Annotated in this window: 60 protein-coding genes and 1 tRNA gene (1 of these 61 running past the window's edge); 25 read left to right on the top strand and 36 right to left on the bottom strand. The window is 55.6% G+C overall.

Going from position 1 to position 115,343, the window contains the following annotated elements; genetic code table 11:
* The coding region (locus tag GSQ91_RS25835; RefSeq protein WP_254064402.1) for an alpha-L-rhamnosidase N-terminal domain-containing protein at window positions 1-1,161 on the bottom strand (1,161 nt) is incomplete at its 3' end.
* A 64-nt stretch (window positions 1,162-1,225) separates the two neighbouring features.
* Here GSQ91_RS25835 and GSQ91_RS07315 point away from each other — a divergent pair.
* Window positions 1,226-1,393: a hypothetical protein gene (locus tag GSQ91_RS07315; RefSeq protein WP_158820644.1), complete on the top strand. Its 168-nt coding sequence runs from the start codon at window positions 1,226-1,228 to the stop codon at window positions 1,391-1,393.
* Between the two features lie 124 nt (window positions 1,394-1,517).
* Here GSQ91_RS07315 and GSQ91_RS07320 read toward each other — a convergent pair whose 3' ends face one another.
* Window positions 1,518-2,573, bottom strand: coding sequence for a LacI family DNA-binding transcriptional regulator (locus GSQ91_RS07320; protein WP_158820646.1), 1,056 nt, complete (start codon window positions 2,571-2,573; stop codon window positions 1,518-1,520).
* A 417-nt stretch (window positions 2,574-2,990) separates the two neighbouring features.
* On the opposite strand from GSQ91_RS07320, the gene GSQ91_RS07325 reads away from it, so the two are divergent.
* From GSQ91_RS07325 to GSQ91_RS07340, 4 genes are all read left to right on the top strand, one after another.
* Window positions 2,991-6,383: a carboxypeptidase regulatory-like domain-containing protein gene (locus tag GSQ91_RS07325; RefSeq protein ID WP_371417091.1), complete on the top strand. Its 3,393-nt coding sequence runs from the start codon at window positions 2,991-2,993 to the stop codon at window positions 6,381-6,383.
* 825 nt (window positions 6,384-7,208) lie between these two features.
* A complete protein-coding gene (locus GSQ91_RS07330) occupies window positions 7,209-10,472 on the top strand; it encodes a TonB-dependent receptor (RefSeq protein ID WP_158820650.1) in 3,264 nt (1,087 codons plus the stop codon).
* A 129-nt stretch (window positions 10,473-10,601) separates the two neighbouring features.
* On the top strand, window positions 10,602-11,852 hold the full coding sequence (locus GSQ91_RS07335; protein ID WP_254064403.1) for a DUF5009 domain-containing protein: 1,251 nt from the start codon (window positions 10,602-10,604) through the stop codon (window positions 11,850-11,852).
* A gap of 317 nt (window positions 11,853-12,169) precedes the next feature.
* Window positions 12,170-12,406, top strand: a complete 237-nt coding sequence (locus GSQ91_RS07340; RefSeq protein ID WP_158820652.1) for a hypothetical protein — start codon at window positions 12,170-12,172, stop codon at window positions 12,404-12,406.
* A gap of 69 nt (window positions 12,407-12,475) precedes the next feature.
* Here the strand turns inward: GSQ91_RS07340 and GSQ91_RS07345 are convergent, their stop codons facing one another.
* Both GSQ91_RS07345 and GSQ91_RS07350 read right to left on the bottom strand, forming a co-directional pair.
* Window positions 12,476-13,534, bottom strand: a complete 1,059-nt coding sequence (locus GSQ91_RS07345) for a 3'-5' exoribonuclease YhaM family protein (protein ID WP_371417092.1) — start codon at window positions 13,532-13,534, stop codon at window positions 12,476-12,478.
* Between the two features lie 62 nt (window positions 13,535-13,596).
* Window positions 13,597-15,546 carry a peptidylprolyl isomerase gene (locus tag GSQ91_RS07350; protein ID WP_158820654.1) on the bottom strand — a complete coding sequence of 650 codons (1,950 nt, stop codon included), beginning with the start codon at window positions 15,544-15,546 and terminating at the stop codon, window positions 13,597-13,599.
* A gap of 320 nt (window positions 15,547-15,866) precedes the next feature.
* Here GSQ91_RS07350 and GSQ91_RS07355 point away from each other — a divergent pair, with 320 nt between their 5' ends.
* Window positions 15,867-17,462, top strand: coding sequence for a S41 family peptidase (locus tag GSQ91_RS07355; RefSeq protein ID WP_158820657.1), 1,596 nt, complete (start codon window positions 15,867-15,869; stop codon window positions 17,460-17,462).
* A 535-nt stretch (window positions 17,463-17,997) separates the two neighbouring features.
* Here GSQ91_RS07355 and GSQ91_RS07360 read toward each other — a convergent pair.
* The 5 genes from GSQ91_RS07360 to GSQ91_RS07380 all read right to left on the bottom strand — a co-directional run bounded on the left by GSQ91_RS07360 (window position 17,998) and on the right by GSQ91_RS07380 (window position 27,682).
* Window positions 17,998-19,743: an FAD-dependent oxidoreductase gene (locus tag GSQ91_RS07360; protein WP_158820659.1), complete on the bottom strand. Its 1,746-nt coding sequence runs from the start codon at window positions 19,741-19,743 to the stop codon at window positions 17,998-18,000.
* A 95-nt stretch (window positions 19,744-19,838) separates the two neighbouring features.
* Window positions 19,839-21,929 (bottom strand): FAD-dependent oxidoreductase, encoded by a 2,091-nt coding sequence (locus GSQ91_RS07365; RefSeq protein ID WP_158820661.1) that lies wholly within the window; start codon window positions 21,927-21,929, stop codon window positions 19,839-19,841.
* 57 nt (window positions 21,930-21,986) lie between these two features.
* Window positions 21,987-24,536 carry a sugar-binding domain-containing protein gene (locus tag GSQ91_RS07370; protein WP_254064404.1) on the bottom strand — a complete coding sequence of 850 codons (2,550 nt, stop codon included), beginning with the start codon at window positions 24,534-24,536 and terminating at the stop codon, window positions 21,987-21,989.
* Window positions 24,537-24,701: 165 nt separating this feature from the next.
* Window positions 24,702-26,240, bottom strand: coding sequence for an FAD-dependent oxidoreductase (locus tag GSQ91_RS07375; protein WP_254064405.1), 1,539 nt, complete (start codon window positions 26,238-26,240; stop codon window positions 24,702-24,704).
* A 152-nt stretch (window positions 26,241-26,392) separates the two neighbouring features.
* Window positions 26,393-27,682, bottom strand: a complete 1,290-nt coding sequence (locus tag GSQ91_RS07380) for a helix-turn-helix domain-containing protein (RefSeq protein WP_158820667.1) — start codon at window positions 27,680-27,682, stop codon at window positions 26,393-26,395.
* A 763-nt stretch (window positions 27,683-28,445) separates the two neighbouring features.
* Here GSQ91_RS07380 and GSQ91_RS07385 point away from each other — a divergent pair.
* Both GSQ91_RS07385 and GSQ91_RS07390 read left to right on the top strand, forming a co-directional pair.
* Entirely contained in the window at window positions 28,446-32,114 is a 3,669-nt protein-coding gene (locus tag GSQ91_RS07385) for a TonB-dependent receptor (protein ID WP_158820669.1), read from the top strand.
* Window positions 32,115-32,481: 367 nt separating this feature from the next.
* Complete coding sequence (locus GSQ91_RS07390; protein ID WP_158820671.1) at window positions 32,482-36,186, top strand: TonB-dependent receptor; 3,705 nt, start codon at window positions 32,482-32,484, stop codon at window positions 36,184-36,186.
* Window positions 36,187-36,640: 454 nt separating this feature from the next.
* On the opposite strand, the gene GSQ91_RS07395 is transcribed toward GSQ91_RS07390, so the two are convergent.
* The 3 genes from GSQ91_RS07395 to GSQ91_RS07405 all read right to left on the bottom strand — a co-directional run bounded on the left by GSQ91_RS07395 (window position 36,641) and on the right by GSQ91_RS07405 (window position 42,428).
* Complete coding sequence (locus GSQ91_RS07395) at window positions 36,641-38,023, bottom strand: histidine-type phosphatase (RefSeq protein WP_158820672.1); 1,383 nt, start codon at window positions 38,021-38,023, stop codon at window positions 36,641-36,643.
* A 15-nt stretch (window positions 38,024-38,038) separates the two neighbouring features.
* Window positions 38,039-39,067, bottom strand: coding sequence for a hypothetical protein (locus GSQ91_RS07400; protein ID WP_254064406.1), 1,029 nt, complete (start codon window positions 39,065-39,067; stop codon window positions 38,039-38,041).
* A gap of 154 nt (window positions 39,068-39,221) precedes the next feature.
* Complete coding sequence (locus tag GSQ91_RS07405) at window positions 39,222-42,428, bottom strand: TonB-dependent receptor (protein WP_254064407.1); 3,207 nt, start codon at window positions 42,426-42,428, stop codon at window positions 39,222-39,224.
* Between the two features lie 894 nt (window positions 42,429-43,322).
* On the opposite strand from GSQ91_RS07405, the gene GSQ91_RS07410 reads away from it, so the two are divergent.
* From GSQ91_RS07410 to GSQ91_RS07420, 3 genes are all read left to right on the top strand, one after another.
* Window positions 43,323-44,249, top strand: coding sequence for a hypothetical protein (locus GSQ91_RS07410; protein ID WP_158820676.1), 927 nt, complete (start codon window positions 43,323-43,325; stop codon window positions 44,247-44,249).
* 341 nt (window positions 44,250-44,590) lie between these two features.
* Window positions 44,591-45,418, top strand: coding sequence for a sugar phosphate isomerase/epimerase (locus tag GSQ91_RS07415; protein WP_158820678.1), 828 nt, complete (start codon window positions 44,591-44,593; stop codon window positions 45,416-45,418).
* A 23-nt stretch (window positions 45,419-45,441) separates the two neighbouring features.
* On the top strand, window positions 45,442-46,314 hold the full coding sequence (locus GSQ91_RS07420) for a TIM barrel protein (protein ID WP_158820680.1): 873 nt from the start codon (window positions 45,442-45,444) through the stop codon (window positions 46,312-46,314).
* Window positions 46,315-46,352: 38 nt separating this feature from the next.
* Here the strand turns inward: GSQ91_RS07420 and GSQ91_RS07425 are convergent, their stop codons facing one another.
* A complete protein-coding gene (locus tag GSQ91_RS07425; RefSeq protein ID WP_254064408.1) occupies window positions 46,353-48,521 on the bottom strand; it encodes a glycoside hydrolase family 2 TIM barrel-domain containing protein in 2,169 nt (722 codons plus the stop codon).
* A 674-nt stretch (window positions 48,522-49,195) separates the two neighbouring features.
* On the opposite strand from GSQ91_RS07425, the gene GSQ91_RS07435 reads away from it, so the two are divergent.
* On the top strand, window positions 49,196-50,074 hold the full coding sequence (locus tag GSQ91_RS07435) for an alpha/beta hydrolase (protein ID WP_158820686.1): 879 nt from the start codon (window positions 49,196-49,198) through the stop codon (window positions 50,072-50,074).
* 46 nt (window positions 50,075-50,120) lie between these two features.
* Here the strand turns inward: GSQ91_RS07435 and GSQ91_RS07440 are convergent, their stop codons facing one another.
* Window positions 50,121-50,966 (bottom strand): aldo/keto reductase, encoded by an 846-nt coding sequence (locus GSQ91_RS07440; RefSeq protein ID WP_158820688.1) that lies wholly within the window; start codon window positions 50,964-50,966, stop codon window positions 50,121-50,123.
* Window positions 50,967-51,295: 329 nt separating this feature from the next.
* Here GSQ91_RS07440 and GSQ91_RS07445 point away from each other — a divergent pair, with 329 nt between their 5' ends.
* The 4 genes from GSQ91_RS07445 (at window position 51,296) to GSQ91_RS07460 (ending at window position 56,573) form a co-directional block, all read left to right on the top strand.
* Window positions 51,296-53,704: a glycoside hydrolase family 2 protein gene (locus GSQ91_RS07445; RefSeq protein WP_158820689.1), complete on the top strand. Its 2,409-nt coding sequence runs from the start codon at window positions 51,296-51,298 to the stop codon at window positions 53,702-53,704.
* Between the two features lie 10 nt (window positions 53,705-53,714).
* Window positions 53,715-54,680, top strand: a complete 966-nt coding sequence (locus GSQ91_RS07450) for a VOC family protein (protein WP_158820691.1) — start codon at window positions 53,715-53,717, stop codon at window positions 54,678-54,680.
* A 26-nt stretch (window positions 54,681-54,706) separates the two neighbouring features.
* Window positions 54,707-55,216: a hypothetical protein gene (locus tag GSQ91_RS07455; protein WP_158820693.1), complete on the top strand. Its 510-nt coding sequence runs from the start codon at window positions 54,707-54,709 to the stop codon at window positions 55,214-55,216.
* 88 nt (window positions 55,217-55,304) lie between these two features.
* Window positions 55,305-56,573: an MFS transporter gene (locus GSQ91_RS07460; protein WP_158820695.1), complete on the top strand. Its 1,269-nt coding sequence runs from the start codon at window positions 55,305-55,307 to the stop codon at window positions 56,571-56,573.
* A gap of 154 nt (window positions 56,574-56,727) precedes the next feature.
* On the opposite strand, the gene GSQ91_RS07465 is transcribed toward GSQ91_RS07460, so the two are convergent.
* The 6 genes from GSQ91_RS07465 to GSQ91_RS07490 form a co-directional block, all read right to left on the bottom strand.
* Window positions 56,728-57,534, bottom strand: coding sequence for an SDR family NAD(P)-dependent oxidoreductase (locus GSQ91_RS07465; protein ID WP_158820697.1), 807 nt, complete (start codon window positions 57,532-57,534; stop codon window positions 56,728-56,730).
* A complete protein-coding gene (locus GSQ91_RS07470; RefSeq protein ID WP_158820699.1) occupies window positions 57,531-58,601 on the bottom strand; it encodes a galactitol-1-phosphate 5-dehydrogenase in 1,071 nt (356 codons plus the stop codon). The genes GSQ91_RS07465 and GSQ91_RS07470 overlap by 4 nt, the downstream gene beginning before the upstream one ends.
* A 198-nt stretch (window positions 58,602-58,799) precedes the next feature.
* On the bottom strand, window positions 58,800-62,147 hold the full coding sequence (locus tag GSQ91_RS07475) for a TonB-dependent receptor (RefSeq protein WP_158820701.1): 3,348 nt from the start codon (window positions 62,145-62,147) through the stop codon (window positions 58,800-58,802).
* A gap of 470 nt (window positions 62,148-62,617) precedes the next feature.
* The gene (locus GSQ91_RS07480; RefSeq protein ID WP_158820703.1) at window positions 62,618-65,113 is read right to left on the bottom strand and encodes a beta-galactosidase; all 2,496 of its coding nucleotides are present in this window, start codon (window positions 65,111-65,113) and stop codon (window positions 62,618-62,620) included.
* A 231-nt stretch (window positions 65,114-65,344) separates the two neighbouring features.
* The gene (locus tag GSQ91_RS07485) at window positions 65,345-65,986 is read right to left on the bottom strand and encodes a response regulator transcription factor (RefSeq protein WP_158820705.1); all 642 of its coding nucleotides are present in this window, start codon (window positions 65,984-65,986) and stop codon (window positions 65,345-65,347) included.
* Window positions 65,983-69,006 (bottom strand): sensor histidine kinase, encoded by a 3,024-nt coding sequence (locus GSQ91_RS07490; RefSeq protein WP_158820707.1) that lies wholly within the window; start codon window positions 69,004-69,006, stop codon window positions 65,983-65,985. Before GSQ91_RS07490 ends, GSQ91_RS07485 begins: the two co-directional genes overlap by 4 nt.
* Before the next feature lie 604 nt (window positions 69,007-69,610).
* On the opposite strand from GSQ91_RS07490, the gene GSQ91_RS07495 reads away from it, so the two are divergent.
* Window positions 69,611-73,237, top strand: a complete 3,627-nt coding sequence (locus GSQ91_RS07495; RefSeq protein WP_158820709.1) for an RICIN domain-containing protein — start codon at window positions 69,611-69,613, stop codon at window positions 73,235-73,237.
* A 159-nt stretch (window positions 73,238-73,396) separates the two neighbouring features.
* On the opposite strand, the gene GSQ91_RS07500 is transcribed toward GSQ91_RS07495, so the two are convergent.
* The 4 genes from GSQ91_RS07500 to GSQ91_RS07515 are packed head-to-tail and all read right to left on the bottom strand — an operon-like array spanning window position 73,397 to window position 79,471.
* Entirely contained in the window at window positions 73,397-73,576 is a 180-nt protein-coding gene (locus tag GSQ91_RS07500) for a hypothetical protein (protein WP_158820711.1), read from the bottom strand.
* Between the two features lie 32 nt (window positions 73,577-73,608).
* Window positions 73,609-75,063: an efflux transporter outer membrane subunit gene (locus tag GSQ91_RS07505; protein ID WP_256370369.1), complete on the bottom strand. Its 1,455-nt coding sequence runs from the start codon at window positions 75,061-75,063 to the stop codon at window positions 73,609-73,611.
* Window positions 75,060-76,277: an efflux RND transporter periplasmic adaptor subunit gene (locus tag GSQ91_RS07510; protein WP_158820713.1), complete on the bottom strand. Its 1,218-nt coding sequence runs from the start codon at window positions 76,275-76,277 to the stop codon at window positions 75,060-75,062. Before GSQ91_RS07510 ends, GSQ91_RS07505 begins: the two co-directional genes overlap by 4 nt.
* A 14-nt stretch (window positions 76,278-76,291) precedes the next feature.
* The gene (locus GSQ91_RS07515; protein ID WP_158820715.1) at window positions 76,292-79,471 is read right to left on the bottom strand and encodes an efflux RND transporter permease subunit; all 3,180 of its coding nucleotides are present in this window, start codon (window positions 79,469-79,471) and stop codon (window positions 76,292-76,294) included.
* Window positions 79,472-79,742: 271 nt separating this feature from the next.
* Between GSQ91_RS07515 and GSQ91_RS07520 the strand changes: the two genes are divergently transcribed.
* The gene (locus tag GSQ91_RS07520) at window positions 79,743-80,642 is read left to right on the top strand and encodes a LysR family transcriptional regulator (protein ID WP_158820717.1); all 900 of its coding nucleotides are present in this window, start codon (window positions 79,743-79,745) and stop codon (window positions 80,640-80,642) included.
* 674 nt (window positions 80,643-81,316) lie between these two features.
* On the opposite strand, the gene GSQ91_RS07525 is transcribed toward GSQ91_RS07520, so the two are convergent.
* Genes GSQ91_RS07525 through GSQ91_RS07535 form a run of 3 tightly spaced genes read right to left on the bottom strand, consistent with a single transcriptional unit; the run spans window position 81,317 to window position 82,940 of the window.
* Window positions 81,317-81,877 (bottom strand): Spy/CpxP family protein refolding chaperone, encoded by a 561-nt coding sequence (locus tag GSQ91_RS07525; protein ID WP_158820719.1) that lies wholly within the window; start codon window positions 81,875-81,877, stop codon window positions 81,317-81,319.
* Window positions 81,878-81,882: 5 nt separating this feature from the next.
* Window positions 81,883-82,341 (bottom strand): hypothetical protein, encoded by a 459-nt coding sequence (locus tag GSQ91_RS07530; RefSeq protein WP_158820721.1) that lies wholly within the window; start codon window positions 82,339-82,341, stop codon window positions 81,883-81,885.
* Window positions 82,338-82,940 (bottom strand): RNA polymerase sigma factor, encoded by a 603-nt coding sequence (locus tag GSQ91_RS07535; RefSeq protein WP_158820723.1) that lies wholly within the window; start codon window positions 82,938-82,940, stop codon window positions 82,338-82,340. The genes GSQ91_RS07530 and GSQ91_RS07535 overlap by 4 nt, the downstream gene beginning before the upstream one ends.
* 1,038 nt (window positions 82,941-83,978) lie before the next feature.
* Between GSQ91_RS07535 and GSQ91_RS07540 the strand changes: the two genes are divergently transcribed.
* Together GSQ91_RS07540 and GSQ91_RS07545 are read left to right on the top strand one after the other, a co-directional pair.
* Window positions 83,979-84,173, top strand: a complete 195-nt coding sequence (locus tag GSQ91_RS07540; RefSeq protein WP_158820725.1) for a hypothetical protein — start codon at window positions 83,979-83,981, stop codon at window positions 84,171-84,173.
* A 76-nt stretch (window positions 84,174-84,249) separates the two neighbouring features.
* Window positions 84,250-88,029 carry a carbohydrate-binding protein gene (locus GSQ91_RS07545; RefSeq protein ID WP_158820727.1) on the top strand — a complete coding sequence of 1,260 codons (3,780 nt, stop codon included), beginning with the start codon at window positions 84,250-84,252 and terminating at the stop codon, window positions 88,027-88,029.
* Between the two features lie 374 nt (window positions 88,030-88,403).
* On the opposite strand, the gene GSQ91_RS07550 is transcribed toward GSQ91_RS07545, so the two are convergent.
* Together GSQ91_RS07550 and GSQ91_RS07555 are read right to left on the bottom strand one after the other, a co-directional pair.
* Window positions 88,404-89,048, bottom strand: a complete 645-nt coding sequence (locus GSQ91_RS07550) for an ECF-type sigma factor (protein WP_158820729.1) — start codon at window positions 89,046-89,048, stop codon at window positions 88,404-88,406.
* Between the two features lie 699 nt (window positions 89,049-89,747).
* Window positions 89,748-92,531, bottom strand: coding sequence for a serine/threonine-protein kinase (locus tag GSQ91_RS07555; protein ID WP_158820731.1), 2,784 nt, complete (start codon window positions 92,529-92,531; stop codon window positions 89,748-89,750).
* Window positions 92,532-93,546: 1,015 nt separating this feature from the next.
* Between GSQ91_RS07555 and GSQ91_RS07560 the strand changes: the two genes are divergently transcribed.
* Both GSQ91_RS07560 and GSQ91_RS07565 read left to right on the top strand, forming a co-directional pair.
* Window positions 93,547-94,068, top strand: coding sequence for an inclusion body family protein (locus GSQ91_RS07560; protein WP_158820733.1), 522 nt, complete (start codon window positions 93,547-93,549; stop codon window positions 94,066-94,068).
* A gap of 234 nt (window positions 94,069-94,302) precedes the next feature.
* Window positions 94,303-94,893, top strand: a complete 591-nt coding sequence (locus GSQ91_RS07565) for an AidA/PixA family protein (protein ID WP_158820735.1) — start codon at window positions 94,303-94,305, stop codon at window positions 94,891-94,893.
* Between the two features lie 1,195 nt (window positions 94,894-96,088).
* Here GSQ91_RS07565 and GSQ91_RS07570 read toward each other — a convergent pair.
* Window positions 96,089-97,426, bottom strand: coding sequence for a hypothetical protein (locus GSQ91_RS07570; protein ID WP_158820736.1), 1,338 nt, complete (start codon window positions 97,424-97,426; stop codon window positions 96,089-96,091).
* 349 nt (window positions 97,427-97,775) lie between these two features.
* Between GSQ91_RS07570 and GSQ91_RS07575 the strand changes: the two genes are divergently transcribed.
* Entirely contained in the window at window positions 97,776-101,156 is a 3,381-nt protein-coding gene (locus tag GSQ91_RS07575) for a carboxypeptidase regulatory-like domain-containing protein (protein WP_158820738.1), read from the top strand.
* Window positions 101,157-101,490: 334 nt separating this feature from the next.
* Window positions 101,491-104,238 carry a glycosyl hydrolase gene (locus GSQ91_RS07580; protein ID WP_216845129.1) on the top strand — a complete coding sequence of 916 codons (2,748 nt, stop codon included), beginning with the start codon at window positions 101,491-101,493 and terminating at the stop codon, window positions 104,236-104,238.
* Between the two features lie 209 nt (window positions 104,239-104,447).
* Here GSQ91_RS07580 and GSQ91_RS07585 read toward each other — a convergent pair whose 3' ends face one another.
* The 4 genes from GSQ91_RS07585 to GSQ91_RS07600 all read right to left on the bottom strand — a co-directional run bounded on the left by GSQ91_RS07585 (window position 104,448) and on the right by GSQ91_RS07600 (window position 112,712).
* Entirely contained in the window at window positions 104,448-106,799 is a 2,352-nt protein-coding gene (locus GSQ91_RS07585; protein WP_371417093.1) for a GH92 family glycosyl hydrolase, read from the bottom strand.
* A 33-nt stretch (window positions 106,800-106,832) separates the two neighbouring features.
* A complete protein-coding gene (locus tag GSQ91_RS07590) occupies window positions 106,833-108,020 on the bottom strand; it encodes a phosphatidylinositol-specific phospholipase C1-like protein (RefSeq protein WP_254064410.1) in 1,188 nt (395 codons plus the stop codon).
* A gap of 14 nt (window positions 108,021-108,034) precedes the next feature.
* Entirely contained in the window at window positions 108,035-109,234 is a 1,200-nt protein-coding gene (locus GSQ91_RS07595) for a CehA/McbA family metallohydrolase (protein ID WP_158820742.1), read from the bottom strand.
* Between the two features lie 127 nt (window positions 109,235-109,361).
* Complete coding sequence (locus GSQ91_RS07600) at window positions 109,362-112,712, bottom strand: TonB-dependent receptor (protein ID WP_158820744.1); 3,351 nt, start codon at window positions 112,710-112,712, stop codon at window positions 109,362-109,364.
* Window positions 112,713-112,999: 287 nt separating this feature from the next.
* Between GSQ91_RS07600 and GSQ91_RS07605 the strand changes: the two genes are divergently transcribed.
* A complete protein-coding gene (locus tag GSQ91_RS07605; RefSeq protein ID WP_158820746.1) occupies window positions 113,000-114,424 on the top strand; it encodes a hypothetical protein in 1,425 nt (474 codons plus the stop codon).
* A gap of 170 nt (window positions 114,425-114,594) precedes the next feature.
* Here the strand turns inward: GSQ91_RS07605 and GSQ91_RS07610 are convergent.
* Window positions 114,595-114,669: transfer RNA gene (locus GSQ91_RS07610), tRNA-Gly, on the bottom strand.
* 42 nt (window positions 114,670-114,711) lie between these two features.
* Window positions 114,712-115,343: the 3' end of a ribulokinase gene (locus GSQ91_RS07615; protein ID WP_158820749.1), read on the bottom strand. Its footprint extends 946 nt past the window's final position; the window shows 632 of its 1,578 coding nt (coding positions 947-1,578); the start codon falls outside the window, past its right edge; it ends in the stop codon at window positions 114,712-114,714.

Genomic DNA, 115,343 nt, shown 5'->3' on the forward strand with positions numbered 1-115,343 from the left:
GACAACGCCAATTGCGTTTGCACCATGGTTAAGCAGCGACGTCACGTCGTAGGTCTGGTAGAGCACGCGTTTATGAAAGTCTGTCCAGCCCGGCGCGAGCAGAGTATTGGGCGCTACGGATTTTCCGTTGATGAATGCCTGGTAAGCCCCCAGTGCGGTAATACTGAGGCGAGCTGTGCGAATGGAAGAGTCAACACTAAAGTTCTTACGGAGAAGTGAAGCATCCGTTGCAATACGGTCCGGTCCCGGAATAGCGCGCTGCCGATCTGTACCAAGGCCAAAGGACTGGGACAGCGTACCTACTGTTTGTACGCTTTGCCAGGCGCTATCAGCGGTCGAGCGCGCCTGCCATTGGTCGTTGGTTACGATACGTTCCTCTTTGCCGTCTTCATGCGTGACATGAATGGAAGCGGCAAAGGCCGCTGGGGCCGTTTTGGGTGGCGCGCCCGCTTGATGCGAGATGACGTCGACCTCAATCTCGTTATCGCCAGGGTGGAGCAGGAAGGCGATCTCTTCACGGTCAAATGCGCCCCACTCATCGTGATGACCCGAGACATGACCATTGACGTGAGCAATGAACTGTCCGCGTGCGAGGATATGCAGGCTCGCGGCGATCGGCTTGTCCGTGAGATGCAGGTGATAGAGAAAGTGCGCCGGTGTAGCAGAGAGTACATGCATTGGATCTGAATTCGCCAGCCAGATCCAACGGAGCCCGGCAAGCTCCTGTTCAGAGGCAAGGTCTTTACGCGTGATCCATTGCGCCTTCCAGTCAGCAGCACTTATAAGGCCGGACTCAAACCATGCCGGTGCGGACGTGCTCTCCTTGCCCTTGTTATCCCAGGTGCGAACCGCCCACACATAATGCTGCTGCGGCCTGATCGCAGCGCCAGCATAGGCAATATTGACTGATTCCGAAGATTTGATACGTCCCGAGTCCCAGGCGTCTGTTTTGCCCGGGCGAAGATTCTTTACATCTGTACTAACGAGGATTTCATACGCGGACTGCGTCCAGTTCGTTGTCTTCGCATCACTCTGCCAGGAGAACGTGGGGTTTGGCGTATCGATGCCAAGCGGGTTTTCGAGTGCGTTGGTTCGAAGGTGAATCGGATCGGCTTTGACACACGTTACCAAGATGAAAAGGGATAGAACGAGCTTTAGCATTTGGGTTGAACTCTCCGGGTTCCAATTGAAAGATATTACCTATCGAAACAACGATATGCCAATTATGACAGCACGCTATAGATTCCAATGGAGAAAACGCGAAAAGAACATGCCGTTCTTCGCAAGTTTACGCGGCACCTTGATGAATGGCTCCCCCGGCCTTATTGAGATTTCAATTCCCTTCACCGAAGAACCAGAAGTCTATAACCGCATCGGCCAGAAGGAGATATAAAGCGCCATAGAACATTCTCACGGTGATCGCTCCTTACATCCCGCCAGTTCCGTGGTGATGGATGGAGCTGAGGGCGGAAAGGTGCCGCTGTCGCTAACCGGCAGGTAGGAAAACCCACCAAGTCTCATAAATCTTTACGCGCAAGCTCTTCTTTGCAGCCGCAGGAGCGTCGAAGAACCAATCGATTGGCAAGCACTACAGGTTCCCTCTTCATCTTCCTAAAACCCTTAATACCGTGATGGCTTTCGAGCTGTTCGAAGAGAAGCTCAGCGGCTTTTCGACCTAAATCTTCGATGGGCTGTTGAACTACGCTGATGGACGGGTGCAATGTCGCTGCCAGTTCAAAATCATCGAAACCAAGCAGAGCAAGACGTGAAGGGATCGAAACCCTAAGTTGATGTAAGGCCTGAACAACTGCAGAGGTCGAGCTGTTCTTCAAGGTGAATACGGCATCGGGTGGCCGGCGGCCCTTCAAGTGCCCAGCAAGCAAGCGAGACACCAAGGTCGTATCATCCAGGCTTGTGTCTATCAGGGACGGAAGCCCTGCCTCTTCCATCGCCTGACAATAGCCACGCAGCCGCTCACGAATCGTATATAGGTCTGGTTCGCTGCTGAAACAGAGAATGCGCTTATAACCATGCTCAATCAGGTGGAGTGTGGCATTGCGTGCGGCCTCGAAATTATCAGTGATGACGCTCGAACAGCCGCTGCCAAACAGCGGCCGATCAAAAGTCACAACCGGGACAGCGCTGTTCCTGACACATCTCGCAAGCTCCTTATTATCCGGATCGGAGGGAACAATGAGCAACCCATCTGGTCTATGCCTCATCAACACATCTAGGCTGCTTATTTCAGCACCGCTCAGATTCATGGTGACAGCAACGATCAACAGGGAGTCGTGGGCTTTGGCTATTCTACCTGCCGCTTCTGCGCAGCTCGCGAAGAAGTAGTCAGAGATGCTTGGAACCAGCAGTCCTACGGTTTTGGCGCGTCCTCCTTTGAGGACACGTGCCGCGTGATTCGGCATGTAACCGAGTTGCTGAATGGCGGACTTGACCTTCCGCATCGTACTTGCACTGACGTTGGTGCCACCATTGACAGCACGCGATGCCGTACCGACACCAACACCGGCCAAGCGAGCCACTTCTAAAAGCGTCGGATGCGAACTGCCCTTTCTCATTGGGGCTGGCTCATTTCCATTTGTGAAAGTCTACTCCGAATCAAATATTTTTATAAACCAACTTCTTTGCCGCTTCACTACTATCTAGGCCTATTGACCTAGATAGTAGCTTTACCGTCGCACACGCAAAGTTTTTTCGATGAAATCCACTCTTGCCGTATTGACAGTTCACTATTCACTTTCTTACTATCTACGCGAATTGGAAACGTTTCCAATCATGTTGGCTCAATGACACGCTGCACGCCCAAACATCAATCCGGGCGAGCGTATCTGTGTGGAGGAAGTATGCAAGACCAAGCGAAGAGAAAATCGATCCTGTCCCTAAACCTGTTTCGGATGACCAGAATTCTGAAATTCTCCTCTCTCACCTGCTTCCTTCGACGGAGTGTCTGCATAGCTCAACTTGCACTTCTGTCCATGCTGCTGTGTCTGCCATTGGTAGCCACGGCTCAGTCAGACTCGTCGTCACTCTCAGGTACCGTGACGGATCCCAGCGGAGCCGTTGTGCCGAATGCTCGAGTAACGGCTCATAACGAGTCCAACGGGCAGGATCGCGCAGTGCAAACCAACGGCTCCGGCTCTTACACCATCACGAATCTGCCGCCTGGCAATTACACGGTGAAGGTGGAAGCAAAGGGGTTTGGGACCGTGGTACAGAAGGGCACGCACCTCGACCCAAATATCGGCAGTCGTTATGATGCCGCACTGATAGTAGGCGAATCGAGTACAACCGTAGAGGTGGAGGCGGACGCTAATACACTGCAGACAGAATCTGCTGCGGTGGGGCAGCTGGTAACCAGCGAGCAGGTGAAATCAATCCAGCTGAACGGTCGCAACCCTATCTATCTCTCCCAGCTCGAACCGGGTGTCGCCCGCAATGCGCCCTTATCCTCGTTCAACTTCTCGCCGGACTTCTCCGGTCCTACGATCAATGGCGCGCGCAGCAATGAGAGCATGCTCACATTGGATGGCGCCCCGATGATCCGCACGCGCTCAAATGGCACAACGATTGGAGTGGGCGACGTCGATTCGATTTCCCAGGTTCAGATCCTTACCACCGCTTATCCTGCACAGTATGGAGGGACATCGGGCGGTGTGATCATCCAGGTCCCTAAGAGCGGCACCAGCAATTTTCATGGGACCGCCTATGAGTACCTCCGCAATTCGTTCTTCAATGCCAACACATGGACCAGGAACCAGTCGGATCAGGCTTCCATAAGTAATCATCCACCGCCCTTTCGATTCAACCAGTTCGGCTGGAACCTGGGCGGACCAGCCTACATCCCCCATATCTTCAATCAGAACAAGCAGAAGCTCTTCTTTGAGGCTGGCCAGGAGTTTCTTCGCTACCGGCAGAACTCAACCCAAACTGGCATTGTCCCTACTGCTTTGATGCGTCAGGGAAACTTCAGCGAGTTGCTCGGACCGAATATCTTCTATCAGAAACCCGTCCAGCTGGTGAATCCATCAACGGGGCAGAATTATCCGAACAACGTGATCACGAGCGGCCTTAGCCCTAACGGTATTGGGTTGCTGAATTCCTATCCACTACCGAATGAAACAGGTAATCCCGGCTTCAACTGGGAGACCTCCGAGCCTTATCCCCAGAATCAAAGGAAAGATACTCTCGTTCTGGACTATATCCCTTTCGAAGCGCACCACATTCGTTTTAGTGTGCTGAACTATAACTACAATCAAGTAAGTCCATTTTCCAGCGACTTCACCCAGTTGCCCCAGGTGTGGAACTGGCCCAATCAGGCTGGCATCGTCCACTACACATGGACTATCAATCCAACAACCGTGAATGATGCAACCTTTTCAGCCTCGGCCGACCATGTAACGATCACCAACGATCTATCGAGTGGACTGTATAACCGCACTCTTTACGGAATTAATTATCCGTACTTGTTCCCCGCCGCACAAAAAGAAACTCCGGAGAAGATACCGACGGTTGAAATCGCCAATTTCACGACCGTAAATGGAGGTCCGTATCCATCGCACTCAGGCGGACCTATCTTTACTTTCGCAGATAACCTAACCAAAGTCGTAGGAAGACACACTCTGGTGTTCGGTGGGATATGGCAGTACTCCGGAGAAAACAACAACGACCAGATTAGCGTAAGTAGTACCACGCCTGGCGCAACGAACAATCAAAATGGTCAGTTCATCTTTACCGACACTCGGACGGGGCATCCTACCTCGAACGCCGCGGTTGCAAATGCCGCGCTTGGTCTCTTCGATACCTATGGTGAAATTGGCCAGAAAACCTACACTTTATTCCGTGGGCACATGTATGAGGGCTTTGCGCAGGATCAGTGGCGAGCTACGCCGAAGATGGTAATGGAGTTCGGTCTTCGCTACAGCGTAATGCAGCCCTACTACGCACTTTGGAGAAATCAGTCCTTCTTTGATCCGAAATCCTACAATTCTGGGACAGCGCCAACGGTCAATCCCATTACTGGATTTACAACTGGTGGCGATCCGTATGATGGCATCGTTATCCCAGGTAGTGGTTTTCCCAGTTCAGCTCAGGGCCATCTTCCCGCAAGCATTCTGAATGGACAGTTCCAGGACCTCTTTCGCGGTTATGATCCTGGCTACTCCAAGACCGTTTGGTCGGACATTCAGCCACGCTTCGGCATAACCTACCAGGTCAGTCCGACAACAGTCTTGCGCGCCGGCGGTGGACGTTTTGTCCAGCGCATCGGAATCAGCGACCAGGTGCAGGTCGGTGGCAACGCCCCCTTCCAGAGCAGTGAAACGGTCACGGCCGGATCAGTCGATAATCCGGGTGGCGTCGGGACGAATTCGCTGCCGCTTGCGCTTTCCTCACAGGCGTACAACTTCCCGAATCCTGAAGCCTGGAGCTGGAATGCCACCGTGGAACAGGATTTCCCGAAGTTCGCAACTCTAACTCTCGCGTATGTAGGTCGTCGAGGCATTCATCTCTCGCAGTTGGAAAACATCAATCAGCTGCAACCCGGCACAATACAAGCCAATCCAACCGTTATTGCGCAAGATGCCCTGCGCCCCTATCAGGGATTTTCGACAATTCTGCAGGACACGAATGCAGGGAGCTCCATCTACCATTCCTTGCAACTCAACCTTAAACGCCGCATGACAAAGAATGTGCTCTTCGGTGTTGCGTATACCTGGTCGAAGAGTATGGACTTCGGATCGAGCGCAGGCTACGAGCTGCCGAATTACTACAACCCTGCCCCCAACTATGGTCCAAGTGATTTCGACATCCGCAACATACTTGTCGTGAATTATGTTTGGGATATTCCATATGCAACGAACTCGACGAACAGGCTAGTTCGCAGCACGCTCGGAAACTGGCAGGTTTCAGGAGTCACTCAAGCGCAGACCGGTATACCAGTGCAGATCGGCACTGGAGACGATTTTGCCGGAGTCGGCGCAGGAGCAGGAACGCAGCTATGGGATGTAACGCATACGCCGCTACTACAGAAGCGATTCAGCGGAAACGGAAGTACGGGTCACTGGTTCGATCCGACCGCATTTGTTCAACCGGCACCCGGCACTTTGGCGCCCCGCGGTACTCGCAACCTGGTTTATGGCCCAGGCTTCCAGAGCTGGAACGCGGCGCTCGTGAAAAAGATTCATATCATTCCTAACCACGACAATCATGTAGTGACCTTCAAGGCGGAGGCATTCAACCTGACAAACCATCCGAACTGGGATGCGCCGGACAGTAACCCCACTAGCGCCACCTTCGGGGAGGTGACCTCAAAAGGAACTACATACGCATCGGATCGCGAACTGCAGTTTAGCCTGCGATACGAGTTTTAGAGCTCTCGGCCCAGGCGCGAACAAGCCAGTTGCACTTGGGCCTTGGACTTTGCCACTACAGGTTCTACTAAAACGCTCAATAGACCTCATATCCCACTTGCGCTGCGTCCCAGCTCAAGTGGGATTGTTGTGTCGGGGCGACTCACAGGTAATGCTCCCATTTCTATTGGGCAATTAGACCCTCCGGCTGAGCCAACTATACTGCGACGAATCCAGCATTTTGGGCGGCCGGAAGCGATCCATCCGCTTCTCAACCTCTCCGCATTCCAGAAGTTGCGAAACGATACGAAAGGCACGTTACGGAGTATAAGTTCACATCCGTTTCTGCGTTTATCTTTACCCCAAGCATAGCCTGCCTTATGCTTTCAATCGATTCGAGTATTGGATATTTCGCTCCCCATGGTTCTATTTCGCGGGATAACCTTTTCCCAGATTTAGGCGTCAGACGAACGTTTTTCTTCTTGCGCTTTCGGTCTAGATGTCTATATGATTCGACAAACAGAAACATCAGCTTTATTGATTTCACCCCACTAATGCGGGTGTTGGAAAGTTTCGCTGCGGTTGATTTGGCATTCGCACCAAAAGGAGCAGCGAGGGAGTTCCATTCAGCCACTTGAGGTGGTTTTTTGAATGCGATCTTCTGCCCTTTACCGATTCATTGAACCGCCCTTGTAGAGATGAGGTATGAAGAGCTAGACCTTCATGCTGCATGCATTCGCAGATCACATAGCTATTCAGCGGCACACGGCTTTAGAAAGCACCACAAACTCAACACCGATACCTACATATTGCTGCCACAACAAGACTTACTTATGGAGGATTCATATGCGCATGCTACGAAATCCAGGAATCTGTATTTTGGCATTAGTGCTGGCCTTGGCCGCCTGCATTCCATCTTTTGCTCAGACAATCACTGGATCCATCACGGGAACAGTAACAGATCCTTCCGGAGCGGTTGTCCCAGGGGCCAAGGTAACTGTAACTAATGTATTGACGGGGGTAACCACGCCCACTACAAGCAATCCCAGCGGTATTTACGCGGTGCACTTCCTGCAGATTGGACAATACAAGATCACCGTCGAATCACCCAGCTTTGCGAGCCAGACGACCAGCGTCTTCACTCTTGAGGTCGATCAGGAAGCAAGGGTCAATATAGGGCTTAAGATCAATGCCACGACCAGCACCGTCATTGTTACCGATACGGCACCGATCTTGAATACGGAAAATGCAACAACCGGCGATACCATCACAGCAGAGGCGGCCACCGAGCTTCCGGTTCAATCCCGCAACTTCTCTTCACTCACGCTGCTAGTTGCCGGCGCAATCTCGCCCAATCCCCAAGCCCTGGATAACGTGGGTCGCGGCGCCTATAATGGCGGATTCGATGTCAACGGCAACCGCGAACAGAGCAACAACTACACTCTCGACGGCGCCGACATCAACGAAGCAATCGATAACTATATCGGCTACAGCCCGAATGTCGATGCGCTCGGCGAAGTTCGCATCATCACTGGTAACTCGACCGCGGAGTACGGCAATGCCAACGGCGGCCAGGTCGTGATGGTCACAAAGAGCGGCACCAACCAGTTCCATGGCAACGCATTCTTCTTTGGGGAAAATCAAAACCTCAATGCCAACACCTGGGCTGCCAAACATGGAAACGCCCCACGTGCCCCGTTCAATCGCGCTATGTTTGGTGGTACATTCGGCGGCCCGATCCTACACGATAAGCTCTTCTTTTTTGTCGACTACCAAGGAGCACGCCAACATTTTTCAACAGTGGAATTGCGCGCAGTCGTCCCCGCCGCTCTTCGAACCGGAGCGGGAATAACAAATCCAGCTGCTATCTATCTCTTCGCCCACCCGGAACTTTATCCCGATCCCAATGCTGCAGGAAGCAATGGAACAGTCACCGCCAACTACGTCGGATCCTCAAGTCAGGCTACGGTGAATGATCAAGGCGATGCGAAGATCGATTGGAAGTTCAGGAACAACGACACCATCTCCGGCCGAGTTTCAATTGGCCGCGAGCATGACGGTTATTCCAAGGTTGCACTGCCTACGGATATTCCAACGAATAATAATGACCCTTACACTGGTTTCATCCTGAACTGGACACATGTTTTCTCGCCCAGCATTGTCAATGATGCGCGAGCCGGAATCGGCCGCACCCGCTACATTCAGACCCCAACCGATGTTTCCGGTCAGTGGGGCCTCACCGGCAACGCGAAACTTGGCATTCCTGGCACACAATTAGTCCCGGGCTTCAGCACCCTTGTTATCGGCAATGGCGCCAACTCCGGACTGGTTGATGACATCGGTGCTCCACAAGGACAGGACGGCAACGGTAGCTATGGCGGTATCGACAGCGACAGCATCGTGAATGCCTTCACTTACGGCGACAACCTCACCTGGCAGCTTGGCAAACAGACACTGAAGTTCGGCGGCCAGGCGCTACGCTACCAGGAGAACCGTTACTACTCCGGCAATGACGGTACCCTTGGCTGGTTTGGCTTCAATGGCAGCTTGACCCAGTTTTTGGCAGACCAAGTCACCTCGGAGGGCCAGGGCGCGCTCACAGGTCGTTGGGGCCAACGGCAGTGGCGAGATGCCTTCTTTGTGCAGGATGATTACAAATTCACCTCGAATCTGACACTGAACTTCGGCCTTCGTTGGGAGTATGACCAGCCCTACACCGAAGTCAACAATAAACAGGCAAACATCAACATCACAACAGCCGCGATTACCAATGCCGGTGTAAACGGTGCGCCTCGCGCGCTCTACAACGCCTTCTACGCCGGATTCATGCCCAGACTCGGCTTCTCCTGGTCACCCGAATTCTTCCATGACAAGTTCGTGCTCCGCGGCGGATATGGCATGACGAACTTCCTCGAAGGCACCGGCGCAAATCTTCGGCTTACCCTCAATCCCCCATTCTTCGTCGACGCATCCTGCACAAACATTCAGCCCTGCGCCAATGGAGCCCCCTTCCTCAGTATCACCAATGGCTTCTATCGTCCTTCCGATCCAAACACCTATGCGGGTAACGTGCGCGCTTGGCAACCAAACCTTAAGCCGGCGCTTATTCAGCAGTACAACCTCACAACGGAGTACCAGCTCGACAACGTGACCTCTCTAACCGTTGCCTACCTCGGTCAGAATGGCAACCATCTGGTCGACCCACGTCAGGCAAACCAGGCCGCTTGTCTCACCTGCGCTCTTCCAATCGCTACACTCTCCAAGGTAAATCCAGCGTTGAGCCAAATCACCAGCATCAGCTACACGGAATCCGAAGCAATGATGAACTACAACTCGCTGCAGGTTACCGCGCGCAGACGTGCTTCTCATGGACTCGAGTTCCTGGCTAACTGGACTTACAGCAAGGGCCTCAGCAATAACCTTGGCTATTATGGCGCAAGCGGTGGTGCAGGTGACTCACAAAGCGCCTACTGGCAGGATGCCTACAATGGCGGAGCGGATTACGGTCCTACTTATTTCGACTCCAAGCACAACATCTCGATCTCCGGCATCTACGAGCTTCCCTTCGGCCGGGGGCGGCAGTTCGGTAGCGGCATGAACTTCATCGAGGATGAGGTTGTCGGAGGATGGAAAGTCAGCAGCATCATGAGCTTCCACACCGGCTTCCCCATTACGGTCTCGTCCAACGCCTACTACTCGAATACTGTCAACGCCAACGCGGCACGCGGCAACCATCTTCGTACGTTGAAGATTGTAGGCCGTTCAGAAACGCAGTGGTTCGGAACCGATCCTTCGGTCCTTCCTTGCCCCTCCGGTACAGATAATGGTGTATGTGCTTACAGCGAGCAAAGCGCAACGAGCTTCGGCACTGCTTCTGTCGGTTCGGAACGCGATCCCGGCTACCAGCAGGTCGACCTCGCCCTCTCAAAGGACTTCGCGGTCGTACACGGCACCCACCTTGAGTTCCGCGGCGACTTCCTGAATGCCTTCAACCTGGTCAGCCTGGCTCCGCCAAGCAATAGCGCCTCATCCGGGAGCGGTTTCGGCCAGATCTCCAACACCGTCAACGAACCGCGCAATATCCAACTAGCGTTGAAGTTCGTCTTCTAACTCAAACGGAATACTCCAACAAAGAGACGGCGAAAGATATCTTTCGCCGTCTCTTTTATCTTGATTACACTTTATTCGACAGCCAACGTACTGCCTGCAGCTACTAGTCCACCATCGCAGAGAAGATCTATGAGCACCATGATTGAGCCTATGAAGTCCTCCGCCATCGCTACAGAAACAGCCATCCACGCTCCCAGAGTTGTATCGATCGACGTCTTTCGTGGACTAACCATGACCCTGATGATCTTCGTCAACGAACTGGCGGGAGTCACCGGTCTTCCCTGGTGGAACTATCACGCTCCCGCAAAGATGGATGCCATGACTTACGTCGACATGGTCTTCCCTGCCTTTCTTTTCATCGTTGGCATGACGATTCCGATAGCCCTGGAACGGCGGCTCCAGAAAAACAGCTCCATGTCGAGCACATTCCGGCATGTGCTGCTTCGTACTGTAGCTCTCATCATTCTCGGACTGATTCTCGCCAACGCCGAACAAGGCAATCGCAACTTGTTCGGAATAAGTACGAATCTATGGGCAATTCTTTCTCTGTTCGGAGCGGTACTTTTGTGGAACGTCTATGGACGCTCCGAACGTTATCGCGTTCTCTTCAACGTGCTGCGTTTCGCTGGCCTTGCGTTGATGTTGACGATGCTTCTTCTGTTCAGGAGGACGACCCATCAAGGCCATATCGCCTGGCTCAACATCTCCTACCCAGAGATCCTCGGCCTCATTGGCTATACCTATCTCTCTGTCTCGATCCTCTATCTCGCAACGCGCCGGTGGCAATGGGCACCCCTGGTGTGGCTTGTAGTTCTAACGGCACTCTGCGCCTTCAGCACCGCAAAATGGATATCGTTTCCGCGAACGACGCCACTCTATCTATGGCCCCTCGGCAACGGAGCCATGGCCTCGATCTCCATGGCAGGAGTGCTGTTATCCAGCCTTTTTCTCGGCAAGCTCAGCCATCGCTGGCCAACCCTTCGGCACAAAACAATAGGCGCTATAGCCTTCGCCTTGCTCTCGCTTCTGTGGGGATGGCTGCTCACTCCACTAGGCATCTCAAAGATTCGCGCCACTCCTACCTGGTGCCTCTACAGCATCGGTAGCAGCGTCTTGTGCTTCACGCTGCTTTATTGGATCTGTGATGTGAAAAAGTGGAATCGGTGGACAGCGTTCACGCGCCCTGCCGGAGAGAACACACTCCTCACTTATTTGTTACCGGATTTCTATTACTTCGTCACTGCCGCAGTAGGACTCACATATTTCACAACACATGCGAACGAAGGCTTATCCGGTGTTATCAGATGCATCATCTTTACGGCTCTGATCCTGTCCATCTCCGCGCTTCTGACAAGATGCAGACTGAGACTGCAACTTTGAGCTCGCCTCTCTCCTCGTCACGGCAATGGAATCTTCCGGTATAGAAAGAGATAAAACGAATCGCTGCAAGTTGCTCTGACCACACGGAGCTTCTCTGGTGTTTCCTGGATGAAAGCCGTTCGATTCAATAGAACCGAAATACAGTTCTTCCTTTTACATCAACGAACAGGCTCCTGGAGTAGAATTGCCAGCGCTGCACAAGACTGGACGCGGCTTGGTGCCACGCCTACAACCCAGGGAAGGACGGCGTGGCCGTTTCCTGGAACGGTCGCACGGTTCTAAACTTCGGGCCATGGTTGTGCCCGGAAGGAGTTGGTATGAGTGAAGCCCCCAAACATCCTGGTCTTGACGGTCGCGCACGCGACAAGGACGGACGGATCGACCACAAGCATCCCACGACCAAAATCAAGCACCTTCGCGAACACTACGGTCATCACTTCGCCCCTGATTGGGACGGGGAGCGCACCCTTGGCGAGTTGCTCCAGGAGACCAAATTCGAGTCTCTTACCCAATACGTGAAACACCACGGCCACCACCCGCTGAATGAGGCCTAACAAGTTATTCTGGGCAAAAAACTCCGGAGAGGCAGGCGGGGCTTTTCAAAACTCCGTCTGCGCTTCCCGTTAGGATTCCTCAACCTCAGCGGCAAGATACTCTTGCGAGTTGAAGAGAGCGCGGTCCATCGACCGCACCCATTCCGTAGTGTCCTCGGCTGACTTCCCTGCCGCCTTCGATGCCGCAAACTCCGTACGCAGCGTTTGGAACTTCGCTTCCAGATCATCGAGTGCGCTAAGCAACATGGCTTCGGGGGTCATTGGCAGCTTCGGCGAACCGAACTCAAGCTTGCCATGATGTGACAGAATCATATGTTCCAACAGCATCCGCAGCCGGTCTGGAAATAAGTCCGGAGCAGTCTCTGAACTCTCAGCGGCAGCTATAGCCTGAGCATTGAGGCCGGCAATCTTCTCGTGCAGCATTCCCTGCGCGATCGAGATGTGGCCGATCAACTGACCTTCGAGGGTGTAATTGAAGTTCGATCGCCATGACAGTTCGCGCACCTTACCGATGTCGTGCAGGATCGCACCAGCAACCAGCAGGTCGGGATCTACTTCGGGGTAGAACGGCAAGGTAGCCCGGCAAACCCGCACGAGCATCAACACATGCTCCAGCAGTCCGCCGATCCACGCATGGTGCAGCCGCTTGGCGGCCGGAGCTGTGACGAATGCCGGTCCAATCAGTGGATCGTCGAGGAACGCGAGCACCAACGCGCGCAGATGATGATTCGAAAAAGCATCAACGTAGCCGCGAAGTTCGGTGTTCATCTCGGCAACATCGAATTTTGTTGTCGGAACGAAGTCGGCTGTATCTATCTCGCTGTCTGCAGCCAACCGCATCTTGGTGAGCGTGATCTGAAACTTGCCCTGATACTTCGATACCTGCCCCTGTGCTTTGACGTAGCTGCCTTCCGCGCATTGCTGCACGGCTTCTGCGAAGTCGTCCCACATGCGTGCTTCGAACTGGCCGGTCTTGTCGGCGAGCGTCAATGCAAGGTACTGCCCGCCTCCACCCTTGCGATCACGAACACCAATTGTGGCGATACAGAAGAAGCTGGTGATGCTCTGGTTGTCGAAACGCGCAGCGTCGGCGATGAAGAAATCTTTCATGAACAGGGGCAGTGACAAGTGGTAAGCGATTCATTCATCTACTGACTTGTCACTTACCACTCGTCACTTTTCACTTTCTATCAGTGCGGTGTTGCAGGAGCGGTCGTTGTGTCCGAAGGCGCCGCGGGAGTCGTTGCAGGCTGCGCCGGAGGCAGTAATGCCGGACTTCCACCTAACGCAGGATTGACGGTTGGCGCAACAGGCTGCGTTGTGTCTACCGGTTTGGGCTTTTCCTGCAAACGCTCCTTGGGATCACCCTTCTTGCGCTTCTTCTTCACCTTCTTGACCGTGTCACCGTTCAGCCCAAGCGGCGCCGCCTGATGTTGCTCCGAGGCCGAGGTCTGGACATCCGCCTTAACCGGGCGGGCCGAGGCTTTCTGGTCTGCCTTGACAAGTTTAGTCTTGGCGCGCTGTTCATCCTCTTCCTTCTGGCGGCTGGAGAAGCGCGTCTTGTGCGTCGGCGCTGTCTGAGCAGCCAACGGGTCAGGATTCTCATCGGCACCCGTACCTGTCGAAATCGTCGAGGTTGAATCAGTCGCTGCCATTGCAACGCCAGCCGCCTGGCCCTCCAAAGGAGCACTCTCCGTTGCAGCTGTCTCTAGTGGCGACGTTGGAAGCGAGTTGCGTGGGGCCTGGCCGTAGCGAATCTTTTCGCGACGCACCTTAGGCGGCTTCACAGCCTTCGAAGTGTTCCTTGTACCACCGCTCTTCGCTGCCTGGGCTGCGGCTCTCTCGGCGTTCTTCTGCGTCACCTTTGCCCGAGCAGCAGCCAGTTGTGCCTGTGCTGCGGCAGCCTTCTGCTGCTCTGCCCGCTGGTGCTTGACGGTCTTCTTCTTCGGCGGCGGCGGAGCATAGGCGGTGTAGCCAATGTCGCCGGGTCTGGAACTTGCACGTGCCGAACCGGTGTCGACGAAGCCTGGTCTGACCTCGTAATACGCGTTTTCGCGTGCCTTGGTTAGATAGGCGCGTAGAGCGGGCTGGAGTTCATCGAGATAGATCGCATTCTGCACTTGCGGCTCGATATCGGCCAGCGGAGGAACTCCTGCGGCCTGATGTTTATCCACACGCAGGATCACAAAGCCCTGCCTCGTGCGTATGGGTGCCGTGAAGCCGCCTTCAGGCAACGGGAATGTTGCATTCTCCAGCACGTCAGACCCCAGCGCTCCACGCTTATAGTCGCCGAGATTGCCGCCAGCCTGGGCCGTGGAACCACCGGAAGAACTTTTGGCCAGATCGGCGAAATTGGTTCCGGCCTTCAGCTTAACCTCGAGATCATCAGCCTTGGCCTGCGCCTCAGTCACCTGGGCATCGGTAGCATTATCTGGCGTCGGTACGAGAATCTCGCTGAGGTGAACCTGCTCAGGGATCTCAAAATCTTTGCTGTGCGCGGCGTAATAAGCTTCATCCTGCGCATGCGTCATGTTGATATGGCGGGAAACTTCTTCCTGTACAACCTGTTGCGTAATTGCCTGGTTGCGAATCCCCTGCTTGAAGTCCTCGAACGACACACCTTGCTGCGCGGCGGCCTTTTCCAGGTCCTCGATCGAATCCAGGTGGTTCTTCTTGCGGATGTCATCGAGCTCTCGCATAGTTTCAGCGTCGCCCGTAATGCCCAATTCCTTGCCCTTGGAGAGCAGGAGCTGCTGGTCGATCATGTCGCGCAGGAGATTCTTCCGGCTTTCGTCAAACTCGGATGGCGACATGTTCCGTTGCTGAGCTTCCTGCAGAAGCTGCTGTTCGGAGCGAAGGTACTCGGTACGCGTGATGATCTGGTCATTCACGCGAGCGATTACGTCCTCAATGACCGTGCCATTGACCGTAACCGGCGTAGACACCGGCAGTGGCGGGAGCTGCAACGGGATACCCGTGCCAAATCCACCACTCGGCATTGGGTACTGCTGTTGCGGCTTGGCCTGCGCGTGAAGGGCGGTGGAACCTGCACCGGCAACAGCGGCGAACAGGATGCCGGCAAACTGAGCGCCGGCAACCAGCCGGCTCATGGCGTTCTTGCGTATGTGCTTCTCGATCATCCGTTCCTTTACGGCCCTGCCCATGAGGTCAGCGATTGGTCTGTCCCTTCTGCCCCAAATGCGATCCACCCGCCGTTATCGGCAAGCTTCCAATAGGTTTGGACCGCAGGGCGAGACAGAGGTCATCTGGCACTCTCATTCTAACCGGAGGAACGGCGATTGCGGGGGACCAGTCGAACCACCCGGCTGCAGAACAGGTTGCGGCGTCAAAGCTAACCCCCGGATGCTATACTCCGTCCAACCCTTAAGGGCTGCAACGGCGCGCCTTTTGTACGACTTTCCGCTGCCGGCCCTTCCGTATTGAGGTCTCTTCGGTCCCTATGGTCAATCGCACACGGCGCGCACTTTTTTCGGCAACCATTTTTCTCGCGGCATGTGGCGTCGCGGGCTCGGTCTTCGGCGGGGTCTCCGCCCAGTCGGCGACGGACGAGTCGAACCTGCGCGACTCCATGAAGTCGTTCACAAATGTCTATGCAGTCGTAGAGCAGAACTATGCCGACAAGCTGGACAATGACAAGATCGACAAAGCGATCTACGACGGCGCTATCCCGGGCATGCTGCGCGTGCTCGACCCGCACTCTACCTTCCACGACCCCAAGGACTTCGCCCAGATGCGCGAGGACCAGCACGGCAAATACTACGGCGTGGGAATGCAGATTCAACCCCAGGGCGACAAGATCGTCGTACTGGCCCCGTTTGAAGGAACACCGTCCTATAAGGCTGGTATCCGTCCCGGCGATGTGATCCTCGCCGTTGATGGCAAGACAACCGAGCATATGGATTCGGCAGCCGTCGCCTCCATGTTGAAGGGCCCACGCGGGACACATGTCTCCGTAACGATGGGGCGCGAGGGCTCATCGAAGCCGCTGGTTTTTGACCTGATCCGCGACGAGATTCCACGCTACTCGGTAGACATTGCGTTCCAGATCAAGCCGGGTATCGGCTACATCCACGTCACCAACTTCATGGAGACGACCTCGCACGAGGTACAAGAGGCGCTCGACAAGTTTGGGCCCATCAATGGGCTTCTGATCGACCTCCGTGGCAACCCCGGCGGCCTGCTGAACGAGGCGGTCAACGTCTCCGATAAGTTCCTGCAGAAGGGCGACATCGTCGTCTCACAGCGCGGACGCGCCTTCCCCGACCAGGTCTATCGCGCACCGAAGGGTTCGGATGCGAAGTACCCGATCGTTGTGCTGGTGAATCGGAATACCGCCTCCGCAGCGGAGATCGTCTCCGGCGCACTGCAGGACCATGACCGTGCGCTGATCGTCGGCGAAACAACGTTCGGTAAAGGCCTGGTTCAGACAGTATTTCCGATTGCGGAAAACACTGGGCTCGCACTGACGACGTTCCACTACTACACGCCGTCGGGCCGCCTGATCCAGCGCAACTATGATGGCGTTTCGCTCTACGACTATTACTACGCACGCCAGGGCGCGCTACCAGCAAACAATACCAATGCCGAGGTCAAGCTTACGGACTCCGGTCGCACGGTGTATGGCGGCGGCGGTATCACTCCCGATGAGAAGATTGCGGAGTTGAAGTCGGACCACCTACAGGATGTTCTTCTGCAACACTACGCGTTCTTCAACTTCACGAAGCACTACCTCTCGAACCATACCGTCGCGAAAGACCTGGTCGTCGACGACGCCATGTTGCAGCAGTTCAAAGACTTCCTGACGTCGGCAAAGATCGAGTACACCGATAAGGATATTGCTGACAATCTCGACTGGGTAAAAGCAACCATCAAAGCCGAGTTGTTCACCACACAATTCGGACAGGCCGAAGGGATGCGCGTCCGCGCCGAGTGGGATCCACAGATCAGCAAGGCCCTGACCTTTATGCCAGAGGCGTTGGCACTAGAAAACCACACCCTGCCGGCTCAACAGAAGACTCAAACAGCCAGCAAATAACCTTGCCGTCATCAACAGCAAAAGGCCGCGCTTTCGAGCGCGGCCTTTGAGTTTCTAAGCTTTATCTATGGAGCGGGAGATCGGGATAGAATCGGCGACATTCAGCTTGGGAAGACGGCGATCAATTGAAAAATAAGGACATAGCGCTTCCTGGCATCTCGTTCTGGCGATAGAAATTACGGGAAATTCGCTATCCGACCTCTTCACCGCGCTAATGGAGAACACGCTTAACATCACTTTCGGCGGCAATTCGCCTACCGTCGGACGTATTGGCGCCTTAAAAACGGTCGCCGTGTACCACTCCCCTCTTTGCTCCGTGGTCGAGCAAATTCAGCAGGGGCTTTACTCATAATCCGGCATGGATGGACTCGCCTTGTAGATGAAGCGTTGGCGAGTCAGTTGACTGCCTACCGATGTGGCGGCCTTTCAACGTCATTTCGGTGAATATTGACAGCCAGTGGGCTGCCTGGCGGATTTACAGGCCGTGGCAAAAGCTGCACATCACCGTGGCGGAAACTCCGCAACTGGCGGAGTATCAATTACAGCCTTTGGCGCGAGGTATGTCCACGGGCATCACGATCTGCCCTGCCTCTCGGATTCGCTTGATGAAGCGTTGGGGATTGATCCCCTGAACGCTGGTGCCTTCTTCCAGCGCGCTGTGAGCGGCCAAGGCGGCACTCTCGCTGAGGACCATAAATGGAGGTTCCATACGAATCGAGGCAAAACATACATGGCTGGCCGAAACGCAGAACGTCACCAAAAGATTCTCGCATTCTTCCGCACGTGGGGTAAGAATTTTATAGCTGATCGGATATGACCCGGCTATGCGATTGTAGAATTCGCCTTCAGGCACTATTCGCCCTCCAACAGCCACACGCTGGCACCCGTGAGAATCGAGTGAGTATGTCCCAAGACCGACAGAGTCGGGTAGTCTCTTAGGTGGATTTTCGCAATCGCTTTGCCGCATCACATACGTACCAATCAAGCGCCGCGCCTCACGCACATAAAGTTGCGTAGGCCATCCGTTGGTGTCCTGAAATTCGTCGCGTGGCAAACCCCACAACGCAAGATCGGCACGAATATCCGGAGCAACTCGAGGGTCGTTCTGGAGGAAGTAGTACAGTCCTCGCTGATAGTCCTCATGAGCATGCCAGAGGCTTGCCCGTTCCGGCCAACTAGCCTTTGCGTATCGCTCAGCGCCGCCAGTCACAAAGTCCATAGAAACGGGGGCAGCATTATTGACGTCTGTCTTTCCATTGGGCAGCGCGGAAAATTTGAGCAGCCGCCCCATGCCAGGCATATGCATCTGCTCGGCGCGAAAAGGGTGTCCCGCTGCAGACTGGGCGGCAAGCATTCGCGCCAGAATCTCGTATGTCGCCGGGTTGTAGTTAGCTCCTGGCTGAATTGGGATTGGATTGTCCTTTACCAGACAGAGACGAAAGTTATACGCCTGAATGAATGGCGAACTCGATCCCATTGTCCCAAGCGGCTGGCTGGAAACCAACGGAATGAGTCCGCTGGAAGGCTGCCCGGGTTTTACGTAAGGATCAAGAGCTATGCCGAACTCGGTCTTATCACTAAGAAGAATGCCTGCCTGCTTTTCGCCATACTCGTCTCGGCTCTCGCGGTCGCCGCGATGCGAGATGCCGGTCGCAGCCAACAAGTCGCCTTCATAAGAAGCGTCGATGAACATGGAGGCTGAGATGCTGACATAGGAGCGTTCCATTGGCTCTGGTGCTGGTGCACCCCTCCGATCCACCGGTGCTTTGTCGAGCACCAGTGTCCGTATCCGCCGGCCCTCTTTACGTACAGAAGCCACGCGACTCTCGCGAAAGATCGTTATGTGCTTTGTCTGTTCTCCAAGCATTTGCTCGAGTACAACCTCCGCCACGTGAGGTTCGGCTACCGCACCGTCGTTGCCAAACTTGGCAACATCTACGCCCTTCGCTGCATAATATTCGCGGACACGCCGATAGTACTCACCGGTCAGCCCACCGAAGGCGCGGACGCCACCAATCTTTATGTCCACCCATCCGAGGCCTCCGCTGGTCATACCACCAAGATGACGGGTCGGCTCAACGAGTGCCACCGACCTCCCCAGCCGACCCAACGCAACCGCAGCGATGACGCCGCCCGAAACACCACCGTAGATACAGACATCCACCTGGAGTTTGTGTCCGGGAGCCGCGCCCCATGCGGCCGAGCGCATAAGAATTGGCGCAACCGCAGCCGTGGGAGCGGTCCGAAGAAACCGTCGCCGCGTGACAGAGCTTGACTTCATCTTCCTTATCCCCAGTCCCTCAAATGGTGAGGTACGCAATTGGAATCAGCAACTCCGCTATAGGTCGAGAATTCGGCAGGTCACGAAGCATTCACTTAGTTTTTTCGCATGCTGTTGTAGAGGATGATCGCGGCAGTGCCACGGGTTAGCGGAGCATCACTCGCATCGACGACACCTCGATGCAACAGGGATATATTTTTTGAAGGTCCGGGTCTTTGCTTCTCTTCCAGCTTCGCGACCGCATCCATGAAGATGTTCACGTCGATACCATCATTGGGACAAAACAGTGTCGCGGACCCATTACAAGCCGGCAAAGTCTCCGTACGCCGCCAGGCTTCTACCGATGGGGAAATGGGAGAATAAACGGGAACATCGGAGTAGCTGGATTTGTCGAAAAACGTATGATCGGTCTCATTCTCTGGTACGTCCGAAGATTCGTTGAGATGGAACGCATGCTCCAGTAGGACAGCCACCTGTCCACGGTCGAGGGGTTCTTGTGGTTTGAAGCCCACATCTGTAAGCGGGAACCAGTTGCGAACGTAGGCCATCTGCGCTGCCTGCCACGGCACCGTACCAGCAGCCATATCAGACATGTGCGCGCGTGAAAGCACGACTCCACTCTTGAGAAGCGCAATTTGTACTTCAGCCACGGGGACTTTCCGCGGCGAAACATTGTCGCTGACAGCCATCGCGGCTAAGACTCCCGCAGCCTGTCCGGTCAACATGGTGCTTGGCTGCAGGCGTGTTGCTCCGTTGGCCATTCGCGACTGCGAGATGTTCTTCTCCGCAGCCAGCAGACCATCCACCTTTTCCGGGATGAGCGACCCAAGCGGAATTTCGAATGGTCCTGAGCGGAATCCTGGTGGCCGGTCCGTCACGTGCTCCAGCTCCGACTCAAAGTTTGCCGGCGCATTGCATCCGTGCAGGTCGTCTGCGTAATCGCCCACCGCAATCGAGTCAGGAAAGCCGACCACAGACATGCCGCCCTGCGTTTCGCGCCGCAGTTCCCCACTGGTTAGTGTGTGCTCGCCAACCAGTCGCTGGCTCTCACGCACATACGGCATCACAGGAAAGTTCCGCTCAATCGCCTTGAACTCGGAAGGAATATTCGGGCAGGAGTTCTGCTCGCGATTAAACTTCGAATCGTAACCTTCGTCGTTGGCGATGGACCAGTTGACCTCTCCCAACTCATGCTGCAGGTAGTAAAGGTTCGCCAGCGTCTTCAACTTCGCTCCACATACCGTCTCATTGCGTTTTGCGCGGTCGTAGATGTCTGTCGTAGCGGGATAGTCATTGAACCAATTGACTCCCGTCCGCGTGATCCGGTTGTGCTCTGCGGAGGTGTAGGACTCCGGGTTAGAAGAGTCTGGCAGCCCCCGGTAGGCGTTATGCTCGCCAAAATCTATAGGAAGCGTTCGGTTGACCGAATTGCCATGCGCTTGCCATTGAGAGCGAAGCTTCGGTAGCCACTTTTCATACTCAGGCGGCTGATGCTTCATCTTCAACTCATCCGGAACACCATCTGTATAACGCTTGATGATGATGGGATAGGTGATGTCCTGAATGCAGGACGATTCGCTGCTCGGAGAAACAAAATGTCCTCTGCGGTAGCGCGCGGGCGTTAGTGGCAGCACATCACCATATTCCGTCGCATCGATAAGAATTTTGCTGTGTAGCGTCATACCTTTCGCTGTAACGATGCCCTGAACAACATCTCCTTCACTCAGCACCTTCACAACCCGGTCTTCAAGGATCAGATCGATATGGCCTTTCCCATAGGCACCTGCATTGATCTCATCGATCATGCCCTGCAGGATTTTGCGAATCGCTGAGGGCTCATAGCAGTGGGATTTTTCGCCCCAATAACAGGTCGAAACAGACTTACTCCTCGCCGCGTAATACGCCTCCATCCGCACAAGAAATTCTCTATAGATGCCCGAGGGAGGAATGGGGCTGGAGCCTTCGTCCATGGTGCTGACCGCAGCAGCTGATGCCTGGCCGCCGATCCAATCGGTTTCTTCGAGCAGCGCCACATGCGCTCCCATGCGCGCAGCCGATAGCGCAGCCGCCGTTCCTCCTGTCCCCGCTCCAGCAATAACAACGTCGTAGTTCCGTTTCCCGCCCTGAGCGGTGGAGATCGGTACGATCGAAAACAGCAAGAGGAATATCAAACAATATCGCTGCATCAGAAACTCCTTATAATTTCTTGCGCGGCAGAACTCCGGATCGGTTGATGGAAGGTTCTATTTGAATACCGCCGGCACAAGTTGGCTTACGGGGTGCGCCATCGGATCAGCATTCTCATTTGGCGCGACTGACACTTCGCTCGTCGAGGAGACGAGGTCAAGATTGAATCCGTCCACCTCCAGCAGAGGCGCTTCTCCGACTAAATCCTTCGTTGCGACTTCAATGGAGACTGTTCTCATTTCGCCTGGGACAAGCGACAAATAGTTGTCGGAGTAAAAAACTGGTAGTACACGACTCTTGCTGGTACCGCGGTGCAGCTGAAGATGCGTCATCAGCGCAATCCGGTCACTTTGATTTCTAAGAGTGACGGTAAGTATTGTCGAGTCACCCCGCGTACTGGATGTCGCAGTAACAGTGATTTTTGCCTTGTCGAGCTTCTGCAGCCCCGCAAAATCGTCCTGCGCTACATTCTGCCAGTAGAAATTCGTCGAGAGCAGTTGGCCTGCAGAGTTGAGTAGATCGAGCTTCACGAAGTACAGGGGACTTATACGAGAGTTCACTTCAAGCTGCGCGGCCTTCAGCGTCGTACTCGCCGGCACTTCAGACACCGCATATTCGTAAGCGTGATCGACTTTGCTGTCAGAGGTGTAGTTGGTGACTTTGACCTTCAGATCGCGTAGAGCCTCGCCGGTATTGTTGACGACTTCAATCCCGCGTCGCGCCTCGTTCAGTTGCACGTGTATAGCCTCTGCCGCCTTCTTCGTCGCAAAGAGAGCCGCATTCGGTTCAAGATCGTAGTGATAGAGTTGCCATACGAAACTCGGCTGCGCGGGATGGCTCATCCAGGTAATCACGCCTGTCGTCTCACGAAACATCTCTGCATTCCGACTCTCGTACATGGCGCGGAATGCCTCGTAATTCGCCAGCTGCGCTTTCCTAACGAAGTCTGCGAGGTTGCGGATGTTCCCATACCGCTTGGCGAGCGTGATTGGATATTCGTCACCGCGCTGAGCGCCGCGAGCCATATCATGCTGGGCCCAATCGTCATTGATCGTCTCCCAGTCTTTCTCGGGCATCATGCCCTGGATCGACTCGATCGTCGGAACCGACATGGATCCAGTTTCCGTTTTGAAGGCCTCGTTGAACGCGTAGAAATATCGTGGAGAGCGCCAGTAATACGGCCCGTGGGAGGAGACTCCACGGCCCTCGGCTGAATTGGATTGATATGTGCGGGTTGGATCGAGTTCCACCATCATGCTCTTGAGCTGATCGTCCAGTTTCTTCGGTGGATAGCCTTCGTTGCGGGCGCACCAGACCGCTATCGATGGGTGATTGCGATAGCGCAGAACTTTATCCTTCACATTCGCGAGATAAGGCGGAATGTTCTCAACATTGGGACCGTCGCCAGGGTTCGGCTGAAAGAATTCGTCCCACAGCAAGAGCCCGTATTTGTCAGCAAGATCATAGAAGTCTGGGCTTGTACTCTGCCCGACCCAGTTGCGGATCATATTCAGGTTCGCAAGCGCATGCATGTGGAATTGCGCATCAAGACGCTCATACGAAACCCGCTTCATGGCTTCGTCCAGGCCCCAGTCACCGCCGCGCACCATCACCTTGACGCCGTTTACAGAAATCGTGAGGTACTCAGAATCAGGAACGGAATACTCGATCTTGCGAATTCCGAAGTTGGTGACATACGTGTCAGATGTTTCACTTCCCTGCTTCCAGCTTAGAGAAAGTTTGTAGAGGTTCTGCTTGCCGTACCCATTCGGCCACCAGAGGCTCGGGGACGCGATATGCAGTTGCGGTAATGAAGATGCGTCCATCTTGACGGTGGTCGATACGGACGGCGGTAAAGTCATCTTCTTCTCGAAGGTAATGTCAGCTCCGTGGCCGCTGATCACGCCAACGAGTGTACCGACACTTTCTTTGCTTGAGAGGTTTTTCAGTCGCGTTTCAATCGTCAGGTCTGCGCTCTCATGCGATGGGGCGAGGACACTGGTAACAAACGGATTTTCCAGTGTGACAGGTCCGGTGGAGTCAAGAGTTACGGGAAGCCAGATTCCCGTGTCGCGATCACGTACGGCGGCCAACCAATCCCAGCCAACAGTCGACAAGAATGTTGCCCCATCCAGTGCGCTCTCTCCGCCGTTCTTCCCGATGCCAAGTGCAACGGTATGTTCATGCGGTGTGCCCGGATGTGGCTGAGGATGCACGAGCACGGCTAGTCCTGCGGTCTTGCCGGGTCTTGCCCATTGGCTGATATCGAAGTCCCCACGGATGAATGCGCCGAGCATCGTTCCCACCTGATGACCATTCACCCAGACTTCAGCCGAATAATTTATGCCGCCAAAGTGAAGCCAGGTGTGCCGGCCTTTGTCTGCTGTTGGCACTGCGAAGTTGGCGCGATACCAGTACGAGGCTTTGTTTAAGCTCTCAGGAATCGCACGCATATTCTCGCCGTAGAGCGGTTCGGGATAGACCTTATTGTCGACGAGCGTGGTGAGAACCGTGCCGGGCACCGTGGCTCGATACCAACCTACAGGCTTGAATCCTGTCTGAGAGATAGCAGCACCTTCGGCCGCGACCTTGGAGGAGTCCCGCATGGACCATCCTGAGATTGTGGAAGGCACGGTTTGGCAAGGAATTGCTGTTGTCAACAAGAAAGCTATACAACAGAGGACAGCTTTAGACATCGATTGACTCCGCACGCGTTGTAACGTGAATCAGGGAAGAGTTTGGATAGGCATATTCGTAAACAAATATGCCCGCTACTTAGGTGGCGCAGGACCTTCCTGCGACCGTTCCGAGAGATGAAGGATCGCTCCTTGCGCATGCAGAAGCTGCTGCAGTTGCGCGATATCAATGTCGGCAACGGGCTTACCGGAACGAAGCGCGAGCGCCGCAGTGTCGCCGGCGGCCTGGCCAATCATCATGTATTGCGGTTCCATCCGCAACGAAGAATAGGCCACATGCGATGCTGAGAAGCAGACCGGGACGAGTAGATTGTCCGTCTGCTGCCGCCGTGGAATGATTGTCCCGAAAGCGATCTCATACGACCGAACGGCAACCTGGACGTCGCCTTCGTTTCGCGCGCTTCCATCCGGAAGCACCACGCGTTGCACGTTGTGCGAATCACTGTTGTAGGAGCCCATCGCGATGGAGTCGGGCTTCGTGCGGTTCACTTGCAAGTCGCTTTCGCGCATTACATAAAGTCCGATCATGCGGCGGCCCTCGCGAATGTAGAGCTGCGGCGGCCAGTTGTCGTTGTCGACAAATTCATCTTTCGCCCGGCCCCAGCTATTGACTTCATTGCGTAGCGACTTCGGCACACGCGGGTCTGAAGCAAGAAACCAGAAAAACGACTGCGTGTAGAGCATGTGGTCATCCCAGATGCGCTTGCGCTCCGAGTAACTCGCATCCGGATACGTCCAGCTTTTGCCGAGATAGTCCGTGGAGAAAGCGCCCTGATTGTTAAAGTCACCCTTGCGGTGCGAAATCATCACGGGATTCGTGACGTCATGGAAGGTAGGCTCTCGCCCTTCATGCGCTTTCCACAGCTGCAGATAGCGCGCCAGCAGTTCAAACCTCGCGCCGTCGTAGCCCTTCGGCTCGGTCCACGCGCGGCGGTTCGCCGGATCGTCGGTGAGGATGAGACGGAAGTTATACGACTGAACTTTGCGATCCCCAGATCCTTGCACGCCCATCGGTTGCGAGCCGACCTCAGGGAGGAGCTTGCCGTGCTCGTCGTAGCCGGAGATCTTCCACTGGAACTGATGCAGCGGCGTTTCGGTGCGAACGCCTGCCAGGTCTTCCCCGTACACGTCGATTCCTTCACGTCCGACCGTGTACTGCACATGGGCCTGCGCCATAAGGTCGCCCTCGTAAGTGCAGTCCGCGAAGATTTTGGCGGGCCAGCGTTTTCCGTCTTCCGTGGTTACGGTAAGAATGCGGGTGCCCTTGAGGCTTGCACCATCCGTTTCCATGAGGCGTTCGTGCAGGTGCACCTCGACACCGGCATCTTTCAACCAACGCTGGAAGATGGCTTCGCCAACATGCGGCTCGCTGAGCCAGTTCTCGTGCCTGGCAAGGGTATGCACGTTGTACTGCGCGGCGGCCTCGCGATAGAACTCCCGAGCGTACCCGCCGATGATCGGAAAGTAAGCAACATCAGTCGCCGAGAGACCACCGGTCACCATTCCGCCGAGGTGCGAACCCGGCTCAAGCAGAACGACTTTGAACCCCTGCTTGGCCGCCGTATACGCAGTGACGACGCCTGAGGCGGTCCCGCCATAGACGAGCAGATCCACCGACGGCTTATGAGATTCTGCCCAAACGGACGACGCGAAAAGCGAAAGCAAAAGAGCGGTACACAAGCGGGGGGCCAGAACTCTGTGCGTCATAAGAACGTATGCTCCCACGCAAAGGGGTTGCAGCACACGTTTCCGACAGTATGTTACGGTTACATCGCACTGGATGGTGCGTGCGCAGCGAATGGGTGCACAGTGACAGGCCAGGTCCGCAGCGGATGATCGACGTTCAGTTCTGTCTTGACGACCATCTCCCAGTATTCCGGATTGCCATGGCTGCGCAACATGGTCTCGATGGAATTGACGCCGGCATTTGAGGAAAGCATGGAGATCACGGCCGCCGTATCCCGGGATTCGATCAGAAGAACCCGCAGGCCCGGGCTTCTTCCCGGAAGCATGGCGATAATGGCGGGCCGAATGATCCGCTCCGGCGACTCATGAATCACCGGGTAACTTGCCGGTTCTCCCGCCTGAGGCTTCGCGTTCACCGCGGCCTCTTCGTCATGAGGCAGCGAAAAGTTCATCGCTTCCAGATACTCATGCAGCGGTTGCAGAGTCTGATAGGTGCCGAGTGCGATCACGTTCGACTGCTCGAGCACAAGCATGTCGGAATCGCGCATAACGTCGAAAGAAACCCGCTCGCGTCCGCCGACGGAGTCAAGGTAGCGCGCCAGACTGACGGCTGCCAGTGTGTCCGACGTCACCGTGTAGCTCTGCTGGAGCACCGGAACCCCCAGTTGTTTGGTGAAAGCCACGAAAGCCGGATCGACAGAAGCATCATGAAAATCGTTCACTCTTGTCGACCGGATACGGATGTCCTTATTGTTGGCAAACGCGAAAAAGACCGGCGTCGGCAGAATGATCTTGATCGGCGCCTTGTTGCTGCTCAGGAAGGTGCTCCAGAAAGTCGTTGCCTTCGGAGCGGAGAGCGCTGAGGCGCGTTGGCCGGCATACCATCCGAGAAATCCGGTCACCACCAGGCAGACCGCCGCCGCGATGACGAGCAACGGCAAGGAACGGGGTGATGGAACACCAGCGAAAGTCGCAATGTCGGACTGTTTGGCGGGGGTTTCTGATTCAGCTGCGGGGCTGACAGGAACCTCCATGACCAAGAGTTGGTGGGTCCCGGTGGGGATCATTAGAATTTCAGGCTGGCCCGCATCCCGGTAATAGTCCCTAAGCTTGCGCCGCAAGCGCGAGATGTGAACGCGCACTGAGGCGTCCGCCGTTGAGTCGAAATCCGCTTTACGGCCAAGCGCATCGGTGGCGAGCGCGTACTCGTTGAGACTCTCCGAACGGTGAGTCCACAGATATTCGAGGAGTCGACGTTGCGTCTCAGCGCGGAGGAAGTGTGGACTGTTCAGGACCTGCTGAACATGCTCCTCCAACGGCTCTCGGGTGGACGATTCTTCTTCGTTCGCAATCTCAAGAGCTACCAACATTCCGCGGATTATATTCTAACGCTGCCACGATCGTCATCGTGAAGAAGCGCGTGGCGATGCGCGGTATACGTATCACTGTTTCCCCGTGCATCGCCTGGTGCGCCTAACCCTATGCCATAGATGAGACGGTCGCCGAAGCAGACAGTCGTATCGGAGTTCCGGATACGCTGCGGCAGGTGCGCGCGCACGGTCCGACGCCAGCAGAACATGGAAGTCAACGAGAGGATTCGCATTTCGCTGGGCAATTTGCTCAGCGAAATATTAATGCCAGAGACCGCCGCCCAGAGACGGCTCGGTATGCTCCGCCGGCCCATACCGCGCGAGAATGCGGACGTAGTACGGATCGTGAACGTTGCTAACACGACCTGCACTCCGCAACATACGCTCGTGCCACCATCTCCTGCAAAATGTTCGCCGAGATTACCAGGATCGCAACAGTAAGTGGATAGCCAGGTCACTACGCGCGCGCGTAGTGAGGCGACGGAAATCAACAGACAATGCTCGGACTGCGCACTACGAAGTCCGAGCAGGAAATCCATTTCAAACCCGAATCATCTCTGTAAGTCAATGATTCCAAGGAGGTGTAACTAGTAACAAACAGTCGGATACTGTCCCATCGACGATGCTGGGCGCATAAAAGAGCGACGAACAAACAAGACGTTGCTCTGCGTCCCCCACCGATCGCGCTAGTCGAGCAAATGCATCCGGGATGCGATCGGGACGGAGCACCTTGCTCGCAGGTATCAAGACTTTTGGAGGCTTCATGGCATCATCCAGACACAACCATCACCGCGCACAGCAGCACACTTCGACCCAACCGAAGTTCAGGCTCGGCAAAACGCTCGTCGTACTCTTCTCACTCGTTTGCCTGTTGACTTTCGGAGTACCCGCTCTGCGCGCCCAGGTTCAGAACGGCACCATCACAGGCACAGTCATTGACCCCGCCGGCGCCGTCATTCCAGACGCGAACATCACTCTGGCTGGTAAGGCCACCGGCCTGGTCCTCCACGCGCAGAGTAGCAAGGAAGGCATCTACACCTTCCCGCAGCTCATCCCCGGCGACTACACCGTCACGGTGGAGCGGAAGGGCTTCCAGAAAGCCACCACCACAATCACTCTTACCGTTGGGCAGACCGCCGACCTCAATATTCCGCTTTCGCTCGGCAGCGAGACCCAAACCATCACTGTGAACGCCGAAGCTGCCGCCAATCTCGACAGCGAGACATCCAATCTCGACTATACGGTGCAATCCAAGCAGGTGGATGATCTTCCGCTCAACGGCCGTAATCCCTACGGCCTGGCCACGCTTGCTCCGGGCATCATGCCAGGCACCAGTTTCGGCGTCGGCGTTGCGGTTGCTCGCGGTGCGGTCGTCGCCGCTGCCACCAACAACTTCGAATCTAACGGCGGTATCGGCGGAAGCAATGAAATCCTCCTCGATGGCGTCTCCATCGTCGTTTGCTGCCAGGGTCAACCGGCTGTCACTCCCTCCGTCGAATTCGTCAACCAGTTCAAGGTGGTCACCAACAACCCACCGGCACAATACGGTCGCACCAGCGGGGCCGTGCTCAACATTGCCTCTAAGACCGGAACCAATGCTCTCCACGGCGATGTCTATGATTTTCTGCGTAACGACAAACTGGACGCAGCGCCGTATTTCACCAAACGCAGCGGTGTTTATCCCTATCCCGGCCACAACGACTTCCGGACTCCGCATCGCGAAAACCAGTTCGGCGTCCTCGTTACCGGCCCGGTCTTCATTCCAAAGCTCTACAACGGCAAAGACCGCACCTTCTTTACCTTCAACTATGAAGGCATTCGCAACTTCGCACCCACAGCCGGTCTCACCACCGTCCCGACCGCCTTGATGCGGCAGGGCATCTTCACGGAAGGGACGAGCATCTACGACCCGAACTCTTCCAACTCGACGACCCAAGCTCGCACGCCGATCCCGGCTGCCACTTGCAACGGCGCTGCGTACTCTGCAGGTAAGTGCATCCCCACCAGCACCTGGGATCCAGTGGCAACCGCATATTTGCAGTTCGTACCAAACCCCAATCTTCCCGGTCTCACAAATAACCTCAGTTATGTCTCTGGTTCAAGCGATACCGCCAACCAGTACAACTTCCGCGTCGACCAGACGATCGGCGCCCGCCATCGTCTCTTTATTCGCGGCACAAAGGACAACGACACGCACACGGCTGCCGATCTGTTCAACAACTACGCCGGTCCCAACGGATGGAAACAACCTCTCGGCGCTTACCTGTTTGCGATTGGCGATGTCTTCACTGTCAACCCAAACACCGTGCTGCAGGTCACCTATGGTTTCGCAAGCCAGACCAATTTGCAAATCGGCAATAACTTCCTGAACTTCGACTCCGCCAACTACGGGTTCTCCTCCAACTTCGCCAGCGAGCAGCAGATCGTCGGTATCCCTCTGGCAAGCTTCACATCTCTCGGCGGGGCGCAGGTTGGCTATCAATCCAGCTTCAACCACTGGTCCCATTACGTGCATTCGCTCAATGGCACCTTGCTCCTGCAGAAGGGCAAGCATGCGCTCACCATTGGCTACAACGGCAAGTTCATCTTGGAAAACCAGCTGGGTGAAGGTGATGGGGTGGGCAACCCGACGTTCGGTACAAACTTCACCGGCCCTGTCAGTCCGAACGGAGCCGTCACAGGCGCACAACAACCCTTCGCATCATGGGCTACGTTCCTGCTCGGCTATCCTACCAGCGGCAGCATCGCGCGTCAGACCCTCCCCGCATTCAACCAGTGGTGGAACGGCCTGTACTTCCAAGACGACTGGAAGTTCCTGCCAAACCTCACCCTAAACCTCGGCGTACGCTACGATCTCGAAACCGGTTTTCAGGAGCGGCATAACAACTGGGCCGACTTCAGTCCGACCATTGCGAATCCTCTCGGCGTAAGCGGAGGCGCCTTGTTTCTCGGCGCCAACGGCAATCCCAACCGCACGTGGGCGATGTCCACCAATGAGTGGAGCCCACGCCTCGGCTTCTCCTATGCCGCAACTCCCAAAACAGTTGTGCGGGGAGGCTTCGGCATCTTGTTCTTGCCGACCTCGGAACGTGGCTACAGCGATCCCAACATAGGGTACAGCCAGACCACGAATCTACCCACCACGGCTACGGGTTACGAGCCGGCTGCGATGACGGAAAACTTCCTGCCCAATGGTGTTCTTCTGCCCGCCGGTCCCGTAGCCGGTACTGGGGTCAGCAATGGCACCTCGATCTCGGGCCTTGAGTATCGCAATCCACCCTCGTACCAGGAGCAGTGGAACCTTGGGGTGGAAGAGGCCCTCGGCAACACCTTCACCCTCGAGATCAACTACGCTGGCGGACATGGTGTCCACTTGCCATTGAACGAACGTCCGAACGATCTGCAACCGCAGTACTTCGGACCTGTCGGAAGTCCCACGACAACATCTCCATACTACAATCCGGCTACCGCAGCGGCAATCACTGCTCTTCAGGCCCAAGTGGCCAACCCGTACTACGGAAAAGTCGGTGTCGCAACCGGCGTTCTCACCAATGCAACCGTGCAGCAGGTGCAACTGGATGCGAAATTCCCGCAATATACCTCAGGAGCTATATCGGGTATTCAGAACGGCTCGGTAGGCATCTCTTACCAGGATATTGGTTCCTCCAACTACAACGCGCTGCAAGCCACAGTTCTCATCCATCGCCCCGGCGGTGTCTCCGGCTCGGTCTCCTATGTCTGGTCGAAGCTGCTCGGTACCGTCAGCGATCTCACCAACGGCTTTCTCAACTCAAGCGGAAACCCGAGTGTCCAAGACTTTTACTTCCTGAACAACGAGTACAGCGTGCTGGCGACGGATGTCCGTCATCGTATCGTAGGTACCGCAACCTGGGACCTCCCGGTTGGCCATAGCAAGCGCTTCGGCGGCAACATGCCAGGATGGGCCAATGAGATTGTCGGCGGATGGGAACTGACGACTCTCGTCGATGTCTACTCTGGACTGCCACTGAGCCCGACAGTCACTGGAACAACGGCCTTCGCAGGCACACGGCCAATGATTGTTCCCGGTGTCAATCCGCAGACCAAAGGCGGCTACAACCATCGCCTGGGTGGGACAGTATATGGACAAACTCAGGGTTACCTGAACCCTGCAGCGTTCGCCGTCCCACTCAGCTTCCAACTTGGCAACATGCCGCGCTCATGGGACAAGATCCGCGGGCCGATCAACTTCGATGACAACGCATCACTCATCAAGCAGTTTCCCATCCATGGCCAGTTCGGCATGGAATTCCGAGTCGAGGCGTTCAACGTCTTCAACATGGTTGAATTCGGTTTACCTAATGCTCAATTCAATAGCAGCACTTTCGGGCAAATCACTACACAAGCCAACCTTCCGCGCAACGTCCAACTCGCTCTAAAGGTTCATTTCTAGAACTTACTGGGTCCCGGGAATGGCAGATCTCAAGATCCGTCTTCCCTCTATTTTCGCTGTTCAAAGAGAAGCCAAAAACCTAAAGACCGGTATCGAGAATTGGTTCAAGCCTCAGATCCTAAAGAGTAAACAATGTTTATAGCATGTAATCTTCTGTATTTCCCTTGTCAGAAATCGCGTCGACAACGAATCTTGTGCAGCCGTTCGAAAGCACCCATCGAATATCCCCAACAGATAGGTGCCGTCGACGACGATTTTCCCTCACTTTTACTTGGGTGGTTTCTGGCAGAAATTCAGGCTTCATAAGAAGCTCGGAGAAAACAAAATGTATTGCAAACACTTGGCCAGGTGTATCGCGAAGCGGTCGATGCAAGTCGTCTGCTTTTCGATCTTGATGGTTGTTATTCCGATGTGCCATGGACAGGAAACCTTTGCCGTCCTGGGAGGAAAGGTCTTCGACCCTGACAAGCGTGTAGTGCCAAACGCCACCGTTGTTGTTACCTCGGACGAGCGCGCTACGCAGTGGACGACGACCACAAATGGAACGGGCTCATGGCGTGTAGACGATTTGATCGCCGGCCACTATCACTGGGAGATCAGTAGCAACGGATTCAAGACACTTTCCCACTCGTCGATTGAACTGCAAATTGGAGACCAGAAATTTGTCGATGCCACGCTCGCACTCGGCATAGCGAATGAAACAATCGTCGTCCAGTCGGCCACACCGCTTATCGATACCACGGCTAGCGTATCGGGTACCGTCCTCGACACCAAGATAATCAGTGAGTTGCCCTCATCGAGCAACACGCCGGTCGACATGTCCAAGCTGGATGCGGCAGTCATCTATCCGGCATCATCGAGTGATCCTCACCTCTATAACAATGCCAACTTATCGGCGAACGGAGTGAGAGCGGACGGTCTCTCCACACTCAATTTCACAATCGATGGCGGCACTGATGTCCACAGCCAGGCTGGTTCCAACTACATTGCGTTTGTTCCACCGAGCGATTCGGTCGGCGAAATGCGAATTGTGACCAACGCCTTTGACGCTTCGATCGGTCGCGAGTTGGGGACGTCCATTCAGATGTCCATGAAGTCCGGAACGAGCCAATATCACGGGACTTTATACGAAATCAATCAAAATGCTTTTCTGAATGCGCGCTCCTACGCGAGCGCACCCACCACTCCGCTGCCCCCGGTGCATTTCAACGAGTACGGCGGGACGGCAGGCGGCCCGATTATGATACCTAAGGTCTATGACGGCAAGAAGCATAACTCATTCTTCTTCGTCAGCCTGGACCAGCTTCGCAACGGGTCGCCGAACACCGTTAGTGGGAAAACAATGAGCCTTCCAACTGCACTGGAGAGGCAAGGAAACTTCAGTCAGTCGTTTACTACTGCCAGTGTCGGCGGCAAGTTGACGCAATATCCAATCCAAATCTATGACCCGCTAACGTGGAACGCTGCCACGGGACAAAGAAGTTTGATCGACAATAACGGCACAACCATTCCCTCGAACCGAATCAGTGCTGTGGCAAAGGCATACTTTGCTCTCATGCCATTGCCCAATCAGCCCAATGACGCCGCTGCTAACAACTCGAACAACTATCTGAAGACATCTGATAGTGACCAAAACACAATGACAACATTGTCATTCCGAGTGGATCAAGCCGAAAATAATGATCATCATACCTTCGCCGAGTTTCGTTGGAGCAAGTGGACAGACGATAACTATGACCCGTTCGGTCACGGTGAGGCTGAGGTTCTATCCGATGTAATGGAGACGCGCAAAAACTATGGGGTCACGGTCGGTCATGCGTGGACACTCTCTCCCAACCTGGTGCTGGAATTGAATGCCAACTTGACCGCATATCGGGACACTACATCCAGCAAAGCGGTAGGAATAGATCCCACGACCTTTGGTTTTTCTGACGCGCTGGCGGCGGCGCAGCAAGTGAAAGGACTACCACTAATCACCGGCGTAGGAAGTGGTTGGGATGAGAGCGGCATGGGCATGAATCAGGCCCCGAACTATGCCGATAACCTGCTTTGGGAGTTCTATCCCACGTTTACGCATGTCCTGGGCAATCACACGTTACGTTACGGCGTGAACTATACGCTTCAGCAAGATGCCGAAGGTTCCCTGACCAACGGAGAAGTGACTTTCGGCTTCGGGACGAACTGGACGACAGAGAATCCCAATGCCACAGCCGGTACGGGAGAAGGGTCGGACACCGCATCCTTTCTGCTCGGGTTGCCGACCTCTGGCTCTCAGGAACAGAACGCTACTGCTTTCTGGAGCCTGCCCTCTTTCTCTGCCTACGCACAGGACGATTGGCGGGCCACCCCGAAGCTGACGCTTAACTTGGGCTTGAGGTGGATGGTTCAAGGCGGGATCACGGAAAGGTTCAACCGATTCTGGAGTCGATTTGACCCCAATGAAAACCTTCCAAACATCACGGACTTCATTCAGCCAAAATATGCTGCCCTAGTGGGATCCCCCGGCACGAATCTCGGCCTTCAGGTTCTGGCGCAATATGGAGCGACTCCAAGTAATTTCAAAGCGCTCGGAGCCGTACAGTACGCGGGTGTCGAAGGTACGCCCAGAACAGTCGAGGACAACAAATATACGTATTTTCAGCCGAGGCTGGGATTCGCCTACCAGCTTCATAGCAACATCGTACTCAAGGGCGGCTTCGGACGCTTTGTTGGTCCTCCACTTTTCGATGTTTATCGTGCCAGCCAGACCGGGTTCAGCGCGTCCACGACCTTTCAGCCAACACTGGACACGTACCACACTATCAACGCAACGATGGACAACCCTTTTCCGGGTGGCCTCACGCCGATCGTCGGAAGTGGCAATGGAATTTACACGAACGCCGGCGGTATCACCAGTTACTACGACCCGAAAGGAGGGCCGACTTATACATACGAGGCTGCCCTTCATTTGGAACACCAGTTGGGTAACTGGTTGCTGGATTACGGTGCGACGCTGGATTTGGCGGGCGGGATCTATATCAGCTACAACTTGGACAATATGCCTCCAGCAGCTTTTGTGGCAGAGTATGAATCTAGATTCGATGCTACTGGGCGTCCGTTGGATACATTGCCGGGTGATCAGCCAGTCGCGAATCCATTCCTGGGTGCTCCATATATCACCAACGGCCTGCAGAATGACACGACCGTAACCGTCAATACACTTATCCATACGAATCCGCTCGGATGTTGCAGTGTCACCAAACCTGATGGGCGCTCGGATTTTTATGGAACGCAGCTTAAAGCAGAACGCCGTTTTAAGCACGGTCTGGGAATGGTAAGCAATTTCAGTTGGACCAAGAAGATGGACACGACTGCTTACTATACCAATCACATTTTTTCCACAAACCTTAAGCGCACATTGAGTGGTGACGATATCCGGTTTCATATCGTGGTGAGCCCGACATATGTACTGCCGTTTGGCCGTGGAGAATTAGTCGGCCGCCATGCCAATAGTTATGTCAACAACATCATCGGTGGCTGGGAGGTTTCAGGAATCTATATCTTTTCTTCCGGCACACCCGTTTCGTTCCCGACGAATTCAAGCTACTGGGATGGGCAGGACCCAGCACTCAAGTCTGGAAAAACCCGGGAGAAATGGTTCGATACCTCTCACTTCTACCCATTCCCTACTAAGAGCTATTCGACAGCTACTATCGCGAGTTATCCTGCCTGGACGGGAGTCGAAGGCCTCCCCGGTGCCTCGTGGCAACCGACTTCATCAACCGATACAGCGAGAAATGGCGTTTACAACGACTATCGTTTGTGGAATACGAACAACTCGCCGTATTTTGGCGACGTTCGGAATCCTTATAGCAACAACCTCGACCTCGGGGTGCGCAAAACTTTCTCTCTTTACAGAGAAACAAAATTTCAATTTCGATTTGACGCGTTCAATGCCCTGAATCATCCTCTGATTACGGGACCAGATGTAACTCCTGGAGACGCGTATTTTGGGCGTCTGAGTGGAACCATCAATTACGCGGCATCCAACCAGTCTCGTGTCATTCAATTGGGTGGAAAGATCATTTTCTAGCCGGGCGAGTGCCGCAATAATTTTGTAGGCCTCGACATCTGATTGTCGGGGCCGCTTCTAAGCGATGAAATCTTTCCTAGCGTTCGAAAGTGCATCTGCAAGATGTTGCGACTCTAGCCGGTGTGTGCTTTGAGGGGCGTTCCTTTGAGGATATTGCTTTGAGCGTTTCAACCCTGAACGCCAAGGAACCTGCGTTGCTTGCTCGTGTTGGCGCGATGAGTAGTGTTGCGTCATGTGTTCATGCCGAAGGAAGGGGTGACAAACGGCATTGTGCGGCTGTGGCCTTCCGGCCCGCTTCCGGTACCGATATAGAGGTTGCCCCATTCCACGGGATCTGCATTCGCATCCAAGGTGAGACCTGTAAAAAGAAGAAGGATACCGAGAGATCGTATTCGAGAGATCAACGAAGTACAGAGGATAACCCTAGGTTGTCGAAAGGGATGCTGCCAAAAACTCATTTCAATTCCTTACTTGGCGTAGATCCTGTAGATCCAGACTCGACAAATCGTGGGTCGATAGCAGTAGTGATGACTCGCGTGAAGTCTTCCACTGAGCAGGCATACGCTGGCGCAGGCCCACTGCATCCGGGAACGAATACCGGACCAACCGACGGTTGCTCCGTTGCGGTGAGTGGCTTCAGAAAGCGTATCTGATCCAGCGTCTGGCTGATGAAGAAGATCTGCACGGTATGCACGTGAGTCAGTTCGCTATAGTGAACCTCGAAGACCAGTGCACTGCCTGGAGGAGTCGCGTTAAACGTCTGGTCGGGCAGTAGCCAGTCGAGATGCAAAAGGCCACCCAGCCAAGAGAGGTTTGAGTCATGTCCATCCAGCAAAAAGAAGTGGTCCTGCGGTGTGCCAAGTTGGCCCGCAACCGTGACTCCACTGACGATGCTGATGATGGTGTCTCGGAGATGCGCGGCGAGATCCGAGGCGGCAACCTGTGCTTCGTAGGGAGTTCGGAGCATGAAGTCGTGATAGCGCGTGTTCATCTCCATCAGATCATTTAGATCTTCCCGATCCACACGCCCCCAGCCGACCTGACTCATCGGCAAGCCCTCTGTGTACTCGAGTAAGAAGTTCTCGGCGAAATCGGCTCCCAACGCGACGGGATTATCCGTGTGCGCATCCCGCGGAGAGGATAGGCCGTGGTCCACCGTTACCGTGCGGAAGTCGGGCTTGGAGGGATCACAGCCAACGCCACTGCAATCCGCCAGCACATGGTGCATCTTCCCAAGCGGTCGGAAGAATGCATTGGTGAACCAGGCAGGCTGATTCGCCATTCGGCCCAGTGTCGCATCACCGACTTTCCGGTGGTCTACGAAACTGCTCGAAGACGGCTCGAAGAGAGGGTTGGGCGCATTCGTGCGGACGTGCACGTCGACTCTGCAGTCCGGCGCGAGACCGGATATCATCGCCTTGCCTGAAGCAACGGTGCGTTGCGTCGTGTTCGCTTCCACGTAAATGCCGCGATGGTCGCAGGGTACATGCTGAAGCAGCGACGGATATCGTGAGCGATAGTATTCGCCCAGCAATTTGAGTGCCTCGGCACCATGCGAGGTCAAGACTCCGGGAGCAGCAGGCCACGCTGGCCACGGCTGAGCGTTATAGGCGCTGGAGCGTGTCTCGCTTTCAATGGGTGCCCGTACGCCGTGCCGCGCCAGCACAATTACTGCCTGTATCTGGTCCTCGTTCGGCGCAGCACTCTTCTGTGCCAATGCTGCATGAGAAAAAAACAGGAAGACGAGCAGAATCAGGCTGCTTGATTGGCCTTTAACATCGGTCCGGAAGCAAAAGTTCGGACTGTGCTTCTGCAGGCGAGGCAAAGCTAGAAACATCGGCGATATAACCTCTCAGTGGGTCGGAGTCGAAGCCGCCGATGCGGCCGGACGAAGATCCCTCGCGTACTGTTTCAGATACGGGGGCAAATCCTCATACTGGTCGGTAGCGATAAAGTTTACACCCGCTGCGATGGCAGCCTTCCATCTCAGGATGACAGCATCCTTCGAGCCAAAGTTGTAATACTCTCCCCAGCCTTGGTCGTCCCCAGGCTTGAAGCCGTCGAGAGTATAGAAGCGTATCCAGTAACCGAGCTGGTGAGCGTGATCGACAAGAGCGCGCAGACGCGCGTCATCTGCCTGCGTCCAATCACCCGCATGATTCTGTCCTCCCTCTTCGACGGGATACCATGAACTGTTCACCCAACGGCGATAGTTGGTGGGGCGCTCTGTGAGTAACTGTTCAGGAGGGGTCACAACGGCCCAGTGCATTAGCTCCTGCATCGGCATGCCTTTGGGGTTTACAGGATCGTGCGCCGCGCCGAAGATGCGCAGCTTCGCACCGACCGGCACTTGGTCGTAGAACACCTTCTGCTGCTCATCGGAGTCTTCAGTAATAGCCAGAATAGGCCTCCGCTCAATTGGAGATAGTTGGTGAGGATCATCCGTCTTGACGGCGGTGGAAAGCCACGGCTCGTATTCGCCCAACAGCTGCCAGACGGCATTTAGAATCGCCGGCTGGTTATCCTTGAAATCGAAGTGCAGGACGACGAGCGGCCACTCCTTCTTTTTATTCTGAGCAATTGCCTTCTCGATGACAGGCCGAACCTGCTCAAAGAAATAGTCGCGTAAGGTTGGCTCTTCGCCGGTAGGTTTGGGCGTATGAGAGACGACGACACGTCCCTTTCCGGTCGTGGGATCTACATACCATGCCAAGTCCTGCTCGATAGAAACCGGAAATCCTGACCGCAGCGCGCGCTGCACCCGGTCGCTCCAGTGCCCCTCATAGGGATAACAGTTATGCGCGTCCAGTATCGGATGGTTGTGATTCAGAAAGTCCAGATCAGGGCCCTGCGCGACCGCCGTCGATAAAGCGGCTGCCATTCCTATCCACGTAAAGAAACACAGGTATTTTCTGAATGACATTGTAAAACCCTATTCTGCCATGAACTGGCGTTCTAAGCTGGCTACGTCTCTGTCCGATTCTGCAAAACAATCAGCGTCGCCATTGTGGAGTGCAACGCTGATTGGTGCTTTGCTAGAAGGATAACCGCAGAGCAAACTGCATGAAGCGGGGATCGCCTGCAAGCGACGTAATCGTGCCGACGCCACTGTCAGTCAAGGCTGAATCAGGCTGCGAGAACAGCACGCTATTCGTCAGGTTGAAGACCTCCCAACGGAACTGGAGCTTCGTCTCTCGATAGAGGGCGAAATCGCGCGTCAGAGAGAAATCAAAGACGTTCGTATGCGGTCCGCGCAGCGTATTGGTGCCTCCATCGCCGTATGGGTCGGAGCTTGAGGGCAACGACCATGCAGCGGAAGTGTTGGGAGAGAGCGTCTGGCAGGCTGCGGTCGGGGTGTAGAACCAGCAATTCGGGCTTCCAACGATCTTCGGTTTGCCGATGAGGTTTGGAAGCGATGTCGCATTGCCATTCGTGTCGACGAGGTCCGAGAGATTTCCCCCTGAGGTGACAGTAAAAGGAAGACCCGATGAATAGGTATAGATACCGGATGTCCTCCAGCCTCCGAGCAATTCGGATCCCACACCACTTGAGAGAAACGGCTTACCGTGACCAAAGGGCAACTCGTAGAGATAGGACACGACAAGACGCTGCGGCACATCGGAACTGCTCAACGCGTTCGTGAATGTCTGCTCGTAGGTGGTGCCTGTGTTCTTTGACCACGTATAGGCCGCCTCAAGCGACACGCCACTCTCGTAACGCCGCTGCGCGGAGACCTCGAGACCGTTGTAATTCCCGACGCCACTCGCTCGAGAATATTCCAGGTATCCAAAATTCGGATACGGTAAAGTGGTTGTCCCGCGGATGTATTGGTTAAGGTCCTGGATCACATCGAGGTGAGTCGATTTGGTACCGACGTAGTCAGTAGTAAACACCACCTTTCCAGGCAATCGACGCTGAAAACCGAGGCTCCACTCCTGGGAATAAGGAGTAGGTGAAGCTTGCTGCATCGCATGGATATGGAGCAGCGAATAGTTGAGATTGGTCGGGCTGAGAGTGTTGGCAGGAAATCCCTGCTGGAGGAGAAAAGCCGGCTGCAACGCGGCCAGATTCGGATACGCGGTTGATTCGATTAGATCCGGTGGGTTGAGAGCCAATTGGTCTTCACTGCCTGCGCGCTTGAATAGGAGATAGTAAATGCCGTATCCACCGCGAATAACGGTCTTATCGTCGGGAGAGTAGGCCGCGCCGAAGCGCGGAGCGAAGTCATGGTTGTTTACCTGAACCAATGAGCGTTTAGACAGGGACCCGCTGGAAGCGAAGAGCAACGACCCGGCACCTGCGGGATCGAAGTTAGCCAACTGGTTCTTCGCCGAATAGGGGGGTGTGGCGAAGTCATAGCGCAGACCAAGGTTGAACGTCAGTTTGGGCGTGACCTTCCAATCGTCCTGTGCGAATCCCGAGACCATCCAGAGGCGCTGGTCGACGAAGTAGACATTGGAGAGGCCGCCTTCGTAGACCAGTCCAAGTAGCCCGTCGGCATATGCCGAACCATTCCCTGGAGTGGCGCTTTCGGCTGTAAAGATGCCAGCAAAGGCCAGGCCTCCGTTCATGTAATCCTCATCCTGATAGATATTGCGCATGGGCGCGCGTAGATCTCCGCCGAAACGGAAGAAATGTTTCCCTTTGGTCCAGGAGACTGTGTCTGTGTACTGAAATTGCTGCGGGACCTGTTGCTTGGGCAAATAGGCTGGAGATCCGATGGTGGCATTGTTGTCCGAAACATATTCGGTGATGCCAATACCGCCTGCGGTAGCCGGATTGGTTGGAACTCCCGGAATATACGCGTCAGGGCTGTTTAGTCCGAAGGGCTGCTGCCTGTCTTGAGAGAAGTTCCGGACGAATCCGAAGCGGAAATCATTGGTGAGCGCGGGACTGAGGATGCGGGTCCATCCCAGCGCTATCGACCACGACTTCAGAGTGGAGTTGCCCCACGAAGAGGTGGAACTGCCATCTGCGATACCACCAAAATCTCCACCGACATCGCGGATTCGGCTGGAACCCGTATAGCGGATGAAAACAAGGTCCTTGCTGCTCGGATCCCAATCCACTCGCGCGTCATAGCTATCCGTGTTATCGATGATCGGAGCTGTTCGCGCGTAGTTATTGAAGTCACCGGGCAGATTCGGGAGCGGGAAGGCGTTGAGGATCTTTGAACCGAAAGGATCGAATGCCGTGGATGGAATCGTGTTATTCAGGAAGGGCTTGCCGGTGGAAGGATTGTACAAAGTCGCATAGGTGACGTTGGGAGCACCGGCAGCCGCGGCAGCCGCAGTGGTGAAGACGCCGGCGCGCTCATTCGCCAGTGGAACGGTGGAGATGCGATTCACACCCTGGGCGATGCGGGTTCCTTCGTAATTGAAGAACCCAAAGAGCTTGTTCTTGATGATGGGTGCCCCGAGGTACCCGCCGAACTGGTTCTGGTTCAGTTCAGGCTTCTCGATCCCTTCCTGGTGGCTGAAGTAGTCGTTCGAATCGAAGACCTTGTTGCGCAAGTATTCGAAGAGAAGGCCGTGATATTGGTTCGTTCCACCCTTGGTCGATACGTCCACCTGGCCACCGGGGCTGCGACCGTAGACCGCCGTATAGGCGTTGCTGATGAGCTTGAACTCACTGATTACGTCCACTGAAGGGCGTGCCGCCGATGCAGAAAGTTCCTGCAGATTCTCGGAGAATGTATTGTTGTCGATGCCGTCGAGGATGTAATCGTTCTGCTCATCCCCGATTCCATGGATGACGAAGAGACCGGTGCTGCCGGATACGCTGCTCCCGCTCTGCTGAGTGAAACGCTGCATCTGGACGCCTGGTATCAGACGAATCAGATCATCCCAGTTACGTTGATAGAGCGGAGTCCCAACAATCGTCTGGTTATCGATGACCGTGCCGATCGAAGCATCATCACGCGATAGTTGTGGTCCTTCTGCAGTGACATCTAACTGGGTCGTTCCGCCCGATACCTTAAGACGAAAATCCTGCCGACCGTCTTCCGAAGGGTCAAGCATCAGTGAAACTTCCTGCTCCTGAAATCCCGATTGATTCGCAGAAACTCGATAATGACCCACCGGAAGTCCGACAAAGGTGTAGTAGCCCGAGTGGTCCGTCGCTTTGGTACGAGTTACCTGTGTATCGATATTGGTTTCCGTAACCTCGGCACCGGCTACAATTGCCCCGGAAGGATCGGTGACTCGACCCGAGAGAGACGCTACGCCTGCCTGTGAAAACATCTTGAGGGGGAGTGATAAAAGACAGAAAGCAAACGCGCAATATCGGAATCGTGAAGCGATCATCGAGCACTAACCTATAGGTGGTGGGCTGGATAGCTACTTTTAGATGGCAGGACAACTGCCCTGCAAGACCAAAGATGATCCAACCCTAAGTCATCCAGAGTGCTACGCCTGTGCAAGACACCGTATATTAACGTGCCTAATGTTTCACTTCGGGAATTAGTTCAGTTGGCTCAAGAGTTTGTGCGTTTGTGAAAACTTGATGACCCTCCGAAAACCGCCCATGCCCACTGAATCCGAACAATTAGAATTCCGATGACTTTGAGTGCTCAATGAGTGATTCGGAGATTTGAACTTGGGGTCAATCTATTGCCAACGGGACGTGCAGAAGGTCAGAAGGCGACGTTCATAAAGCTGGTCCCACTTCCGTGAACCCCTAGCGTTGGCTAAGCCACATCAACGGGAGTTCTATGCTGAGTTGCGTCACATCGAGGAGGGGAACTCTTTGACTCTGTCATGCGTAGTATGAGGAGGATGCAGCAACTTTACAGTTGGTCATGGGTCGAAGCTCAAGTCGCACAGACCATCGAGGTTTGGAATGCCACTGCGGCCCTCTCGGTACCGGGAGGGCCGCAGTACGGACGGAAGGAACAGCTGAGAAGAGAGAAAGCATACGATGAAGCCTTGCGAGCTGTTGAGCGGGAGGTAAAGAAAAATCCTCGGACCAGAGCAGAGCGCATAGAGGCACAGGCTCGAATCGTAGCGTCATTCGCAGAATTTTCGACGATTGCGCTAGATCTGGGGGAGACTGCAGTGCATCTCCTCACAAACGATTTCTTACCAGTCGCTACAAGGCTTGCACGGTGGGCAAGACAGTTCGACGCGAGCTTGAGCATGGCCGACATTATTCAGGCGTGCCGCAATGCCTGGACCGCATGCGGATTGCAGCCGCTGCTCGGCGAGCGAATTGGGATTACGCCATCTATCCTGGGATACAGCCTCCTATATCCCTATAGTGATAATTATTTAGACCGTGCGGACATCTCTGCTGAGGCGAAGCTGCAGTTCAGTCAGCGTTTTAGAAACCGGTTGCGTGGTGAGAGGATTCCTGCCCAGGGGGATCGGGAGGCAGCAGTATGGACATTGGTTCAATTGATCGAAGGCCAATACCCTCGCCTGCATTACCCCCAGGTGTTTGACTGCTTGCTGGCAATCCATCGAGCGCAGGAGGAAAGTATCGCTCAACTAGGGCACTGTGGCCAGAGCAGTGATGACGAGGTATTGCGGATGAGTTGCGCGAAAGGTGGCAGTTCCGTATTGGCCGACGCCTGCATGGCTCATGGATGGCTCACCGGGGAAGAAAGAAGATTTTCATTCGAATGGGGCGTGTTACTCCAATTGGGGGACGATTTGCAGGACGTGCGTGAGGATATGCGGCGTGGCTCGGCTACATTGTTTTCGCGCGCGGCTACACTCGGCATACCACTGGATCGCCTCGTGATTCAGCTCCTAAACTTCAGCGAGCAGGTAGGGGCTCGAATGGACCGCCTGCCCAACGGTACTAAGGAACTAAAGGAACTGCTGAGGATGAGTTGGCGATCGCTCATCATTGGGGCCGTAGCAGACTCACGTGAATTCTTTTCTCCTGGGTTTGTAAACGAAGCGGAGCGCTGTTCTCCGTTTGGCTTTGAATATCTACGAACACAACGAGTGAAACTATCGAGCAGGCACGGTCTATATTCCATCCTCTTCGATGCCTTCCTTGAAGCACCTGAAGACGGCGATGGCCAACCATCGCTTCCCTACCCCCACAGCGCCTGAAAGGTTCGAAACCAAACGAGATATCTTGGTTTCGCACCTCGAATTCATCCGAGCGGCCGCTCTTCTCGTTAGCAATTTGGAACGGAGGCCCCTACAGGAGTATTTAGAGTCCCTGCAGCGCACAATTCGGTGAAGTTCTGTTCCAGGTCCAGGGCGTGGATCGTTGTCTCTCACTTACAGCTGCAACAAATTGCCGAACTGTGAAACAGTCACGCTCCTACTTTTGGAGGATTCGCATAAATGCATGACTGGTGTAACGTGGTCGCCAAAGGCAGGAGGGATACCAGGAGCTTATGAACTTGATCTCACGGCGTCGATTTGTGCAGGTTGGAGCTGCAGTTATGTGCACGCGTTTGGCGCGGACGCAGCCAGCGCGGTTACCGCTGCTACAGGTCCCGATTGGGCTACAGCTTTATAGTGTAGGCGACGATCTACAGAAGGACGTTCCCGGGACACTGCGGCAAATTAGGGCGCTTGGGTATGAGCGGGTAGAGACGGCAGGATTTGCGGGGCTGACCGCCAAGGCGTTTCGTACTCAGCTCGATCAGGCACGGTTGGTGTGTCCGAGCACGCACCTGCCGGTGGGAAACCACGAACTGGGTCCACTCTTCGAGGATGCACACGTCGTCGGTGCACGGTATGTAGTGAGCTCGGCGCTGTTTTCTAAGAGCGGAGATCAAACACTCGATGATTACCGCACAATGGCGGACCGGCTCAACGATCTGGGACGCAAGGCAAAGGCCGTGGGACTTCAGTATGCCTACCACAACCACAACTTTGAGTTCCGCAAGTTGGACGGCGACAGGATTGGGTACGACGTGTTGCTGAAGCATACGGACCCGGAGCTGGTAGCTTTTGAGCTGGATTGCGGCTGGATAGTGGCGGCCGGATTCAACCCGATTGAGTATTTCCGCCACTATCCGGGACGCTATCGGATGCTGCACGTGAAGGATTTTGTTGCGACGACGGGGCCGAGCACATCGCTCGCAAAGGATGAGCGGCCGCAGGGTGTGGAACTGGGACGTGGACATATCCACTACAAGCCGATCCTTCTTGCGGCGGCCGAGGCAGGCATCCACGACTACTACGTGGAGCAGGAGCCGCCGTTCCTCGACATGCCTGCGCTCGCGGCGATAAAAGTTGATTATCAGTATCTGCGTACCTTATAGATACGCGAGCTGCGGAGGGACGAATGAATCGTAGAGAGTTTGGAAAGATGGGTGTGGGAGCGGCTCTGGCGTCGACATGGCCTGTGGCCGCGCAGAGCGTTGGCGCGGCAAACAAAGTGCGATTCTCCTTCATGCTGTGGGCACTCGAGAAGCAGGCACCGTTCGACCAATGCCTGGAATGGGTGGCCGAAGCGGGGTACCAAGGCGTTGAGTTGGTGGGTGAGTTTCAGAGCTGGTCGCCCACGGAGAGAGCAGCCACCATGGCGAGGATGCGCCGCCTCGGGATGATCTTTGATGCTATGAGCGGAGTGAAGGCAGGATTCGCGGTGCCGGCGCAGACAGAGACGTTTCGTACGCAGTTCATTGAACAGATGAGGGCGGCGAAGGAACTGGAGTGTTCGAAGATTATTCTGCTCTCGGGCAAACGGGTAGAGGGGCTGCGCGACGGCGTGCAGCGGCAGACATCCATCGATAATCTTAAGTGGGCAGCCGAGAGAGCGGCAAAAGAGCAGATCGACATCGTGATTGAACCGATCGATCTGCTGGAGAATCCGACCATCGATCTGGCGTCTGTGACGGATGGCTTCGATATTGTGCAGGCAGTCAACAGCTCGAATGTGAAGGTTTTATACGACTTCTACCATGAGCAGCGGAGCTTCGGGAACCTGATCGAAAAACTCGAGAAGAACATCGAATGGATAGGCCTGGTGCATGTGGCCGATGTGCCGGGACGGCATGAGCCGGGGACGGGCGAGATCGACTACGAGTCGATCTATCGTAAACTGGCCGAGTTCAACTACAGCCATTGGATTGCGATGGAGTACTACCCGACCGAAGAGCCCGTAGCATCCCTGAAAAAGTCACGGATGGAAGCGCTGCGAGCTATGAAGCAATAATCCAGAAGATCCGACTGCATCTGCGGCTGGAGATGAAGCTAATTCGTCTCTATGCTGATCTGCGCAGAAACAAGCGACGGCGAAGATGCCGAGAGTGTGATCTGTCCGGGACGTCCGTTCGATTGGACGAGAACGAGAGCCAGGCCATTGAAGGCCCGTCGACTGCTGGCTTTATAAGGCTCATGGCTGTCGGGTTGGCCATTGTCAACGCCAAGAATGTGACCAGCGCCCGTAAGCGAGAAGGTCATTGCGTTATCGGCAGTAGGAACAATGCGGCCTTGTGCGTCCTGCACGGCGACGGTGATATGAGCTACATCATCCGGCGTGGTGCGGAGCCGTTGCCGATCATTCATAAGCGCTAGCTTCGCAGGTGCTCCGGTAGTGTGAACCTCAACGGCTTCGATAGCCCTGCCATCCTTAATGCCCTTCGCTGTGATGGTTCCAGGCATATAGGGCACATCCCATGTGAGGTGCAGGTCTGCGGTAGTCTGGAGCACATTGGCACCCGGCGGGTAATTGCCATAATGTCCGACCATACCGGGTCGCGGGAAGCTATAGCCTTTTGTGCCGAGGCTTTCGCCGTTCAGAAACAGCTCTACGGTCTCGCAGTTTGTGAAGCACGTGACGGGTATCACCTTGCCCTCTTTGCCGAGCCAGTTCCAGTGGGGCTGTAGATGCAAGACGGGTTGCTTCGTCCAGATGCTTTGGTAGAAATAGAAGCTATCTTTTAGAAAACCGCAGGTATCGAGTGCGCCGCTCACGGCAAGCTTGTTCGGCCACTTCGCTTCACCGAGATAATCGATACCAACCCAAAGAAAGTCGCCGCTCACGTAGTCGTAGGTCTGGACAAACTTTTGCTGTTGCTCGACCTGGATGAGATTATTCGTTGGCCGTTCCAGGATGTCGTCGATCGGCTGCTCGGTAAAGTAGACGCCGCGTGCGCCGCGCAGTGCAGAGCTCTCGGTGCCGATAAAACGACGCTGCGGAGAGGCCTGCCTGTCGATGCTGGAATACTTCTCGCGACGGTCGCGCCAGCGGTCCACATAGTTATATCCGACGACATCGAGCTTATCCAGAAAGTCCGGAGGCGCAGCCTTGGGCTCGGCGGCGATCTGATCACAGCCGACGGTGATGGGCCGCGTGGAATCCTTGCTGTGGATGATCTCGATGAGATGCTGGAGGGTAGCAGGGCCGTCAGGAGCAGTCTGGTCGGGAACCTCATTACCGGCGCTCCAAATCACGATGGACGGGTGGTTGCGGTCGCGCTCGATCATGGCGGTGAGGTCGCGCTCCGACCACTCATCGAAGTATCTGTGGTACCCATAGGTCGGCGTCTGCCCTTTCGCGTGCCGCCACTCGTCGAACGCCTCGGCCATCACCAGAAATCCCATGCGGTCGAGCATGTCGAGCAGCTCCGGTGCGGGTGGGTTATGGCTGAGCCGGATAGCGTTGCAGCCCATTTGCTGAAGTAGTTCAAGGCGGCGCTCCCATAGCCGCTCGGGTACCGCTGTGCCAACCGCGCCGCCGTCGCCGTGAATACAAACACCGTTCATCTTGACGTGTTCGCCATTGAGCAGAAAACCGCGATCGACGTCGAAGGCAACATGCCGGATCCCGAAGTTGGCAGAGTCCTGATCGATTTGCGTACCGCGGGAGCGCACGGTGCAGCGGGCACAATAGAGGCGCGGCGTAGTTGTGGACCACAGCGCCGGGGAGGCCACGGTGAGCGTCTGAACCACCGTTGTCTCGGCATCCTTGCCGAGGGTGTGCGGCGTTGTGATCTGCTGAACGGCCTCGCCGTCAGGCGAGAGAATCTCGGTCGTCAGTTCGAGGCCGGCATCATGGACGCTGTCGTTACGCAGATGAGTGGTGACCTCAATCGTGGCGCTTCCGCGTGTGATGGACGGCGTGCGGACATAAATACCGTTCTCGACGATATGGATTGGATCGGTGATCCGGAGCCAGGTGTGACGGTAGATGCCGGAACCGGAGTACCAGCGGCAGTTGGTCTGGAGAGAGTTGTCGACGCGCACTGCGAGGCAGTTGGGCTTGCCCGGTGGCGCAAGATGTGACGTGAGATCGTAAGAGAAGCTGATGAAGCCGTAAGGACGCATGCCCAGCGAGATGCCGTTGATCCACACTTCGCTCCGTTGATAGACCCCGGCAAACTGAAGAGCGATGCGTCTGCCATGCGCCGAGGAGGGCACTATGAAGTGCCTTGCGATACCAGCCGATGCCGGTAGGCAGGTAGGCTCCATTTCCCTTGGCGGGAGCGTTTTCGTCGAAGCTTCCTTCGATGCTCCAGTCATGGGGGAGGTCGAGACGGCGCCAGGCCTCGTCTTGAAAGTCGGGTGCCTGCGCGCCTGCGGAGTCGCCGAGCAGAAAACGCCATCCACGGTCGAAGTTCGCGCGGCGTTCCGGCAGCGATTCATGGTTCGTGTCGGAAGAGGCGTCGAGCCGAAGGGCGGAAGCGGCTCCGGCCATCGCTACATCACTAAGAAAGTCTCGGCGGGTGATAGGTGACATCGTGGGGCCTTTCTCTGGTTCACTTCTGGCAGAGAAGCTTATCGCGAAAATCGATTGCTGCGAATCCGCCGAAAGGCGGATTCGTATCGATGTGGCGAGCGAGTAGGCTTGATGCGCATTCAAGAAGCAGTCCTAAGCGAGGCAACAGCATGACGACGTGGCGGGCAATCTGGCTCGGATTCTTAACGGCGGCGGGACTTCAGGTCGCTGCTATCAACGCGACTCGCGCTGGAGCGCAGAGTCCGCAGCAGAATCAGGCCGGTATGGCTCCCTTTACGATTGAGCTTCGGTGCGGCGGCGCATTCTCCGGCGGACGGTCACGACTACCTAGTACGAAATTAGAATCGAGCGCTAGATGACACGACGGTTCACGTTGCAGTGGTTGACGGGCGTTCTAGTTGGCGTAGCGAGCATCGCCGCGTGCGCCCAGCATACCGATGACCATGTGGTAGTTAAGTTATGGCCGAAAGGAGTACCGGGGGTGCAGGTCGATGCAAGGCCTGAGACAGTGCGGATCTCCTCGGAAGGCGACCACGTCATCACCCATGTTGCTGAGTCTTCAATCACGCTCTATCTACCGTCGCTACAGACTGCCACAGGTGCGGCCGTGATTCTGGCGCCGGGTGGCGGACACAGCGAGCTCTGGATCGACCATGAGGGCTTCCGCGTGGCGGAGTTTCTGAGCGGGCACGGGGTTGCAGCCTTTGTACTGAAATACCGGCTGGCGCGGGAGAAGGGATCTTCCTACACCGTCGAAGGGACGGAGTTGGAAGATATGCAGCGTGCGATTCGCGTCGTACGGAGTCGAAGCAGCCGTTGGGGAATCGATCCGGCGCGCATCGGCGTGATGGGATTTTCAGCAGGTGGCGAGCTGGCGGAGTTGGCAAGCACTCGCTACGATACCGGTCGCCCCGGCGCGGAAGATCCTGTGGAGCGAGTAAGCTCGAAGCCGGACTTTCAGGCGCTGCTCTATCCAGCGATTCCGCAGGAGCCGCGACTGACGACGCAGACGCCAAAGGCCTTCCTCGCTTGTGGAGCGATGGATAGAGTGAACATCTCGCAGGGGCTGGCGGAGTTCTATCTGGCTTTGGCGCGGCTGCACGTATCGGCGGAGCTGCACATCTATGCGGGCATGGGGCACGGGTTCGGTATTCGTGACAGCAACACCAAGCCGGTCGCAGACTGGCCGGAGCTTTTTCTCGAATGGATGAGGGGGCAAGGGCTTTTGAAGTAATGGGGCAACACTAGCCAACGAGCCGACGAGTGGCATGGCAAGAGGGTTATGGCCGCTCGCTTCCAACAATGTGGAAGGCCGCCCAGTTCTGGCGCAGGTGCTCGATCGATTTGGTTCCAGTCAGAACGATGCCGTCGAAGGATTGCCCTTTGAGGAAGTCGAAGGCGGCCTCACGTGTAAACGGCTGCACGGCGTAGAGTAGCCTGCCCATGCCGAAAGGACGGTTACTGACGGCAAGCAAACCGCTGGCGGTAGCGCGACGGGCGATTTCGCGGAACTGCACCGAAGCCGGATTGAACGGGAATTGAAGGACTGAAAAGCCCCGAATGGAGAGTGCAAGATCCGCGGACTCGAGGTCGCTGACACTGGCGCCGAGATTAGGGATACCGAGGGAGCAGGCGTAATCCATAGCGCGCTCGACGTCGCGGCTGCGCAGAGCCTCCGGCGTTGTCTTATGGAGCTGCAACAGGTCGATTCGGCCGAGACGTTCGAGGCTCTCATCGAGGCTCCGTGCAAGAGCGTCGTAACGATGATCGACGAAGGACTGCTGGCGACTCTGATCCCAATGCTCGCCAAACTTGGTAGCAACGGTCAGGGAGGCGCGTTGCGCAGGCGGGAGACTTGCGAGAAAGCCGGAGAACCGCTGCTCACTGACACCGTATGAAGGCGCGGTATCGAAGTAGCGGATGCCAAGCGTAAATGCGCTTTCGAGAAGCTGTTGAACCTGCGTCTCGGGAGGAACCGTATCGTCGGTGTGGCCCCATGGCTTACCGATACCAATCAGGCCAAGACCGAGAGCAAGGCGTCGCCCCGTGATTGGAAACGGAGGGTTGCGCAAAGACCAGCGCGGCAAGATGTGGATGGGAGCGGATTCAACGTAAGATTCGGTCATGGCGTGGCTCGTGGTACAAGATGGAAGCACGGAACTATGCGGACAGAAATCCGGAAGGACAGATCGCTTGCGTGGCACCGGTCCAGGAAACGTGTTATCGAAATATCCAATACCCGCACATGAGGAATACTACCTTGCAGTGACTCGTCGTTCACTCCTACTTTCGACGGATTCGCATTCCACTTTTTAGGAGTAGCGTGGCTTTTGATCAGTAGTACGGTCTTCACCGTCCCCCTCGATCAAGAGGGGCGGCTAAAGTATCTGCCGTATTATTTTTTGACGTTGTGTGTCCAGATACATTTCAGGCAAATCTTAGGATGACGAACCTTATGGATAGACGTGTTTTCCTCCAACGGACGGGCACGCTGCTGGCGGCCTCGACACTGCCGGGCATTTCAGCTTTCTCCGAGGAGAAGCCCACAGTGGGCGGGCGATTAGTTCTCCCCATTAACCGTGGCTGGCGATACCACCCCAGCAAGGTCACTGGAGCCGAAGTCCCGGAGTTCGATGACTCTCGCTTCGAAGAGGTCGTGATTCCGCACACGAACATCAGCCTTCCCTGGCACAGCTTCGACGATAAAGACTACGAGTTCATCTCAACCTACCGGCGCCGCTTCAGAACGCCGCCTGACACTCAAGGCAAACGCATCTTCGTGGACTTCGAAGGTGTCATGACTGCCTCGACAGTATGGATCAACGGCGTCCCACTCGGCGAATACAAGGGCGGCTTCACTCCGTTTTCCTTTGAGCTGACACCACACTTGCACAAGGACCTGGAAAATGTCCTGACCCTGCAGGTGGATTCAACGGAGCGGAGCGATATCCCACCGTTCGGCTACGAAATCGACTACATGACTTTCGGCGGTATCTACCGCGAGGTCTCCCTGCGCGTGGTGCCCGCTCTCTATCTTGACAACATCTTTGCGCACCCGAAAGACGTGCTGAGTGGCAAGCCGGCGCTCGACGTGGACTGCTTCCTCGCAGGCATCGCCCCTCACGGAGATCTCGTGCTCGAAGCAGAACTGCTTGACGGCGAACGCTCTCTCGCAAAAGCGAACCGATCCTTCAGAGTATCGTCTGCAAGCGATCCTGACGCGGCGGATGATCCGGCTACGAGCGCTCCTGTTTACCTGAGCACTGAGACGGTAAACGATCCCGGAAAACAGACGATATCGTTCAAGGGGATCGATGGAGTGAAGCTCTGGGATCTGGCGAGCCCAAACCTATATACAGTCCGTGTGCGTCTCTTGCGCGCTGGAGTTGTCATCGATGAAGACACTCGCCGGATCGGCTTCCGCGAGGCGATCTTCACCGATCACGGTTTCTCGCTGAACGGGAAAATTATTAAGCTGCGCGGCCTCGACCGCCACCAGACCTTTCCCTTCGCCGGCCAGGCGATGCCCGCCCGGGTTCAGCGCCAAGACGCGAAGATCCTTCGCCACAACCTGCACTGCAACATTGTGCGAACGTCTCATTATCCTCAGTCGCGACACTTCCTGGATTGCTGTGACGAGATCGGCCTGCTGGTGCTCGAGGAGATTCCAGGCTGGCAGCACATCGGCCCCGAGCCGTGGAAGCTCCTGGCCATCGACAACGTCGGACGCATGGTGCGGCGGGACTGGAACCATCCGGCCATCATTCTCTGGGGCGTGCGCATCAACGAGTCTCCAGACGACCATAGCTTCTATACCCGTACCAATGCTCTCGCGCACGCACTCGACCCTACGCGGCAGACAGGCGGCATCCGCAACTTCAAGGACTCGGAGTTACTGGAAGATGTCTTCACGATCAATGACTTCGGCTTTCCACTAAGAAAGCCGAACCATCCCCGATATCTCAATACCGAATTCGTCGGCCATACGTTCCCGACCAAAACAACGGATGATGATGAGCGGCAGCGCGAACACACGCTGCGCCATGCTCGCATCCATAATCAGCTCGCGTCCGATCCGCAATACGCGGGCGGCATCGGCTGGTGCGCCTTCGACTACAACACCCATGCAAACTTCGGCGCGGGCGACCGTATCTGCTATCACGGTGTTACGGACATCTTCCGCGAGCCCAAGCCCGCCGCTGGCTTCTATAAATCACAGTGCGATCCGTCAGAAGAAATCGTCCTCGAGCCGGCCTTCCACTGGGCCAACAGCGACGAATCGACCTCCTTCACCGAGGCCGTCGTCTGTTCGAACTGCGACCACCTGAAGTTTTACCAACGCAGCAACAGCCTGGTGGGCAATCCATGGGAGTTGATCACGGAACTCGATCCGGACCGTGCGAATTTTCAATATCTGAAGTATCCGCCATTCATTCTCGACCGGACGAAATTGCAGCAACCTCACCGGCACGTCTGGGGCGATCTCAAGATCGATGGATATTTGCAGGGCAAGCAGGTCGCGTCAAAAACCCTTTCCGGGCTGGGTGTCGACCAGAAGTTCTCTCTGCTCCCCGACGATACGGCGCTCCATGCCGACGGAGCCGACACAACGCGAGTTGTCATGCGGGTCACGGACGAGTTCGGAGCCATACGGACTTATGCCAACGATCCCATCGTATTCAAACTCGAGGGTCCTGCAACACTGATCGGCGATAACCCCTTCGCTCTGATCGGCGGAACCGGCGCGGTTTGGATTCGCGCGAAGACACAGGCAGGCAGCGTGCGGTTGACCGCGATACATCCTCGGCTTGGCTCCCAAACGATTGAGTTCCATCTCACCGCTGTTCCAGCAGAACTGGTCTAGGGGGACCTGCATGACCAAGGCCAAGATGCTTGCTTTCAGGAATACTTATTGGCGTAGTGCGGGTTCTATGCTCGCGGTGTTCCCTCTTCTGTTGGCGGGAGTGGCATTTGCGCAGCAGGCGCCGGCCATCACAGGCATCTCGCATGTAACGTTCTATGCCGAAGACATCCCGCATTCACGTCAGTTCTACGCTGATCTGCTCGGTTGGCAGCCTGTGCCTGCGACTGGGTCGGAGCCTGGGCTCCGTTTCTATGCGAACCACGAGCAATACGTCGAGTTGGTGCCCCCTCCGGTACCGGGACAGGCGCACAGGTTCGATCTTGTAGGCTTCGCAACCGACGATGCGGAGGGTCTACGGCGGCTTCTCGCAGGCAAGGGCGTAGCGGTGCCTCCTTCGGTGACCGTCGGGCGGGATGGCAGCCACAGCTTCCGCGTGCATGACCCCGAAGGCAACTTGGTCGAGTTCACTCAACAGGGACGACGCCTCCCGTCGCCACCGCCCGCAGCACTCGCGCGCCGCCTAAGCACGCACATCATGCACGCGGGATATGTCGTGCACAACCGCGCCGCGCTCGACCGCTTCTATAAAGACGAACTCGGATTTCACCTGTATTGGCAGGGGGGCGCCAAGGCGGGAGATGTCGACTGGGTCATGATGCAGGTGCCCAACGGCACCGATTGGATCGAGTACATGCTGAACCTGCCTGCCAATCCTCCACATGCGCAGCTTGGTAACGCAGACCATATCGCCCCTGGCGTGGTGAGCGTAGCGGAGTTGCAGAAGCGGTTGGAACAGCGCGGATGGAAACCTACCGCAGGTAAAAACCCGCAGGTGCTGGGAGTCGACGGCAAACTGCAACTTGACCTCATTGATCCTGACGACACGAGGGTCGAGTTTATGGAGTTCAAGCCCGTCAAGACCCCGTGCTGCTCGCCTTACACAGGCAAGCAACCAGCTCCCTCGGATGCATGGTAAGCGAAGTTTTTCAACTCGGAGGAAAGATGAAGCGATACATAGTTGCACTACTGGTGGCGTCTCTGGTCTCGCCTGCACTTGTTGTCGCACAGACCGGCCCGGATGCCTCACAGACCGCAAAGGCCTCGAGCAGCTTCGACGAGGTTGCCGATCAGGCTCTTGCCGCCATGAAGATCAAGGCCCAGACGATGGGTATTGGCGGAGTTGCCGTAGTGGCGTACTTCGAGGGCGACACGATTCAGGCATGGAGTTCGAAGATGATCGTGGTAGGCCGGTATAAGGACCTCCCGACGGCGACCGACAAAGGTTCAAATCTGCTGGCCATCGCCTATGCCAAGGCCTCCGAGATGGCTGATACCCTCAAAGACAGCGGGAGCGGAATCAGGCCACCCATGACCGGAGAATTCGGCTGGAATGGCGGTGTGATCGCACGCGGTAAAACGGGTTATGTAATCGCTGCCTTCAGCGGAGGTAAATCCGAGGACGATGCGGAGATCTCGCGTGAGGGTTTGTCGAAGCTCAAGGCGAAACTTTAGTTGGGTTCATGAGCGTCCATACGTCTCGTGCAACTGAAAGCCGGAACGATCTCTGACAACCTTCCCTAACTCGACTCGCCACGACCGGTTGCCACGGCACCGCTGGCGCATCGCATGTCTCCTTGGGTTTGGCGTCCTCGTCAACTACTTTGACCGAGTAAATCTTTCGGTCTCGCACGCTGCGCTTTACACCACCTTTGGCATTTCAAACATCACCTTCGGCTATCTCTCCGGAGCTTACAACTGGACCTACGCGATGTGCCAGTTGCCGGTCGGAGTTCTTCTCGATCGCTTTGGCGTACGGCGTGTAGGACGTATCAGCACGCTGCTTTGGAGCATAGCCTCCTTCGGTGCAGCAGTGACACCGAGCATCCCAGGGTTCTTTGCAGCGCGGTTGCTTCTCGGCGTGGGCGAATCACCAACCTTCCCGGCGAATGCCAAGGCAATCGGCCTTTGGTTTCCCTCCAAAGAGAGAAGCTTTGCCACCTCTATCTTCGATGCCTCCGCCAAGCTCGCATCGGCTATCGGTGTACCTCTCATTGGGGTACTGCTACTGAAGTTTGGCTGGCGGTGGAGCTTCGCCGCAACCGGCCTGGTCAGCTTGCTTTATTTCGCTCTGTTCTCAAAGATCTATCGCGATCCCAACGCCGAAACGACGCTGACCGATAGCGAGCGGCAATACATTGCGGAGGGCTCGCAGATCACTCTTGCGCACAATCCAGAGCCATCGAAAGCGTCGCTGGGATATCTGATTCGACAGCGGAAGGTTCTGGGGATGGCGATCGGTTTCGGAGCCTATAACTATGTCTTCTACCTCTTACTCACATGGCTGCCCAGCTATCTCTCCGCAGCGCTGCATATCGACCTGCTGCACTCCTTTCTTTACACCAGCGTGCCTTGGCTATTCGCCACATTTACCGATCTGATGGCGGGCCTGGTGTCGGATGCACTCATTCAGCGTGGATGGGACGCAAGCCGTGTACGAAAGACAGTTCTCGTCAGCGGTACTACCTTCGGACTTGGCATTCTTGGCGCGGCTCACGCGCATACAGCCGTTCGTGCGCTGATCTGGATCAGCATCTCCATCGGTGGACTTGCCGCAGCCTCACCCATCGGCTGGTCCATACCGTCGATGATCGCTCCGCGCGGCAGCGTTGGAACTGTAGGCGGCATCATCAATCTATCGAATCAACTCTCCGGAATCGCCGCTCCGATCATCACAGGCTACGTTGTTGCCGAAACAAAATCTTATTCGTGGGCGTTTGGCATCTCTGCAATTTATTTGCTCCTAGGCATCAGCAGCTATCTCTTTCTGCTCGGCAAGATCGAACAGATCGCGCCGGAGCCTGCTTCCTAAAGTAGTCTATCCATCGGTACAGAGGCCACGCGGCGTTAGAGCGTGTCATCGAACTGTTCTTATCGTGGAGTCGAGCTGTGCAAACTTTTGTAGAGGCACAGATCGGAAGGGTCTGGATTCAACCAGGCCACCAAAGCAGAGTTCAAAGCCTTGCTCATTCGACATCCGGCCTGGATGGTGGCTGCACGCTGGCACGGGTCGACCCGGTGGAAATTCCGCCGTCGACAAGGAGCGTCTGTCCTGTCATGTAACGGCTTGCCTCGGAGGCCAGAAAGACCATAGCCCCATCCAGATCGTGCGGCTCTCCCGGGCGCTTTAATGGAATGCGATCGATCAGGTAATCGACCCACTCCTGGTTCTCGTACAGCACCTTGTTCTGCGCGGTCTGAAACCAGCCAGGAGCCAGGCAGTTTACCGTGATGCCGTATCGTCCCCAGTCATCGGCCAGGCTCATCGTAAGCTGTCGAATGCCGCCGCGGCTCGCGCCATAAGGCGCCAGTCCCGCATAGCCGAACACGCTTGTCACTGAGCCAATATTGACGATCCGCCCATAGCCGTGTGGCACCATCTGTTTCGCAATCTGCTGCGCGACAAAAAAACTTCCCCGCAGATTGGTCTCCAGAATCAAGTTCCAATCATCCCAGGTAACCTCCAACGCCGGCTTCCGCACATTGCATCCCGCATTGTTGACAAGGATGTGAACCCGTCCCAGCGCCTCCACCGAGGCGGCCATCGCCTCGATGCTGCCCTGGTCTCGCACGTCGAGTTCGAGCGGAATGGCTTTTCTTCCCAAACCCTCGATCTCCGCTACAAACGGCAGCAGATCGTTCTTGTGTCGGCTGGTAACAATAAGATCCGCACCAGCCTTGGCCAGGGCGCGACCGAAGTACTGTCCCAACCCTCTGCTTGCTCCAGTAATCAATGCTACCTGTCCAGTGAGATCGAAGAGAGTGGAGGTCATCGTGAAGGTGAGAACCTTTCTGTCGAAAAATCGTTACGCGGGTCCAGTACGATCTTCATCAGGTTGGGCTCGCGCGCATGGAGCCGTTCGAACCACGAAGCTCCGTCGGTTAAAGGCGCAACCGCCGTAATTAAAGATGCAACCTTGATCTCGTTCCTTGCAATCATCTCTATCGCTTGCGGATACTCACCCGCCGAAGCGCATGATCCCTGGAGACGGAGCTGTCGCGACACCACCTTCTGAAGCGGCAAAGTAACCTGTGGGGAGATGTTGCCAACCAGCGTTACAGTGCCACACTTGCGTACACAGTCGATGCCCGCGGCGATCGTCTCGTCGCGGCCCACCGCTTCCAGCACCACATCCACACCGCGTCCATTCGTTCTCTGCAGAATCGCTTCAACTAGTGAGGTGCCGGAGGCAAGAAAGGTCTCATCCGCTCCCAGTTCCTCCGCCAGTTTCAGCCGCGTCTCGTCGACATCCGAGATATACACGCGCGAGGCGCCGGCCGCGCGCGCAGCCTGCAACAGCAGAAGACCGATCATACCGGCGCCAATGACCAGAACGACCTCTTTCCCCATCAACTCCGATACCGCCACCCCATGCAGCGCTACCGACACCGCCTCCAGCATCGCTGCCTCCGGATACGACAGGTTATCCGGAAGCCGGTACGCCACGCGCGCCGGCACAGTCAGAAGCTCCGCAAAGGCTCCAGCACGGCGATACTCACCGCAGGAGACACCAATCACTTCCCTTTTATCGCAAAGGTTCACCTGGCCCTGCAAGCAGTAATCACATACTCCGCAAAAAACCGTCGAATCAAACGTCACACGGTCCCCCGGAGCAAATCCGCTGACTTCGGTCCCAACCACAACCACGATGCCCGCAGCCTCATGTCCCATCACAATCGGCGGAATTCGACGGCCTGTCGATCCGTCATAACCATGCACATCGCTGCCGCAAATACCGCAGGCTGCAACCTGAATCAGAAGCTCATCTGGCCCCGGAGTGGGATCAGGCAAATCCCGCATCTCCAGATGGTTGTATTCGGTGAGAAGCAAAGCTTTCATAGGAATAGGATCTCAGTTCTTCCATCTCGATGTCTGAATTGAATATAGACAGCCGTGCGTTCCGATTTCGGCTGCCGCGCTGCGTATCAGACTCATCCACTGTTGTAGCACTGCAACGTGCGCAGGCTGTGAGTTTTACATACCGGAAAAGAAAGCAGTCCGGGCCAGTATGGCCCGGACTGGAAGGTAAAGCTCGAATTAGAAGGTGAACTTGATGGCTCCCTGTTGTACACGAGCTGGCTCAAAACCGGTTGACGTAATCTGGCCTTCCTGTCCGCCCTGGTTCACGCCTGTCGCGCTGATCTGGTTGCTCGAGTTGGGGACGGCAAAAGATGGATGGTTGAAGACATTGAACATCTCCCACCGGAATTGCAGGTTGTACTTCTGGGTGATCTTCCAGTTCTTGTCGAAGCCCGCGTCACCCCACTGCTGTGGGGGACCCAGTATGAAGTTCTTCGGGGTGTTTCCAAACGTTCCCGGAGCGTTCACCTGGAATGCATTGATGTTGAAGTAATTTTGCGTCCACTGGATATCACTGCCGCGACGTACGTTTAGGTTTTGTCCCGGCGCGAAGTCAGCGCGGTCCTCATTCTGTAGAGAGCCTGAGTTGTTATTTCCATCGAGACCGGCGCTGACACCAAAGCCGGGGCCAGACATCCAGGTATAGACGCCGCTTACCTCCCAGCTTCCCAGCAACTCCTGTATCAGCAGATTGTGTCCTCTCAACGCAGGAGAGGTATAGATAAAGTTACTTACCGACACAATCGGGAAGTTCTGCTGGGAGATACCACGGTTATACCGAAGGTTGAAGGGATTAGGCAGTTGTGGTGTGCCGAAGCTGATATTCGACGAACTGGCATCGTCTATCGTCTTCGACCAGGTGAGGTTGGACTGGAATTGCAATCCGTGGGAGAACTTGCGCTCCAACGAGGCCTGCATTGAGTTATAGCTGGACGTGCCCACGCTGACAGTATCGAGAATCGCGCCGAATGCAGGATACATACTACGCGTGCCGCCTGTAGCGTAAATCCCAGGGTTCATATCAATGACAGTGGACTGGTGGTAGCTTTCACTGCCTACATATGCCAGGGTGAAGACCATGTTGGCACCAAACCCCTGTTGTACCGAAATATTCCAGCTTTGCGTAGTTCCAAGCTTGAAGTTGGGAGCGATCGTCGCCGGTATCTCAAGGCCTGGAGTAAAGGTCGCGCTCGCCGGCGGCTTAGTAGAGACCGAGGCGAAGGGCGGAAACGGGCTTTGGCCGTTCGTTCCCGGAAAGCCAGCCCATGGATTCTGCAGGGACAGCGGCACCCCAGGTGTGTTTCCCTGCGTGGTCGTACCCTGATAGGTAAACGTCGGAGCGAACGGACTGTTATCGGCAGTATGGTTATATGCCGAGTAGATCATCGGGGAAGTGAACAGACCGAAGCCCGCGCGAATGGAGGTCTGGGGCAACGCCTTGGGCTGCCAGGCAATGCCAAGGCGTGGCTCATAGTAGCCATAGGTAGTAGCCATCAGGCCGCTACCTATCCCGGCGTCTCCTGGAAATACGAGCCCGGTCGGAGCATTGGGATATACAGTACTTTGCTGACCCGGTACGAACGTTGCCGCTCGTCCGTTGGCAATCTGCGGTGCAATGTTCGGGTCCCAGCGTAGGCCGGCGGTGAAAGTGATATTCGGGCGCAACTTGAATTGGTCCTGCCCATAGAAACCTGGCTGCCAACCGGCGACATCCGCAATCTCACCAGCCCCCTGAAAGATTGAATACAGATCGCCGAGAAGGAAGTCGGCAAGCCCATTATTCGTATATTGCCCGCTGAAGTCGATCTCCGGCTCGGTCGGGTACTGCGTGTACTCTTCGGCGAACTGGTGCTGAATATTGACTCCGAACTGAAGAGTATGTCTTCCCAGAGTCTTGGTAAAGTTGTCGTAGAAGCCGTAGGTCGTGCGCACTTCCTGAGAAGGTTCGTAGTAGCCAGTTTCGAAACCGCCATCGGAGACTGTAAAGCCTTCGACGGAGCAGGAGCCAGGAAGTTCCTGGACGTTGATGTATTTCGACCAGCAGAATGGCTGACCTGTGCTGGTCAGGGCTGCGGATCCATTATGTGCGGACATTTGAGTCCAGAAGATCGAAGCCACATTGACCGTGCTGGGATTGATGACCCACGTATGGCTCAAAGTCTCGTTGAAGTACTGCATCCTTTCGCCAAACGTGTCTCCGTAAGGGGACAGATCGAGCAAGGACAGAATGTTGCCGGGCACATCGCCTGAGGGTTGATTCAGATTATTAACAAAGCTGCTCACCGCGATCCGCTGCGAGGGAGAGATGTCGTAGTCGAGTCTGCCGGTGCCCTCGTCGTAGTTGTTGATCGTCGCAGCGCTTGTGTAATAGACGCCGCCATCCGGCTGTTGCCCCAGGGGCAGCGCTGTTTTGGAAATGGTAACCGCTGCCGCGCTGAAGAGCGCAGGGTTGATCTGGTTAGGAACCCCATTCACCATATGAAAAGGAGCAGCCAACGTCTCTTGCCCGTTCGTCGATAATCCGCTGAAGTCTCCATTGAGCATGGCGGTGGTGGGGGTTTGGGTGAAGTTGGCAGTTGCCGCGGTCGCGGATCGCGTTGCCTGGTAATTGATAAAGAAGAATAGCCTATTCTTCAGAACCGGGCCGCCCACATAGCCGCCATACTGATTGCGGTGCAAAGGATCTACGGTGTGGCTAAACCAGTTTTTGGCGTTGAAAGTCTGGTCGCGCAGGAACTCGAACATACCGCCATGGAACTCGTTGGTGCCGTTCTTGGTATTGATGCTAACCACCGCGCCGGGCGCAAAACCATAGGCGGCGCTGAAGTTGTTGGTGATGATGCGGAACTCTTCCGTCGCATCGGCGTTAGGGAACGGTGCAGCCAGGCCAAGATAAGTATCCATGTTGGGTACGCCGTTCAACAGGTAGTAAGTGCTGCCCTGCCGTCCGCCGCCTGCCGCTGCGCCTGTTTCCGTCGGGAAAGAGAAGCCGCTCTGGAGGTAGCTGTTGCCAAAGCTGGCGTTGATGACACCAGGAGCAAGGAAAACCAGAGACGAGGGGTCGCGGCCATTCAGTGGCAACTGAGAAATTGCCTGCTCGTTGACGGTCATGCCCAACTCAGGAGTGGTGGTATTGATCAGCTCGGCATCGGAAGTAACCGTAACCGTCTGGCTCTCACTCCCAATCTTGAGCACCACGTTTTGCGTGGAAGCGAAATCGACAGAGAGTGTGATTCCCTTCTGGACGTAACCGGCAAAACCCGTCGCCTGAATGGTTAGTGAATACCTTCCAGGCGGAAGAGGGTTGATAAGATAGACACCGCTCGCGTCGGTGGTCCTGGTTTGGACCAGGTTCGTGTCCGTGTTTTTGGCGGTAACCGTCGCATTTGGGACGACAGCTCCGGTGGGGTCGGTCACCTGGCCAGTGAGACTCGCGCTCGTACCCTGGCCAAGCGCCATGGTGGCAGAAATCCCGAACAGCATCAAGGTGAGCGTCCGCAACAAATAGTGAATAGAACTTTTCATTCCTAGCCTCTTCTTTCAAGCAAAATCAAATCAAGGATTCGATTGGCAGCGAGTGGCCTGCCGTCGTAACCGTCTTCATTTCGCTGGGGAATCTCTGCGTATCCACCCATCTTTCGTGCTCTCATCAGGCTCGCGATGTTTCAGCCAGTACCCTAGACCGACTCGAAAATACCGTGCCCGATTGCGACCCCACTATAGGCGCGCACAACAATTACTCGAATCCGCCAAAAGTTGGATTGGTAGCGATTTATTCATGCAAGTGATCTTCGAACGGTCTGGAACTCTTTGGGCCGGGTAGAGAGAACCTGTTTAGGGTCCAATTTCCGATAGAACGACGCATTAAATCCCGTTTTTTTGGCGATTGATATCGACAAGCTTTGCAGACAGCTTCTATACCGACGTGCCGCATTGCCGCTCCCATCGTCAAGCGTAGGTGCGATGCAATGCGACTAGAGGACTCCGACCGGCACCTATCTCTGATCCGCCACATTTAGCACCAGTTGATACTGCGGAATAAGGTTCACACGCGATAGCGTGTCCGCCACTTCCCCAGCATCGAAGTGCAGCGCATCCGCCTTCTCGAGATACATCGGATACGTCTTCGGCAGCGGCAATACCCGCAACTCCAATGTCCTGCCCGCGCTCCGCCAATCCGGCAGTGCCTCTTTCAACCCCACCGTCCACGACAGCCCGTTCCAGAAGTCGTCATCGATCAACCGCTTCCCCTCCGATAGCCGCGCTTCATCGCCCTGGTAGTCGATCTTCAACCACACATCCGACACCTCCGCCCCCGCCGGCACAGGTGGCACCTCGATTCTCCACGTCGCCGCCCCCGCAAACTCCGACACCTCCGGCTTGATCGGCAGTGCATTCGGTCTCCATGAAAGCTTCGGACCCAACGTCCACGGCTCGCGCGGCTTCGCCTCCTGCACCTTCGTCACTGTCGCCTTCAGTTCTATCTTTGGCAGCACCGCGCCGTACTCGACAAAAACACCGTCTTTCCCATTCCGCGCAATCTTCTGTTCAGCGCCCGGCTTCACCTCTCCACACAGCCCAAACTTCATCGTGGGATCATCCGACTGCAGCGTCCATCGCGCTCCATCGGAGAACGCATCGGACTTCGTCAACAGCAGCATCGATGGATCGTCCCCGCGCCACACCTGCTCGGCTTCGACCTCCGGCAACAGCACCAGCCGCACTCCGCCGTCGAGCCTCACCTCAGCCTCAGATGTGCCCGCACCGCGCACACGCAACGTTACACCTGACTCCGAGCGGCTCGTCTCCAGAGGTCCTGAAACACCCGTCACCTTTACGCCCGCATCCAGCGCAAACTCCGCGCTCACACCCGGGAGCGCAAAGAAAAAATAATAGGCCTGCCCACCCGTCTCCACGCGCTTGAACAACTGTGCTGTGCTGTATCGCAGCGTCGCTCGCTTCTCAGTCGCCACCCCGCGCAGCGGCAGATTCACCGGCCAGATTCCATACGCTCCCGCCGGCAGGTCGATCGGCTCCTCCGGAACTTTCACCACTTCTTTCGGAAGCTTCAACTCCACCTGAAAGCCCTTACGCTCGGGCATCGTCACCCCGCGTACATAGTTGTTCACAAATACAAATCCGGCCTCGCCATTGGTCCTCGCCGCCACGCGCGCCACACTCGTATCCTTCGGCCCACTCGGCACCTCCGTTGGGGCATGTGTCATCATCGGAGCCAGCTCCGCTCCAAAGTCATTCAAAAAATAATGCACCAGTTTCATCTTCCGCAGGGACTCGCGCTCCTGCCCAAACGCTCCCAGTGGCGACTGAAAGTCATACGACTTTTCCGGCACATCCGTCGCATCGCCTGCTCGCTGCGACTCCTCCAGCGTGATCGACCCGCTATCCGGGTTCACGCCACCGTGGAACATGTAGTACCCCAACAGATTCACACCGCTACCCAGCATCACCGGCGCAATCGCCGCAATGTCGTCCGCATCAAAGGCTGGCCGCCGGAAGTAGGTATCCTGCCCCCCGCCGCCTACTTCCGCTGTTAAAAACGGCGTGTTCTTATAACTCGCCGCCGCATTCTGTCCGCCCCCGCCTACGGCTCCCATGTTTCCCGCAACGCGGTTCCTGAACCGGAACGCATAAATCTCATTGCCATAGAGAGGCTTGTTCGTGCCCTGCCAGGGCGCATCCGGATACCCGCCAAACGTCGGCAACACTGCATCCAACGGAACCGCTGCGCCATCCCATCCTGTCACCGTATACAGCGGCACGTCCAGCCCATCCGCAATCGCCATCTCTTTCAACTTCCGGATATGCTCCGACCCCCGGCCCGACCCTGCGGGTCCCTCGCGATACTCGTTCTCCAACTGGATCCCGATCACCGGCCCGCCATCCTTCCACAACTCGCCCTTCAACTGCGCCCCGATCTGTGCATAAAAGCTCTGTACCTCTTTCAGGTACACGGGATCGTTCTGCCGCACCGGGCCGTTCTTCAGCACCCAATCCGGAAATCCTCCATGCCGCACCTCGCCATGCGCCCATGGCCCAATGCGCGGATACACATCCATCCCATGCTTGGCGCATAGCTCTACAAATTTGCGCAGATCGCGCCGGCCCGTCCAGTCGAATTGCCCTTCGACTTCCTCATGATGATTCCAGATGATGTACATCTCGATCACCTGCACTCCGGCGGCCTTCATCTTCAAAATTTCCTGTTCCCACTCCTCCTCCGGATAGCGTGAGTATTGAAATTCCCCCATCACCGGAAGCCACGGCTTGCCATCCAGCGTCAGGTACTGCGAGTTGACCCCAATTACCTGTCCCCGCGGATTACGTGAAGCTCCCAACTTAGCCGCCACCGGCTGTGGCGCCACCATCGGCGCCGTCGCATCGATCGAAATCAAGTTCTGCGCGCGCGCCTGTATCCCCACCACGACCGCCAGCCCCGCGATCACAACCGTCCTCATCCAAATCTTTCTCATCGTTCTTTCCTTCCGAAATGGATTCGTAATCGCATGTACGCGTCGTGCATAGGCAGCTAGCCTCACACGTGTCATCGAACCGTCACGCTGCACAGGCATTTGTTCCGCACTTCGCTCACGCCGCAGTAAACCCAGGCAGCACAGCATCAGGAACTATAGGATTTCCACCCTACCTCGCGAATCCAACGAAAGTCGGACTGCGCTCATTTTGTTTTTACCTAACCGGTGTCCCTACAGATGCACCAACCCCCGCTTCAAGCCCTCCACTACAGCCTGCGTCCGGTCGCTCACGTTCAACCGCATCAGGATCACGCTCACATGCGACTTCACCGTCGCCTCTTTGATCGCCAACTCCTCCGCGATCTCGCGATTGCTCTTTCCCGCAAACAGCAACTGCAGCACCTCCTGCTCGCGCTGGCTCAAATGCGATCCCGGCACACGCGACGACAGTGCCTGACTCACCACCTGCGGCAGAAACCGATGCCCCGCGTGAACCCTGTACAGCGCCTTCACCAGCGCGTCATGAGGCATGCCTTTGATCAGATATCCCTGCGCTCCGGCCTCCAGTGCCTGATGAATATCTTCATCACCCTCATACGTCGTCAGAGCGACGATCTTTGCCTTCGGGGATATCGCCCGTATCGCCCGTATCGCCTCCACGCCACTCTTATCCGGAAGCCGCAAATCCATCAGCGTCAGATCCGGTCTCTCCGCCGCAAATAGCCGCACCGCCTCAGCGGCGGTCCCCGCCTGCGCCACGACTTGCAGGTCTGGCTGCGCAGCTAAGATCGCAGCAACCCCCACCCGCATGATCGGATGATCGTCCACGATCAAAACCCGTATCTTTTTCAGTTCCCCATCTGCAACACTCATCTGCTATCCCCTCTCACTCTAAGTCGCAACTGCACCCGAGTCCCAACTCCTCGCGCACTTGTTAATTCCATCCGTCCCCCCAGCCGCTGCACGCGCTCCCGCATCCCCACAATCCCGTAGTGCCCCTCCGCTGTCACATGCTCTCTATCCGTTGCAAACCCGCATCCTTTATCCTCGATGCCGATCACCAGCTCGTCACCGCGCATCTTCAACTGCATCTCCACCCTTCCGCTCCGGCTATGCTGCACTGAGTTGTAGACCGCTTCCCGCACCGTCATCAAAATCTCGTGCGCCACCGATGCCCCTACGACCATCCGCTCCACATCATGCTCAAATGCCACGACTGTCCCTGCCTCTCCGGACTCAGACTCTCTTGTCGTCTGCGCGGCCACCCCTTTCAAGGCCGCAATCAAATCCACGTCCTTCTCTGGCTCATGCCGCATATTCCAGATCGCCTGCCGAGCTTCGTCGATCGTCGCCCGCGCCTGCACCCGCGCAACCTCCAGCAAGCCATCCTTCGTTGCAAGCTGATCACTGCCCGCCTTCAGTTCCTGAGTGCTTGCCATCGCCTCCAGCAGCGCCGAGATCCCCGCGCATCCCTGGATCACCGTGTCATGCATCTCCCTCGCAAGACGGCTCCGCTCCTCCAGCACCGCCGTAAATCGTGTCCGCATCCCGCGCACACGCACCTGGTACAGGCTCCACGCAATCGCCAACACGGTCACACAGCACAATGCATAGAACCACCACGTCTCGTAAAACACCTGAGCCTTCACCAACACCAGATCGAACTCACTCACACTCTCCGGGTTCGCCGTGTTGAACGCCCGCACTCTAAACCTGTAACTCCCTGCACGCAGATTTGTATAGGTCGCTTCCCGGCTCGCCCCCGCGGCATTCCAATTCGCATCGAAGCCCTCCAGTTTGTAGCGAAACCGCACCCCCTCCTGCGGTCGCAACGAGATCACAGTAAACGCGAAGCTTAGCCGCACCACATTCGCCGCGACCTTCAGCGGCCCATGAGGCGCAACACTCTGTCCATCCTCGATTACCTCATCCACAGACGCTCTCGGAGCCGGTTCCGCAGCTGTCTCCACTCTCGCCAAATGGGCCGCCCCTCGGCTCGTTGGGAACCACACGCTATCATCCGGGGCAAGATACCCCGCTGGCTGCCGCCCTCCATACATCTGCGCTCCATCCGCTCCAAACGGCATCCTATACGTCTGCACACTCAAGGGCTGCCCTGCGCTCGATGCCCGCTCCATCTCCGTCTCCGCCACCGACGCAATCGTATTCGGCCCTGTTACCCAGAACCTTCCCGTGCGATCCTGCAGCACCTGATACACGCTATTCGACGGCAGTCCCTCCGAAACCGTGAACTGTTGCAAGCTGCCCTTAGCGATACCCTGTCCCGCGCGATATCGGAACAACCCGTGATCTCTTGTCCCGAACCACAGTGCACCGCTCCGGTCCTCCAGGATCGACCAAACCTGGTCCCGAGCCAACGCCACTGTCGCCACATCCTGCTCGAACCCCCCGCCCGTCCACCGGCTCAATCCATGATCGGTCCCAATCCACAAGCTCCCGCCGCTGTCCTGCAACAGGCTTCGCGTGCTGAAGAACGCCAGCCCATTCGCTTCGGTAAATTTCTTCGCCCCGTCCGCGCCGATCCGGCTCACGCCCTCATCCGTCGCAATCCACATCACCCCATCACGACTCTCCAGAAACCCGCGTATGAAGTTGTTCGTCAACTCTGCCGGAGCCGTATAGTGCCGCACCTCATCTCCGTCTACCCGATACGCACCACTCCCATCCGTGCCAATCCACAGCGCTCCATCCCGTGCCCGATACACATTCCGCACCTTGATATTGGTCAGCCCACCATAGGTCACTCGTCGCGCCACATTCTTGCGAATCAAATACAGATTCTGCGCCGCCACCCAAACATCGCCGTGCTCATCTCCCGAGATCGTCCCAAAATCCGGATCGCCGCTCTCGGGCAACGCAACCACACGCACGGGAGTTTTGTTCAATCGCACCAACCCCGCCTGGGTCCCAATCCATATCTGCCGCTGATCGTCTTCAAACAGATACAACACCGTTTCGCTCGGCAGCAGTCCCTGACCACTTATTCGCCGCAGCGTATCGCTATGTCCGGATTCGGTATGTAACGTCCACACGCCATCGCCAATCGTGCCAATCCATAGCGTCCCATCGCTTGACTCGAGCAGCGTTCGCACCGTCGCTCTAATTCCCGACACCGTATGAAACTTTCCCTTCTCCAGATATTGCAATCCTCCCACCGTTCCCACCCACAGCCTGCCATCACGTGTCTCAAGCACACTCTTCACGCGATTCTGGCTATAGGCTCCTGGAAGCGCAAACTCTCGTTCCGTCCCATCGGGATCGAGCGCAATCAGTCTCGATCCCCCCACCCAGATCCTGCCCGTCTTGTCCTCCGTAATCGAGTGCACCGCCTGTGGCGCAATCGCTCCCACATCCACTCGTCGCAACCTCTCACCTGTCGAGGCAGCGTCCATCACGAACAATCCATCATCGGTTCCCACCCACAACCTTCCGCGACTGTCTTCAAACACCTTGCGCACAAACCCGTCCGTCAGTCCTTCAGAGAAGGAGTAGGCCTTTACCAATCCGTTCCGCAGTCGCAGCAGGCCACCCCCCTCAGTGCCGGCCCATAGGCTTCCATCCCTGCCGAATGTAAGCGTAAAGATGCTGTTCGCGAGTAACGGCTGTGCCCGCGCCGGCACCTCCATATGTGACCCATCGAAGCGCGTCAGCCCACCTGTCGTCCCAATCCACAGGACACCACCACTCGACTCCACGATCGCCTGCACCGTGTCTTCCGGCAGTCCATCGCTGATCCGCCAAAGCGTCCGCGTGTATTCAAACTGCTGCTGCGCAGGTAGCGCCTGCGTTGACTCAGGCGCTACCTGTGGCCACGCCGGCAGAGCACACCATGCCCCCAGACAAACCGCCACCAGCGCAAACCGACGTACCATCCACATACCCCACACATACTAGAGCAAATCTTCCTCGCCATAGGACAGCTTTGAAAAAGCGGCCATAAATCGTCTTAGAAAGGTCGCAACATGGCGTCCCTCTCTGGTGCGCTCTACGAGTGCTCGTATGGATTTGCAGAAATTGCAGTAAGACACAAACACATCCAAAACGACTTGATGGCTTATCGGGTTTCTGGAATAGGCATTCGTGAGTAGGTGTGCCGCCGGATGTGCCTTCTCAGAGTGAGTTTGATTCGCTCGATGCAGGACGTCGAGATATGACGGCACACTACTCCATGCCTCGCTAAAACCATGATCCATATCGTCTTTGCTCATCAACTCTTGCGCCAGGCAACCAGTTTTCAGACAGACTCTGAGGTAAAGTCCACATTTTTAATTCTTTTAGGGTTGTCCTACTTTAGGCGGATGCAAGAGTAACCATCGCGAAAATAGTATTCGTTTGCTTCTCCCAGTAACCCTCGTGAACTTCTGTGGCGTCGAGCGATCCCTGCAGAAGCAGAAGGAACATTCAATGCAAAATCCAGATTGCGTGATCAAGAGCAGTGACAAAGTGCCGGGGTTAAACTTGCCTAGCTTCAGACGAATGATCAGACCACGGATTGGTCTTGCGATATGCCTCCTCAGTCTTTTCTGTGCGCATCTCGTTCGAGCCCAGATCGTTCAACCACCGGAACCAGTTGATCCAAGCCCGATCAATGGCGAAACCTATTACCTCATCAATCGAGTCTCCGGCTTGCAGATGGATCTCAACAGCAATTCCGTGACGGCTGGCGACAAGATACTTCAGGAGACAAGAAGCTTCTCCAGCCTGAGCCAGAGGTGGGCATTCACCAAGATGCCCGATGGCAACTGGAAATTCAGCAACATCGAGAACAATCTCTGCCTGGACAGCTCTTCTGCCGGCGGCTCCGTTTTAACTGTCCAGAATCCTTGCACCATCAACACCCCGTCACAGGAATGGACTTTCACCTATGTGAACAATGGTTATAACGCGATCACCAACGTCGCCACCGGGAATGTGCTGGATAGCGTCGGCGAGTCCACATCCGTTGGAGCGCAACTAAATCAAACTCCGCTCTCCGGTCCTCCCACAGTTAGTCAGCAATGGTTGTTCCGCGTTGCATACTGGCGCGGAAACGACATGTCTACCGCTGAAGTGGAAGAGTACGACCGCTCCACGCCGGCTGAGAATACCGCGAACCTTCCCTGGTGGCACGATGCCTATCTTCCCGGACAGGACATGCTGCAAATCTTCAAGAACGCTGGGTTGAACGCCATCCGCATTCGCCCAGCTTCGATCAGCACTACGTACCAGTACGGAAGCCTCACCTACTCGATGTCAACCGGCCCCTATACCAAATACACCCTCGCCCCCGGCACCTCGACAACCTTCCCGATTAACAAGACGAGCCAGGTTTTTGCGCTGACGAATCCGGGATATGGTGCCGTCGAGTCAGACTGGTCCGGTGTTGACCTGGCAGTGCGCGCGAAGAAGCTGGGAATGTCGGTCTTCCTCAATCTCTTCTACGATGGCAACGGTGGCAGCAATCCTGGCAATTGGGTCAATCAGCCCCTCGCCTCTCTGGAAGGCTCTCCGGAGAATCCGAACGGAGGCAACGGCCAATTCCTCGTCTACAACTACGTCAAGCAGTTGCTCGAGTTCTATCGCGCTGCTGGTGCTATGCCAGATCTGGTTGCCCTGGGAAATGAGGCCAATCTCGGCCTGTTCACCAATCTCGACGGCAGCAACTACACGCCAAACGGGCCTACCATGTCGGCCGCAGCCACTGCTTTCCAGTTGGCGGGATTGCAGGCCGTAGCCGATGCCGCAACCGACATCTCAAACCCAATTCTTGGGTCGCCCGTGGCGGTGCCCCTCCGCTGCATCGATATTGACGGCACTCCGGCCCTGGACACGTTTTTCAAGGGACCGAAGAGTGCCAACCTTCCCATCGATGTCGCTTGCCAGAGCTTCTATCCCGGCTGGGACGGCCCTATGACGCAGGCACAGTACAACTACTCGCCTCACGGCGACACGAACAACAGCTTCAAGACCCCGCAGAACATTGAAGAGACAACGATGAACGCCGAAATAGCGGATCCAGGCGCTGGATATCCCGTATTCACCGCCGAGGACGGCGTGGCATACACCAATGTCGGCGGTGACACTCCGCTGGACGATTACTATGGGAGCCAGTTGAATATCACGCCTAATCCTGCGAGCCGGGAATTTGAGCGTGAATACTATATCGACCTCGAGACCGTGCAGCATAACGCTACCAACCACATGGGCATGGGCATGGACTGCTGGGCTTGCGAGTCAACGCCCATGAGCGGAGATGCCTACTCTGGTACAGGCAACGGTAACCCGGGCCAGTACTGGCTTAGCGCTCAGCTAGGGCTCTTCGATAACTCGACCTCGGCGGTGGCCGGCAGTGGGCCTGGTGAAGCTCCTCTCGACAATGCCACGTTACCGGCAATGATGGGCCTGGGCGGCAAAACAGACCCCACGCTCAACTACATGTTGGTGAGTGCGGTCAACGGCAGCATTCTGGAAACAGCGCTGGCATCGACCGCTCCCAACGCACCGCTCGATGCGGCCACCTATACCGGGATCGTGAGCCAGAATCAGCAATGGCAGATTCTGGCCCAGGGCGCCAATGTCGAACAGTACGGAGGGCCTGCGTACAACGGCACGAGCGGATCGAACGGCACTATCCTGATGAACAACCTGGGCGATGGCTATTTCCAGATCGTCAACGGAAACCAAACAGGAGGAATCAACGTCCTCGACAACGGTGGCGTCACCGCCACCGACAGCCCTGTGGTGCAGAATTCCGAAACAGCTGACGTGACCGCGCTCACCGGCGCAAATGCCAGCCAGGAGTGGGACATCATGTCAGTCGGAAACTGCGGCGACATACCGGCCAACTGCACAAACCCGCCCCTGACAGCGACCGGGGATTACTACATGATCGTTAACAAGAACAGCGGTCTCGTCCTTACCTTAGCCGGATCCGCGATCCAGCAGCAGACGCCGGCATCCCCCTCCAACGGCGATTGGATGGTGCCCGCGAACCAGGGACAACTATGGCAGATCGTTCCCGCCCATATCACCGCGTCAAGCACCCCGGCGATGTTGGCGTTTGCTTCCGCACCACCCACGTCCGTTCCTGCCGGAGGCAACCTCGGCACAATCAATGTCGATGTTCAGAATACGGCCGGGGTGCTCATTGGATCTCCGTCGGAAACCGTGACGCTGACTGTTACAGGTCCTTCAGGGTTCAGCCAGGCTGCTTCAACGGCTTCAAGCTCCGCGGGTGTAGCCAGCTTCAACCTGGGCGGTGTTCCTCTGAACGTACCCGGTGTCTATTCCCTCTCGGCCAGCAGTCCTGCTCTGGGTGGCGCAATGGCTTCCTTCTCGGTCGCCGCCCCGCCCATATCCATCACCACGACCAGTCTGCCGAATGGCACAGTGGGAGCAACCTATTCGGTAACGCTCGCAGCTACCGGCGGCGTTCCGCCGTACACCTGGAGTATCCCCAGCGGCCTTCCGCCCGGGCTGACTCTCAACACCGGTACGGGCGTCATCTCGGGCACTCCGACGCAGGCTGGCACGGGCAACTTCACGGTACAGGTCTCCGACGCTGAGAGCACACCCTCAACCGCATCGACGAGCCTCGCTATCACTATCGTTCCCGCTCCATCACCCACGGTCACGGCAAGCTCAACTACGATAACTATCTCTTCGCCGGGTGGCTCCGGTTCAACCACGCTGACTGTGGCGAATTTTGCCAACGGCTCTGTTACCTTCACCTGCTCCGGTCTGCCGGCGGGAGCCTCCTGTAACCCCAGCGCTCTGAGCAGTTCCAATACATCGACCCTTCAAATCACTACAACCGGTGCCAGTGCGGCTCTGGTATTACCGGCAAAGGGTGGCAAGGCGCAGACAATGTATGCTCTTGCGCTACCCGGCCTGTTGGCGATCGGTGGATTGTTCGCCGCTAGAAAGCGGCAATGGCAACGGTTATTTCTGCTCCTGTTGCTGCTCTCCGCTGGCATGATGATGACCGCATGCAATGGGAGCAACAACAGTGGCAATGGTGGAGGCGGCACCAGCGGGACTCCTACCGGTACCAGCACCGTCACCGTAACTGCCACTGATGGCGGCCAGACAGCAACTGTTCCGATCACTCTGGTTGTGCAGTAGCGAGAGGCAAAAGCGAGTCGTTGGGGCAGCCCGAGAGGGCTGCCCAGTCAAAACGAAAGGCGGTGCCGGCATTCCACGTTTGGAGATGCATATTGGCTGGCAGAATGCGCCGAATCGCTTGAAGTTTGAACATGTCACAGAAAAGCTTCGCGACAAACTTTAGTGCTTCGGCTCCGACTCAGCCAGCAACTCCACAAGGTAGTCCTTCCAAATAGCAGCCAATGTATGTGTGCCGTGGCCCCGCGTCGAGGAGAGCGGGGCCGCCGCATGGACGGCCCTGAATTGCGCGTGAGCGTCGAGCGATGCGAAAAACTCCTTGATCCGCTGGTCATGTTCCATCCCTCGCTCATTCCGAAAGTCTGTACCAGAACCTACACTTTAGGCAGGGCACCCACATCCCAACCACCTCCTAGTGCTTTGACGAGCAGTACATTCGCTTCGAGTCTTCTTCTCATAATGTCGATATCGTTCCTCTCATTTGAGAGAGCGACAGTCTGTGAGGTCACCACCTGAAGATAGGTATCGACTCCTCCCTCGTACCGACTCTCGAATAAATGCAGCGCCTCTTCGGCAGACGCTGTCGCGGAGTGCTGCTGCTCGGATTCAGTATTCAGGACATGCAGGACGACGAGATTGTCTTCGACCTCTTGAAATGCTCCCAAAGTGGTCTGGCGATAGGTTGCGACAGAACCGTCGTATCCAGCGAGAGCTATCTCCGAAGTCGCATTACGTCTTCCGCCATCGAAGAGCGTCTCCGAAAAGTTGGGCCCCACGGCCCAAAATCGACTAGGCCAGTTGAACCAGTTCAGGAGCGACGTTCCCTCCAACCCTGCGATGGCGGCCAGATTGACCGTAGGGTAATAGGCGGCCTTCGCGATTCCTATCTGCTCGTTGGCCGCAGCCATTCTGCGTTCGGCTGCGGCAATGTCAGGGCGACGTTCCAGGAGTTGGGCTGGAAGGAACACGGGAAAAGCCGGCAGCGAAGGTGGTTGGAGATTGAGGGGGATCACCGGCAGATTGAATTCGGCAGGAGGCTTTCCGATGAGAATAGCCAACGCGTGCTCGTATTGCGCCCGCTGAACTTTAATGTCTGAAGCAAGCACACGCGCCTGATCGAGTTGAGTCTGAGCCTGGGCCACGTCTGACTTTGGAGCCGCTCCTCCTACAAAACGGTCTTTGGTCAGATCCAGCGCCTGGCTATACGCCTTCACCGTATCGGTAAGCAGCTTCTCCTGTGCATCGGCGCTTCTGACTTCGAAATAGTCGATCGCTAGTTCAGCGTGAAGGCTAAGCCGCACGGTGGCAAGGTCGGCGGCGCTGGCTTGTGCCTGCTCCCGCGAGGCTGCGACCGTGCGACGAACACGCCCCCAGAGGTCGATCTCATAGGAGAGGTCAACCGGAAGGGTAAACTCTCCCGATCCGTTGTTAACCTGCGACGAAGGAAAATAAGGCTGGTTTGCCGAGCTACGAACCGAAGAAACACTTGGAGACGTCCCGATGGAAGGAGCTTCTGCCGCTCGGTTGAAGCGAATTGTGGCGCGGGCCTGACGAAAGTTTGCTTCAGCGATCTTTAACGAGTAATTGGAAGGCTCGACCTGCTCCTCCAACTCGTTTAACTTGGCATCACCATACCCCTCCCACCATTTGTTTCGGAAGCTCGCATCGTCAGGCTGCGCGACCTTCCAACCATCTCCTTCTTTCCATTCTGTCGTTTCTTTAAAGCCTGGAGGTACGGGTGCTACCGGCTTGACGTATTTCGGTCCAACCATGCATCCGGATAAAAGCAGAACAGCCACGCTTGCGGACAATAAGATTTGACGTTTCACTGCCGTGCTCCCGTCTTGGCGTTGTTCTCAATCTGAACCGGGGTATTGTTCGCCAGGGAATCGGAGGGATTGATAACGATCGCATCTTTTGGGGACAGGCCCGACAGTACTTCGACCGAGCTTCCATAGTCCTGTCCGATTGTGATCGGAACCAATTCGATGTGTCCGTTTCGCACGACTCCCGCTCGCAGACCCTCCGACCGAAAGAGAAGGGTGTTTGAGGGGATGGTGACCGCGCCAACACTCGATGGGACCTTGAGGTGTACGAAGGCATAGGCGCCCGGGAACAACTTGCCCGAGGGATTGTCCACATCGACCTCCACATTCAGGGTGCGGGAGGTTGCATCAATGGCATCCGCATTCCGAACGAGCGTCCCTTTGAACTCGTCGTTTGGAAAGGCGTCCAATGTCAGGTTTACGCTATCGCCCGTTTTGATCGACCCTGCATAGACCTCTGGGACTGGTATATAGACGCGCAACTTCTGGATGGCTGCCAGGTGAAAGAGCTCCTTTGGCGCGCTATTGTCACCGGCTTGTATCAATGCCCCAATGTCGGTATTGCGCACCGTAATAATGCCGCTGAAAGGGGCCGTGATGCGTTCGAAGGATTGTAGTTGTTCAAGCCGGTCGACGTTGGCTTTGCTGGAGTCAACGAGTGCCTGTTTCGAACTGAGATCACTAACAGCCTGGTCGGTCTCCTGCTGCGAGACAGCATTTGTTTTGAGCAGGTTCTGCCAACGCTTCGCGGTGATCTCCGATATCTGCAGATTTGCCTGCGCGTTTTTCAGTTCTGCTCGGGCCTGAGCAAGCTGATGATCGAGTTCCGGCGTCTCGATGACGGCAAGAAGCTGCCCTTGTTTTACGTGTGCCCCGATATCGACGTACCACTGCTTCACATATCCACTGGTCCTGGCATAGATAGGAGTGTCGTTGAAGGCCTGGGTATTGCCGGGCAATTGGATCTCTTCCGCATTCGAGCCCGTCTTTGGATAGATCACGTCTACAAACGGGATTGCAGAGGCCTTCGCAACCTGGTTGAGTTGGGCCTCCGCCTGCACACGAGTATGAATTCCCCCGAAGATGGCCAGTCCAATCACTATGACGGCGATGGCTCCGAGGATGAGGGGCCGCCCCTTTGGGGTGCGATCAGGTGCCTGAGCTTCTGAGGGGGTCGGGTTGTTAGATGGCAGATGATTCGACTGGTTCTGTGTCATGGCATGGCTCCGCGCTACGCAATTGCGTGTTCTGGGGATTCTTTGGTAGGTTCCGAGATTGTTGGTTTCGACCTTTTGTGAAAGAGCGAAAAGACCGCTGGGACAAATACCAGCGTCGCGATCGTTGCGCACATCAATCCACCTATCACTGCGCGGCCGAGAGGAGCGTTCTGTTCTCCACCATCTCCCAATCCCAGGGCCATCGGAACCATGCCGATGATCATCGCGAGTGCCGTCATGATGACCGGGCGGAATCGGGTGTTGCCCGCTTCGATGGCTGCCCTGGACGAGTCTCCGTGACTCTCAAGCCGTTCTTTGGCGAACGAGACCACAAGAATGCTATTTGCAGTCGCAACGCCGACGCACATCAGTGCTCCCATGAGCGCCGGTACGCTGAGCCTCGTGTGCGTGAAGAACAGCATGAGCACAATCCCCGCCATCGCGGCAGGAAGAGCAGTAATGATGATGAACGGATCAAGCCACGACTGGAAGTTGACCACAATCAGCATGTAGACAAGTACGATCGCGAATCCAAGACCAGTAATCAGGCCCAGATAGGAGTTATGCATCGTGTCGATCTGTCCTCGTACCGTGATGAAGGTACCGCGCGGCAGAGTCTTCCTGTGGGCATCTACGATCCGCTCAACATCACGGCTCACCGAACCGAGATCTCTGTCCTGGGGAGCTCCGTAGATATCGATCACACGACGAATGTTGTAGTGCGAAACGATAGCCATTTCATGCGCGCGCTTCATCGAGGCTACATCCGCTAGAATCTCGGGATTGTTCTTGCTCCCACCAGTAATGGGGATATCTTGTATGTCCTTCACGGACTGGATTCGGTACTGGGGTGTTTGTGCGACGAGGTTGTAGTTGACTCCGTTTACCCAATTGACGAAGAACAACGGGGTAACCTGGAAGCTGCCGCTCAGCGTGTTCAGTACACTCGTTGCAACGTCACGCTCTGTGTATCCTGCCTGCAGTGCCTTGGTCCGATCCACGGCGACATCGAGCGTTGGGTAGTCGAGAGGCTGTTGAATATGAAGATCAGCAAGTCCAGGTACCTGGTGCAGATCGGCCATAATTTTCTCAGCGATTTCGTGGTTGGCTTGAACATTGCTTCCTTCAACCTGTATGTCCAAAGGAGAAGGCAATCCAAAGTTAAGAATCTGAGTGACCATATCCGCAGGAACAAAGTAGAAAGTCGCACCTGGGAATTCGCGAGGAAGGTCACGGCGCAGATCTCTCACATAGTCAGCCGTTGGGTGATGGTTCTTCCGTAACGACACAAGAACGTCAACATCGTTTGCACCAAGGACACCCGAAGTCGCATGCATTGTGTTCAGCGGACTATAAGGCAGGCCGATGTTGTCCAGGATGTTGTCGACTTCGCCGGAAGGGATCTCCTTACGGATAGAGGCCTCGACCAGATCCGAGAGCCGTGCTGTGTCCTCGATGCGCGTTCCAGTCTTTGCACGGATGTGTAGACTAAACTGGCCACTATCAGTCTCAGGGAAAAAATCCTGACCGAGCCATGGGACTAAAAGGAAGGCGCAGAGGCAGAGCCCCAGAAATACTGGAATTAAAACATTCCGGCGTGTGACGAACTGTGTCAGGAGCCGGTGATACGCATTGCGGATCCGTTCAAAGCCTCGCTCGAAAGCCTTCTGAAAGCGCACGAAGGGATTGCGTGAATCGCCATGGCCCTCGTTCAACTTGAGCATGTACATGGCAAGCGTTGGAACGAGAGTACGAGAGAAGAAATAAGACGCCAGCATGGCGAACACCACAGCTTCTGCCAGCGGAACAAACAGGTAACGGGCTACACCGCCGAGAAGAAAGAGCGGCATGAAGACGATGCAGATGCATAACGTCGCAACCAGCGCCGGCGTCGCAATCTGCTGGGCCCCGTCGAGTATCGCCTGTTTGATATCAACCTCGTGACCTTCTTCGAGGATGCGATTGACGTTTTCAATCTCAACTGTTGCGTCGTCAACGAGGATGCCGACGGCAAGAGCAAGACCACCGAGCGTCATGATGTTGATGGTTTCATGCAGGAAGCTCAGCGCGATGATCGAGGTAAGAATCGAAAGCGGAATCGAAATGGCGATAATTACGGTACTTCGCCAGCTACCGATGAATAGAAGGATCATCAGTCCGGTCAGAGCTCCAGCGATGATAGCCTCACGAACAACTCCACTAATCGCCTCTCGGACAAATATGGATTGATCCGCAATTGGAGTGATCTTCAACTCTGGCGGCAACGTTGATGCCGCGCGCGGCAATAGTTTCCGGATGCCGGACACCACGTCGAGGGTTGAAGAGTTGCCGGATTTGAGGACACTCAGAAGTACGCCGCGATGTCCATCCTGTCGAACCACATTTGTCTGGACAGCGAACCCGTCGCTAACTCTTGCGACTTCTCTCAGGTAAATCGTCGTATTCCCCACCTGCTTGATGGGAATGTTGCTAAGCTCGTCCACTGTCCGCGGAGTCACGTTCATCCGGACATCCAATTCGCTTTCGGCAACTTTGGCCGTACCTGACGGAAGTATGAGATTCTGCGCGTTGACTGCGTTGAGCACGTCGGTTGGCGAAACCCCCTTCGACTGCATCAGGTTCTGGTCCATGTTGACCATCACCTGTCGCTGTTTGCCGCCATAAGGAAGTGGGATAACTGCGCCTGGCACAGTAATCAGCTGCGTGCGCAGGAAGTTGAGTCCGAGATCATTCAGCTGCTGCTCCGACATTCCTTTGCCAGAAAGCCCTATCTGGAGGATAGGGACGCTGGACGCACTGAAATTGATGATCTCGGGTGGCTGAGTTGCAGGAGGAAGGAATCGGAGAACAAATTGCGACGAAGCCACGACCTGTGCATTTGCAGTGTTCAGACTCGTTCCTGGCTGCAAAAAAATCTTCACGACAGTGGTTCCGTTATAAGTAGTCGACTCAATGTGTTGAATATTGTCCACGAGCGTGGTCAATACTTTCTCGTAAGGCGTGGTCAATCGAGTCTCAAGGTCTTCAGGATTGAGACCTGTGTATGTCCACGCAACAGAAATGACCGGTATGTTGATGTTCGGAAATATATCCGTCGGAGTGTGGAGGATCACTGCAGGAGCCATTATGAGAATAAGCAGCGCCAGAACGATAAAGGTGTATGGCCGATTGAGAGCCAGCTTGACGATCCACATAAGCGTACCTTGATGGCCAACGTCGCAAGAGCGACATTGATCGTGAAATCCTCTCTATGTCAGGTCATTTTCGAGCCGTATCCGGCCAGCGCCTGAAACATTTCGCTACGTTTATCTAGATTCATATTATGCATACTAAGAAGCATGAAAGTTCTTCATACTCAATATGCGCATTATTCATATTGATGCCATAAGATTGCATAGTCGATGGAGTCGTTCGGGGTGAGGCCCTCATCCAAATGGAAGAGGCAAGAAAGGGTTTACGGATCTCATGAACTTAATCGATCTTGAAGCGTTCGTCTCCGTTGTTGACCATGGCTCGATTGTGGGAGCTTCGGTTGCTTTGCACATCACACAATCGGCGGTGACGCGCCGGGTTCAGAACCTGGAAGATATGCTCAATGTCTCGCTGCTCGACAGGCAGTCTCGCCCTTTGCAGCCTACCTTGGCAGGAAAAGAAACCTATGGCTTCGCAAAACCTGTGCTCAGTTCGGTCAGCGATCTAAAGACCGCCATCATGGCCAACGGAGAACCCTCCGGGGACTTTCGCTTTGGAATGGCGCGCACGTTAGGAGATTCGGCGTTGTCGGGAGCAATTGGCTGCCTGCGCAGCGACTATCCCAAGTTGCAGATCCACGCATTTGTTCAAAGCTCCACCACTCTCATTGATCGTCTTGCGAGCCGCACGCTTGATGCTGCGGTGGTCCTCTTACCGGAGGATGCTTCCCCGCCCCCCACCATGGTGGCCGAGTATCTCGGTATCCAACCAATCCTCATTCTTGCGGCAAAGACAAAGCGCTTTTCTCCGTCACCGACGCTGGAAGAACTCTCTCAGAGTCAATGGCTACTTAATCCGCATGGATGCAGCATCTACAGGACGATCGAGAATGCCTTCCTGCAGCACCGTCTACCTTTTTCTACTGCGCTAGAGGCAGAAGGAAGTGAGCTTCAGTTCTCTCTGGTTGCAAACGACGTCGGGCTCGGAGTATCGATGCCGCACGTTTTCCATGCGTCCTCCTTCCGCAAACAGCTGAAGATCGTCAAAATAAAAGATTTTTTGCCGCAGCACAAGATTTGGCTACTGCATTCCTCACATATCGGCCGTCTGGCTCCAGCCGTGGCCTGCTTGCGCGATGCCGCAATGCAATACCTGCTGAAACATTCCAAATAAGAGGGGGGGCAGAGCTTGGCTCGTAACGTCTGTGGAGGTTCGGGACCTCATGTGCGTCCAGATTCTCGGACTTGCCTCGAAGATTCCGCCCGTGTGATCGGGATGGCGGTCTCTAAGTCATCCTCCCCCCACTACATTCCTGAGAATGACGCTGACCTCTTGGTACTCGATGCCTAGGAGGGAGACGCGATCACTGTTACCACTACCTCAGCATTCGTCAAGGCACAAAACCTGGTAAAAAACTTCTGGCCCCTAGCCGTTTAGCTCTGCCCTGCTCCCGTGGGAGATGCGAGTGGACCCCACGCTCGTCTCCCACAAGTACAGAGTCACGGCTACTTTCCTTACGACTGCAACTAATACTCAGCCAGATCGCAGGATGGAAAACCGCTTGCGTGAACGTGCCTTTTGGTAGAAGCCCCCATCTTATGAATACCGCCTTGTGGAATCGGGCGCTTAGGCAACAAGGTAGCCGCAGCTCGCTTCCTGAGAGAGTCGGATAAATCCTAACGACACTCAACGGTCCGCCAGATACACCTGAAAATCAGCGCCACTGAGTGATCAAAGCTACAGCACTGACGAAGCCCTAGAGATGGCGTAAGCGATCGGCGCAGCAGTCTCGTGAAGAAGAAAAAGAGGCGCCATCATTGGCGCCTCTTCTTCATTCGCAGCCGAATCTACTCTGCTGGCGGACCGCCAGGCCCAAACCCGCGCCCACCCTGTGGCGGCCCCGCCTGCCCGCGCCCTCTCGGACCGTGCTCAGTATCCGCATGCTCTCGCCCACGCAGCTCATGCAGCTTTGTCCACTGCTCCGGCGTCAGCACCGTACGAATGTTCAGCAGCATCTTCGCATCCGCTTTTTCTAGCTCCGCCCGCAGGTCGGCCGATTTATCAATCGAAACCTCCGCCCGGCTGCGGTCGAACGGCGTTGCATTCAGAGCAGCGTCCAATCTCACCTGCTCCTCCTCGAGCGCCGCATGCATCTGGATCAACTGCAGCTTGCTGTCGGTAAATATCTGGTCGATCTTTTTCGTCTGCTCGGCCGAAAGCCCAACCTTTGCCGCCAGGTCCGGGTTGCGCCACCACGGGCCGTGCAGCAAAAATCCACCGCCGTGTATCCCGTGCTCTGCCCCCCTCAACTCTGGGTTGCCATGCTCATGCCCCGCCAAAGGCCCATTCTGCTGCGCCATCAGAGCCGGCACCACCATCAACGTCATGGATGCCAAGATCAGTTTCATCCTCATTATTCTGTCTTCCTTCCGGTCTTCGTAGTTGGATCGTCTTCTATTGCCACACTCGTTGTCTCCAGCGGTGCCAGTGGCGCAGGTACCGAAGCCTCCAGGTCGTCCTGGACCCCGCTCAGCAGCGCCTCATCGGAAAGCACCTCAGAAGCCACCGGAACCGCCGGCAACTTCGGCTCTTGCACACCACGATGCATCGCCACCATCGCCATCATCACCGCCGCAGCCGCCCAGGCCAGCTTCGGAATCCGTCGCAAGACCTGCACTTGAGGCTTCGCCAGCTTCCGCTCGGTCGCGGCCAACGACGACGACGTCTCCTTCAGGCTGCCAAGCACCCGTTGCATTGCAGCCACCTCCGCATAGCACTCCCCGCACTCTGTCACATGCTGCTGTAGCCCTTCCTTCGCGGCCCCAGTGAGCATCCGCTCCATCTGCTCACTGCTCAAATGCGACTGTCTCATCTCCCGCTCCTCTCTGTCCCTTGCGTCAGCGCAGCCCGCACAGCGTCCATCCCCCGGTAAAGATGGGACTTCACCGTCGACAACTGCATTCCCGTCGCAGCCGCAATCTCTCGCAACTCCAGCTCCTCCACAAACCGCAGCAGAAACACCGTCCTCTGCCGCTTCGACAACCTCTCGACCGTGTCCCAGACCAGAGCCATCTGCTCCCGTGCCGCCAGTCTCTCCTCCGCGGAACTGGCCCGATCCACCAGCTCCCACTGCATCTCCGCCGCGTCCACGGCGCTCCTTGCCGCCCGCTTCCAGAATCGGAACATCTCCGTCCGTGTATGGCTGCGCACCAGGTTCAACGCAATCCCCATCAGCCACGAGATCGCCGAACAATCGCCCCGAAAGCTCGCCCGCGTCCGCCACGCCTGCAGGAACGTATCCTGCGTCAACGATAGAGCCACATCGCGGTCACGCACCGAGAACAGGAGGAACCGGAACACCCGCTGCTCATACAACGCGTGGATCGCCGCCAGGTCCTCGAACGGAGAAACCCCCTCAGCCTCGCTACGCGAAACTCCAAATTCGGCGGATTGCAGCGTCTGCTCCAGCATCTCGTCACTGCTACTGACGCATTCCCGCCGCAGAAGACTACAACCCGGCAAAAAAACATCGCCGCACTGCGCACAAAGCAAGCTAACCAAGCCTACTGGGAGGCGCTGCTTCCACGCGCGCGCATGAGGCACCCCAATCTTCCGCGCTGCACTTGTGCAGACCTCGGCTGCGCTACGCCCTTTCTACTTACCGCTGCGCTCTCGTCTCAAAGGTGGGTAATCCCCCTCCCCTTGGGCCTTGCTACTCGCCAAGAGCACAGATTGAAATTCCGATGGGTCTGATATCCAGTTCATATTCACTCCAGGCGTTGATACCTTGCTTCACCCAGACAGGTAACAGTCTCGACACAGGCCGCAGGTGCGTGTCAACGCACGCACAAGATGATCACCTCTCGATTGCAATGCCGCCCCACAAACAACTCTTCAATGCTTCTCTGCCGGCCCATCGTCACGTCAGTCCTCAATCCCAAAAGACCACTCCATCCGACGGCTTCCCGCTATTTGCACCAGAGCCAAAATATTTTCATTTGACATCTGGCCCACATGGGAGTTATTGTAATTTGGCTTTCAACTAACACAACAATCTTTAATAAGTCGGCATTGAAACCGGGCAAGTCTCCTGTCAAAACTGGTTTCCTTCGTCTGTTTATTCCGCAATTTGCTGCTGATTCTGCCGTAGGTCATACTCGGAATTTGCAGGCGACTTACTTATTCAGTGGAGCATATTCTTGACTCACACACCATTCCGGACAAAGCTGTTGTTAGTAATTCCACTCGTTTTGGTCGGCGCAAGCTCTGCGATAGGGCAGGCTGACCTCAATGTGCCCAACGCTGCCCCATTTCAGGCAGTAGAGGCAAATGGAATTGATCATGTCAACCTGAGTAATGATTCAATGCAGCTTGACATCCCTCTGGTGTCTTTCAAGCAGCGCGACAACCTCTCCCTGACATTCAGTTTGAGATATGCGACGCCAACATTGCGGGTATACCACTGCTGCTGAGAGCAGGCATTGCTGCAGAGCCATCGTTATGGAGGTCATGATGACCGCGATGTTCAGCGGAAGCACTTGCGCACAGGTCTTCTTCAGGCCGTACAAAAAAGATGTAACCGTCACTGCGAACTGGATCACCGGCGAACAACATTCGGGAGTGACGGGAACAGCCGAGGCTGTGCAGGAACCTTCGTACAGGCCTGGACGTGCACCTACGGAAACAACGAGCAGTGGGTTGTGAATTAGCAGTGGCCGTTATTCCTTTCAGAGGCCAGGGGGATTTTGTCCCGTCATCAGACATCGTGGGAGGCTTTCAGATGAAAAATCGTACATCCAGAATCGCCGTAGTCATGAGTCAGTCTATCGTCCTGATGTTCGTTGCGCTGTTCGCCACGGGATCGTCGGCTTTCGCCCAGAACAACACGATATTTGGTCCCAACGTGTATGTGTTTACTCCGAGCGATTCAGTGTCGTCGATCAATTCGACTCTCTCCACGCTGGCTGGTTATACGCAGTTTGATACGAGTCGTGCCGCGGTGCTTTTCGAACCAGGCACTTACACTGGCGTTCAAGCCGAGGTAGGTTTTTATGAGTCGGTTGCCGGACTCGGCGAGACTCCCACCGCTGTCAGCATCAACCAAGGCTATTTGACGGTCAACACCACGGATTCCAATGGCAATCTCACAACAAATTTTTGGCGGTCTCTTGAGAACATGTCCATTGCCGTGCCAGCGGCCGATGAGAGCACGCTGCAATGGGGGGTTTCGCAAGGAACGTCCTTCCGGCGCATCAATGTCACTGGCGGAGTGGAACTAGCGAACACAGACTGTGGTGAGGCAAGTGGCGGATTCATCAGCGATTCGGTGATCACTGGGGTTCTCAATGCCTGCTCTCAGCAACAGTGGTATACCCGCAATAGTTCGATTGGGAGTTTCACGGGGTACGTATGGAACTACGTCTTTTCCGGCGTCGTCGGCGCCCCGGCGCAAAGCAACCCATTCAGCAATGATGCAGAAAATGTGCAGGATACCGTGCTCGCTACGACCCCCGTCGTGCGTGAGAAACCCTACCTCTATATGGACAGCAGCGGCAACTACTGGGTCTTCTCGCCCTCCTTGAGGACAAACTCGACGGGCGCGGACTGGAGCAATGGAGGCCTTGGCGCCGGCACCTCTCTGCCTATCAGCAGCTTCTACATCGCTACGCCATCGAGCACACTGGCAGCGATCAATGCCGCGCTGGCATCGGGCCAAAATCTCATTCTGACTCCCGGTATCTACCAGTACAGCGGACCCATCAACGTCACGAATGCGAACACCGTGGTGCTTGGCATTGGATATGCGGATCTTGTTCCGCAAACGGGAACGGCCGCGCTTACGGTGGCCGATGTGGACGGAGTGCAACTCGCCGGATTTCTCATCGACGCGGGTCCGGTCAACTCGCCGGTGCTTCTTCAGATAGGCGTAAACGGCGCACCGCGCGTTAGCCATGCAAGCAATCCGACCTCGATCAGTGATGTCTCTTTCCGTATCGGAGGAGCCACAACAGGCACTGCGACGACCAGCATGGAGATCGACAGCGACAACGTCATTCTGGATAACATCTGGGCGTGGCGTGCGGATCACGGAACGGACGCTACCTGGACTGGAAATGTCGCCATGCACGGGTTGGTCGTGAACGGCGACAATGTTACTGCACTGGGTCTGGCCGTTGAACACTTTGAAGCAGAGCAGGTGATATGGAATGGCGAAAATGGGGAAACGATCTTTTATCAAAGCGAAATGCCCTATGACGTTCCCAGCCAGAGTGCGTGGATGGATGGCAGCGTTGATGGCTATGCCTCCTACAATGTTTCGCCCGGAGTTACGAACCATAAAGCATACGGAATTGGCGTTTACTCCTACTTTGACCAGGGAGTGAATATTGTCGCCAACAGCGGCATCGCCGCTCCGGTCTCCGTCGGCGTAACCTTCACCGATGCGCTCACTGTATTCCTGAATGGAAGCGGCCAAATCACGAACACGATCGCCTCGAACAACAGCTCAGTCGATAATGCCGGCACAACGGTGAATACCGGAAACAGCATCAGCGATGTAAGCGCATGGGGAGGAACAAACGGCAGTTGTACCGCAGTTCCGAGCACCCCGGGAACGCCCTCGGCTACGGGAACTTCTACCAGCACAATCAACGTAGCCTGGGTCGCCAGTTCTGAAGGGTCGAGCTGCACGTTGAGCTACAACCTGTTCCGCAGCACAACCTCCGGGTTCACACCCTCGCTGAGCAATATGATTGCTTCTGACCTGACGACAGCATCGTTTACCGATTCAGGGCTGGCCCTTGGGACGATCTACTACTACGCGGTGCAGGCGGCTAACGGAGACGGTTCATCGGCGGTCTCGGCGGAGGGGAGCGGCACCACGACCGGCAGCGGCGGTGGAACGTCGAGCGGCTCGGGCTCGGGCTCGGGCGGAAGTACCTCCTACACGTATGGCGTTGCCGACGATTCAACGTCGCTCGTCGTCTCGTTTACGGGAACTCCCACCTGCGAAAACGTGATCCTAAGCTATGTTCTCAACGGCGGGAGCCAGCTCAATGTCCAGATGACGGTATCCGGCGACACCTTTAGTTACACCATCCCTGGGGTCACTGCGGGTGCTGCGGAGACTCTAAGCTACTATTTCACCTATGTTCAGTCGACCGGAGCCCAATTCGGACCGACGACCACCTACACCTGGACACGCGGCAGCGGCGGCGGGACGACGCCCGGCGGCGAAGGTCCGTATAACGGCACAGCCGCTGCTATTCCCGGCATAGTGCAGGCAGAAAATTACGATACCGGTGGCCAGTCGGTTGCGTACAACGTTACGTCTATCAACGGCACGGCCAACAGCTACCGCTCAGACGGCGTCGACCTGGAAGCAACTACCGATACAGGCGGTGGCTACGACCTCGGATGGACAACCGCTGGACAGTCGTTCAATTACACCGTCAACGTAGCCACGGCTGCAACGTACACAGTCACCTTCCGCGTCGCTACGCCCAGTGCAGTCAGCGATGCTTTTCATATCTCCAACTCCTCGGGAACGAACCTCAGCGGCTCGGTTGCCGTTCCTGCTACGGGCGGTTGGCAAACCTGGACCAACGTAACAGCGACCGTAACGCTTCCAGCGGGTCAGCAGACATTAATCTTTAACCAGGACGCTGCCGGTTGGAACCTTAACTCGTTTTCGTTCGCGTCAGGCAGCGGCACCGGAACGGCTAACTGCAGCGGCGTCTCGGGCATTACTGTCGGATCCACCACCTACGCCCCGCAATGGTGCCAGGAATTCAACGGAGCCGCAGGTTCTCCTGATACTACCGTCTGGAATTTCGACCTCGGAAACAACAGTGGCTGGGGTAACAACGAAGTCGAGGTTTACTGCGGACCTCCCGGATACGCAGGCAATCCCTCTCAGTGCCCCACCACCTTCAGCACTTCCACTGCTCCTGTCTATACCGATGGCAATGGGCACCTCGTCATCCAGCCGATCAATGTGGGTGGAACGTGGATTTCCGGCCGCATGAATACTGAAGGTTTGGAAAACTTCCAGTACGGCATTATCGAAGCCAGCATTCAGGTTCCCAATACAACCAGCCAAGGACTCTGGCCCGCATTCTGGTCTTTGGGCAGTAACATCGGCACAGTTGGCTGGCCCACCTCCGGCGAGGCTGACTTCATGGAGGATTGGTCCACCCAAGTCGACAGCGGTCCTGGCCCCGCTGGGTTTAAGTCCACCATTCACACCGCGCTGACCGGAGGCGATGGAGTTGGAGACGTTTATGACTTACCCAGCGGACAAGCGACGGACACTGCGTATCACACCTACGGAATTATCTGGACTCCTAACGAGATGCAGTTCTTTATTGATGACCCGGCAACGCCTTTCTTCACCACTACTCCCAGCAGCCTTCCGTCCGGGGACACTTGGCCATTCAATGCGAATATCTTCCTGCTTTTGAATGTCGCTGTCGGTGGTACCCTCGGTGGTTCCACTGCCAATCTATCCAATCCTCAGCCGATGATGGTGGATTACGTCCGATACTACACAGCGCCATAGTGAAGCTGGAATCACAGATTGAGGCTCTGTTGCAGGCAGGGGCTCTGTTGCATTAACTCATCGAGCTGCAGTTTGGTGTCGACCTGACGCAGCTCGATCAAACCATGATCGACGTGTTAATCAATCCCGCACTCATGGAAGCTTCGGTCTGTGTCCCATCGTGCGCCTCGAGAACAAACGATACATCACCCGCAGGTGCATCGGTAGGCGTGATAAGAATACGACGGAGATCGCGAAAAACAATAGCTAGGTGGGCATATCGCGACGGTAGCCTTGTGGAAGCTGGGGAGCGGTCAACATCTCTGTTCCCTGTCGTGATGGCCTCGGTAGATTCAGCAAGCGAAGTTGAGTCGCAGCCCGTTGCCGGCCAGTTATCAGCTCCCTCGGGCACAATCCGCATTGAACTGCGTGGCCAGGCTCTTTCTTGCGTCATTCTTCAGCTCCCCGTATAGCCAAGCTTTTGCCATTTGAAATTCTCTCTTCACGGTGGCCGTGGAGAGAGACATCACTTCGGCAGTTTCTTCCACATTCAAACCCGCAAAAAAGCGCAATTCCACAATCCGACACTGTCGTTTATCCCATTTCTCCAGCTTATTTAATGCCTGATGTACAGCAACAACCTGCCATAACTGTGCCTCTTTGTAGACAAACGCATCTTCCAAAGACACCATCTCGAAGGATTCGCCGCGCTTCTGCGTATTGCGCGTGCGTGCGTAATCGACCAAGACACGCCGCATGACTTGGGCCGCCGTGCCGAAGAAGTGAGCGCGGTTTTTCCAGTCGATATCAGAGCCACCAAGCAACCGTATATAGGCTTCATTGACCAGCGCACTAGTTTGGAGAGTATGGTCTTTCCTTTCTCTCCTCATATAGTTTCGCGAGATACGGTGCAACTCGCGGTAAATTATAGGCATCAATTGCCCTTCTACCTGGTGGTTTCCTCTACCCAATTCAGCTAAGAGGGCCGTGATGCAAGGAGCGGATTCGCTTTCGGCTCTTGGATCAATCGACGCTTCCATATCAACACCCGCTCTGCAATTCGTGTTAGGAGAATGAACGAAACACCCAGTCGAAAGACGTTAAAATCAGCGACCATCCTTGCGTTGGGATATGCCTGTAGGTCCTGATTCTTCGATCCCGAGCTGTGCGCGAAAGACATAGTGGAGAAAGAGGTCGGCTTTTGCGCTGCACCAATGCCTGAAACTCCCGGTTGTAGCTCCTTGGTAATCACTGTGGTTGCAATGATAACCAAGGAGCTTAGGTCAGTCCTGCGGCCACGTTCCCGAATTCCGCCTGGAAGATTTGTGAAGCGAGAAGGTCATTTTACTTCCCATCGGATACGACGATTATCGGGTTTGTCAGAATCCGTAATGTGCACGTCGAGACCGAGTAGGTAAATGTTCCTGAATGAATTACCAAACACCGCTCATGTGGATCTACCGGAATCGTATATGGACCAGTTCCAGCCCACGGCCAATAATCATCGCCATTCTCAGGGTCACCAATCCGAGTTAGAACAACCGGACTTCCGTACTCATTGATCCATTGAATCCATTCACCCCGTCGAACCGAAACAGAGGGGTTGTCTACGCAGCCATTTTTGTTAATTGTGATTGTTGTCGAATCTGACACAACTAGTCTCCTTTGTTATTTGTGGTTTCATTTGTAGGTTCAGTGGATCGGAACCAACCTTGAAGAGAAAATAGATCAATTCATTTTCACTCGAAAGCCTTGAGGGTTTTTGCATAGCGAGGATCAGCACGAAGGTTCTTGAGATCGCCGTCGGACTCAATCTCGCTCATCGAATAGTTGTCGCGAAGTACGGAACGCAGTGTCAACAAAGCCTGCTCTCTCTGGTCGGTCAACTCGTAAAGGCACATGGCGTTAAAGAGAAATTCCGCTGTGTTTGCGGGGTGGCGCATCGCCTGGTTTAGGCGAAGACGGGCATCTTGTTTCTTTCCCAACTTAGCGTAGCTCAGGGCCAGTCTTTCCAATAGCATCCCGTCGTTTGGGAGAATGATGAGAGCTTGAGACTGTTCCTGAACGGCTCGCTCGAAGGCCTGCTCGGCCTTGGCATGCTCGCCTGCCATGTCATAGGCATCGGCCAGATTGGTCCAGTTAACATAATCTTTGGGAGATAGATCTGTCGCCTTGAGGAACGCAACTGCCGCGCCGGCATAGCTTCCTAGATGAAATCGCGCTGATCCCAGGTTGGAGTAGGCACCGGCTGAAGGACTTACAGCAACCGCTCTATCAAGCGTGCGTTCTGCTTCGTTGTATTTGCCTTGCGCCAGATATACGCCCCCCAGGGAAAAGATGGCCGGCACATTGTCTGGCGCCAGTTCCGTGACAATGTGGTAGCACTGCTCAGCCTGGTCATACTGGGCATGGTGAAAATAAAGAGCTCCCAGAGACAAATAGTTTACCCAGTCGGAGGGATTGCGCCGGATGCTGTCCTTGAGCAGGCTCTCGGCCTTCAAGATGGTTCCGGCGGCGTCGTAGGCCAGAGCGAGGCGCCGGATAACCTCATCGTCGGTTGGGTCTAGCCGTAGGGCGCGATTGAATTCGGAGATTGCGCTATCCAGATCGCCACTTTCCTGCAAGATCATTGCCTGCGCTAAGTGCGCCGGCGCCAAACTTTCATTCAAGGAGAGGGCGCGGGAGGAGAATTGCCTCGCGGAGTCAAGCCAGTGTTTGTCTTTCGTATTGCGATATTTGAAAACATAGGCAGTGCCAAGATCGGCGTTAGCAGCGGCAAAACGTGCATCAAGCGAGATTGCCCTCTGCAATAGTGGGATGGCCCGATCCACATTTTCACTGCTATCACGCCTCAGATATCCATGGCCTTGCTGGTAGAACTCGTACGCATCAGGCTCCAGTTTCTGGTCGACCGGAAGATGATAAAGTATGCCCTCCGGCATCACTACCTTCAACATTGCCGAGATCCGCTCAAGCGCCAAGTCTTCAACGGTGGCCATCTCCTCTGCGGGAATCGTAACAACCTCCGAACGCAAGACCTTAAGGGTCTGAGCATCCTTAACCTCGGTGCGAAGGCGCAATCCGCTGCCCAGCTTTTCCATCTGGCCGGTGATCAGCAGATTTACCCCTAGAGATGCCGCCGCATGGCCTGCATCGTCAGGCTTCATATTGCGTACCTGTGACCAGGGAACAACCCACAAAGAACTATTAGCCGGCTCAAGTCGAGCGAGATTGCTCGTTACAGATTCCGAGAGTCCATACGCGGAAGCTGGCCCCGGAACGTAATCTCCAACAAAGGTGAAGGGAAAGACAGCAAGATGTTTGTTCGCAGGCAGAGGGGTGGGAGAAAAACGAATCCATAAAAGAAAAGCAAGTGGTACGACGATAAAAGCAAAAGCCGCGACCAAGGCAGCGGCTCTGCGGTATTCCCGGAGGAGCGAGACCAGATTCCTATTTCCAGACAGTGACACAAGCACTGCTTCGACTGGAGCCATGCGTTTCTCCGGATCACGGTCCAAGCATCTCAGAATGGTCTTGTTCCAGTTTTCACCCAATCCAGGGCTGATTTTAACCGGCGCAACCGGATTATCGGTGAGCCGGTTGACAGCTTCAATCCACTGCGAGTTGTTGTGAAACGGCCTCACACCCGTGGTCATTTCATACAGCACCACGCCGAGGGAGTAGATGTCGCTGGACAGGGTCAGTGACTTTCCCTGAAGCTGTTCCGGAGACATATAGGCTGGTGTACCAACGACCATACTTTGGCCGCTGCCAGTAGCCGATGAACCCTCGATTTTGGACATCCCGCAGGCGATGCCAAAATCGGTGATGACTGCGCGCACCTGCTCACCTTCGCCCACCAACATGATGTTGGCGCACTTGAGATCGCGATGCAAAACAGGGACACGATGCGCTGCCTCCAGCGCCTGGCATAACTGGCGAGCAATGCTCAGGGCTTCCTGAAGTTCGATCTTACCGATGCGCTTCAGTCGGGCGGCGAGCGTCTCTCCGCGCACAAGCTCCATAGTAAGAAATAGGATTTCCTCTCCCAACTGCCAATGGTGTCCAATGTCGAAAACGCGGCAAACATTGGGATGGGTCACCTGCCTGGCTAGCTGGACTTCGCGGCGGAAGCGGTCGAGAGCATCTGGATCCAGAGCAATCTTGGGGTGAATTACCTTGATGGCAAGCCTTCCGCCCAAGTCACTGTCGTCAGCCTCGTAGACCTCTCCCATGCCGCCGCACCCAAGAAGGCTCACGATCTTGTAACGTTCTGCAATCAAGTAGCCTGGATGCAGGAGTCCGGCAATAGGAGTTGTTGAATCGGCATCAAGAAAACCTCCCATCGCATCATATTGGGAAAGAAGCTTGTTCAATTCTGCCTGGAGTTCAATATCTCCTTTGCACGCGTCGGCTACTGCGGTCCGTCTTTCGGCGGTGGATTGGTCAACGACTACTGCAAAGATATCCTTCATCTGCGACCAACGGGTCGGTGTGGGAGTCAAAATGGATTGCGTGCGCATCTTCAATTGAACTTCCCCTCGTGAAATTGATATCCCTTCGTCCATTGTTTCTACCTTGGTGCTGCCGCTCTTCTCACTTTCCCAGCCTGTTTGGCGCCTGGAAGCGCTGCCATGAGTACGCACGCATGGAGACGAGGGAAGCCTTCCCCGATATCCTGATGGCCGCACTCCCGTGCTTGCGTGCATTTCGGTCGGGTCCGTGGTTGACTGCACTTCCAGCACAGTGGCTTGGAGCGTATGTTCTGGTGATTCTCTTCGCACGCCATCCTGGTAGACACGATGCGACCCTCTGCAAATCAAATGCAAAAGCCAATCTGCTGCCTGCTAGTTGTCTGTCTCTTGGATCTGCGAAGAGGGCGGTATGGGGACACGAAATGTCTTCTTCCGGTTTAGATATTTCAACCTGGCTCTAGACCCTAGCAACATCGCATAGGGAGCAATTATGCGCATCAAAGAATTCAGCGTCAAGGGAAAAACAAGCTGCACTGAATGACGAGTTGGAAGTCGCTAGAACTTTGCGGACATAACCGCAACAGACCCGCTGGCCTTTTTGATAAGTGTTGCTGATAAGCAATTAACTTTCTCGACTGTGTGGCGTATCCACCATGGATTCTCATTGAACACGCGAAGACGTAGCGAGGAAAATTTAGATAAAGAAAAAGCAAAAAGACTGATCCCGATCCTGAAGAGTTTCCGCTTAACAATACAGAGCAACAAACTTGGTTCGGCCCAAACAGCCTCGCCTAACCGGTGAGGACTATCGGGCCGCAATAAACCATCGAATGCGGGTGGATCGATTACAACCAGGTGCGCTCACTCAGTGCGTTGGAGTCCCTGACGCCGGAGAAATTCGCAACGGGCTGCGTGAATGTGGGAAGCAAAAACTGCACTCCCCATTTGCCAGCCTCAACGGCGGCTGCGAGATGAATTTGCAGCTAAACCCAAAACCGAGCCCTCTCCCTTACACGGACCAATCGTAGAGGGCGCTGCACAATCACTCGAAAGGAAAACTGTCATGAGCAAAACAATCAACATTCTGATCGCGATCGACACGGATAGGGTCAAGTCGCAATATTCTAAAGGCAGCACGGACCCGAATAACCCGACTGGCATCGCTCACGACCTGGGGTACCTGGTTGCCACTGGGACCAAAATCAACTCCGGACAGGGAACGGGGGACCTGAGTATTACCGCTCTGGTCGGCGACACACTACGCGCCTTCGCAACATCGGGTTCCGACAATTTCGAGGATGCAGTCCTGCTCTACGGATTGCCTCGATTCAGTGGCGACCAGGTGACCAGCGACTTTCAATACCAAAACTTTACGAAGTCGACCGTGATACCAAACTCTCCAACGCAGCCGTTGCCTGCCAAAATCGCGGATGAGGATTTCTGGTTCTACCAAGCCAGCATCATCAAGAAGGGAACAGAAGGTTATGGAGTGAGGTTTGGCCTCTACACCCGTGATCAAAACACAGGGCAACCTGTCCTCTACGGGTACTACTGGTGGGATCCACAGATCACCGTCGCGGGCTGAAAAGCCCGTCAGGGTTAGTTCGAGGTAGTGGACCACAACTACCGAAGAGAACTCCAGAAGCAGGCTGCTGCCCGAGCACATATGGCGTGCTCAGGCAGCAGCCTTCCATCTGGTTCTGCGACGGATACGGACAACGTCAAGGACGCAAACTATCTGAATCCCAGGGCAAAACGGTATGCGTGCCTGCCACATTATCGTGCGCCAATTTCGAGACAAAAGCTCAAAGGAGGGTATATGGGAGACGACAGCCAGGATCGAGACCTTCAAAGTAAGGTTGTCCAGGACAGGCACGGCGCGCCCGTGCAGTCGCCTGCAGCATGGATGCTGATCGTGATCGATACGGATGCTGTCATGGCAAACTATCCTGATCCCAGTAAAGATCAACATCGCCCTACCAGCATCTCTCAAGACAAGGGGTTCCTGATCGCTACGGGGACCAAAGTTGAGTCTGGACAGAGAACGGGGGAGGTTCGTATGGCGGCCGTCGCGGGCGATACCGTGTACGTGTCCGCAATATCAGGATCCGATAACTTCGAGGATGCTGTCCTGCTCTACGGTATAGCGCGAATCGAGCGCACCCAGGTACTCAGCGACTTTGATTACCAAAACGTCCAGCAGTCTACTGTGGCGCCAAATTCAACATTGGAACCGCTGCCTGCCCAAATTGCGACTCATACATTCGAGTTTCATCAAGCGAGTGTAATTGCGGCAGGAACAGAAGGATATGATATGAAGTTTGCACTCCATATCCGGGATCTAAACATCGGACAGCTCACCCTCTATGGTTACTTTTCCTGGAACCTGAAAATTACGGCACAAGGTTGATAAAATCCCCAGAGCTTTTCACGAACAGACGGCCATATGGCTACGGGAAAGGGCCTGCTGGCATTACCGGATGGAGAGCCCAGTTCGAATTTTCCAGTGGAGACAAGACAAACTGGCAGGCATCCACGGCTGCGATTTGCCACTCCGAATTGGCAGGTCAGCCGGATGTTTTGTACAGTGAAGATTCAGTTGTTCGGATTATCTGGCACACTATCGTTCCTGACGTGCCCCGCTGATCTCGAGAACCGTCCGGAAGCATAAAATTCCGGTAGGAATATGCCCTACCCCACACATTCTCACCACGATTCGCAGCTGCTGCGCCAAATAATCAACTCGGATGTGTGCCAGATAATGCGACAAGCAACAGCTAGGTTAGTCTTCTCCTTCTATTAGCTCGTATTCGCGTCCAAAGATAAAGCCCCAGACGCTGAGCATCCAATGCACGCCGGCCCCATTCTTTGTTTCCTGTGGTTCGATCAACTCGCAGGCGCATGACAGTGTAGACCAGACGAGTTGAAAGTCTCTGGAACTTTGCGGTCATTACCGCAACAGGCCCACTGGCCTTTTTGGTAAGTGTTGCGGATAAGCAACTAGCTTTCTCGAATGTGTGGCGCATCCACCACGGATTCTCATTGAACACGCGAAGAGGTTCAAATTCAGTCGCACCGCCCGATTTTCGGCGGAAGCTGCTGCATCGGGTACCGCCCTCATTTTTACAGCATGCACAAGTGGTGCTGCCGCGAACAGATACAGCATAACGTCTTCAACGAGCTATAACACCCAGAACTTCACGTCGCCGTCTTTTACTGCAAGGTACGATGTCGTGGCGCACACTAAGGCTAGTGAGCGATAACTACAGCATGTGCCCACTTTCGTTCCTCTCCTTTCGAAGGGAGTTCTCGAAAACATCGGATTATCCCTGAGCGAGTGCCCAAAGGAATCGACGGCAAGTGACAATAGCTACACCTCATCCCAATCAGTCCTTGTATTGCTCCGCTGCCCGGCTCTAAAACGGCTCAGGCAGAATCTTGTTTTTTCCCTTGCATCGAAGATTTAGATTTTTTGGCTTTTGCCTTTCCATCTGTCCTTCCAGAAGGGCTCGGGACAGGGCGATTGATTCGTGAAGCTTGCGTTCCAAAAACGTCTCTTGGAGGCAGTTCGGTGAGATATTGTCCGACGTAGATGCGGGATCGGTCTACCCGTATGTCCGGTAGGCGACAATGCGGGAGCGCGAGGCGCTGCCATTAAGAGACTTCGATTCAAGCAGAATCTCGAATTTTGGAATGCTTCCATCCTTCCGAGTGATCTTGCGAAGGAAGGGTTCGAGGTTACTGTCCATGAAGAGGAAATCGCTTATGGCCTCGGTTCCGGCAACGGACGTTCCCTCGACAATCAACACGTTTCCGTTTCGACTGAGGTTCGGCAGAAAGGCGAGAACGCCGTACTCTGCCTGAGTAGCCGAGTAGAAGGGGCGCTCACCGGGCTGCGGGTTACGGTTCGTGAAACCGTGCAGGCCGTGGGTCAGATCGATGTTCAGGACAAAGTTCATCTCCGGTTCGAAGAGCTCGATCCAGGGGTTGGCGTCCTGCGAGCCGGAGAGGATGACATTGCCCTGCTTGAGATCGTCGGCGGTGATGTCGCGCGCGAAGCGGATGTTGTAGTTGCTGGAGACGGCTTCGGGAAGATGAGAGAGTCGTTCAATCAACTCCAAATCGACGAAGGAGGTGTAGCGGCGGCTGGCGTCGAACAGCAATTCTTTCTGGCGTTCCGCGGAGACGACCGCGAGTTCCCTGCTGAAATTGCGGGACAGATATTCGGACAGGTTGGTGTTCTGCCCCGTTCCTCCGTGCAGCATGACGATTCCGCTATCGGCAGCGACGATGGTGGTCTTCTGGTTCTCGTCAAACAGCTTTTTCCAGAAGCGATGCGCGGCTGGGCTCTCGCGCCTTCCCTCGACCAGCGGTGCCGATCTTCGGATGAAGAGAAGGAGGCACAGGGCCAGACTGAACCCTAACAGCGCGATGCAGGTGAAGCGGAGCCGCCGGATAGTGCGGCGCGGTGCTTCTGTATCCGCGGCTGTCTTGAACTGCGGTTCATCCGGAATGGGAGGCGGTTCGGTCAAAGGCTCCGGTTGCTCCTTTGCAGGAGCGAGAGGGACCGCCTCGAAGACGGGAACGTATCCGCCTTTGGGAATGGAGACCCGGAGATGCTCGGCGTGGCCCTCGTCACGGAAGTAGTCCTCCAGTCTTTGCCGGAGGCGTACCATCTGCGACCTGACAATCGTATCGGCCGCCGGATCGAAGTTAGTTTTGCGATCGAAGACCGCGGAGGCGAGGCTCTGCTCTGTGAGCAGGTACTTGCGGTTCAGGATGGCCTGCTCGCCCAGATAAAGCAGCAGGTGCGCCAGCCGCGGAGATCTGACGAAGGCGGCTGAGACGGAGATCCGCTTTACCAGCTGCCACCGCGCATCCTCCTTCATAGGATCGCCGGCCAACAAATTCTTCTCCTCATTGTTGGCGATCAGGTCGGGCATAGGGTGAGTGCTCCTATCCAGTACATCGTATCCGGGTTAAAGTTCGGTGAAGCCGACAGCGATACAAAACCGATAAGTCTTTTGAAACGAGCGATGTGTGCTGATGTTGCGCGATGTTGCGCGACAAACCTTCTGTGTGATTTGACCTGACTACACCTATCCAGCACTGCTACTACTGACTTCAACGTTCCTACCCCTGCGCAACCCTGAAGACACTTCCTTCGCCGATCGGCAAGAAGGAGAGGAAAAGAGGCGAAGAGCAGCGACAAGGAATTATTTCACGCCTGGAATACTCCCGGCCCATTGGGCCGGGTAACGGTCCACGAACGAAGTTTTTACTGGAGAGGTCATGATCTTGAGAAAGCTGGCTGCCGCACGGTTCCTGATGTATTTGTTGCTCACCTTGTCTGTGCATTTGGCATTCGCCCAGAGCGCCGATACCGGTGCGATCTTCGGAACGGTTAACGATCCAAGCGGGGCATCTCTGGCCGCAGCATCCGTGACGGTCAGCAATGAGCAAACCGGAGCGAGCAACACCCTGACAACAAACAGCCAGGGTTTCTTTTCCAACGAAGCGCTGGCGAGCGGAGACTACACCGTCCTCATCCGGCTGGATGGGTTCAAGAGCTTCACGATACAGCACATTCATCTGGATCCCGGTCAGCGAAGAGATGTATCCGAACGGCTGACAGTCGGAGGAGCTCAAGACGCCGTCACGGTGGAGGCCAATGCTCTACAGGTGAAGACAGAGACCTCGGAAGATTCCTCAACCATCGACTCCAAGGAGATCTCGACACTGCTCGTGAACGGAAGGAACTTCCAGTCTCTGGCGACGTTAAACCCGGGAGTCAACAACACGAATGGGAACAGTCAATATTCCGGTGGTGGCCTGAGCTCTACGACGACGCTCTCCATCGGTGGCACCGGCACGGATGATACGACCTACGCCATCGATGGTGTTTACAACATGAACACCGGAAACTACATCAACCTCAACATTTCGCCATCGATGGATGTGATCTCCGAATTCACCATATTGAAGGCGAACTACAGCGCACGCTATGGCACGGCCTCCAACAGCACGGTCCTGGTCGATACCAAGAGCGGTACGGAATCCTACCATGGAACGGTTTGGGACTATTTCCGGAACGATGCGATGGACGCCAGTGACTATTACAGTGAAGGCGTAAAGACCGCGCTGCACCAGAACATCTACGGTTTTAGTTTTGGAGGCCCGCTGCAAATCCCCAAGCTATACAACGGGAATCGTAAAAAGAAGACCTTCTTCTTTGCCTCGGACGAATGGTGGGCCAAGACAACGGGGAATACCGCTACGGCCTTCGTGATCACGAAGGCTATGCGCACGGGTAATCTGGCGGGAAGCATCGGCTTGCCGACCGCGGGACTTACGCTGACGGCACAGGGAGAAAGTCTGTTGGCGGCAGAAGGCAAGACAAACTGTATTGCCTCTGCCTCGACCCTGAATCCCAGTTGTATCGATAAGGATGCACTCACGCTGCTCAACGCATTTGAGCCGACCGAAAATGCCAGCAACCCTTCCTTCAACTACATCAATTACGCTCCGAGCACTTTTTCCCAGATAGACCACGATTACCGCATCGATCACGAATTCACGCCCACGGAACAACTGACGGCGCGATTCATGTATGAGGAGGTAAATGACTTTGCGCCGGGGGCTACGACGATTTCCGATTCTACCTTTACCAGCGGTCTGAATATGATGATGCGCCTTACGTCCACGTTTGGGTCGAACATAGTTAATACCGCATCGGTCGCCGAAACCTTCGACAAGCCGAGGCTTCACACCACCGCCGCCACGATTCCTGCGGGCGTGCAGATCGCGTATTTTTATCCCAACGCCAATACGACGAACACCATTCCGAATATCAGCATCGGCGGGTATGAAGGATTTGGACCCGGGTCGCGACCGGTGAACGCGAGCGATGGCGAAGGCATCATCAATGACGATTTCGGTCTGGTGCTGAGGAAGCATAGCCTGCAGATCGGCGGGTTTTACATCTTCGGAATCAAGAACCAAATCACCACGAATGAGCCGTGGGGCAATATGGGCTTCGGAGGAGCGTATACCGGAAGCGGCGCCGCGGATTTCCTGCTGGGTCTGCATGACGGCTACACCCAGGACAGCGCCAAGCCGCACTACAGTGCTCACTATCGTTCAACCGAGTTCTATATACAGGATGACTGGAAGGCGACCCCTCGGCTGACCATCAACGCCGGAACGCGTTTCTTTTACTATTCTCCGGACTGGCTGACGGGCCAGAACAGCGCAACCTCGACGTTTGCTCCAGCGCAGTTCAATGCCGCCGTTGCGCCGGTGGTAACTCCTGCCGGGGCCTTCGAAGCGAATGCCTCCGGAGTCCCTATTACCGCCTTGGGAACGGTTGCGGATCTAGACAACGGGCTGGTGTTCAATACGACACCCGGCGTGCCGCGAGGCTTTTATCACAACAACACGATTTATCCGGCCCCGCGGGTAGGGTTCGCTTACGCTCTCACCAGTGACAACCGCACCTCGATTCATGGTGGCTATGGAATGGGCTACACACGCGTGCCGTTCCGAATCGCCGATGCCCTTACCTCCAATCCTCCGGGTGTGGCCAACGTCGACTTCATCTCTGGGACCATTGAAGATCCCACAGCAGGTGCGGAGAAGGTAGCGGTACCCACTCCGCAGGCGCTGGTGGAGATGAATACAAACTTCCGGGCTTCGCAGATACAGAACTTCAGTCTTATCGTAGAGCGCGAGGTGTTCCCCGACGCGATCTTTCAGGTGGGGTATGCCGGATCGTTAGGACGGCATCTCCGGGTCGATACCGACCAGAACCAGGTGAAACCTACCAGCACGCCGTATTCTCTGAGCTGTCTGGCGAAGGGACAGGCGCCATCGGCTGTGTATGATTTCGATCCCTGTCTCAATACAAATGTGGTCTCTTCCGCCTATCTTCGGCCGTACCAGGGGATCAGCAGCATCAATGAGTATGTCTTTGTCGGGAACGACAACTACAACTCTCTCCAGTCGCAGTTCAGATTGAAGCGCAAGAGCTGGCAGACCACGCTGAACTACACGTATGGCAAGGCCATGGGCGATGCAAATGGCGGCAGTGATTACCGGACGTCCTACAGCACCGATCAGAACAGCTATTGCCTCACCTGCGAATACGGTCCGAGAAATTTCGACCGTACACACATCTTCAGCGGCAATGTTATTTATGCGTTGCCGTTCACCCATGCAACGACCGGATGGAAGGGAGAGCTGATCGGTGGATGGTCCGTGTCGGGTATCGCGCTTCTGGAGAGCGGCTTTGCGTTGACGCCGGGCCTTTCGGCACCGGACACCTCGCTGGCCTCCAGGCCGAACCTGGTTGGACCGCTGCACAACAGCGACAACCGCAACGAGATCTTCAATCCCAGCGCCTATGCTGTTCCGGCCTACGGCTTCTTTGGAGACGCGTCGGTTGGTTCCATTCGCGGACCGAGGCAGGTCGGGTTCAACACGGCTTTCTATAAGACCTTTCCCATTCGAGGAGCAGTGAACTTTCAATTTCGTGCGGAGGCGTTCAATGTTGCCAATCATCCCACCTTCACTGGCGTAAACACCGGTATTGGACCGAACGACCCCGATCCCGGAGTAGTGAATAGTCCTGCGGATCCGCGCATCATGGAGATCGTTGGGCGGCTCTCCTTCTAACAAAGGAGCGGCGCACCACCCTGGGGATGAACGATTCCCCAGGGTGGGCCATTTTCAACAAAAGAAATCAAGCAGCCTTTGCATCGGTCCCGACAGTGATCCAAGCGATCGGGAGTTTCTTCGACTGAGAGCGTCTTGTCCAACTCGCGTTGTATGTCGAGTTACAGTTATACGATCGTGGTGAAAGCACGACTAGTCATTCCCAATGTTCCGAGGTCAAGGTATGCATCGCAGAGAGTTCCTCCGTCTGGCGTCGTTTACATCAGGTGCCTTCACACTTGCTGGCCCGACCATGCTCCATGCGGATAGCAACATTTTGGAGACTTCGCCCGGTATGCCGGACGCTTCGCCTTTCCAGATGTTTGTGGATCCGTCGATGCGATACCGGCCTATGGTGCGGTGGTGGTGGAACGGCGATCGCGTTATCGGCAGTGAGCTTCTGCGCGAGCTGGATGTCCTTAAGGCCGCGGGCATCGGTGGGGTGGAGATCAACCCCATCAAGTTTCCCAATGATGCTCAAGCAATGGACATAAGACCGCTGCAGTGGCTGAGTGGCGAATGGATCGATGTCCTTGAGGTCGTACTGAAAGGTGCGCGGGAGCGCGACATGACCTGCGACATGATCGTCGGCTCTGGCTGGCCCTTCGGTGGCGAATTTCTCACCCGAGAGGACCAGTCCCAGATGGTTGCTCTTGGGACGCGCGATGTGACAGGACCAACCCGTCTGGAAGTAACGCGAGCAGAGCTGCTTGCAGACGTTAGCCCCGCGCTCGTCTCGCCGCAAGCAGGCGCTCTCAAAGAGCTGTTCAGCCTTATGCTCGCGCCATATGAGCTCAACACTCTCGAGCAGGTGACAAATCTGAACGATCGGACCGGCGAAGAGCGGATCGTCCTCGAAATCCCAGAAGGAAAACATGTCCTCTACTATTTGGTGAAGCTCACCGGCTACATGGCCGTGATCAACGGAGCTCCGGGCGCGAACGGCCCTGTTCTCAACCATCTGGACAAGGCATCGGTCGAACGCTACCTGAATCGTCTTGCGGATGCTCTCACTGCAAAGATTGGCGACCTGCATCCCTATGTGCGCGCTTTCTTCACAGATAGCATTGAGCTGGAAGGAGCGAACTGGTGCAACGATATGGCTGCGACATTCCAGGAACGTCACAGATACGATCTGTTGCCCTGGCTGCCATTTATTCTGTTCAAAGTGGGCGAAATGGGGAACGCCGTAGACGGTCACTATGGCGCACACTTCGCTCAGGCATTCGAGAAAAACGTGGAGGCGGCGCGGTATGACTTCCAGACGCTGCGCCGCGAACTTTTCAACGAATGCTTTGTCGCCACTTTCGCAGCCTGGTGTTCGCGGCTTGGTGTCAAGTCGCGTATGCAGGCCTATGGCAGCGAATGCGATGCTATGACGGCATCGCCGATGCTCGACATCCCTGAATGCGAAACCTGGATCCGCTCCGAACGGATTGTGCCATTCGATGCTGCAGACTACCGGGTCGGGCGCAATTACACGATGATCAACAAGTTCGTGTCGTCTGCGGCGCACCTGTCGGGCAAGCAATTAATCAGCTGCGAAGAGATGACGAACACGGATGATCCGTTCGGTGTTTCGCTCAACAGAATTAAGGCCGCAGGCGACCAAAGCATCCTCTCCGGTGTGACGCAGAGCATCCTTCATGGATTCAACTACAGCCCACCCGAAATCCCGTTCCCAGGGTGGGTACGTTATGGCACGTACTTCAGTGAACACAATACCTGGTGGCCCTACTTTCACCTGTGGGCCGGGTATCGAGCCAGGATTTCGAGCGTGCTTCAGCATAGTGTGATGCACGCAGACATTGCAATCCTGCCGCCGACAGCGGACCTTGCCTCGCTCTTTGGCTTTCAAAGAGATCCGTTCCCGCAGGTGGCATACCCGCCCTACCTCTATGAGCTCTGGGAGGCCATCCACCAGAACGGTAGTGGCTGCGACTACATCACAGAGGACATCATTGTCCGGAGCGAGATAAAGGGCGGCAAACTGCAGTACCAGCAACGATCCTACAAAACCCTGTTATTACCGGAAGTAGAACGCCTCGCTCCGAATACAGCCAAAGCTCTCACCCGTTTCGTCGCCGGCGGCGGCACGCTATTCTTCCTGAACCGAGTTCCAACGCAGAGTGCCGGTATGGCGGAACAGCATGAAGCGGACACCGTAGCTGCACTGGTGAGCGAACTACAAAAGAAGTATCCACAGAGGGCGGTCCTGGTACAGGTCGATGTGGCATCGCTCTTGACCTGGTATAGAGAGTTACAGCGCCGCTTCAGCGTTTCACCGGATGTTTTACTGAGCGAACCGAAAGACTTTCTTAGCCAGGTGCATTACAGACAAGCCGGGCGCGAGATCTTCTTCTTCGCTAACTATAGCGGAGATCAAACGCATACTTTCCAGGCGGAGTTTCCCGTGTCCCGTGGTTACAAGGCGTGGCTGTGGGATCCGCAAACGGGCGAAAGGCATCCGCTGCACTGGGCGCCTGATGCGGGCACTCTAACACTGACGTTGGGACCCGTGGCATCGATGCTGATCGTCCTGGAGTCCCGGAGCGCTGAAAGCAACGAGAGACCTGTTCCTCCCAGCGCAGCCGCTTCCCCTGGAACTACCAGTGTACTTCGAGCTGACTGGCAGGTGGAGCTTGAGCCAGTCAGCGGTAAGCCAGTATCTCTAACGGTATCGGACTGGAAAAACCCTGTACTCACCGCGGCTCTAGACGGCTTCGCCGGCACCATCACGTGCTCCACGAAGGTGCAGATCGATGCAACGCGAGAATGCTTCCTCGAGTTGGGCGTGCTTCACAGCGTCTCTGAACTATGGGTGAATGGGCATTCACTCGGAGTACGCTGGTTTGGAAATCAGACCTATGACATCAGCCATGCAGTGATAGAGGGACAGAACGAGCTAAAGCTTCGTCTCACCACCACACTGGGAAATTACGTGAAGACAATGAAAGACAACCGAACCGCGATGGATTGGAGCAGAAATACTCCAACTTACCCCGCCGGTTTCATCCACGATGTGGTGCTGCGAGTTCACTGATCCGCAAACCAGCCGTAAGGTGGGAGAGTCTCAAAAGAACCCAGCCCAGTTTGCGAAGGATTCGAAGGCGAAAGCACGGCTACCGCACGATAAAAGACCACAAGAACAACGTGCCATTGCAGTGCAGAAGGCACAAGGGAGGCTGTCAAGCAGATAGAGAAGGAGCGCAAGAAGGAGTGACCGAGCACTCGCGCGGAGTTCTTCGAACCTCAATGTGCGAGAGTGGCGGGGTACAATTCGGAACACATAGACCAATTGGGGTCGCTCATCGAAGGCGGCAGCGTTGTCATACCCCATTTCGAAGGTGCTGAGCCCAGCGTTAGCACTACCGTTGCGCCGTCCTTGATCTGAGCATGGCGGAACCAGGCGTTCTTCAAATCAACTCCGTTCAGCGTGGCCGACTGCACATAACGGTTCAGGCCGTTCGAATCCAGGTTCTTCGCGATGATACGAATCTTCTTGCCGTTGCCAAGAGTGAGCGCGGCGTCGGGGATGCTCGGCGTGCTGATGAGGTATACATCCTGACCGGCAATGGGAAAGATGCCAAGCGTCGAGAAGAGAAGCCAACTCGACATGGCTCCCGAGTCGTCATTGCCGGGGATGCCAGCGCGTGTATCCATGAATGCCTTTTCGAGGATCATGTGAACGACATCGGCGGTCTTGTCGGGGCGGCCTGCGTAGTTATAGAGCACCGGGAGCAGAAAACCGGGCTCGTTGGTGACGTCGAAGTGACCGCGAAGAAATGTCCAGTCGAGGCGGTGGACGAAGGCCATGTTACCGCCGGCCATCTCGATGAGACGGCGCATGTCCTGCGGAGCATAGATCGAGTACGTCCAGATATCGCCTTCGTAGAAGAAGTCGGGCCAGGTGCCGCGAACGGCTAAATAAGGCGGTGCCCAAGTACCGTCGGGATTGCGTGGGCGTAGGAATCCTTTGATGCCCTCGGCTGTCATGTCCTTGTCCCACAAGTGCTCGAAGTTATGGGTGCGGCTGGCGTAGAGTGCAGCTTCTTTTGTTTTGCCGAGGCCGCAGGCGACCTCAGCGATGGCGAAATCGTCGTAGCTGTATTCGACGGTGCGTGAGCCGGAGCGTTCATCGGCCAGCGTGACGTAGCCTTTTTCGTTGTAGTCCTTCAACCCTCCGCGGCCCTCTTTTTGCTGATCGGCTGGAGGCGCTTCCGCGTCGTGAACCATAGCGGCGAATGCAGTTTCATAATCGATGCCTTTGAGGCCTTTCACATATGCATCTGCTACAATAACGTTGGCATTCGATCCTCCCTGCGTGCGGCCGTTGTCATTGCCGCTGCGCGCGTCAGGCATGTAGCCCGTATGGCGGTAGATGTCGACAAGTGAGCGGATGATGTCGCGCTGGCGGTCTGGCGAGATGAGAGTGAGCAGCGGGCTGGAGGTGCGGAAGGTATCCCAGATACAGTAGTAGTCGTCATAATAAGGTTCCGACGATTTCCAGTCAGGATTCTCTCCAGTGCGATCCGTGGGCATCAGCATGATGTGATACATGGCGGTATAGAGCTGGTGGCGCTGCGAGTCGGTTTCGCCGGAGAGATTGAGCTTGGATAGCTCTTTGTTCCAGAGAGCGGTAGACGCGGCGTGGACTGCAGCGAAGTTCCAAGCGGGAATCTCCTGTTGCACGTTTTGCTTTGCCTGCTCGGTGCTGAGGAAGGAGATGCCAACTTTTGCCTGGATGACCTGATTCGCTTTCGTGCTGAAGTCGAACGATGCCCCAATCGGCGTGTTGGCTTCGACAGTGGCGTCTTTAGACGGGCTCAGAGTGCTGCCGGTCCAGGTCTGTGTGGTCTCGGCAGGTGTGTCGAGCACCATGTAATAGTAGACCCGGTACTCGCCACCCCGGTTCCAGCCGCCGGTGAAGCGCGCTACTCCCTGAGCTTCATGATTAGAGCTGAGGTGAATCTCCGCTCCGAGAAATTTCTGTGCCTGCCAGTCGGTTCCAAGGCTGAGTGCGTGAGCGATGTCGATGACAATGTGCGACTGCTGCGAGGCAGGAAAGGTGTAGCGATGGAAACCGACGCGGCGACTGCTGGTCAGCTCGACCCTGAGGTTGTAGCGCGTGAGCTTCGCAGCGTAATAGCCGACGTGGTTAACCTCATCGGTGCGCGGAGTCTTGATGTCATTCAATACGAGCGGCCCGGTGACTGGTGCGACAAGGATGTTGCCGTACTTGCCTTGCGCTCCGCTGAGATGCAGATGGGAGAAGCCGAGGATGACGCCGTTGCTAGAGTATCCGAACCCGGATTTGCGGCCATCAAAGGTCTCCATATCCGGACCGACCTTAACCATGCCGTAAGGGCTTGCGGCACCAACGAAGGTATTGCCACCCCAGTCGACTCCGATGAACGGATCGACGTTGCGCGTGTAGTCCTGCGAAGGTTTGGCCATGGACGTTTGCGCGGGAAGAGAAACCGCGAACACGAGAGCACTGATGACTAGTAGCATCGAGCGATGGAATACAGAGGATATGTTCTTTTGCATAAAGAGGGCTTTCCATGAATGACCTTGTTGGTGGAGGAAGAGCGACGACTCCATGATAGAAGCGAGGTATCTTTCGCCTGCTGGTGCTCACTTCGTGCGCGATGGCTCTAACAGCGAGTCTATGCAGCCCGATGGCGCGATGATCGGATTGCAGCGCGCAATCACTCCGTGCGGCAGGGTAATAGAGAATCCAGACCACTTGGCCGGCTCGGCTGGCGGATAATCTGTGCTGAGAATCTGTGCTCCGCTGGATAGCGCTATTTTGGCGCGGGTGTAATCATTGTTGCGCGCCTCTTCCGTGCCGTCATCAGTGCGAGTACGAATCAGATAGCCTTCACGCGCGAGCATGTCGATCTGTTCCTTGTTCGGGGTATTTTCTTCAATGAAAGCCGCGTCTGGAGCGCCAGGTTCAGCGTTCGTAAAGATGACGCGGCCGCGAAGTGCCAGATGCTCTGCGGTATAGACAGGCGTGACGGGTTTCTGGTCCATAAGAAAAACGACCTTGCCGCGAGAGCGGGCGAGTGTCGGCCAACCACCCGATCTTCCCCTAACGGATTTACCGGTTGCCTGAATGGCTTCGGGCAGAGTGTCATAGCTGCCTCGAACCTGGTCTGGCGTAATGATCTCCGATTCCTGGAAAACCGAGCGGATTTCAGCGTCGAGGGCGTCGAAGGTTCGCGAAGTAAAGGGTTCGGGGCCGTCAGGAGTTGTTGGAGCGTTCGGGCGTCCTTGCTTGGTCTCCACCAGAATGAAGATGGGCAAATGGTGCGGGTGCTGCTGTGACCAGTTACGGATGATGGTGAGGCAGGCGATGAAGGTATGGCAGGAGCTGCGCTGATCGAAATTCATTACATGCATCACCTTGAAGCCCGGCTTATCCATCTCGTGCTGCGGATCGAAGTCGGGATCTGGAGGTAGTCCTGCCTGGGAAACCTTATCGACAATAGCTGGGTGCGAGTACCTGCCACCTTTGGAGTCGGCATACACATCGATTTCCAACTGGCGCACGCCGCCGCTGAGCTGATCGTCAAGAGGCGGATGAGCATAGTCGAGTTCGCGCATGGCCTTGGGATTCTGCTGTTCGATCAGCTTGCGCTCGCTGGGTGCAACGCCCGTGTGGTAGCTGTTATGGCTCCCAATCACCTGAATCTGATTGATATGAACCACCTGATCCTGTTGAGAAGCAGTGGTCTGTGCAACGGCGCAGGACGGGAGCAAGATGATGATCAAGGCGGCCCAAAGGATGTTTTTCATATCGATATTTCGTAGGTTCATGAACTTTAGCTCTCTTAAAAGTTTGGGTCGAAGTTGAAGTAGATGGGATTTGACAACCCAACCATATTCCCGCTGAGTGCCATCGATCCAGGAACCTGCGGATAAGTCGTCTGCGGCCCCTCGACCTCGACTCGATAGTAGGTTCGCCCAAGAAGTTTTGGGGTATCGGTGAACTCGACCGTTGTCGTCTTACCCCCAATGGCCTGCAAGGTGCTGAACGGGTCGCCGTCCTTCACAACATGAACGGTATAGGACGCCCCGGCAACCGTATTTCCTGTCAATTGAACGCGGAAGTTCACCGGCTTGCCCGTTGCCTTTGCGTTGTCGCCCATCATCATGTCCATCTTGCCGTCATGGTCGAGATCGGCATAGAACTCGACACGAGGTGCATAGGGATTCGCACTAACGGCAACGCGACCATTGGTCAGCGCATCAACGATCGCTTGCAACGTCCGCCCCTTAGCAAATACCCAGGTCGTAGGCGTCCCGACATAATTGACCTGCCGCTGATACGTATTCTTGGTCGCCAGATCGGGAGAGTCTGGAGTGCCATGATGTGAGTCGCTTCCACCTCTCCCGGTCAGCTTGCGGCCCGACGAAAGCATGTCGTCCCAGATCATGATGGCGTTGGCATTCTTCGCCCAGACCGCAGAGTTCCAGACCTCAATTGAATCGACCAGATCGTACGAAAAGCCGAAATGGTCCTTGCCGCTGGGATGATTCGCCGACAGATGAATCGCCAACTCCTTCTTCACCGCCTCAATCACGATGTCGCGTTGGTCGCGCACATCGTAAAGCCGCTGATGATCGTACGGCGTGGCAGAGAAGGCGTTGCCGTGACCTCGCGTCGTTGTCCACTCCGCGCCATAAAGAAGCAGCACTGTGTTCGACTTGAACTCCGGATCGGTCCAGGTGTTATGCGCGACATCGCCCTGCACATGATTGTCATGGTCGGTGATACAGAGATAGTCCATTCCGACAGACTCGGCGAAGGAGATGATCTTAGCCTCGGAGTTATTGCTAGAGTCCTTACTGTGCCGGGAGTGCAGATGAAGGTCGCCCTTCAGCCAGATGCCATCGGTAAGGCTGGCAATGGGTGGCAGGGGGCCTACGTCAACGGGTGTCCAAGGGTTGGTGTGGTCCGTCTGACCTTGACCCGAAACGCCGAGAAGCCCTGCCATCATCAGGCCCGCCAGAAAAACATGAAAGCGCATTTCATTCCTTTCAGAAGAGCTCGAGGCGGCTCCTGTGTCCTTCCTCGATGCCACCAGTTATTGTTCTCACAGAGTTGCCCGAGCCGGCTTCGGCTCGAGCAGCCTGATGTCTATGCTCAATCGATGCTTAGAAGCTGAACTTCGCTCCGAACTCCATCGTGCGGTTTTCGTTGACCACCGACGAGATCACTCCGTTGGAAGCGGGGTTACTGACGGCCGAACTGGGGACGCTGAAGTTGGGGTGATTGGCGATATTGAAGGCATCCGCGCGGAGCACTATCTTGTATCTCGCCCCAATGGTTGTGGTTTTCTGCAGGTTCATATCCCAGTTTTGATAATGAGGTCCCCACAGCATGTCGTAGCCCGAATTGCCGAATGCGTAAGGGGCAGGAGCGGTGAACGCTGCGGTGTTGAACCACTCCCCAAGGGTCTTGTGCGCCGGATACAAAGGGACGCCCGGAACGCGATCTGCTCGGCCGCTTGCGCCATAGACCTGGGAGCCCGGCGCCGTGTAAGTGACAGAGAAGGGCTGTCCTGTCTGGAATGCGGTGATGCCCGCAATCTGCCATCCACTCACGAGTCCATTTGTAAGGTTGCCGGCGGAGCCAAAGAAGGCTTTTCCATGGCCCATCGGCAGCTCATAGGCGTAGTTGACCTCGAGCGTCTGCGGAGTAATGCTCGAGATGTTTCCGTAGGAGTCGCCAATGGTCTGCGGGTTCTGATAATTTTCAACGCCCAAAACCCGTATCCATTGGTACTCGGCATTGATCATGAATCCATGACTGTACTGCTTGTGCACGCCAACCTGTAGCGAGTTTCCCGTGGTGTTGTAGATCGGAGCGAACTCTTCGCTGATCGTGGAGAACGGCTGAAAGGGACGCCGTGACTGTTCGGAGGTCGGTCCGGGTGGTGCGAAGTTGATATCCGGTGCCGTGTTACCCGGACCACCATAGTTGTTCTGGTGGATCGTGCGCTGGCCTACGTAGCCGATCCGAAGCGACATTGAACCGGGAAGCTGACGTTCAATCGCCAGGTTGTACTGCTCCGTATAGGGTGTGACAGTGCTGTGCTGCGAGATCGTCGCAGGATTGGCTGGCACCGAAGCCGTGGTGGCGAACGGAGCATTCATTGTGATCTCGGGCACGGTACCAGCGGGTTGTGTGTAGTTCAACGCAGCGACAAAGGGAAGCGTGTCGAATCCTCCGCCGACATAGGAGGAAGGCAACAGGTTGTAATACACCCCGAATGCTCCACGAATTACTGTCTTCGTACCAAGCTGATAGGCGAAACCGAACCGAGGCGCTATGTTATGGGTAGGCTGGCCCAAATAGGCATACATACTGGTCGGCAGACCGATCGAAGGAGCAAGTACCGTGTCTGGAACATATGCGGGAATGGTTGCCGAGGGGTAGCTGCCGGCGAACACCGCGACTTTGCCCACGCTGGGTATAAAGAGCGACTCCGTACCATAGGGATTGTCATGGAAGCGCTGCAGGTCATAGCGGATTCCATAGTTCAGTGTCAGGTTCGGCAGGATCTTCCAGTCGTCCTGGATGTACATGCCATATTGGCTTGAGTTATAGCGAACCACATAGTCGCTGGGAGTTGCATTGCCCGTCGTGCTCGGATATCCGAGCAGATAGTCGGCATAGGCAATTCCCGAGTATTGGCCGGTGAAGGTGAACGAACCGTGCGACTGGGAGCTGTCCTGCCAGTCGTCGTCGAAGAGATAGGTGAAGCCAGCCTTAAGAGTGTATCTCGGGAAGACCTTGGTGAGGGACGTGCTGCCCTGATAAGTTTGTTCGAGGTTTTTCGAACCGGCTTCAGAGAAGGGTGTGATGTTCGTGATCGTTATGGATGGCGCACCTTCGAGCAGCTGTGGACCAAGCCCTGGAATGATCGCGGCGAAGTCTGTCAGGTAGTTCTGTGCGTCGCGGTAGAGCGGCAGATGCTGGTAGGCGACATAGCTGTCGAGCAATAGGCTGGGTGAGAAGGTATGGGTCCAGCCCGCCACGAAAATATCGTCGTGTTCGCCGTCACGTGCTACGCCGCCGGCGAGGCTGGATCCATCACCCTGGGTAGCCACGTCTTTGAACGGTCCATAAAATGCGCGAAGCCACGAGCCTCGAAGCTGATCCTTCTCACTGATCTTGTGATCGATGCGGATATTGAAGCGAGTCACTTCCGTTGTATGAGGAACAAGCTCAAAGGTGTTTACGCCAGTGGTCTGCGTTGTCGACGAAGGCATAAGCAGGTTTTGCAACTGAACATCGACCGGATTGAACGGCACGTTGATTTTGTTGCCAGGGAAAGGCTGGCCAGTTAGCGGGTTCACGATGATAGTGCCGGCCGCGCTGGTGGCGCAGCTGCCACCAGCAAGAAAGCAGCTAAAGTCGCCATTGCGCTCAGCCGCCGTAGCCTGGGTGCTGGTGAGCGGATTGGACTGGGTCAGGTGAAAGCCTTCGTAACTGGCAAAAAAGAAGGTACGGTCCTTACCGTTATATAGCTTGGGGATATAGACAGTACCTGAGAAGTTGCCCCCATACTCGTTGCGTTGATAGGGGGGACGGACCGGCGCAGCGGAGCTGGGTCCGAAGTAATAGGGTTTTGCGCCAGTACCTCGGCTGCGATTAAATTCGAGAGCTTCGCCATGGAAAGCGTTGGCTCCGCTCTGGCTGACGATGATGACTTGATTAGGTTGATTGAATTCGGCCGGAGCTCCGGTGGTGATGACTTTGAACTCGGCAAGAGCATCCAATGCCGGAACCTCGCCTAATCCACGTTGCAGCGAGACTTCCATATTGGTGACTCCGTCGAAGGTGAATCCGGCATCTCCGTAAGAATTGCGCTGGTTCGTGCCGAAGGCGAGTGTGACACCACGGACCGGAACCTGATCCTGTGCGGCAACGTCCTGGACTCCTGGGACAAGATTCAGCAGACCCAGAATGCTGAGGTGACCATTCAGTGGCGTGTTCTTAATGCTGGAGCTATCGACCACCAGCCCGACGGAAGATGTTTCGGCTTGAATTACCGGGCTTTCTGCGTTCACACTAATAGTCTGCTGATTCGCTCCCACGTTCAGCCTGGCGTCGATCTTTGCAACCTGATCGATCGCCAGTGTGATGTTGTTTTCCTGAGATGAATCGAATCCGGCCTTGTCGACCTTGACGTTGTAATGGCCCGGAGCGAGCTGCGTCACCGTGTAGGACCCTACATCGGATGTCGTCACGGTTCGTGTTGCGTTTGTTCCAACCTGAAAGATCGTAACGGTTGCTCCGGTGATCGCTGCCCCACTGGGGTCCGTCACCGTTCCGGTGATCGATCCAGTGATTCCCTGACCCAACGAAACCTGCACCGCTGTGATCGCAAGGAGGAACACCAGGACGACGATGAGATTCAACCGCAGGACAGGCCTCTTCTCTCGTGTCCTGTCTGATTGCAAGATTGCGTGCGGCGTCTCCGATAACAAAGTTTTCATATTGTCCTATTCACTTTCGTGGGAATGCACACAGCATGAGTGCGAGTTGGCCTCGCTATCCCGAATGTCTCGAGTATTGGGTGGCATCGCAGAACGCGGTAGGGGTTTTTCTTGTGTGCGATGGTGTGGACACGGCGCAGCGCAGTTATCTGCAGCGAAATCATCAAGGCGTGTATTTCAGCTGTGTGAATGAACACATGTGTGCGAATGCTGCCGGACACGTTAATTTACAAAGGGTTCATCAAGTCACTTTAGAGTCGAACTGAAAAGAAGAAAGTTCCCACGCGATGCAAACCCTTGAGCCATCACCGAAGGCCGAGCCGGTTTTTTTATCCCGGCTTGACGGCGTGCTGGGGGCAGAATTGCCTGTCGATGCGGAAGATCGCCGTTGGCAGCTTGCAATGCGCATCGCCGCCAGCGGGTCGCTGGGACGTTCGGGGCTGCTCTCGGATTTTCTTCTCTATATCGTCGATCGATGTATTCGAGGCCGCACAGAGGAGATCACGGAACAGCAGATCGGTGTGATCGTCTTCGGCAGGGCGGAAAATTACGACCCGAACGACGACAACATCGTGCGCAGCTATGCGCGCAAACTGCGCAAACGTATCGAAGGGTACTTCACTACGGAGGGACGTGAGGAGCCTCTACGGCTTGAGATCCCTCGCGGCGGATACACGCCAATTTTCTCTGACACGCCTCAGGTCTTACCCGAGACCGACGACGGCATCGCTTCCGGAGTTACCGAACCCCAGGGGTCCGGTGTATCGCATCCGGCAGTGTCGGAGAGGCTTGAGGTTATCTCCCCTGTTATTCAGGACTTCTCGTATCGAGCGCCCGGACATTTCCGGATCATCCCGGGCACAGTGCTCGCGCTTCTTATCGGCGTTCTCCTCGGGGTCGGTATCATGCTTCTGAAACACTCCAGATTGATGGAGTCCCGGCAGGAGGCACTATCGCGCATCTTTTGGAGACAACTCTTCAGTAGGGATCGCGACACCTTCGTTGTGCCTTCCGACGATGGCCTTGTCATCATGCAGCGGCTTCTTGAGCGCCCGGTGCCACTTACCGAGTACATCAATGGGAGCTATCGGACCACAGTGAAGATAGACGATAATCCCGATGCGAAGGACATTCTCAAGTTGGGTGGGCGACGCTTCACCAGTGTGGTCGACCTAGACTTCGCTGCGCGCCTGGCCCAATTGAAAGACCTTGTCCCTGAACGGATGATGATCCGTTATGCGCATGATTTGCGCATGGACGACCTGCGCACGGGCAATGCCATCTTGATCGGTTCCGACGAGTCAAATCCCTGGCTTGAGCTCTTCCGTCCTCAGTTGCATTTCCGGTTCCGATTCGATCCCGACCCGGATAAGCCATCGGGATTTGTGAACCTGTACCCACGCCCCGGCGAAGCCACAATCTACACCACCAAGGGACAACAAGATCAAACCTACGGGATCATTGCCTACTTGCCAAATCTTAGCGAGACTGGCCACGTCTTGATTGTTGCCGGCCTAAATGCTGCAGGAACGGAGGCGGCAACGGCATTTTTACTGAATCCTAAATCGATGATGCCCACTCTGCTCCAAGCAAGAACAGCGCAGGGAAATCTGCAGCCATTCGAATTGCTGGTAGGCGCCGGTAACGTGGCAACCAATGCCTCGACGCCGCATGTTGTCCTGGAACGAATTGGCCCACCTCCCGGACATTAAAAGCCTAAGATTTGAGCCTTTTCTCACCGCATCTTGTCTATCCGGAGCCGAGATCACTAAGACTTCGGATCGCGAGCCGTCTGCCTGCGGTGAACCAGTTGGAGAAAAAGCTGCTCGTGATGTGATTGGAGCACGCTATTTGCTGATATATCGTAAGGCGTTGATTTTCTTGGAGCGGGAGACCGGGATCGAACCGGCGACATTCAGCTTGGGAAGCTGACGTTCTGCCACTGAACTACTCCCGCTTTGAGCCTGATTATACGCTGTCATCAGAGTTCCGCGCTCCTTCAACTTCGCGCTTTGTCCGCGAGAGATCGCAATGCCGGCAGCACATCCCCGAGCGCTGTTGCCGGTGCGCCGCTCGTCCCCAGCGCAAAGTAGATCTTGCGATAGAGCGCGAAAAGCTCGTCATAGACCGCAGCCGTGTGGGTGTCCGGCAGGAATGTTTTGTACGGAAGGCAGATCGCAGCCTGCGCCGCTTCAATCGACGGAAACACTCCGGCAGCGAGGAACGCAAGGATTCCCGAACCTAGCGATGTTGGCGTGCCGTCGGGGACTAGCACCGGTTTATTTAAAACATTTGCGTAGATCTGATTCAGCACATTGTTCTTCTGCGGAATACCACCAGCATTGATGACGCGCTCAATCGGCACGCCCCCTTCCGCCATGCGTTCCAGGATGATGCGTGTGTGAAGTGCCGTTCCTTCAATGGCGGCAAACAACTCGTCTTCGGCAGTGTGCAACAGGTTCCAACCGAGAGTCACGCCGCCAAGCTCCGCGTTCACCAGCACCGTGCGGTCGCCGTTGTCCCAGGTGAGCCGAAGCAGGCCGGTCTGCGCCGGCTTATAGGCGGCGATTGCAGCCGACATCTCCCCGAGTGGCTTATTGGCTCGGCGCGCAATCGCCTCAAAGATGTCGC

The organism is Granulicella sp. S156, from assembly GCF_009766105.1.
GTDB lineage: Bacteria > Acidobacteriota > Terriglobia > Terriglobales > Acidobacteriaceae > Granulicella.

What these genes read in the sequence shown, in the direction of transcription:
- GSQ91_RS07330 (WP_158820650.1), top strand. Translation starts at nt 7,209, where the DNA reads ATGCGCATGCTACGAAATCCAGGAATCTGTATTTTGGCATTAGTGCTG.
- GSQ91_RS07400 (WP_254064406.1), bottom strand. Translation starts at nt 39,067, where the DNA reads ATGGCAGCCGCTTTATCGACGGCGGTCGCGCAGGGCCCTGATCTGGAC.
- GSQ91_RS07410 (WP_158820676.1), top strand. Translation starts at nt 43,323, where the DNA reads ATGGCCGACATTATTCAGGCGTGCCGCAATGCCTGGACCGCATGCGGA.
- GSQ91_RS07385 (WP_158820669.1), top strand. Translation starts at nt 28,446, where the DNA reads ATGGCATCATCCAGACACAACCATCACCGCGCACAGCAGCACACTTCG.
- GSQ91_RS07605 (WP_158820746.1), top strand. Translation starts at nt 113,000, where the DNA reads ATGCAAACCCTTGAGCCATCACCGAAGGCCGAGCCGGTTTTTTTATCC.
- GSQ91_RS07550 (WP_158820729.1), bottom strand. Translation starts at nt 89,048, where the DNA reads ATGGAAGCGTCGATTGATCCAAGAGCCGAAAGCGAATCCGCTCCTTGC.
- GSQ91_RS07420 (WP_158820680.1), top strand. Translation starts at nt 45,442, where the DNA reads ATGAATCGTAGAGAGTTTGGAAAGATGGGTGTGGGAGCGGCTCTGGCG.
- GSQ91_RS07515 (WP_158820715.1), bottom strand. Translation starts at nt 79,471, where the DNA reads ATGTGGATCGTCAAGCTGGCTCTCAATCGGCCATACACCTTTATCGTT.
- GSQ91_RS07395 (WP_158820672.1), bottom strand. Translation starts at nt 38,023, where the DNA reads ATGTTTCTAGCTTTGCCTCGCCTGCAGAAGCACAGTCCGAACTTTTGC.
- GSQ91_RS07585 (WP_371417093.1), bottom strand. Translation starts at nt 106,799, where the DNA reads ATGGAGTCGTCGCTCTTCCTCCACCAACAAGGTCATTCATGGAAAGCC.
- GSQ91_RS07495 (WP_158820709.1), top strand. Translation starts at nt 69,611, where the DNA reads ATGATCAGACCACGGATTGGTCTTGCGATATGCCTCCTCAGTCTTTTC.
- GSQ91_RS07480 (WP_158820703.1), bottom strand. Translation starts at nt 65,113, where the DNA reads ATGAGAAAGATTTGGATGAGGACGGTTGTGATCGCGGGGCTGGCGGTC.
- GSQ91_RS07365 (WP_158820661.1), bottom strand. Translation starts at nt 21,929, where the DNA reads ATGCAGCGATATTGTTTGATATTCCTCTTGCTGTTTTCGATCGTACCG.
- GSQ91_RS07530 (WP_158820721.1), bottom strand. Translation starts at nt 82,341, where the DNA reads ATGAGACAGTCGCATTTGAGCAGTGAGCAGATGGAGCGGATGCTCACT.
- GSQ91_RS07380 (WP_158820667.1), bottom strand. Translation starts at nt 27,682, where the DNA reads ATGTTGGTAGCTCTTGAGATTGCGAACGAAGAAGAATCGTCCACCCGA.
- GSQ91_RS07435 (WP_158820686.1), top strand. Translation starts at nt 49,196, where the DNA reads ATGACACGACGGTTCACGTTGCAGTGGTTGACGGGCGTTCTAGTTGGC.
- GSQ91_RS07520 (WP_158820717.1), top strand. Translation starts at nt 79,743, where the DNA reads ATGAACTTAATCGATCTTGAAGCGTTCGTCTCCGTTGTTGACCATGGC.
- GSQ91_RS07315 (WP_158820644.1), top strand. Translation starts at nt 1,226, where the DNA reads ATGACAGCACGCTATAGATTCCAATGGAGAAAACGCGAAAAGAACATG.
- GSQ91_RS07565 (WP_158820735.1), top strand. Translation starts at nt 94,303, where the DNA reads ATGGGAGACGACAGCCAGGATCGAGACCTTCAAAGTAAGGTTGTCCAG.
- GSQ91_RS07575 (WP_158820738.1), top strand. Translation starts at nt 97,776, where the DNA reads ATGATCTTGAGAAAGCTGGCTGCCGCACGGTTCCTGATGTATTTGTTG.
- GSQ91_RS07440 (WP_158820688.1), bottom strand. Translation starts at nt 50,966, where the DNA reads ATGACCGAATCTTACGTTGAATCCGCTCCCATCCACATCTTGCCGCGC.
- GSQ91_RS07535 (WP_158820723.1), bottom strand. Translation starts at nt 82,940, where the DNA reads ATGCTGGAGCAGACGCTGCAATCCGCCGAATTTGGAGTTTCGCGTAGC.
- GSQ91_RS07545 (WP_158820727.1), top strand. Translation starts at nt 84,250, where the DNA reads ATGAAAAATCGTACATCCAGAATCGCCGTAGTCATGAGTCAGTCTATC.
- GSQ91_RS07450 (WP_158820691.1), top strand. Translation starts at nt 53,715, where the DNA reads ATGACCAAGGCCAAGATGCTTGCTTTCAGGAATACTTATTGGCGTAGT.
- GSQ91_RS07340 (WP_158820652.1), top strand. Translation starts at nt 12,170, where the DNA reads ATGAGTGAAGCCCCCAAACATCCTGGTCTTGACGGTCGCGCACGCGAC.
- GSQ91_RS07600 (WP_158820744.1), bottom strand. Translation starts at nt 112,712, where the DNA reads ATGAAAACTTTGTTATCGGAGACGCCGCACGCAATCTTGCAATCAGAC.
- GSQ91_RS07485 (WP_158820705.1), bottom strand. Translation starts at nt 65,986, where the DNA reads ATGAGTGTTGCAGATGGGGAACTGAAAAAGATACGGGTTTTGATCGTG.
- GSQ91_RS07320 (WP_158820646.1), bottom strand. Translation starts at nt 2,573, where the DNA reads ATGAGAAAGGGCAGTTCGCATCCGACGCTTTTAGAAGTGGCTCGCTTG.
- GSQ91_RS07405 (WP_254064407.1), bottom strand. Translation starts at nt 42,428, where the DNA reads ATGTTTTCACAGGCAGGCGTAGCGTCTCTCTCGGGTCGAGTCACCGAT.
- GSQ91_RS07445 (WP_158820689.1), top strand. Translation starts at nt 51,296, where the DNA reads ATGGATAGACGTGTTTTCCTCCAACGGACGGGCACGCTGCTGGCGGCC.
- GSQ91_RS07465 (WP_158820697.1), bottom strand. Translation starts at nt 57,534, where the DNA reads ATGACCTCCACTCTCTTCGATCTCACTGGACAGGTAGCATTGATTACT.
- GSQ91_RS07475 (WP_158820701.1), bottom strand. Translation starts at nt 62,147, where the DNA reads ATGAAAAGTTCTATTCACTATTTGTTGCGGACGCTCACCTTGATGCTG.
- GSQ91_RS07470 (WP_158820699.1), bottom strand. Translation starts at nt 58,601, where the DNA reads ATGAAAGCTTTGCTTCTCACCGAATACAACCATCTGGAGATGCGGGAT.
- GSQ91_RS07510 (WP_158820713.1), bottom strand. Translation starts at nt 76,277, where the DNA reads ATGACACAGAACCAGTCGAATCATCTGCCATCTAACAACCCGACCCCC.
- GSQ91_RS07580 (WP_216845129.1), top strand. Translation starts at nt 101,491, where the DNA reads ATGCCGGACGCTTCGCCTTTCCAGATGTTTGTGGATCCGTCGATGCGA.
- GSQ91_RS07355 (WP_158820657.1), top strand. Translation starts at nt 15,867, where the DNA reads ATGGTCAATCGCACACGGCGCGCACTTTTTTCGGCAACCATTTTTCTC.
- GSQ91_RS07490 (WP_158820707.1), bottom strand. Translation starts at nt 69,006, where the DNA reads ATGGTACGTCGGTTTGCGCTGGTGGCGGTTTGTCTGGGGGCATGGTGT.
- GSQ91_RS07560 (WP_158820733.1), top strand. Translation starts at nt 93,547, where the DNA reads ATGAGCAAAACAATCAACATTCTGATCGCGATCGACACGGATAGGGTC.
- GSQ91_RS07370 (WP_254064404.1), bottom strand. Translation starts at nt 24,536, where the DNA reads ATGCGGGACTCCTCCAAGGTCGCGGCCGAAGGTGCTGCTATCTCTCAG.
- GSQ91_RS07595 (WP_158820742.1), bottom strand. Translation starts at nt 109,234, where the DNA reads ATGCGCTTTCATGTTTTTCTGGCGGGCCTGATGATGGCAGGGCTTCTC.
- GSQ91_RS07335 (WP_254064403.1), top strand. Translation starts at nt 10,602, where the DNA reads ATGAGCACCATGATTGAGCCTATGAAGTCCTCCGCCATCGCTACAGAA.
- GSQ91_RS07390 (WP_158820671.1), top strand. Translation starts at nt 32,482, where the DNA reads ATGCAAGTCGTCTGCTTTTCGATCTTGATGGTTGTTATTCCGATGTGC.
- GSQ91_RS07350 (WP_158820654.1), bottom strand. Translation starts at nt 15,546, where the DNA reads ATGATCGAGAAGCACATACGCAAGAACGCCATGAGCCGGCTGGTTGCC.
- GSQ91_RS07455 (WP_158820693.1), top strand. Translation starts at nt 54,707, where the DNA reads ATGAAGCGATACATAGTTGCACTACTGGTGGCGTCTCTGGTCTCGCCT.
- GSQ91_RS07590 (WP_254064410.1), bottom strand. Translation starts at nt 108,020, where the DNA reads ATGAACCTACGAAATATCGATATGAAAAACATCCTTTGGGCCGCCTTG.
- GSQ91_RS07500 (WP_158820711.1), bottom strand. Translation starts at nt 73,576, where the DNA reads ATGGAACATGACCAGCGGATCAAGGAGTTTTTCGCATCGCTCGACGCT.
- GSQ91_RS07540 (WP_158820725.1), top strand. Translation starts at nt 83,979, where the DNA reads ATGATGACCGCGATGTTCAGCGGAAGCACTTGCGCACAGGTCTTCTTC.
- GSQ91_RS07525 (WP_158820719.1), bottom strand. Translation starts at nt 81,877, where the DNA reads ATGAAACTGATCTTGGCATCCATGACGTTGATGGTGGTGCCGGCTCTG.
- GSQ91_RS07555 (WP_158820731.1), bottom strand. Translation starts at nt 92,531, where the DNA reads ATGCGCACGCAATCCATTTTGACTCCCACACCGACCCGTTGGTCGCAG.
- GSQ91_RS07415 (WP_158820678.1), top strand. Translation starts at nt 44,591, where the DNA reads ATGTGCACGCGTTTGGCGCGGACGCAGCCAGCGCGGTTACCGCTGCTA.
- GSQ91_RS07570 (WP_158820736.1), bottom strand. Translation starts at nt 97,426, where the DNA reads ATGCCCGACCTGATCGCCAACAATGAGGAGAAGAATTTGTTGGCCGGC.
- GSQ91_RS07360 (WP_158820659.1), bottom strand. Translation starts at nt 19,743, where the DNA reads ATGAAGTCAAGCTCTGTCACGCGGCGACGGTTTCTTCGGACCGCTCCC.
- GSQ91_RS07325 (WP_371417091.1), top strand. Translation starts at nt 2,991, where the DNA reads ATGCTGCTGTGTCTGCCATTGGTAGCCACGGCTCAGTCAGACTCGTCG.